Source organism: Streptomyces sp. NBC_00483, assembly GCF_036013745.1.
Taxonomy (GTDB): Bacteria; Actinomycetota; Actinomycetes; order Streptomycetales; family Streptomycetaceae; genus Streptomyces.
Window position 1 is genome coordinate 5,013,936 of sequence record NZ_CP107880.1, and the last position, 115,343, is coordinate 5,129,278.

Sequence of the window (115,343 nt, forward strand, 5' to 3'; positions counted from 1 at the left end):
AGCACACCGCCCGACCCCGCACGGGACGGTCGGGACCGACGGAGAGGGCTGGTAGGTAATGGAAGAGCCGCGTCGCCTCGGCGGCCGGTACGAGCTGGGCCAGGTGCTCGGCCGTGGTGGCATGGCGGAGGTCTACCTCGCCCATGACACCCGGCTCGGCCGCACCGTGGCGGTGAAGACGCTGCGGGTGGACCTCGCGCGCGACCCGTCGTTCCAGGCCCGGTTCCGCCGGGAGGCCCAGTCGGCCGCCTCGCTCAACCATCCCGCGATCGTGGCGGTGTACGACACGGGCGAGGACTACGTCGACCAGATCTCCATCCCGTACATCGTGATGGAGTACGTCGACGGATCCACGCTCAGAGAGCTGCTGCACTCCGGCCGCAAGCTGCTGCCCGAGCGCGCCATGGAGATGACCGTCGGCATCCTCCAGGCTCTCGAGTACTCGCACCGCGCGGGCATCGTGCACCGCGACATCAAGCCGGCCAACGTCATGCTGACCCGCAACGGTCAGGTGAAGGTCATGGACTTCGGCATCGCCCGCGCGATGGGCGACTCCGGCATGACGATGACGCAGACCGCTGCGGTCATCGGCACCGCGCAGTACCTGTCGCCGGAGCAGGCCAAGGGCGAGCAGGTCGACGCGCGCTCCGACCTGTACTCGACGGGCTGCCTGCTGTACGAGCTGCTGACCGTGCGGCCGCCGTTCGTCGGCGACTCCCCGGTCGCCGTCGCGTACCAGCACGTCCGCGAGGAGGCCCAGGCCCCGTCGGTCTTCGACTCCGAGATCACGCCCGAGATGGACGCGATCGTCCTCAAGGCGCTGACCAAGGACCCCGACTACCGCTACCAGTCGGCCGACGAGATGCGCGCCGACATCGAGGCCTGCCTCGACGGCCAGCCCGTCGCCGCCACCGCCGCCATGGGCGCGGTCGGCTACGGCGGCCACCCCGACGACCAGCAGACCGCGATGCTGCGCCCGCAGAACGGTGCGGGCCAGACGTCGATGCTGCCGCCGACCAACCCGGACGACGGCGGCTTCGGCTACGACGAGCGGTCCGACCGGCGCAGACAGGGCAAGAACCGCACGTCGACGATCTTCCTGGTGCTCGCGGGCATCCTGGTGCTCGTCGGCGCCGTCCTGATCGGCAGGGAGATCTTCGGCAGCGGGGGCGTGGCGAACGAGTCGTTCAAGGCCCCGAACTTCGTTGGCAAGACGGTCGACGAGGCCGAGAAGATGGCCGAGAACCGCGACCTCAAGCTGGACTCCAGCAAGTCGGGCCCCTGCGAGGACTACCCCAAGGGCCAGATCTGCTCGCAGACCCCGGAGTCCGGCACCCAGGTCGACAAGAACGACACGGTCACGGTGTCGGTCTCCACGGGCGCTCCCAAGGTCTCCATCCCGGACGTCACAGGCCTCTCGTACGACGAGGCCCGCTCCGAGCTGAAGAACAAGGGCTTCGAGAACGTCACCCGGACGACCGAGGAGTCCGAGCGGACGCCCGGCACGGTGACCAAGCAGGACCCCTCCAGCGGCAAGGTCGAAAAGGGCACCGAGATCACCCTGACCGTCGCCAAGAAGAAGGCGCTCGTCACCGTCCCGAACGTGGCCGGCGGCAACCTCTCCTGCGACGAGGCCACCCAGCAGCTCAAGGACAGCAAGCTGGAGGCGAGCTGCACCGAGGAGGAGAGCACCGCGGCCGAGCCCGGCAAGGTCTTCGCCCAGAGCCTCCCCGCGGACAGCCAGGCGGAGCCCGGCTCCACGGTCACGCTGAAGGTCGCCAAGGAAGGCGCCCAGACCCCTGCTCCGAACGTGGTCGGGCAGAAGGTCAAGGACGCCAAGAAGATCCTGAACGACGCCGGCTTCAAGAACGTCCAGTTCGCCGACGGCGCCGACCAGAGCGACGAAGCCCGGGTCATCACGCAGGACCCGGCGGCCAACACCGCGTCCGACCCCGCCAACACCACGGTCACGCTGACCACGGTCGGCGGCGGCGGGGACAACGGCGGTAACGACAACGGCGGCATCTTCGGGGGCAACCTCGGAGGCTGATGCCCCGCCGCAACGCACTGCGCCCGCTGTACGGAGTCCGTACAGCGGGCGCAGTGCGTTGGTCAGCGCAGTTGGTGGGCGCAGCCGGTCAGCGCAGTTCCTTCGGCGGCGTCCGGTCGCTGTCCACCTTGTCGACCCGCTCCAGCTCGCCCCACACCACGTACCGGTACGTGGACGTGTAGACCGGCGTGCACGTCGTCAGCGTGATGTACTTCCCGGCCTTCTTCTTCCCCGACTCCTCGGGCACCCGGTCCAGGACGTCCACGTTGTACTTCGAGGTCTCCGGGAGGGTGTTGTAGACCTTGTAGACGTACCAGTCGTCCTTCGTCTCGAAGACGATCGAGTCACCCTTCTCGATCTTGTCGATGTTGTGGAACTTGGCGCCGTGCCCGTCCCGGTGCGCGGCCAGCGAGAAGTTGCCGTTCTTCCCGTTCGTCGGCAGCGCCGACTTCACGGGGTCCGTGTAGTAGCCGGCGACACCGTCGTTGAGGATCTTGGTGTCGGTGCCCTTCTCGACCAGCACCTCGCCCTTGCTCATCGCGGGCACGTGCAGGAAGCCGATGCCGTTCTTGGTGTCCAGGGCGCCGGGGCCGCTGCTGCCCTTCCACTGGTCGCGAACCTTGTCGCCCTGCTTGCCCGCCGCACGATCGGCGACGACGTTCGTCCACCACAGTGAATAGGCGACGAAGAGACCGAGGATCACGCCCGCGGTGATGAGCAGTTCACCGAAGACGCTGACGGCGGTCGCGATCCGGCCGCGCCGGGGTGAGGGCGAATGCGAGGGGCCCTTCGGTGCGGCTTCTTCCCCATGGTCGGTCGTCGCTGCCACTGCGTCATGCCCCGTCTCTGTGCGCCGTACTGCCCGATGCCTGGTGCCCGGTGGTCCCCGGTTATTCGACGAGCGCGTCCGGCTTGCCCTTGCTCCGCGGACGCTCCTCGACCATCTTGCCCCAGACGATCATTCGATACGTACTGGTGAATTCCGGAGTGCACGTCGTCAGAGTGATGTAGCGGCCCGGCTTGGTGAACCCGGAGCCCGCCGGGATCTGGTTGAGCACGGACGTGTTCGACGGCGGTGTCTGCGGCAGGATGCTCGCCATCTTGTACACGTAGTACTTGTCCTGCGTCTCGACCACGATCGGGTCGCCCGGTTCGAGACGGTTGATGAAGCGGAACGGCTCACCATGGGTGTTGCGGTGTCCCGCGACCGCGAAGTTCCCCTTCTTCGCGTCCGGCATCGCGGTCGGAATGCTGTCCTTGTCGTAGTGCCCGACCATGCCCTTGTCGAGGACCTGGGGCTTGCTGATGCCCTCGGCGATCGGCACGACGACGTCCAGCTTCGGGATGTAGAGGATCGCGAAACCCTGCCCCGGCTCGAACGCGCCGGGCTTGCGCTTGCCGTTGGCCCAGTCGTCCTCGAGGCTGTGCCGGGCGCTGCCGGCGATGTTGTTTGCCCTTATGTTCGACCACCAGAGCTGGTAGGTGACGAACAGCAGCATCAACACCCCGATGCTGATGAAGACTTCGCCGACCGCCCGGCTCGCGATCACCCCGGCACCCGGCTTGGCCGCACGCGCCGCGGCGCGCGCCTCGACGCGGGACAGCGGTTTGCCGTCCGCTCCCGCCTCCGGCTCCTGCTCGGTGGCGGGCGCCGCCGAGTGCCGTCCGCCGCCCCGCTTGGCGGCCTTCCTGCGCGCGGCCCGGCCACCGGTGGGCGGCGCGGTCTCGACTATTCGCCGGGTGTCCGCGGTGCGCAGGGCGACGGTCTCGTCGTCCCGCACCGGCTCGACGGGCTCGGGCTCCGGTTCTTCCTGTACGGGGGCGTAGGCGGGCTCAGGGGCCTGCTCCGGGGTGTGTTGCGCGGTTACGGGCGCGGCCGGTTCCGGGGCCTGCTCACGCCCGCCCCCGTACCAGTTCTGGGCGTACCCCTGCGGGTCGTACCACTCGGGCTCCGGCTCGGGGCGGCGCTTCGCCTCCGCGGCCGGCCGCTGCTCCTGCTGGGGCTCCGGCTGTGGGTCCTGCTCCTGCGCTCCCGACGGCCGGAACCACGGCGACGGGTGCTGCCCCGGCAACGGGTCGTTCAGCGGGTCGTCGAGGCGACGCACGGCGTCCTCGAACCCGCCGGCCTCACCGTCCTGCTCGGGGCGCAACGCGGTCACGCCGAGGCCCTGCCCACGACCGGCGCGAGCCCGGCCGATCTGGCCACCGCGTCCTTGTCCCCGCACTCGACGAGCCAGTTCGCGAGCATCAGGTGCCCGTGCTCGGTGAGCACCGACTCGGGGTGGAACTGCACGCCCTCGACGGGCAGTTCACGGTGGCGCAGGCCCATGATGATGCCGTCCTCGGTGCGCGCCGTGACCTCAAGCTCCTCCGGTACGGTGCCGGGCTCCGCGGCCAGCGAGTGGTAGCGGGTGGCCGTGAACGGGTCGGGGAGGCCCGCGAAGACGCCCTTGCCCCCGTGGCCGACGAGCGAGGTCTTGCCGTGCAGCAGCTCGGGCGCGCGGTCCACGACGCCGCCGTACGCCACCTGCATCGACTGCATGCCGAGGCAGACACCGAAGACGGGCACACCGGTCGCCGCGCAGTGCCGCACCATCTCGATGCAGACACCGGCCTGTTCGGGGGCGCCGGGACCCGGGCTGAGCAGCACGCCGTCGAACCCTCCCCCACTCTTCGAGCGGGAGGTGCCCCCTAGCGCGTGCGAGGTCGTCACCTCGTCGTTGCGCACCACCTCGCACTCGGCACCCAGCTGGTACAGGTACTGGACGAGGTTGAAGACGAAGCTGTCGTAGTTGTCGACGACGAGAATGCGGGTCTTTCGGGTGCTCACTGGCCGTTCACCGTCACATCGTTGAAGGGCAGCAGCGGCTCGGCCCAGGGGAAGATGTACTGGAAGAGGACATACACGACCGCCAGGATCAGCAGGACCGAGATCCCCGCCCTCGCCCAGGTGTTCCCCGGCAGATGCCGCCAGATCCAGCCGTACATGCCGGGCTCCCCTTCCACCGTTCTGCGATTACGGCACCAGACTAACGGCGTAGCGCTTTCGGTTTGCCTGCCTCCACAGGCTGAGTGGCATCGAGATGCGCCCAGACGATCAGACGGTGACTGTGGCCCCACTCCGGCTCACACGTCGTCAGCGTCAGATAGCGCCCCGGCTCCTGGTAACCGGACTTGCGCGGCACCGGGTCGATCACTCCGACATCGCTGGGCAGCGTCTTGTACGGCTTGGTGTCGATGACGTACGTGAACCACGTGGTCCCGTCGGTGAGCACCACCGGGTCACCCGGCCTGAGCTTGGGGAAGTCCTTGAACGGGTCGCCGTACGTGCGCCGATGGCCGGCGACCGCGAAGTTCCCCTTCTCCCCGAGCCGGGCCGTGCCGGCGTAGTGCCCGAGCCCCTTCTTGAGGGTGTCGACCTTCGTGTTCTGGAGGACGGGCTTGTTCCACGTGAAACCAAGCCGCGGGATGTACATCACACCGAAGGGCTTGCCGTCCTTGTACGGGCCCTGCTCCGGCGGCGCCGCACTGGTCCGGTCATCGGGCGCCGCACTGGCCACCGGCCGCTTCGCCCACTGGTCCTGGAGGTCGTCGATCTGGCTGCCCATGGCGCTGTCAGCCTTCACACCGGTCCAGAACAGCACATACGCGACGAACAGCACGATCAAGGCGCCGACGGTGATACAGAGTTCGCTGAATGTCCTGATGGCGACACGTACCGACACAGGCCCCCCAGTACGGCGGCTACTCCATGGCTAGTTCACGGGCTTCGCGTAGTGGAGATCCACTGTGCCCGAGTAACCGGGAAGAGTCATCGCCCCGTCGTCCTCCACTTTCCAGCCGAGCCCGTACGCGTTGACGTACAGCATGTAGTTCTGGATCTCGGGCGAGGCCGCGACCGCCTGCTTCAGCTTCTCCGGGTCCCCGACTGCGGTGATCTTGTACGGGGGCGAGTAGACCCGGCCCTGGAGGATCAGGGTGTTGCCGACGCAGCGGACGGCGGACGTGGAGATGAGGCGCTGGTCCATGACCTTGATGCCCTTGGCGCCGCCGTGCCACAGGGCGTTCACCACGGCCTGCAGGTCCTGCTGGTGGATGACCAGGTCGTTGGGCTGGGGGTCGGGGTAGCCGGGGAGCTTGGGGGCGGCGTTCGGCGGGGCGTCGTCGAGTGTGACGGAGATCGCCTCACCCTTCAGCTTCTTCGTCCCGGACGCCTTCTCCAGGGCGTCCACCTTCTCGTCGTCGGCCTTGGTGGAGCCGTTGTCGCGCTCGGCGAGGCGCTCGACGTCGCCGCGGACCCCGCCGTTGACCGCTTCCAGGTCCTTGTTCTTGCGGCTGCGCTCCTGGATGAGGTCCGAGAGCTTCAGCAGGGACCCGTCCGTCCGGATATTGGTGCCCTTGGCCGTATTGAAACTGGTGAAAAAGATGAGGCCGGCGAGCGCGAAAACGCCAATGGTGAGCAACCGCACGGGCCGCAGGCGCCCACGGGCGGAACTCTTGGCAGGGTCGACGGAATTGCTCAACGTACCCTTATCTCCTTCGACGCCACGGAAGCACTACGCTAACGGACGCCCGGAGGAGCACGGGGAATCCCCACAACTTCCCCTTGTACGCTGCTCCGGAGCCAGCCCACGTACTCTGCGCGGCCACGCAGCGCATCGACAGGAGAGACCCTCGTGCCGAAGTCACGTATCCGCAAGAAGGCCGACTACACGCCGCCGACGGCGTCGAAGCAGGCAGCCAATATCAAGCTGACCAACCGCGGTTGGGTGGCACCGGTAATGCTGGCGCTGTTCCTCATCGGGCTCGTCTGGATCGTCATCTTCTACGTGGCCGACGGCACGCTGCCCATCAAGGCGCTCGGCAACTGGAACATCGTCGTGGGCTTCGGCTTCATCGCCGGAGGCTTCGGCGTCTCCACCCAGTGGAAGTAGCCCTGCCGCGGCTGTGGAAGTAGCCGTGGAAGTAGCTCTGCCCTGAGCTATCCACTGAGTTATCCACAGACTTTCGGCGATTTTCCACAGCCGTGGAAAAGGTCGCATGATCTGTGGATAACCCACTGAGTGTTGACGCCGGTGTGACTGGATCGACTCCAGTCGACCACCTGTTCGCCCCTTGTCCCTCCTGGTCAAACCCGGGTTGACGACGAGGGGCACAGCTGTTCCCCACAGGATGCACAAGATCCGGCACACGCTGTGGACAACCCCGGTCATCATCCGTGGACAACCGGGCTCAGGTGAGCTGCGCGGTCCTGACGACGACGGTGACCAGCACGGCGATCAGAACCAGCGCACAGGTCCCGTACTGCACGAGCGCCCGACGCTCTCGCGGGGCGTGGACCATGGCGTAGCCGACGATCAGACCGCCGACGAGGCCGCCGATGTGCGCCTGCCAGGCGATGTTGAAGGCCGGGTTGAACGTGAAGATCAGGTTGATCACGAGCAGCGCGATGACCGGCCGCAGATCGTAGTTGAGGCGCCGCATCAGGATCGCCGTCGCGCCGAACAGACCGAAGATCGCTCCCGAGGCGCCGAGCGAGGGCTGGTTCTGCGCGGAGAGCAGATAGGTCAGGGCGCTGCCCGCCAGACCCGAGACCAGATACAGCGCGATGTAGCGGGCGCGGCCGAGGGCCGCCTCCAGCGGGCCGCCGATCCACCACAGGCTGAGCATGTTGAAGGCGATGTGGACATAGGAGCCGTGCAGGAACATCGCGGTGAGCAGCCGGTACCACTGCCCCTCCGCCACGCCTTCGAGGCCGCCGAGGTCGGGCACCCAGGCGAGTCCGAGCATCTCGAACCGCTCGGTGAACCGCTCGCCGACCGTCATCTGCACCACGAACACGGCCACGCAGAGCCCGAGCAGCACCTTGGTGACCAGACGCGGATCGGAGGTGATCGTGCCGCCCGCCATGGTCCTCGGCTGGTTCGCGCTCGGCGCGTGCCCGGTCCCCGAGCCGCTGCGCACACACTCCGGGCACTGGAATCCGACGGACGCGCTGACCATGCACTCGGGGCAGATGGGCCGCTCGCAGCGGGTGCAGCTGATGGCGGTCGGGCGGTCCGGGTGCCGGTAGCAGCCGGGCAGGCCCTCGGCGTCCTTCGGTTCCTGCGGGCTGCCGGGCGCCTGGTCCATGGCGGTCGTCCCCTCGGGTCTCAGGTCTCGGGTCTCGGGTCTCGGATCGAGTGATCGGATGCGGTGACGTCGGCGCCGCGCGGCTGCGCAACGCACCGCCCCGCCCCCGTGCCTACGAACAGGCGACGGACGGCGGGGCGTATTGGTTCCCTGCGGGACTACCGGGTCTCTACGGAGACGGCCTCGATGACCACGTCGTTGACCGGCCGGTCGGTGCGCGGGTTGGTCTGCGTACCGGCGATCGCGTCGACGATCTTCTGGCTGGCCTCGTCGACGACCTCACCGAAGATCGTGTGCTTGCGGGTCAGCCAGGCGGTGGGCGAGACGGTGATGAAGAACTGCGAACCGTTCGTACCGGGCCCCGCGTTGGCCATCGCCAGCAGGTACGGCTTGGTGAAGGCCAGGTCGGGGTGGAACTCGTCCTCGAACTGGTAGCCCGGGCCGCCCGTGCCGTTGCCCAGCGGGTCGCCGCCCTGGATCATGAAGCCGCCGATGACGCGGTGGAAGATCGTGCCGTCGTAGAGGGGTGCCGTGGACTTCTCCCCGGTCTCCGGGTTGGTCCATTCACGCTCGCCCTTGGCGAGCTCCACGAAGTTCTTGACCGTCTTGGGAGTGTGGTTCGGCAGCAGCCGGACCTCGATGTCGCCCTGGTTGGTCCTGAGAGTGGCGTACAGCTGCTCGGCCACGATCTGCCTTCCGTTGACATTTGTGCCCCCCGATCCTCGCACGACGCACCCCCGACGGCCCCGGACGGACTTGTCAGGGTTGTGCGTGGGGTTTCAGCAGCCGAAAACCGGTCTACTCGTAGTCGAAGAGGCGCGCCCCGCCGCGATCCGTGGCATTGTCGTCGCCAAGTCCCTTTATCAAGCCGTACCAAGCCTTACCACCGCATTGACACTCCTGGCAGGCATGATCCGCGAAAGGGTGGAAAGGTGAAAAACCTGTACGCCACCGAGGAGGAGGATCCCGTGACCCGCATCGACAGCGTGCGTGCCGCGACCGGCTCGGCGAAGGACAGCGTGCTGCATGCCGCGGAAGTGGTGGCGCCCTACGCCGAGTCGGCCAAGGACCGGGCCACGACGTACGCGCAGGAGGCGCGCGTCGCGCTCGGGCCCAAGGTTTCGCAGGCCGCGCACCAGGCGCGCGCCCAGTACGACACGCACCTCGCTCCGCGCCTCGAGCAGGCACGGACGCATGTCCCGCCGAAGCTCGACCAGGCCGCGCACGACGCGGCGACCCGCACCCGTGAGGCTGCCCGGCAGGCCGCGGCGTATTCCAAGCCGCGCATCGAGCAGGCGGTGGCCGCGTCCGAGCCCGCCCGCAAGGAGGCCGTGGCCCGCAGCAGCGCGGCCTACTCAGGACTCCGCGGCGAGGTCTCGCCGAAGGAGATCCGCAAGCTGGTGCGCAAGCACGAGCGCCGCGCCCGCTCCGGCCGTATCGCCAAGCGTCTCGTCGTACTCGGCATCCTCGCGGGCGGCGCGTTCGCCGCGTGGAAGTGGTGGGACAAGCAGGCCAACCCGGACTGGCTGGTGGAGCCGCCGGCCGCCACCGAGGTCCCCGACAGCGCTCCGCTGACCTCCGTCGACGGCAGCGGTCGGGACGTCCTCGACCCGGAAGTAGAGGCGAAGCAGGCCGAGGCGGACACGTCTGTGCAGGACGAGCGCTGACGCCAGATACGGCGAAAGCCCCTCCGACCAGGGAGAACCTGACCGGAGGGGCTTTTTGCTGTGGAGCCTAGGGGAGTCGAACCCCTGACATCTGCCATGCAAAGACAGCGCTCTACCAACTGAGCTAAGGCCCCGAAAACGATGCGTCCCACCGGAATGTTCATGCTCCGGTTCGGCACCGCAGACCAGAGTACCGGGTCACCCCCTGAATCCTGCAAAAAGATTGGGGGTCCCGGCGGGCGACCACTCTCCGTAAGATGCCCCCACGTGCTTCGCGGCAGCGAAGGACCGTACTTGGGGAAGCGATGGGGAGACGCAATGGATGCCGCACAGCAGGAAGCCACCGCAAGAGCCAGAGAGCTCCAGCGGAACTGGTACGGGGAGCCGCTGGGGGCGCTCTTCCGTCGGCTGATCGAGGACCTGGGGCTCAACCAGGCCCGCCTCGCGGGAGTGCTCGGGCTTTCCGCCCCCATGCTGTCGCAGCTGATGAGCGGTCAGCGCGCAAAGATCGGCAATCCTGCCGTGGTGCAGCGTGTGCAGCTGCTGCAGTCGCTCGCGGGACAGGTGGCCGACGGCAGCGTCAGCGCGGCCGAGGCCACCGAGCGGATGGACGAGATCAAGAAGTCGCAGGGTGGGTCGGTGCTCAGCAACACCGGGCAGTCGACGAACAGTTCGGGCGCGCCGACGGTGAAGCGCGTGGTGCGTGAGATCCAGTCGCTGCTGCGCTCCGTCTCGGCCGCGAGCGACATCATCGACGCGGCGGACTCGCTCGCCCCCAGCCACCCCGAACTGGCAGAGTTCCTCCGGGTGTACGGCGCGGGGCGCACCTCCGACGCGGTCGCCCACTACCAGTCGCACCAGAGCTGACCCCCGCCTGGCGCGGCGCCGTGTCCGGCTCCGGGAGGGGAGCAACGCTCGACCATGGGTGAGGTCTTCGCCGGCCGGTACGAACTGGCCGATCCGATCGGCCGCGGGGGAGTGGGCGCGGTCTGGCGCGCCTGGGACCACCGGCGCCGCCGCTATGTGGCGGCGAAGGTACTGCAGCAGTCCGATGCCCACACCCTGCTGCGCTTCGTGCGGGAGCAGGCGCTGCGCATCGACCATCCGCACGTCCTGGCCCCGGCCAGCTGGGCGGCGGACGACGACAAGGTCCTTTTCACCATGGACCTGGTCGCCGGCGGCTCGCTCGTCCATCTCGTCGCGGACTACGGGCCGCTGCCGCCCCAGTTCGCCTGCCTTCTCCTCGACCAGCTCCTCTCCGGGCTCACCGCCGTGCACGCCGAAGGCGTGGTGCACCGCGACATCAAGCCCGCCAACCTCCTGCTCGAGGCCACCGGCACCGGGCTGCCGCATCTGCGCGTGTCCGACTTCGGCATCGCGATGCGCAAGGGCGAGCCACGCCTGACGGAGGCGGACTATGTGGTGGGCACGCCGGGGTACTTCGCGCCCGAACAGGAGATGGGCGCGGAGCCCGACTTCCCCGCGGACCTGTTCGCCGCGGGGCTCGTCGCGCTCTATCTCCTCGAGGGCGCCAGGCCCGACTCCAAGGCGCTGATCGAACACTTCGAGGAACACGGCACCCCGCGGGCTCCGCAGGGCGTTCCCGGCCCGCTGTGGGGCGTCCTCGCCGGTCTGCTGCAGCCGGATCCCGATGCCCGCTTCCGCACCGCGACGGGCGCCCGCAAGGCCCTTCTCGCCGCCGCCGAACTCCTCCCGGAGCCGGGCCCCGACGACGAGCTGATCGAGGTCTTCGACCAACTCGGCCCCCTTCCCCCGGGCTTCGGCCCCGGCGGCCCGGCGGTACGGGGCCGCCGGGCCCGCCCGGTGAGCGGTGCGGGAACGCCGGCGAGCGAGACAGGTCTCCCGGCAGGCGGGGCCGATGGGGCGGGGTATGGAGCGGCGGTGCATGGAGCGGCAGGGCACGGAATCGGCCCTTCGCCGTACCGGGCGGAGACGTCGGTGCACGAGCAGCTGACGGCAGGGCGAGACGCCCACTCCTCGGCTCACTGGACGGGCTCGGCGGGGCAGGGAGTGGGCTCGGTCGGGCAGGGGGCGGGCTCGGCCGGGCAGGGATCGGGCTCGGCGGGGCAGAGAGCAGGCTCGGTCGGGCAGGGATCGGGCTCGGCGGGCCAAGGGGCCGGTACGGGCCCCTCGGTGCCGCATGTTCCACAAGTTCCGCATGTTCCGCCACCACCCACCAACACCCCGCTCCCACCACGGCCTTCGGCTCCCCCCGAGGCCTTGGCGTCCCCCACGCCCTCGGCTCCACCGGCTCCAGCCGTGCCCCCGGCACCCCGGATTCCTCCCGTGCCCGAGATGCCTCCGGAGCCACCCACCGGCCTCACCCCGCCACCGATCAGCCGCGCCATGCCACCGTCCACGCACACCTCGCCGCCGGCCGGCCCCAGGCCACCAGCCACGCACGCCCCGCCGCCGGTCGAGCCCACCCCGCCACCGCTTACCCCGGAGCCGACGCCCGCCCCCGAACCCGTACTCGACGAGCCCACACCCGACCCCGCTCCGGAACCGGCCGCCGAACCATCGCTTCTTGCCCCGCACCCGTCCGCCCCCTCCCCGCTCGACCCTCCCCAGGCCCATCACTCTCTGTACGCATCGGGTGACGGAGAAGTTCCCCGTCCCCGGCCAGGACCACCCGCGAGGGTGACGATCCCGGTGTTGCTCCTGGCTCTGGCCTGTTTCGCGGTGGGCATCTGGGCACTGACCCGTCCCTGACGGGTCCACCCGCGCCCGGAGCCCGCCCCGCTCAGCCCTGCGCCCGCCGCACCTTCCGCACGGCGAGCACCCGCCACACCGCCAGCCACAGCACCAGCGCACTCCCGGTCCCGACCCCGGCCACCCCCACCAACGTCATCAGGTCGCCCCCCGGCGACGTATCGGACGAAGCCACCGCACCACCGGAAGCCCCACCACGCCCACTCGCAGAACCAGAATCCGAACCCGAGTCGGCACCAGAGCCCGGATCAGAACCCGAGCCGGAGCCGGAGCCGGACCTGGAGCCAGACCCCGAGCCGGCGCCGAAGTCCCACGCCACCCCACCTTCCCCCCGCTCGGCGGCAGCCAGATCCGCGCTCGTCACCTGGAACTCCCCCGGATCCCGCACATAGTCGGGCGCCTGCTTCGCCGCCCCGTCGACGGCCACCCGCAACGTCATCCCGAGGCCCCCGGCCTGCTCCGCCATCGCCGGATTGAGCGTGACCTTGAGCCAGTACCAGCCGGCGAGCCCCATCGCCGCCTCGTCGTCGCGCGACAACAGCCGATTCCCGTACGCCACGGGCGGCAGCGGGTCGAACGTGGCCGACGTCTTGCCACCCGAGTACGCGGCCCCCTTCGCCGCCACCGGCGCCCGCGCGGGGTTGTACAGCTCCATGTCGAGCGCCCCCGGCACCGCTTCCCGCCGGGTGCCGCCACCCGCCGAACCGTCCAATTCGACGCCGAGGGAGAGCTGTTGCCCCCAGTCCACCGGCACCCGGTAGAAGTGGCTCTGCCCCGGCCCGATCCGGTCCTTCCACGCGCCGGACGCCAGCGCCCTCGCATCGTTGAACCCGGTTCCCCCGCTGCGCCGCGCGCCCGTCCCCGACGGCAGCGCCGCCGGCTCCGACGGCCAAGTCCGCGCACTCGCGCCGGGGGCGGCGGACACCAGCCCCGGCTCGGTGGCCACCCGCAGTTCGAGCCCCCAGTCCCGATCGCTCGACCCGGCCGCCGCCGTCCGCTCCACGGCCACGTAGTACGTCCCCGCCGACTGGCACCGGGGCCCTCCTGGACGTACGGAACGCTCCACCGCCGCCGCGATCGGCCGCGGATAGGAGCCGGAGCGGAACGTCGCACGCTCCGCATCGCACTGATTTCCCTGGCCGTCCCGCAACGACACCGCGATGCCGTCCGCGGGCGCCGCCTTCACGCCCGAGCCGAGCGGCGGGACGGCCACGACCGAGGCGTACGCGGTGGCGGCCCCGTCCAGCTCGACGCGGTAGTAGGAGGTGACGCCGTCCCCCGCCGCGAGCGAACTCCGGTAGATCACACCCGTCTTGAGCTGTGCCGCCGTCGCGCCGCTGGGCGCCCCGTCGACAGTCCGGGCGCCCTTGGCGAAGTCATACGGGTCGCCGTTCCCCGTCACCGCCGTCGCCGTCCCCGGCAGCGCCAGAACCAGGGCCGCGCACAGCCCCGCCCCGGCAGCGCCCCTCGCCGGGCCCCGGCCGCGCCGCCCCTTCCTCAGCCGCCTCAGGAGTCTCCCCATGGACGGTCATCCTGCCGTTCCGCTCCGGGCGGTGTCCGGCGCCCGACGGTTTCCCGCCACGCAATCGCATACGTAAAGGTGCCCCGGACAGCACAAAGCCCCGGCCGCTGCTGCGACCGGGGCCCTATGAAGAGACTGTTGTCGATACTCACGAACCCGTGGGCACGGAGTCAGTCGCCTCCGTCCACAGATCCTGCTCGGCGCGATCCGCCTGGATCTGGCGGTACACGAGGAGCCCGCCGATGGCGGCCAGTGCGACCAGGAGAAGCTTCTTCACCGCGCGACCTCGTCTTTCCTTTGACGTAGGGGGACTTCTGGCGCCCGACTATACACACCGATCGATACCGATCGGTGACCTGGATCCACCTCAACTCACCCCTTGAAGACCGCAGTAGAAACGGAGCAGAAACGGCCGTTTGCGCCCATCCGAGTGGTGTTCATCTGAATATCGACGCCCCGCGAGCGTCGGTCCCGCACTCCCGGGTCCCCATCCACATCATGAGGAAAGTACGCAAATCGCCCAACCTGAAAGCGAGGGGCCATGACCAAGCAGAAGGTCATGACGCTGTGGACCGTCATCATCTCCACATTCATTGCGCTCTTCTCGGCGCTCGGACTCACCTCCCCGGCCACCGCGGCCACTCCGGCTCAGCAGACGGAGAAGACCCAGCCCGCGGCGGCGATCAGCGCCCCCGCTCCTGCGGCGGCCCGCCCGTACTGGTCGCTCAAGCGGTCCCTGCCACCGACGATGAAGCAGCGCATCCGCGCCGAGGCCCACGGTTCCTCCCCGAGCGCCCGCCACCGCCCGCCGGCCGACACCGAGCAGCGCAACGCCGACAGCCACCTGGCGGCCGAGACCCTGGCCTCGCAGCTGTAGACCGCACCACGCAGCAGACGAAGAAGCCGGAACAGCAGGACCGCACGACCGCAGCAAAGACGGAACAGCCGGGCGCACAACGCCCGGACAAGGCAAGACCGCACAACAGAGCCGTGCTGCACAGCCACGCTGCATAGCAACGCTGTAGAGACGCCCTGCAGAAAAACCCTGCAGAGACGCACAGCCGAGCAACACAGCAGAGCCAGAAAGCCGGTACGCACAACAGCGCCGCACAACAACAGAAGAGCAGGACTGTCGAACGAGGCCCCAGCCATCCCCTACGGCTGCGCGGGCCCATCGGCATGTCCGCGGCACGTCCGCCCGCCCCGCACTGCACACGCAGAAGACCCCCAAGCGTTTCCGCTTGAGGGTCCTCATGATGTGGGGCTAACAGGATTTGAACCTGTGGCCTCATCCTTATCAGGGATGCGCTCTAACCAACTGAGCTATAGCCCCGCCGCGCTCTGCGGTGTGTGTCCCGCGCGCTGACTCCTGAAGATTAGCGCACTGGGGGGCCAGTCCCAAAATCGATAGTCCTGGCCCGCCCACCAGCGGGTCTTTCAGACCTCAGCAAGCCGCGGGAACGGTCACTCGTCCTCGGCGAGCGTGAGCTCGATGCCGCCGACGAAGCCCGCGGACAGGTTGTAGATGAACGCGCCGAGCGTCGCCAGGGCGGTGGCCAGCACGACGTCGATGACGGCGATGACCGTCGTGAACATCAGGACGCGCGGCAGCGACAGGAACGACTGCAGGTCGAAGCCGTTGGACTCGTTCGAGCCCGTGGCCTCGGAGATCGTGCCGCCGACCGTGGAGAAGACCCCCATGGCGTCCATGACCATCCACAGCACGGCGGCCGCGATGATCGTGCAGATGCCGAGCGCGATGGAGAGCAGGAAGCTGACCTTCATCACCGACCACGGGTCCGCCTTGGCGACCCGCAGACGGGCCTTGCGCGTACGCGGGGTGGTGCGCGCCCCCGTGCGCGGCCTGCGGACCGCGTCCGGGGCGTTCTGGTACGCCTGCGGCGGGTGATACGGCTGGGCCGGCTGCTGCGGCCTCTCGCCCGGCAGGGCACCGCTGGCATCGCTGCCACCGGCCGCGTACTGCTGGGTCTGCGGACCTCGGGTGTCCGTCACAGTTCCCCCCTGGGATCCATGAGACTCGTTCGAGTCGGTCGAGTCGGTTGAGCCTTTGACGTCATCGACGTCGTGAGCGGAGCCACGGCCGCTCTCAGTATCCGTACCGGTGGATGTCCCGGTAGAGCCTGCGCCCGTGGCTCCGCTCACGATGACTCACTCCTCGCGCTACTCGGCCGAGGACTGTCCGCCCTCGTCCGTTTCGACGGCCGTCTCGCCCGCGGTGGTGTCGTCGATCTCGGTACCGTCCGCGTCCTGCGCGACGTCACCGTCGACTTCCTCCGCCTCACGGCCGGCCTCGGCGTTACGAGCGATGCCGACGACGGCATCGCGCTTGCCCAGGTTGATCAGTTGGACGCCCATGGTGTCACGGCCCGTCTCCCTGACCTCGTTGACTCGCGTACGAATCACACCGCCGGACAGCGTGATGGCGAGGATCTCGTCGGTCTCCTCGACCACCAGGGCGCCGACGAGCTCTCCGCGGTCCTCCACGATCCTGGCGGCCTTGATACCGAGGCCACCGCGACCCTGGACGCGGTACTCGTCGACGTTGGTCCGCTTCGCGTACCCACCGTCGGTGGCGGTGAAGACGAAAGTACCGGCACGCACGACATTCATCGAGAGCAGTTCGTCTCCCTCGCGGAAGCTCATGCCCTTGACGCCCGACGTGGCACGCCCCATCGGACGCAGTGCGTCGTCCGTGGCGGTGAACCGGATGGACTGCGCCTTCTTACTGATGAGCAGCAGGTCGTCCTCGGAAGAGACCAGCTCGGCACCGATCAGCTCGTCGTCCGAACCGTCCGCCGCCTCGCGGAGGTTGATGGCGATGACACCGCCGGAGCGCGGCGAGTCATAGTCCTTCAGAGGCGTCTTCTTGACGAGGCCGGCCTTCGTGGCGAGGACCAGGTAGGGCACCGCATCGTAGTCGCGGATCGCGAGGATCTCGGCGATCGCCTCGTCCGGCTGGAAGGCGAGCAGGTTCGCGACGTGCTGGCCGCGCGCGTCCCGCCCGGCGTCCGGAAGTTCGTACGCCTTCGCGCGGTAGACGCGTCCCTTGTTGGTGAAGAAGAGCAACCAGTGGTGCGTCGTCGACACGAAGAAGTGGTCGACGATGTCGTCTTCCTTGAGCTTCGTGCCGCGCACACCCTTGCCGCCGCGCTTCTGGGAGCGGTAGTCGTCCGTCTTGGTGCGCTTGACGTAACCGCCACGCGAAATGGTGACGACGATGTCCTCTTCGGCGATCAGGTCCTCGACGGACATGTCGCCTTCGAAGGGCACCAGCTTGGTGCGGCGGTCGTCGCCGAACTTGTCGACGATCTGCTGCAGTTCCGAGCTGACGATCTGCCGCTGCCGCTCGGGCGAGGCCAGGATCGCGTTGTACTCGTTGATCTTCACCTGGAGCTCGTCGTGCTCCTGGACGATCTTCTGGCGCTCCAGGGCGGCCAGTCGGCGCAGCTGCATCTCGAGGATGGCGTTCGCCTGGATCTCGTCGATCTCCAGGAGCTCCATGAGGCCCCCGCGAGCGACGTCGACGGTGTCACTGCGCCGGATGAGCGCGATGACCTCGTCGATGGCGTCCAGGGCCTTCAGGAGGCCACGCAGGATGTGGGCGCGCTCCTCCGCCTTGCGCAGGCGGAACTTCGTCCGGCGGACGATGACCTCGATCTGGTGCGCCACCCAGTGCCGGATGAACGCGTCGAGCGACAGCGTGCGCGGGACGCCGTCGACCAGCGCCAGCATGTTGGCGCCGAAGTTCGTCTGCAGATCGGTGTGCTTGTACAGGTTGTTCAGCACGACCTTGGCGACCGCGTCCCGCTTCAGGACGATGACCAGGCGCTGGCCCGTACGGGACGACGTCTCGTCGCGGACGTCCGCGATGCCACCGACCTTGCCGTCCTTCACGAGGTCGGCGATCTTCTGGGCGAGGTTGTCCGGGTTGGTCTGGTAGGGCAGCTCCGTGACGACCAGGCACTGGCGGTTCTGGATCTCCTCGACCGCGACGACCGCGCGCATCGTGATGGAGCCACGGCCGGTGCGGTACGCCTCCTCGATGCCCTTGCGGCCCACTACGAGGGCACCACTCGGGAAGTCGGGGCCCTTGATGCGCTCGATGAGGGCGTCCAGGAGCTCCTCGTGCGAGGCCTCCGGGTTCTCCAGGCACCACTGGGCGCCGGCCGCTACCTCGCGCAGGTTGTGCGGCGGGATGTTGGTGGCCATGCCGACCGCGATACCCGCCGAACCGTTGACGAGCAGGTTCGGGAAGCGGGCCGGCAGGACGGTGGGCTCCTGGGAGCGGCCGTCGTAGTTGTCCGTGAAGTCGACGGTCTCCTCGTCGATGTCACGGACCATCTCCATGGACAGCGGCGCCATCTTGCACTCGGTGTAGCGCATGGCGGCCGCGGGGTCGTTGCCCGGAGAGCCGAAGTTTCCGTTGGAGTCCACCAGCGGCATGCGCATCGACCACGGCTGGGCCAGGCGGACCAGGGCGTCGTAGATCGAGGAGTCGCCGTGCGGGTGGTAGTTACCCATGACGTCACCGACGACGCGGGCGCACTTGTAGAAGCCCTTCTCGGGCCGGTAGCCGCCGTCGTACATGGCGTACAGGACGCGGCGGTGAACGGGCTTGAGACCGTCGCGTACGTCGGGCAGCGCGCGGGACACGATGACGGACATCGCGTAGTCCAGGTAGGAGCGCTGCATCTCCGTCTCGAGCCCGACGGGCTCGATGCGCATCGCGATGGCGCTGCCGTCCACGTTCTCTTCGGGCGGCGGCGTGGGGGTGTTCTCGTCGGCCATTGCTGGTCAAGATCCTTTCTGTGCGGTCAGCTGAGACCGACTCAGATGTCGAGGAAGCGGACGTCCTTGGCGTTGCGCTGGATAAACGAGCGGCGGGCCTCGACGTCCTCGCCCATGAGGACCGAGAACAGGTCGTCGGCCTGGGCGGCGTCGTCCAGGGTGACCTGGCCGAGCACGCGGTGCTCCTGGTCCATGGTCGTGATGCGCAGCTCCTCGGCGTTCATCTCACCGAGACCCTTGAAGCGCTGGACCGAGTCGTCACGGGTCCGCTTGCCTGCCTGCCTGCCCATCTCGATCAGGGCGTCGCGCTCACGGTCCGAGTACGCGTACTCGAAGTCGTCGCGACCCCACTTGATCTTGTAGAGCGGCGGGCGCGACAGGAACACGTGGCCGGCTTCGACGAGCGGCCGCATGAAGCGGAACAGGAAGGTCAGCAGCAGGGTGTTGATGTGCTGGCCGTCGACGTCGGCGTCCGCCATCAGGATGATCTTGTGATAGCGGAGCTTCTCGATGTCGAAGTCCTCGTGGACTCCGGTGCCGAAGGCCGAGATCAGCGCCTGGATCTCCTGGTTGTGCAGGATCTTGTCGATGCGCGCCTTCTCGACGTTCAGGATCTTGCCTCGGATCGGCAGGATGGCCTGGTACATCGGGTCACGGCCGGACTTGGCCGAGCCGCCGGCGGAGTCACCCTCGACGATGAAGATCTCGCACTTGGTCGGGTCGTTCGACTGGCAGTCGGAGAGCTTGCCCGGCAGGGACGCCGTCTCCAGGAGGCCCTTGCGACGGGTCAGGTCACGGGCCTTGCGGGCCGCCACGCGCGCGGTAGCCGCCTGGATGGACTTACGGATGATGTCCGTGGCCTCGACGGGGTTCCGGTCGAGCCAGTCCTGGAGGTGCTCGTAGACGACCTTCTGGACGAAGGTCTTCGCCTCGGTGTTGCCCAGCTTGGTCTTGGTCTGGCCCTCGAACTGCGGCTCGCTCAGCTTGATCGAGATGATCGCCGTCAGACCCTCGCGGATGTCGTCGCCCGTGAGGTTGTCATCCTTCTCGCGCAGCAGCTTCTTGTCGCGCGCGTACCGGTTGATGAGACCGGTCAGCGCGGCGCGGAAGCCCTCTTCGTGCGTGCCGCCCTCGTGCGTGTGGATCACGTTGGCGAAGGAGTAGACGCCCTCGCTGTAGCTGGTGTTCCACTGCATCGCGACCTCGATGGAAAGGAGCTTCTCCTTGTCCTCGGCCTCGATGTCGATCACGGAGGGGTGAACGACCTCACCCTTGCGGGAGTTGAGGTACTTCACGAAGTCGACGATGCCGCCTTCGTAGTGGTACGACACCGAACGCGGCTCGAAGGCCGTGTCGTCGCCCGCCTCGTTCGTGTCCGCTCCGGCCGTGGCCTTCGCGATGTCGCGCTCGTCCGTGAGGTTGATCCTCAGGCCCTTGTTGAGGAAGGCCATCTCCTGGAAGCGCCGCGACAGCGTCTCGAAGGAGTACTCGGTGGTCTCGAAGATGTCGCCGTCGGCCCAGAAGGTGACCGCGGTGCCGGTCTCCTCGGTGGCCTCGTGCTTCGCCAGCGGCGCCGTCGGAACGCCGGCCTTGTACTCCTGCGTCCAGCGGTGGCCCTCGGTCCTGATCTCGACGGAGACCTTCGTGGACAGAGCGTTGACGACGGAGACGCCCACGCCGTGCAGACCACCGGAGACGGCGTAGCCGCCGCCTCCGAACTTGCCGCCCGCGTGCAGGACGGTGAGCACGACCTCGACCGCGGGCTTCCCCTCGGAGGGGATGATGCCCACGGGGATGCCACGGCCGTTGTCGACGACGCGGACGCCGCCGTCGGGCAGGATCGTGACGTCGATCGTGTCCGCGTGACCCGCCAGGGCCTCGTCGACGGAGTTGTCCACGACCTCCTGCACCATGTGGTGAAGGCCACGCTCACCGGTCGAGCCGATGTACATGCCGGGTCGCTTGCGGACCGCGTCCAGCCCTTCGAGGACGGTGATCGCACTGGCGTCGTACGAGGCCTCTGTGGCCTCGACGTGCTCTTCGGCGTCGGTGGACGGGATGTTCTCGTTGGGGTTGCCGGAATCGGCCACGAAGCGCCCTTTCTGGCACAGCACAAGCCAAGCTCCCGGTTGGTGGCCGGAGCGGCTGCGGCGTGTTTGTTCGGTAAGCCCTGATCAGCGTTGCTCGGTGCGTCCCACAAGTGGGGCGGGATTGTCTCCCAGTGTACCGGTAGCTCGGACATAGATGGGGGTTTGGCGGTGCCTGAGTCCTCATGTGCCGCCCTCAACCGGACTCGCCCGACTCCCCCTATGCGGAGCGGGGCCCCGAGAGGCTCACAGCGGCACTCAGCGCTTCGAGGTGTGAACCACCAGCTACAGCGGCCGATAGCTCACCCGTAGGTGTCGCCGGGACCCGTGCTTCCGGGGGCCCGCAAGGGGCCGTAGCGGCGCGGGCCGCCGCCGGGATTCTTGATGTCGATGCGCCGCACGGCGCCGTGCCCGAGATCCTCGTTCAACCGCCTGACCAGCTGCGGAGCCAGCATCCGCACCTGTGTCGCCCAGGCCGTCGAATCGCACTGCACCACCAGGACCCGCTCGTCCTCGTCGTACGTCTGCGGAACACAGTGCTTGGCGAGGTCCTCGCCGACGATCTGCGGCCAGCGCCCCATGACGCCGCCGACCGCGGCCGGTGTCTCCCAGCCGCGCTCGGTGATCAGCCGGTTGATGGCGGGGCCGAGCCCCATCGGATCCCGCCCGTCGGAGCGCGCACCGGACCTCAGCCCGCCGCCGCGCCGCGCCTGCTTCTTCTGCTGCGCGGAGTCACCACGCGCGCGTGCCGCCTCTTTCGCCGCACGTAGGGCGACGCGGGCCAGGTCGACACCAGAAGGCTCGGGATCGCCTTTTGGTTCTCGCGGACCCTTCGCACCTTCGGGGGATTCGTCGGCGCTCACAGTCGCTCCACCGTTCCGTCCGACACCGCGTAGCGGGTGCCCGCCAGCACGCCCGGCACGTCGTCGTCGACGGCGGCCGTGACGAGAACCTGCTCTCCGGGCGCCACAAGCTCCGCCAGGCGCTCCCTGCGGCGCGCGTCCAGCTCGGCGAAGACGTCGTCGAGGACGAGCACCGGCTCGTTCCCCTCGGCCCGCAGCAGGTCGTACGAGGCCAGGCGCAGCGCCAGCGCGTACGACCAGGACTCGCCGTGGCTCGCATAGCCCTTGGCGGGCAGCTGGCCGAGCTTGAGGACCAGTTCGTCGCGGTGCGGGCCGACCAGCGTGACGCCCCGCTCGATCTCCTGCTTGCGCGCCCCTTCGAGGGCGGCGAGAAGTTGCTCGTACAGCTCCTCGCGCGCGTGCCCGACGAGTTCGGGGGACGAGGGCTTGTACTCCAGGGCGATCGGCCCGCCGCCGGGCGCCAGCTGCTCGTACGCCTTGTCGGCCAGCGGCTGCAGCGTCGCGATCAGGTCGAGCCGCTGCGCGAGGAGTTCCGCGCCCGCGCGCGCGATGTGCTGGTCCCACACGTCGAGCGTGGACAGGTCCATGGAGCGCCCGCCGTGCCGCCGCGCGAGCGCCGCGGTCTTCAGGAGCGTGTTGCGCTGCTTCAGGACGCGGTCGTAATCGGAGCGCACGCCCGCCATCCGGGGCGAGCGCGCGGTGACCAGCTCGTCGAGGAAGCGCCGGCGCTCGCCGGGGTCGCCCTTCACCAGGGCCAGGTCCTCGGGCGCGAACAGCACCGTCCGTACGATCCCCAGCACGTCACGCGGCTTGACCTGCGAGGACCTGTTGATCCTGGCGCGGTTCGCCTTGCCAGGGTTCAGCTCCAGCTCGACGAGCTGCTGGCGCTCGCCCTGGCGTACCTGCGCCCGGATCACGGCGCGCTCGGCGCCCATGCGCACCAGCGGAGCGTCCGAGGAGACCCGGTGACTGCCGAGCGTGGCGAGGTAGCCGACGGCCTCGACGATGTTCGTCTTGCCCTGCCCGTTCGGGCCCACGAACGCGGTGACACCCGGGTCGAGAGGAACCTCGGCCCGGGTGTACGAGCGGAAGTCGGCCAGCGACAGATGCGTGACGTGCATGGTCGTGGGCCGACCTCCCCCAGAGTTCTGAACAGCGGGTTTCTACAGGTGTGGATTACTTCTTCTCGACGGCGTGGCCGCCGAACTGGTTGCGCAGCGCCGCGATCATCTTCATCTGCGGCGAGTCCTCCTGGCGGGAGGAGAAGCGCGCGAAGAGCGACGCGGTGATCGCCGGCAGCGGCACGGAGTTGTCGATGGCGGCTTCCACAGTCCAGCGGCCCTCGCCGGAGTCCTGTGCGTAACCGCGCAGCTTGTCCAGGTGCTGGTCGTCGTCGAGGGCGTTGACCGCGAGATCGAGCAGCCAGGAACGGATGACCGTGCCCTCCTGCCAGGAGCGGAAGACCTCGCGGACGTTGTCCACGGAGTCGACCTTCTCCAGGAGCTCCCAGCCCTCGGCGTAGGCCTGCATCATCGCGTACTCGATGCCGTTGTGAACCATCTTCGCGAAGTGGCCCGCGCCGACCTTGCCCGCGTGCACGGAGCCGAAGTCGCCCTCCGGCTTCAGGGCGTCGAAGACCGGCTGAACCTTCGCCACGTCGTCGGGGCCGCCGCCGTACATCAGCGCGTACCCGTTCTCCAGGCCCCAGACGCCGCCTGAGACGCCGCAGTCGACGAAGCCGATGCCCTTGGCCGCGAGCTCCTCGGCGTGCTTCTCGTCGTCCGTCCAGCGCGAATTGCCGCCGTCGACGACGACGTCGCCGGGCTCGAGCAGTTCGCCGAGCTCGTCGACCGTGGACTGGGTCGCGGCGCCGGCCGGGACCATCACCCACACCACGCGCGGGCCCTTGAGCTTGCCCACAAGCTCCTCGAGGCTGTGGACGTCCGCGAGGTCCGGGTTGCGGTCGTAGCCGAAGACGGTGTGGCCCGCGCGGCGGATGCGCTCGCGCATGTTGCCGCCCATCTTGCCGAGGCCGACGAGACCGAGCTCCATCAGTGGTTCCTTACGTTGCGACGAGGCGTGAGGTGGTGCGGGGGCGGTACGAGAGCACGCGCGCGTGGCGTCCCGTACCTGCGTCCGAGCCTAAACCCGGACGCTCCCGCACACCTGTGGACAAAGCCGCTCAGGCGAACCCGAGCGGCCTGCCCCTCAAGGTCCTCAGCCGGAGAGCCGCACCGGCATGATCAGGTACTTGTACGCGTCGTCCGCCTCGGCGTCCACGGCCGGCTTGCCGGAGAGCAGCGCGGGCTTGGTGGACGTCGTGAACGACAGCTGGGCGACCGGGGAGTCGATGGCACTCAGGCCGTCGAGCAGGAAGGTCGGGTTGAAGGCGATCGAGATGTCGTCGCCCTCCAGGTTGGCGTCGACCCTTTCCACAGCCTGTGCGTCGTCGCTGGAGCCGGCCTCCAGGATGAGCACGCCCTGCTCGAAGCTGAGCCGCACCGGGGTGTTGCGCTCGGCGACGAGGGCCACACGCTTGACGGCCTCCACGAAGGGGGCGGTCTCGATGACGGCCACGGAGTTGAACTCCGTCGGGAACAGCGTGCGGTACTTCGGCAGGTCGCCCTCGAGAAGGCGGGTCGTGGTGCGGCGGCCCGCGCCCTCGAAGCCGATGAGGCCCTCGCCCGCACCGGAACCGGCGAGCGCCAGCGTGACCGTGTCACCGCTCGTGAGCGCCTTGGCGGTGTCCAGGAGCGTCTTGGCGGGCACCAGGGCGACCGCGGAGGCCTCCGGGTCCTCCGGCTTCCACAGGAACTCGCGGACGGCGAAGCGGTAGCGGTCCGTGGACGCCAGCGTCACCGTGTCGCCCTCGATCTCGATGCGCACACCGGTGAGGACGGGCAGCGTGTCGTCGCGGCCGGCCGCGATGGCCACCTGCGAAGCGGCAGCTGCGAAGACCTCACCCGGGACGGTGCCCGTGGCGGTCGGCATCTGCGGCAGCGCCGGGTACTCCTCCACAGGAAGCGTGTGGAGTGTGAATCGCGAGGAACCGCAGACAACGGTCGCTCGTACACCGTCTGTGGAGATCTCCACCGGACGGTTGGGCAGAGCGCGGCAGATGTCGGCGAGCAGGCGACCGGAGACGAGCACCGTGCCTTCCTCGTCGATCTCCGCGTCCACCGATACGCGTGCCGAAACCTCGTAGTCGAAGCTCGACAGGCTGAGTGCGCCCTCCTCGGCCTTCAGCAGAAGGCCCGCGAGGACGGGCGCAGGCGGTCGTGCCGGGAGGCTGCGCGCCGCCCAGGCCACCGCCTCCGCGAGTACGTCGCGTTCCACCCGGATCTTCACCGTAAGCCGCCTCCTGCTGTTGCTGGCTGCTCTCGCCCTGCTTGGTCTTCGGTCTGCCGTCTGCATCGGCAGACGTGGTGTCGCTCAGCCCGCTGATGGGAAGAGCACCGGGGAACAGTCTGACGCACGGCACTGACAGTCGTTGCCTGCCTCGGTCAAGTCGCGCCGAACCGAGGTCGAGGTGCCGGGAGCGAGTTGTGCACAGCCCCGTCTTCGAAACGAATTCCCAGCTCTTACTAGTTGGACGTAGTAGTAGGGGCTGTGGAAACCGTGGATAACCTCTAAAGCGCAGGTCAGAGGCGGTTTTTTGTCCACCGGGCCTGTGGGCCGAGGCGGTGGACAACCGGCCTTCGCTGTGGACGGCGGAAAGTTCTGCACACTCGATGCACAGCCTTGGGCCACTTCTCCCCAGCGCTGTCCCCAGCTTTACCCCGGTTCTCCCCAGCCCAACCGACCACCTTGGTGTGACGCCTTTCACTCGCGGAGGTGAGATGGCGCGTTGCGTTGCCGAACAGTGGACAGCCGTGTGGAGAAGCTCTTGATCGCTGTGCACAACGGCCGCGAGCCTGTGGGTTGCCGGTGGACAACGTCATGCACAGCCTGTGGATAAAAAATCTCTCCACAGTCTGTGGAGATCACTTTTCCACGAATCCACAGCCGTCTGACCTGCCTTGATGCCCTGTCAGCCGGGGGTGCTGTGGACACAGTCTGGACAACTTTCCGGTCCCCAGGGTGTGGATCGCAAAAACCCGGCAGATCTGTGGAGAACACCCGTAACGCGGCTGCGAATCGAACACCGGGCGAGCGCGCGGTGTCCTTGAACCGGTGGCTGACACGACCCCGGACACGTCCGCGGGCCGTCCGCAGGCACGAGAAGGGCGCTCCGGAGGCACGAAAAGGGCGCTCCGGGAGTCGTTCCCGAAGCGCCCTGCGGTTCGTAACCGGTCCGCTGTCAGCCGTTCTTGATGCGGTTGGTGAGCTCGGTGACCTGGTTGTAGATGGAGCGCCGTTCGGCCATCAGCGCGCGGATCTTGCGGTCCGCGTGCATCACGGTCGTGTGGTCGCGGCCGCCGAACTGAGCGCCGATCTTCGGCAGCGACAGGTCGGTCAGCTCACGGCACAGGTACATCGCGATCTGCCGGGCCGTCACCAGGACGCGGCTGCGCGAGGATCCGCAGAGGTCCTCCACGGTGAGCCCGAAGTAGTCCGCGGTCGCCGCCATGATGGCCGAGGCCGTGATCTCGGGGGCCGCGTCCTCGCCACCGGGGATCAGGTCCTTGAGGACGATCTCCGTCAGTCCCAGGTCCACAGGCTGTCGATTGAGCGACGCGAACGCCGTGACGCGGATCAACGCCCCTTCCAGCTCACGGATGTTGCGCGAGATGCGGGACGCGATGAACTCGAGGACTTCCGGAGGCGCGTTGAGCTGCTCCTGTACCGCCTTCTTACGAAGGATGGCGATACGGGTCTCCAGCTCCGGTGGCTGGACGTCCGTGATCAGGCCCCACTCGAACCGGTTGCGCAGCCGGTCCTCCAGGGTCACCAACTGCTTGGGCGGCCGGTCACTGGACAGCACGATCTGCTTGTTCGCGTTGTGGAGCGTGTTGAAGGTGTGGAAGAACTCCTCCTGCGTCGACTCCTTGTCCGCGAGGAACTGGATGTCGTCGACCAGAAGGATGTCCATCTCGCGGTACCGCTTACGGAAGGAGTCGCCCTTGCCGTCTCGGATCGAGTTGATGAACTCGTTGGTGAACTCCTCCGAGCTCACGTACCGCACGCGCGTGCCCGGATAGAGGCTGCGCGCGTAGTGCCCGATGGCGTGCAGCAGGTGGGTCTTGCCGAGGCCCGACTCCCCATAGATGAACAGGGGGTTGTACGCCTTGGCCGGCGCTTCGGCGACGGCGACCGCGGCCGCGTGCGCGAAGCGGTTCGACGCGCCGATGACGAACGTGTCGAAGAGGTACTTGGGGTTCAGGCGCGCCGTCGGCTCACCGGGGCGAGTCGCCGGCGCGGGCTGGGCCGCCAGGGGGCCGGGCGCTCCACTGGGCACACCACGGGTGCCGTGCCCGCCGTCCTGGTTCGGACGGCCGCCCATCGTGGGCTTGCCGGGCTCACGCCGCTGCTGCCGCTCGCGCGAAGGCTCGTAGGAACCGCGCTCCTCATAGGACGACCGCTCTTCATAAGAAGAGCGGTCCCCGTAGGAACGGTCTTCGTAAGGTCGCTCTTCATAGGAGGAGCGGTCCTCGTAGGAGGAACGGTCCTCATAAGAGGGGCGACCGTCCCCCTTCTGCTCGTACGGGGGGCGCTCCTGCTGCTGGTCGTAGCGACCGCGCTCCTGCTCGTAGGGCGACCGTTCCTGCTGCCGGTAGTCGTGCTGCGGCTGCTGTGTGGGCGTCGCGTACGGGTCCCGCTCCGGGAAACCGAGCCGGGGCTGCTGCCAGTTGTACTCGTCCTGCTGCGGACGCGGCCAGGCGCCCGGCTCGGGACGCTGGTAGTCCGGGTAGGCGGGGCGGGCGGTCGGGAGCTGGTCGGGCCGGGGTGCCGGGGGCTGCTCGGCCCGCGGGCCCTGGCCGTGCTCGTCGGCGCCGCGGCGCTCGTAGCCCTCGTAGGTCTCCCGGCTCTCGTACGTCTCCCGCTTGTCGAAGGCGTCGCGCGGCTGGCCGGGGGACGGCTGCGGCTCGGGGGTCTCGTAGCGGTGCTGCGGGGCCGGTGGAGGTGTGGGGGCGGGCGGCTCACCCACGGAGTCGTCGACGGTGATCGCGATCCGGATGGGGCGGCCGCACTCGCGGCTGAGGGTTTCGCTGACGACCGGGGCCAACCGGCCCTCGAGTACGCCCTTGGCGAATTCGTTCGGAACGGCGAGCAGCGCGGTGTCGGCGACGAGCGCCAACGGCTGACAGCGCCGGATCCAGTGTTCGTCCTTCGTCTCGACGCCCTGCCCGCGGTCTTCCCCGAGGAGTTGCTCCAGAACTCGTGGCCACACTGCGGCAAGATCGGCAGGTACGTCAGCCACAGGGCACGCTCTCTCGCTGGTCCCACGAACGTGTGATTCCTGGGACGGATCGGGAAGAAAATCGGGTGGTGCGGTGGGAAGGGAACGAATCGGAGTTCAGCCACGGTAGTCAGCGCGACCGCTGCGGTTCAAGTTGTTGTCCCCAGCCTGTGGACAGTGTCCCCCGCATGACGCCGGTTTGACCGGATGGCGTAGCCGCGCGTACCGTGACCAGGTCGAGTTGTCGATGGCTGCTGCCGCCTGCCTCCGATGGGCAAGGTCACGATCCACAGTTCTTGCGGACCGTGTAGCGGTGCACTCGGGCGTATTCGCGAGCTACTCGTGGGCGCACGGTGACAGCCAGGCGATGTCCCGCCACCACACGTTTTTCAGGAGCCCCCGAGTGAGCAAGCGCACCTTCCAGCCGAACAACCGTCGTCGTGCCAAGACCCACGGCTTCCGCCTTCGCATGCGGACCCGTGCCGGTCGTGCGATTCTCGCCAGCCGTCGTGGCAAGGGTCGCGCCAGCCTGTCCGCCTGATCTCGTAATCAGGTCATGACGTGCTGCCTACCGAGTATCGGCTGAGGCGGCGCGAGGACTTCGCGACCGCGGTACGCCGGGGACGTCGGGCCGGACGCCCGCTTCTCGTCGTTCACCTACGTAGCGGTTCAACGGACCCGCACGCGACCAGGGAGACTCTCTCCCCGCCGCGTGCGGGTTTCGTCGTGAGCAAGGCCGTGGGTGGCGCCGTCGTACGTAACGCGGTGAAGCGCAGGCTTCGCCACCTCATGCGCGACCGGGTGGCTTCATTGCCCCCAGGTAGCCTGGTAGTCGTACGCGCGTTGCCCGGAGCGGGCGACGCTACCCACGCACAGCTGGCCCGAGACCTGGATGCCGCCCTGCAGCGGCTGCTGGGAGGGGGCGCGCGATGAAGTACCCACTGCTCGCCTTGATCAAGATCTACCAGTGGACCATCAGTCCACTGCTGGGTCCGGTGTGCAAGTACTACCCGTCGTGCTCCCACTATGGCTTCACCGCCATCGACCGGCACGGGGCAGTCAAGGGAACAGCACTTACCGCCTGGCGGATCCTTCGGTGCAATCCGTGGTCACTGGGCGGTGTCGACTATGTTCCGCCACGCAAGCGTCCGCGCTGGCACGAGATGCTGCGCGAGGCATGGCGCGGGGACAAGAAAACGGCCCCCGCCGTTGAGGGCGACAGCCCCTCTGCACAGGACAATAAGTCCGGAGCGACTTCGCCCAACGCCCAAGGAGCCTGATCAGGGACATGATTTCCGATATCGTCAACGCTGTATCAGGCGTTTTCGCGTTCCTCACGACCCCGGTGTCGTGGGTCATCGTCCAGTTCCACACGGTCTATGGGGCGATCTTCGGCCCTGATACCGGATGGGCCTGGGGCCTGTCGATCGTGTCCCTTGTGGTCCTGATCCGGATCTGCCTGATCCCGCTCTTCGTGAAGCAGATCAAGTCGACCCGGAACATGCAGCTGCTCCAGCCTCAGATGAAGGCGATCCAGGAGCGCTACAAGAACGACAAGCAGCGTCAGTCCGAAGAGATGATGAAGCTGTACAAGGAGACGGGTACCAACCCGCTCTCCTCGTGCCTTCCGATTCTCGTGCAGTCGCCGTTCTTCTTCGCCCTGTACCACGTGCTCGCGGCCATCGCCGAGGGCAACACCATCGGCGTCATCAACCAGTCGCTCCTGGACAGTGCCCAGAAGGCGCACATCTTCGGTGCCCCGCTGGCCGCCAAGTTCACGGACAGCGCCTCCGAGCTCCAGGCCATGGGCGCCTCGCTGACCGACGTCCGCGTGGTCACCGCGATCATGATCCTCATGATGTCGGCGTCGCAGTTCTACACGCAGCGCCAGCTGATGACGAAGAACGTCGACCTGACGGTGAAGACGCCGTTCATGCAGCAGCAGAAGATGCTGATGTACGTCTTCCCGCTGATCTTCCTCTTCATGGGCATCAACTTCCCCGTCGGTGTCCTCGTCTACTGGCTGACCACCAACGTGTGGACCATGTGCCAGCAGATGTACGTGATCAACCGGAACCCCACTCCGGGCTCCAAGGCTCAGGCCAAGATGCTCGAGGGTCTGCAGAAGCACGTCGTCGAGCACAGCGCGACGAGGAACAAGCGCGAGCGGAACATCGTCAAGGCGATCGTCGCCAAGGGCCGCGACCGCAACGAGTACGAGCGCAAGTTCATCAACGGACTGAGCAAGGCCGGTCTCGCGGCTCAGACCGACGGCACCGTGGCCAAGGGCTCCGCGGCCGCGGAGGAGCTGGACGAGGACGGTATGCCGAAGGGCACCCCGAAGCGCCAGCAGCCCAAGCGCCAGTCCAAGTCGCAGCGCCAGACCGGTGGCTCGACAGCCCAGGGCTCGGAGAAGGACGACTCCCCCTCCGAGAAGACCTCGCTGGAGAAGAAGGACGAGCCGCAGGACGCGAAGCCGCAGTCCAAGCAGTCCGGTGGCGCCAAGCCCGCGGGCGGTTCACAGCAGCGCAGCAAGGCCAAGTCCGGGCAGCGCAAGGGCGGCCCGCAGCGGCCGAAGTCCCCGTCCAAGAAGTAAGTAAGACCTCGATGTAAGACGTTGGCGCAAGCCTTGACGCAAGAAGGAGCCCATCCCGTGACGGAAGGCACCACCGCCGCTGCTGAGGCTGGCGACACCCTGACCCGCCTCGAGCAGGAGGGTGAGATCGCCGCGGATTACCTCGAGGGTCTGCTGGACATCGCCGACCTCGACGGCGACATCGACATGGACGTCGAGGCCGACCGGGCCGCCGTGTCCATCGTCAGCGATGTGAGCAGCCGCGATCTGCAGAAGCTGGTCGGTCGCGACGGAGAGGTCCTCGAGGCGCTCCAGGAGCTGACCCGCCTCGCGGTGCACCGGGAGACCGGGGACCGCAGCCGCCTGATGCTGGACATCGCCGGCTACCGCGCGCAGAAGCGCGCCGAGCTCACCGAGCAGGGCGCCAAGGCCGCGGCCGAGGTGAAGAACACCGGTGAGCCGGTCAAGATGAACCCGATGACGCCCTTCGAGCGCAAGGTCGTGCACGACGCCATCAAGGCGGCCGGCCTGCGCAGTGAGTCCGAGGGCGAGGAGCCGCAGCGCTTCGTCGTCGTGCTTCCTGCCTGAACGGCAGCACGTCGCCTTCCGGCCCCGTCTGTTTCGCAGGCGGGGCCGATCTTTGTCAGCCTGTTAGTCAGCCACTTACTGCGGTAGAGCGGTACGGAAGGACGGTCCCCGTGACGGAGGCAGCAGAACTCCCCCCGGCCCCGGAGCAGGCCCGGGTGGTATTCGGCGAGCGCTTCCCGGATGCGGTCCGGTACGCGGAGCTTCTCGCTGACGCGGGAGTGCAGCGCGGCCTCATCGGCCCTCGCGAGGTGCCGCGTCTGTGGGAGCGGCACATCCTGAACTGCGCCGTGCTCTCCGAGGTGGTCCCCGAGGGCGTCACGGTGTGCGACGTCGGTTCGGGTGCGGGCCTGCCGGGCATTCCGCTCGCCCTGGTCCGCCCGGACCTCAAGATCACCCTGCTGGAGCCGCTGCTCCGTCGTACGACCTTCCTGACAGAGGTCGTCGAACTGCTCGGGCTCGACCATGTGACTGTGGTGCGGGGACGGGCCGAGGAGGTCCTCGGCACGTTGACACCCGTCCATGTCGTCACCGCTCGCGCCGTGGCCCCGCTGGACCGGCTGGCCGCGTGGGGCGTCCCGTTGCTCCGACCGTACGGGGAGATGCTCGCGCTCAAGGGCGACACGGCCGAGGAAGAGCTCAAGAGCGCGGCCACCGCCCTGAGTAAGCTCGGCGCGGTGGAGACGTCGGTCTTGCATGTCGGAGAGGGCATCGTGGATCCCCTGTCCACCGTCGTGCGTGTAGAGGTCGGGGAGAGCCCCGGCGGCGTGCGTTTCGCGGCGAAGCGCGCCAAGGCAGCCCGCACGGGGCGTACCCGACGCAGGCGCTGACGACCAGCAGTACTCCACAAAAGCTGTCAAACGTACGCATCTCGGGGTGTCGCGCGGGAGGGTAACCCGCTGCGGTGCATCGTGTTTCACGTGAAACGTCGCTCACTGCTGCAGGGCATCATCAGTCGCGGCCGCGCGGCGGCCGCTCCCCGCGACCAAAAACCTCTCGGATCCCTCGATACGGACACGGAGTTGTCCACAGAGGGGGATTCGTCCACAGAAGCACGGGCCTCGCTGGTTCTCGACCCCGAAGGCATGGGAGGCTCTGTTCATTGCGAGCCTGAAGTCGAGGAGAGTGAATCCTTGCGGTCCGACGCCAACATCGCGGGACCGATGACCGATCCGGTCCCCGGTCCCCGTACCGAATCGGCGGGGGAGGATGTTTCACGTGAAACACCGCCCCCGATGGACGACACACCCATTGGTCGCGCTGCCCAACTGGCAGTAGAAGCTCTCGGTCGTGCGGGCGAGGGCCTGCCACGACCCGAGCAGACCCGCGTCATGGTGGTGGCCAACCAGAAGGGCGGGGTCGGTAAGACCACGACAACGGTCAACCTTGCCGCCTCACTTGCGCTGCACGGCGCACGTGTCCTGGTGGTGGACCTGGACCCACAGGGCAACGCCTCCACGGCTCTGGGTGTCGACCATCACTCCGAAGTGCCTTCCGTCTACGACGTGTTGGTCGACAGCAAGCCGCTCTCCGAAGTCGTCCAACCCGTCCCTGACGTGGAAGGTCTCTTCTGCGCCCCGGCCACCATCGATCTCGCCGGTGCGGAGATCGAGCTGGTCTCCCTGGTCGCGCGGGAGAGCCGACTGCAGCGCGCCCTCCAGGCGTACGAGCAGCCGCTGGACTACATCCTCATCGACTGTCCGCCGTCGCTCGGGCTTCTGACGATCAACGCCATGGTGGCCGGGGCGGAAGTGCTGATTCCGATCCAGTGCGAGTACTACGCGCTGGAGGGCCTCGGGCAGCTTCTACGGAATGTGGATCTCGTGCGTGGGCACCTCAACCCCGCCCTGCACGTTTCCACGATCCTGCTCACGATGTACGACGGCCGGACTCGGCTGGCGTCCCAGGTCGCGGATGAAGTCCGTAATCACTTCGCCGGCGAGGTTCTTCGGACGAGCATTCCGCGTTCGGTGCGTATCTCGGAGGCCCCGAGTTACGGGCAGACCGTGTTGACCTACGATCCAGGGTCGAGTGGGGCGCTCTCCTACCTCGAAGCGGCACGAGAGATGGCGCTGCGCGGAGTCGGGATTCACTACGACGCCCAGAACGCCCACACGGGCACTCAACTTGACCAGCAGAGTACGTCGGAGGGGATTCAGTGAGCGAGCGACGGAGGGGACTTGGCCGAGGACTCGGCGCGCTGATCCCGGCTGCCCCCACCCCTGAGAGGACGGGCCCGGCCACCCAGGCGGGCGGAGCGTCGACGTCTCCTGCCTCGGTGCCGGTGCTGACGTCCGAGCGTGGAGTGGCGGCCGCGAAGGTGGCCGCGCTGTCACAGCAGCCTGTTTCACGGGAAACCGAGGAGCCGGCGACGACGACAGCCGATGACTTCGAGCGTCCTGCGGGAGCTCATTTCGCCGAGCTGCCGATCGACGAGATCACGCCCAACCCGCGCCAGCCGCGTGAGGTGTTCGACGAGGACGCTCTCGCCGAGCTCGTCACATCCATCAAGGAAGTCGGCCTGCTGCAGCCTGTCGTCGTACGACAGGTGGGGGCCGACGACTACGAGCTCATCATGGGCGAGCGGCGCTGGAGGGCCTGCCGAGAGGCGGGGCTCGAGCGCATCCCGGCCATCGTGCGTGCCACGGATGACGAGAAGCTCCTCCTCGACGCGCTCCTTGAGAATCTGCACCGCGCGCAGCTGAACCCGCTGGAAGAGGCTGCCGCCTACGACCAGTTGCTCAAGGACTTCAACTGCACGCACGATCAGCTGGCCGACCGGATCGGCCGGTCCCGCCCACAGGTGTCCAACACGCTGCGGCTGCTGAAGCTTTCGCCGGCCGTCCAGCGCCGGGTCGCCGCAGGCGTGCTGTCGGCTGGGCATGCGCGTGCTCTGCTCTCCGTCGAGGACTCCGAGGAGCAGGACCGGCTGGCCCACCGCATCGTCGCCGAAGGGCTCTCGGTGCGGGCCGTCGAGGAGATCGTGACTCTCATGGGGTCGGGGCCCAAGAGCAACGCACGGGCCAAGGGGCCGCGGGCCGGCACCCGGGTCTCCCCGGCGCTGACCGATCTCGCCACGCGGCTCTCGGACCGCTTCGAGACGCGGGTGAAGGTCGACCTGGGGCAGAAGAAGGGCAAGATCGTCGTCGAGTTCGCCTCGATGGACGACCTGTCGCGCATCCTCGGCTCCCTCGCTCCCGGTGAGGGTCCTGTGCTCCAGAACGGTCTCCCGGAGGAGACCGACGGCGACGAACAGGACTGACCACCGCCCTGTCGTGACCCGAGAGCGGGCCGTGTTCCGGCATGTACCGGAACACGGCCCGCTCTTTGCCCGTCTACGGTATCGAGCGAATCCCATCGTGGTTACGATGCGACGGGAAGAGCGCATCCACCCGGCGGCACCTCAAACAGGAGGCGGGTCATGCGATCGGTGAGTCGCACCGGACTGATGACCGCAGGTCTCGGCCTGGGAGCGGTCGGCGGATTCGTCGGCAGCCTGCTCAGGGAACGGAGCGCTCTGACGGCCGCCCGCGCAGCGGCGGGCGAAGGAAGCGAGGAACTGCCTTCATGGGGCGTCGGCTCGTACCGCTCACGCTGGACAACCTCCCGGACCTCCCCAAGCGTTGCCGCTCGTGTGTCTTCTGGGAGCTGGACCCGGTCAGCGGCGAAGCCGCGGTAAAGGCGGGCACGCCCGAACTGGAGAAGGAAGCGTGGATCTCCGCTGTCCTACTGGAGTGGGGCTCCTGCGGACGCGTCGTCTACGTGGATGACGTTCCGGTCGGCTTCGTGCTCTACGCGCCCCCCGCGTACGTGCCACGGTCCACCGCCTTCCCGACAAGTCCGGTGTCCCCCGATGCCGTTCAGCTCATGACGGCCTGGATCTCGCCCGACTATCAGGGGCAGGGACTGGGCCGGGTCATCGTGCAGACCGTCGCGAAGGATCTGCTGCGCCGGGGCTTCAAGGCGATCGAGGTTTTCGGGGATGCGCAGTGGAAGGGGCCCGCCTGTCTGCTTCCCGCGGACCATCTGTTGGCGGTCGGGTTCAAGACCGTCCGGCCCCACCCCTCGCATCCGCGGCTGCGTCTGGAACTGCGGACGACGCTGTCCTGGAAGGAAGACGTCGAGATGGCCCTGGACAGGCTTCTGGGAGCCGTACAGAAGGAACCGGCACTCCGGCCGCTGTGACAGTCGACGGCCCCTTACAACGGAAACGGACCGGCCCCGGAAGGGCCGGCCCGTTCGTGTTTCACGTGAAACAACGACCGCCGTCTGTGAATCGGCGTCGCCTGATTACTCGGAGATGAAGTCCTCGAGGTCGCGCACGATGGCGGCCTTGGGCTTGGCACCGACGATGGTCTTGGCGACCTCGCCACCCTGGTACACGTTCAGGGTCGGGATCGACATGACGCCGTACTTGGCGGCCGTGCCCGGGTTCTCGTCGATGTTGAGCTTGACGACCTCGATCTTGTCACCGTGCTCGGCGGCGATGGCCTCGAGCGACGGCGCGATCTGGCGGCACGGGCCGCACCAAGCGGCCCAGAAGTCGACCAGGACGGGCTTGTCGTTCTTCAGGACGTCCTCGTCAAAGGTGTCGTCCGTGACGTTCTTCAGGTTGCCGGCCACAGCAGGCTCCTCATTTCTTGGGGGGATACGTGAGTGGGAGTTCGGGTCAGACGCTGGCGGTCTGGGTCTTCTCGGGCTCGGCGGACTCGCCGTCGGCGAGCGAGGCCAGGAAGCGCTCGGCGTCGAGAGCGGCGGAGCAGCCGGTGCCGGCCGCCGTGATCGCCTGCCGGTAGGTGTGGTCCACGACGTCGCCGGCGCCGAAGACACCGGTGAGGTTCGTGCGCGTCGAGGGCGCCTCGACCTTCAGGTAGCCCTCGTCGTCGAGCTCGAGCTGCCCCTTGAACAGCTCCGTGCGCGGGTCGTGGCCGATCGCGATGAACAGACCGGTGACGGGCAGCTCGGACGTCTCGCCCGTCTTGAGGTTGCGCAGCGTCAGACCGGAGAGCTTCTGCTCGCCCTTGACCTCGGCGATCTCGCTGTCCCAGATGAACTTGATCTTCGGGTCGGCGAAGGCACGCTCCTGCATCGCCTTCGAGGCGCGCAGGGTGTCGCGACGGTGGACGATCGTCACGGACTTGGCGAAGCGCGAAAGGAAGGTGGCCTCCTCCATCGCGGTGTCGCCGCCGCCGATCACGGCGATGTCCTGGTCCTTGAAGAAGAAGCCGTCACAGGTCGCGCACCAGGAGACGCCGCGGCCCGAGAGCGCGTCCTCGTTCGGGAGGCCGAGCTTGCGGTGCTGGGAGCCGGTGGTGACGATGACGGCCTTCGCGCGGTGCACGGTGCCCGCGGTGTCCGTCACGGTCTTGATCTCGCCGCTCAGGTCGACGGCCACGACATCGTCGGGGACGAGCTCGGCGCCGAAGCGCTCGGCCTGGCCGCGCATGTTGTCCATGAGCTCGGGGCCCATGATGCCGTCCTGGAAACCGGGGAAGTTCTCCACCTCGGTCGTGTTCATCAGCGCGCCACCAGCGGTGACGGCACCCTCGAACACGAGCGGCTTCAGCGACGCGCGCGCGGTGTAGAGCGCCGCCGTGTAGCCGGCGGGCCCGGAGCCGATGATGATCACGTTACGGACGTCGCTCACGGCTTGATTCCTCGTCTCTGCGGGACTGCTGCGTACTGCCAGGGGAGGCCATTGGGAGGACTCTCACCCCACCCAACGGATCCTACGGGGCATGCATTCCCGACGTGCCCGGCCACACCTAGCGAGTGTTCTTGAGAACCCCGGAGCCGTGGTCGTAATCGTGCTTGTACAGCAGCGTGCCGGCCGAGGAGGGCGAGTCGACACAGGAGGAATCGACGACGAAGGCCGTGACCCGGTGGGCCGGATCGATCTTGTGGGGCAGCACGACGAGGTAGGCCTTCTTCCCTTCGTACGTGCCTGTCTCCGCGGCGAGGGGATCCTCGTTCCGGTGGGTCCCGAGCTGGATGCACGGGGGCACCGAGACGGCCCGTTTCTGCATCGGGGCCTTCGTCCCCTGCGCGCTGGGTCCCTCTTCTTCGGTGCTGAGTGTCGAGGAGCCGAGGAGGTTCGTGACCTTCGTCTCCAGCGTGTCCTTGGCGAAGGTCGAAGCGCTGGAGCTCTTCCGCGCGACCGGTGAGCCGCCCTCGTCGTTCTGGATGAGCAGGGCTCCCACACCGATCGCGGTGACCGTCAGGACGGCCCCGAGTACGGCACCAGTGCGCCTCCGGGTGCCGCGGGCCTTGCGTCCCGGGCCGGTAGCCCCGTGCGGGTGCCCGGCAGGACGGTCGGCGGCGGCCGATGTTTCACGTGAAACGGGGCCCGTTTCACGGCCCCCTTCGAAGGCCAGGGCGGCATCGATCCGGCTCGCGATCTCCTCCGGCATGCGCGGCGGGTCCGACACGGCGCCGAGTGTGCCCCGGATCTCTTCCAAGGACGCGAGGACGTCGGCGCAGAGCGCGCAGCCGTCGAGGTGCTGCTGGACGTCGGTCGTACGGGTGGGAGGCAACAGGCCCTCGGCGAGTTCGGAGATCTCGGTGATCTCCGGGTGCTCTGCCGTGTCGGTCGTGGATGTCACGCTCGCCCACCTCCGCCCTTCACCGCAGCCGAATCGCCAGGTCCTGTCTCGTCACGAGGCCCCGCTGCGGGTGGGACGGATCGCCCCCGCGACCGGTTCCTTTGAGGGGGCGGGTTCTCGCCACCTTCCTGGCTCCCGTCCTCCGTGCGGAGATGGGTCAGCAGCGGAAGCAGTTTGGCCCGGCCGCGCGCGCAGCGGCTTTTGACCGTGCCGGTGGGCACGTCGAGGATCTGCGCGGCCTCGGCGACCGGATACCCCTGCATGTCGACGAGGACGAGGGCCGCGCGCTGATCGCTGGGCAGGACCGAGAGCGCCTCCAGGAGCTGGCGGTGCAGATCGCCCCGCTCGACGGGGGCGTCCGCGGACTCGTGCGGCTCCAGGAGCTGGTCCAGACGGTCGGCGTCGTCCACGGGCGCGGTCTTGCGAGAGGCCATCTTGCGGGCCCGGTCCAGGCACGCGTTGACGGTGATGCGGTGCAGCCAGGTCGTCACAGCGGACTGGCCGCGGAAAGTGTGGGCGGCGCGATAGGCCGAGACCAGCGCGTCCTGCACCGCGTCCGCGGCTTCCTCCCGGTCCCCCAGCGTCCGCAGGGCCACGGCCCAGAGGCGGTCGCGATGGCGTCGGACGAGTTCACCGAAGGCGTCCTTGTCGCCGGCGACATGACGGGAGAGGAGGTCCTGATCGTTTGCTTCGCCGTAGGCGTCGTCCACTGTTGAACCCCCTCCCCGTGGTGAGCCGTGCCCGTCAGCCGGTGAACTCCACATCGGTGATGCCCTGCTTGAAGCCCGCGCTGCTGTAGCCATCCTGGCCTGCGTGGGGCAGGGCGGTCAGCCAGACGAGCAGATAGCGCGTCTTGACCGGGTCATCGGCCGTGATCTTGGCGGAGGTGGTCCTCGAATCCGTCTTGGACCCGATCTGCTTCAGGCCGGACACCGAGCCCGGGTCGAGGGACGGCGAGGCGTACAGGGAGACCGTGGTGTGGTCGCCGCCGTATCGGAGCCCTATCGAGGCGGCCGACACCTCTTTGGCTGAGCCGAGGTCGTAGACGATGCCGACGCCGGGCTTGATGACCATCTTCGGGCCGTCGACGAAGGACTTGGTCCGCCAGTACGTCGACGTACTGTCGTCGTACGTCTTGCCGACCTCGCCCGGAGCCTGGGCGCCGCCTTCGGCGACGAACTCCTTGGCGCTCTCGATGGAGATCGGCTTCGCGTCCTGCTTGCTGCCCTTGCCGCTGTCGTCCGAGGTGTCCGTGGGCCCGGAGCTGCCCGCGCTGCCACGGTCCATGAGGGCGTCGGCGAGCTGCCAGCTGCCCAGGCCGAGGGCCGCGATGAGCAGCGCCGAGACGCCCCACTTGAGGGCCTTGCCGGTACGGCTCTGCAGCGGGGGCGGCGGCGTGGGGACGGGCTGGGTGGCGCGGGGGGACGTGCGGCCGTAGTTCCCCTGCTGGTAGGTGGTTCGCTGGTACTCCGGCGGCGCCGTGAAGGCGGGCTCCGGCGGACGGATCTTGGGCATCTCGCCGATGGCCTTCACCAGGTCCTCCGGCGTGGTGCACGGCGGCTCCTGGCGGGACGCGGTCGCCCCGTCGTTCGCGAGCGCGCGCATGGAGAGCTCCGCCAGACCGCGGTGGACGCCGGCGCGCACCTGGTCGGGGGCGATGAGGCCGACCCCCTTGGGCAGCCCGGAGAGGCCGTAGGCATCGTCCTCGTACGGCCAGCGCTGGGTCAGGGAGGCGTACAGGAGCGCCCCGATCGCCTCGGTGTCGGCGCGCTGCGGGGTGTCGCAGGTGATGCCGCGCAGCGCCGCGTTCACGGCGAGGCCGCGGATGCGCCACTGACCGGTGGAGGTGCGCAGTACGGCGCTCGGCGTGAGGCGCAGATGGGCGAGGCCCTCACGGTGGGCGGCCGCCATGGCGTGGGAGACCTGGTTGACCATCTGGTACGCGTCGTGCGCCTCGAGGGGGCCGAGGGCGAGCAGGGTGGTCAGTTCCGTGGCGTCGGGCAGCCACTCGTGGACGACATAGACGAGGTCGTTCTCCTCGACCGCGTCCAGCACCTGCACGAAGCGGGGGTCGCCCAGAAGGGCCGACGAGCGCGCGGCGGCGAGCACCGAACGGCCCCTGGGGTGATCGGCGGGGAGGATGTGCACACCGACGGCGCGGCGAAGCTTCTCATCCATCGCACGCCAGCTGCTGAAACCGTCCAGACGGGTGACGCACTCCTCGAGCCGGTAGCGTCTGGCGAGCTTGTGGCCGCTGTGCAACTCGGGCGGCGACGCGGCGCCGGGGCTCATATGAGTCCCCGTCTCCGCGGTGTCCACGGCTTCCTCGCGCTCCGGCGCGTCCTGCTCCCCGGTATCGGCCACCCCGTCGGCCGTGACCTTGTCCGCCTTGGCGGTCAGCGGCTCATCACCACTGTTGTCGGCCACGTCGACGGCAGCCGTGCTCCGTTCCGCCACCGTCGCTCCTGCCTCCCCATCCGTTGCACTCACTCCGACGCCAAAGCCAATTGTGCCCACAGTCCGGCGCTATGCACGACACGCGATGGCCGCCGATGGTTGCACACAGTTCCGGCCGACTCAGCGGCCGAGACGACCGCGGACCATGCCGACCAGCGAATTCAGTTCCTCGATCCTCATCTTGCGGGCTGCCACGTAGAAGACTCCGAGCAGTGCCGCACTGCCCACGACCAGCGCCGCGATGGAGCCGAGCACACCGTGGCCCAGTGCTTGCGTGACCGCGTACCCGATTCCGCCACCGACGACCGTCGCCGGCAGCGCCGCGAGGCAGAGCCGGGCGTAGGTACGGACGACGTGCGCGCCGTCCAGGTCGCCGCCGAGCCGGTTGCGCAGTCGCCGCCAGGCCACGCCGACGCCGATCGCGTATGCGATGCCGTACGAGAGTGCCATGCCGACGACGGCCCACTGGGCGGGCAGGATCAGGTAGCAGATGCCCGAGGCGGCGGCGTTGACCGCGGCGACGATGACCGTGTTGTAGAAGGGCGTCCGAGTGTCCTCGTACGCGTAGAAGCCACGCAGCACGACGTACTGCACGGAGTACGGAATGAGGCCGATACCGAACGCCATGAGGATGTAGCCCATGGACTGGGCGGCCTCGACACCGCTGGAACCGAAGAGCAGGGTGCACATCGGGACGCCGAGCGCCACGAACATGAACGAGATCGGCACGATCGCCACGGCCGAGGTGCGCAGGCCGGAGGAGATGTCGTCGCGGACCGCGCCCGGGTCGCCGTCGTGGGCGGAGCGCGAGATGCGCGGCAGCAGGGCGGCCATGACGGAGACGGTGATGATCGCCTGCGGCATGCCCCAGATCAGCTGGGCGTTCGAGTAGCCCATGATGCCGGTGCCGTCGACCGGGGACGCCTCGCCCGCCGCGGTGGCGAGCTGGGTGACGACCAGCACGCCCGCCTGGTTGGCGAGGACGAACAGGACGGTCCACTTGGCGAGCTTCACGGCCCTGCCGAGTCCGTGGCCCTTCCAGTCGAAGCGCAGACGGAATCGGAAGCCGGTCTCGCGCAGGTACGGGATCATCGCGAGGGACTGCACGACGAGGCCCAGCAGGGTGCCGATGCCGAGGAGGCGGATGCCCTCGTCGGGGATCGTCGTGACGCCCATCTGCGATTCGGCCGCGGTCCCGTAGACCCAGATGAACGTGCCGAACGTGAAGATCATGACGATGTTGTTGAGGACCGGGGTCCACATCATCGCGCCGAACTTCCCGCGTGCGTTCAGGATCTGGCCCATCACCACGTGGATGCCCATGAAGAAGATCGTGGGCAGGCAGTAGCGGGCGAAGGCGACGCCGACGCTGTTGGCGTCCGAGTCGTTGGCGACCGTGTTCGACATCAGGTGGATCAGCAGGGGTGCCGCGAAGACGACGACTGCCGTGATGGCGGCGAGGGCCACCATGACCAGCGTGAGCAGGCGGTTGGCGAAGGCCTCGCCGCCGTCCTCGTCCTCCTTCATCGCGCGCACCAGCTGCGGCACGAACACCGAGTTCAGGCCGCCGCCGACGGTGAGGATGTAGATCATCGTCGGCAGTGTGTACGCGACGGACCAGGTGTCACCCAGCAGTCCGGCGCCCAGCGCCGCGGTGATCACCATGGTGCGGACGAAGCCGGTGAGGCGGGAGACCAGCGTGCCCGCCGCCATCACCGCGCTCGACTTCATGATGCTGGAGGCGCGGCCGCCCTTCTTCGCCGCGGGCGCCGGTGCGGGGGTGGCGGCCGGTGGCGGCGGGGGCTGCGGAGGACCGAGCTGTGTGGTCGGGTTGTCGACGGGCTCGGCCGGCGGGCGGCCACCGCTGTGGCCGGGCTGCTGGTCGCGGTACAGGTGCGCGAAGGCGTCCGGCTCGTGGCTCTCCTCCGCGGAGTGCGTCACCAGGTCGTCGACGCCCACGAATTGCGTCGTACGGGCGTCGTCGCCGTACGGCAGGTGCTGTGTGGGGCCCGCCGGCTCCGGCGCGGGCGTCTGCGCCCACACGCGGGGGTCGGGCTGGTACTGCTGCGCGGGCGGCGGCGCGTACAAGGGCTGCTGCGCCTGCTGCGTGCCCGGGGGCGGCGGAGGATGCGCGGCGCGGTCGTACAACGCCTCGGTCACCGGGTCCTGGGCGGTCAGGTCGTGCGCCCGGTACGGATCCTGCTCGTACGCGTCCTGAAGGTACGCGTCCTGCGGATACGCGTCGGGAGCAGGCTGCGGCGGCGGCACCTGCCCCTCGGGCTGTGGTGAACCGGCGTACGGCCGGCCATCGCCCGAGGCAGAGCCGCCCGAGCCGTGGCCACGCTCACCGTCGTACGGCGCGTTCATGGTTACCCCACCTCATCGTCCCCGGCCCAGCGGCCCCGACATCGCTCAACGGTCCACTCTCTCACTCGTGCCCGACGCCTCCGTGCTTTCCGGAGCGGTGTCAGCCGTCGGGTCACTCGGCTGCTGCGGAACGTCTGCCCGTGCGGGGTCGGTCGGGGCGCCGTCCGGCTCGTCGCCCTTGTCGTCGTCCGCGGCCACGGAGTCGCCCTCAGGGGCGTCCTCGTCGGGCTGCGCGGCGACGGCACGCTTGCGCTGCTGGTACATCCGGTATCCGGCCAGGACGAGCAGCAGGACACCGCCGGCGATGACGAGCATCACGGTCGGGGTGACCTCGGTGACGTCGACCTTGAAGGCGAGCGGCTTGCCGTAGGGCGCACCGTCCTTGGTGTACAGCTGGGCATGCACCGTGATCGGGCCCGTCGCCTTGGCCGTGGTCGTGAACTTCACGGACTGGCTGTGCCCGCTGGCGATCTTCACTTCCTGGTCCTGGAAGGCGGCGTCGCCGATCTTGAGGCGGGTGCCGTTGCCCGAGGTGAGGCGCAGCGTCAGGTGGTCGACGTCCTGCCACAGGTTGTTCTGCACCGACACCGGGATCGTCGCGCTGCGCCCGGAGAGCTTCACCTCGGACTTGTCGATCAGCGCCACCTGTTCGGTGAGGCCCGACAGATACGAGGAGACGCCGTCGCGGAAGTTCCCCGAAGTGTCCGACTCCGTACGCCACGACGTGGACATCTCCCGGTCCATCGCGCGGCCGAACGGCGTCACCACGCGGGACTGGTCGGTGAGGACGACCTTGAAGTTCTCGAGGTCGCGCTGGGTCGCCTGGATCTGCTCGAAGGCCGACTGCGGCAGCTCCTGCTTGCGCAGCGACGAGGGGTACGCATGCGGGACACGCGTGGTGGCGGCCGAGTCGGGCTTCGCCTTCGCGGCGGCCGACAAGGTCTGGGGCTGCGACCAGGTGCCGTCCTGCAGTGCGTGCAGCGCCTTGGCCATGGTCTGGGCCTGGCTCGCGGTGGGCATGCGCTGAGGGGCCACGACGACGCTGCGCTGCTTGCGCGTCTGCTTGTTGAGCATCAGGGACTGAGCGAGGAACTTCTGCACGGCGAGCGTGGAGCTCTCGGCGCCCGTCATGTCGCCCTGGAAAGCGGTCGACAGTCGGCCGTCGGCGACCACGGCCGAGGCGCCACCGCCGATCGGGCGGGCGGCGGACGGCGTGTACGCCAGCCCTCCGGTCTCCGGGAAGTGGTCGCTGCGCGCGATGATCTTGTCGGCGCCCGCGGACGTGGCGACCTTGACGATGTCGCGGTCGACGGCGCCTTCCGCGGGCCATGCGTACGACGTGTCCGGCTTGGTGTGCAGGATCGTCTGCACGGTCAGGTTGGCGGCGTCCGTGGCGTCCTTCAGGTGGCTGAGGGAGCCGGTGACCTTTGTGCCCGTGTGCGCGAGCGACGCGAGATCCGGGTCGGCGAACGGAAGCGTGACCACCTTCTGGCTCTGCACCGCGGTCTCCAGGTCGCTCAGCCACTGCTTGGCGTCCGCCTGGTTCTTGCCCGACCTGAGCTTTCCGCCGGGACCCTTGACCTTGTACGGCTCCGTCATGGCGTCGACCGAAGCCAGCAGGTCGGGGTCGATCACCCAGGTCACGTCGAGTTCGCTGCCGAGGGCCAGCATCTGCTGGAGGCGGCCGCCCGGACCGATCTGCTTCGCCAGGTCGTTGTCGTCGAAGACCGGCGTCTGCTGTTCGTTCGCGCCCGTCTCCGCGGTGAGATGGGAATCGGAGATCAGCGGCCACAGGGCCGTCGTCTTCGTGCTCGTATCGGCGCTGCTCGGCTGCCAGGGCAGGAAGGTCCGCTGGATGCCGAGCGTCTGCTGGTACGGCTGCGCGGCGGTCTGTCCCTTCAGTGCGACGCTGAGCTGGTAGACGCCGTCGGCGCCGAGGTGCAGTGCCTTGACGGGGACGGACAGCGTGAAGTTCTGCGCGACGCCGGGCGCCAGCTTGGCGAACTTCTTGCCGTACTTGCGGGAGAGCTCGTTGCCGTCCGCGGCGCCGCCCGTGCCGTTCTTCGCGGCCTCGTCGACGGCCGTGCGGCCGCTGTAGGACGTGCCGACCCGCAGGCCCACGTGGGCGCCGGTGACCGTCCGCTTGCCCTTGTTCGTCACCGTGCCGCTGACCGTCACGGTGTCGCCGTCCGTCGGCGCGCTGGGCGACAGGGAGTTCACGGCCACGTCGACCGTGCTGGTCCCTGTCGCGCTCGAGGCGGCGGTGGCCGGGGTGGCGGCGCCGGCGGGGGCCGCGGCAGGCAGCAGCGGCAGCGACGCCAGGAGCGGCGCAGCCGCGAGCAGGGCCCCGGTGCGCCGCAGCAGTCGCCGTGCAGGTGAGGGACTCACCGTTGGGAAGTCTGCCGCCTCGGCCACGTGGTCGTCCGTCCCTCGTCGTCGTCGGTGGTCGCAGATGTGTCCACGCATGGTAACGAGGAGCACTGTGGCTGAGTGCCACGGTCTGCCCGGCTTGATCGTGGGGGCAAGAGTAGGGGGGCCGCCGATGTGCTCCTGTCGCGGGCCCGGCAAACAAGTTTCGGCCCGGGCCGCCCGGGCCACGTACCCTGTCCTGTTGTGCCGAACGCCAATGAAGACACCCCCAGCACCCTGAGCCAGGTGCAGCACCGTGCGGTCAGCGAACTGCTGCGGGTCTCGCCTGTCGCAGACGATCTCGCCCGTCGATTCCAGGAGGCCGGGTTCTCCCTCGCCCTGGTCGGTGGTTCGGTGCGGGACGCACTGCTCGGCCGGCTCGGCAACGACCTGGACTTCACCACTGACGCCCGCCCCGAGGACGTATTGAAGATCGTTCGTCCCTGGGCCGACGCGGTGTGGGAGGTCGGGATCGCGTTCGGCACCGTCGGTTGCCAGAAGGATGCCCGCGTCGGAGACGCTGATCATCGCTTTCAGATCGAGGTCACGACCTACCGCTCGGAGGCGTACGACCGCACCTCCCGCAAGCCCGAGGTGTCGTACGGCGACTCCATCGAAGAGGACCTGGTCCGCCGGGACTTCACCGTCAACGCGATGGCCGTGGCGCTCCCCGAGAAGGAATTCATCGATCCGCACGGCGGCATCAGTGACCTGTCCGAGCGGGTGCTGCGTACGCCCGGCACCCCGGAGGACTCCTTCTCCGACGACCCGCTGCGGATGATGCGGGCCGCCCGGTTCGCCGCTCAGCTCGACTTCGAGGTCGCCCCTGAGGTCGTCGCCGCCATGAAGGCCATGGCAGGCCGCATCGAGATCGTCTCCGCGGAGCGCGTACGTGACGAGCTCAACAAGCTGATTCTCTCCGCGCACCCGCGCAAGGGCCTGACGCTGCTCGTCGAGACCGGTCTGGCCGATTCCGTACTGCCCGAGCTGCCCGCTCTGCGCCTGGAGCGTGATGAGCACCACAGGCACAAGGATGTCTACGACCACACGCTGATCGTGCTCGAGCAGGCGATGGCGTTGGAGACCGACGGCCCCGATCTGACGCTGCGCCTCGCCGCGCTGCTCCACGACATCGGGAAGCCGCGCACCCGCCGCTTCGAGAAGGACGGCCGCGTCTCCTTCCACCACCACGAGGTGGTCGGCGCCAAGATGACGAAGAAGCGCATGACCGCGCTCAAGTACTCCAATGAATTGGTGAAGGACGTCTCGCGCCTCGTCGAGCTGCACCTGCGCTTCCACGGCTACGGCACCGGCGAGTGGACGGATTCCGCCGTACGTCGCTACGTACGGGACGCGGGGCCGCTCCTCGGTCGGCTGCACAAGCTGACCCGTTCCGACTGCACGACGCGCAACAAGAGGAAGGCCAACGCGCTTTCGCGTGCGTACGACGGCCTTGAGGAGCGCATCGAGCGGCTTCAAGAGCAGGAGGAGCTGGACTCGATCCGGCCCGACCTCGACGGAAACCAGATCATGGAGATCCTCGGCGTCAGCCCGGGACCGGTGATCGGGCAGGCGTACAAGTTCCTGCTGGAGCTGCGCCTCGAGAACGGTCCGATGGAGTACGACGCGGCAGTGTCGGCGCTCAAGGAATGGTGGGCCGACCGCTCGCAGGACTGAGACGTGCGGAACGCGTAGGGCTCTGTTTCACGTGAAACAGAGCCCTACGCGTATCTACAGAGCCCTACGCATATTTGGGGAGCGATGTTTCACGTGAAACGCCGCCGCCCGCGCAGGGTCAGAGCGGTCGCTCCGTAGAGGACCGACACCAGGACCACGAGGGGGACCGAGCGGCCGTCCGGCGGCAGCATCAGCGCGGCCACTCCGGCCGCGCCGACGAAGGACACGTTGACCAGCACGTCGTAGACGGAGAAGATCCGGCCGCGGAAGCCGTCGTCGATGGAGGACTGCACGACCGTGTCGGTGGCGATCTTCGCGGCCTGTGTGGTCAGGCCCAGGACGAACGCAGCCACCACGATCGGCGCGGGTTCGAAGGTGAGACCCAGGGCGAGTTCCAGTACGGATGCGGTGCCGGCGCAGAGGGCGATCCACCCGGCCGCGCCGAACCGCCCCACGGCTGCCGGGGTGATGGCCGCCGCGACGAAGAATCCGGCCCCCGAGACGCCCATGGCGAGGCCGAGCAGGGCCAGGCCTTCGGACTCCGTGGATGACCATGCGTACCGGCACAGCATGAGAACCATGACGAGCAGGGCGCCGTAGCAGAACCGCATCACCGTCATCGCGGCAAGGGCGCGCGCGGCGGACGAACGCGAGACGAGGTGCCGGACGCCGGCCGAGAGGTCCCGGGCGGTGCCGGTCAGTGCCGCCCCCAGGCGCGGCTGAATCAACTCCGGATCGGGGCCGAGGAGTTGTACGTCCATGCGCAGGGAAGCGAGTGCGGCACACAGGTAGAGCAACGCCCCGATGAGCACCACCGCTGCATCCGAGTCGGCGGCGATCAGGCGCACGCCGAAGGCGAGGCCGCCGCCCAACGTTGCCGCGAGTGTCCCCGCGGTCGGTGAGATGGAGTTGGCCATGACGAGGCGCTCCGCGTCCACGACACGGGGCAGCGCGGCCGAGAGCCCGGACAGGACGAAGCGGTTGACCGCGGTGACGCAGAGCGCGGACGCGTAGAAGAGCCAGTCCGGGGTGTGGCTCAGCATGAGAGCGGCCGTCACGGAGGCGAGCAGCACCCGCAGCAGGTTGCCGTAGAGGAAGACCTGACGGCGTCGCCAACGGTCGAGGAGGACGCCCGCGAACGGGCCCACAAGGGAGTACGGGAGCAGCAGTACGGCCATTGCCGACGCGATCGCGGCGGGCGAGGTCTGCTTCTCCGGCGAGAACACCACGTAGGTGGCGAGCGCCACCTGGTACACGCCGTCCGCGCCCTGGGAGAGCAGCCGCAACGTCAACAGACGCCGAAAATCGTGCAGGCGCAGCAGTACGCGCAGGTCACGGACGACAGACATGGGGCACAGCCTCACATATGAGGCGGGCCCCCGGCGCGCACCATGTGTGCGAGCCGGGGGCCTCAACAGCCTTCAGGAGGTGGGCGTTTCACGTGGAACACCCGGACCGTCCTTCAGGACAAGGTCAGCGCTCGACCTCGCCCTTGATGAACTTCTCGACGTTGGCGTAGGCCTCGTCGTCGAAGTACTGCACCGGCGGGGACTTCATGAAGTACGAGGACGCGGAGAGGATCGGGCCGCCGATGCCGCGGTCCTTGGCGATCTTCGCGGCACGCAGGGCGTCGATGATGACACCCGCCGAGTTCGGGGAGTCCCAGACCTCGAGCTTGTACTCCAGGTTCAGCGGGACCTCACCGAAGGCACGGCCCTCGAGGCGGACGTACGCCCACTTGCGGTCGTCGAGCCACGCGACGTAGTCGGACGGGCCGATGTGAACGTTGTTCTCGCCCAGCTCGCGGTCGCGGATCTGCGAAGTGACGGCCTGCGTCTTCGAGATCTTCTTCGACTCGAGGCGGTCGCGCTCCAGCATGTTCTTGAAGTCCATGTTGCCGCCGACGTTGAGCTGCATGGTGCGCTCAAGACGGACACCGCGGTCCTCGAACAGCTTCGCCATCACGCGGTGCGTGATGGTCGCGCCGACCTGCGACTTGATGTCGTCACCGACGATCGGGACGCCGGCCTCGGTGAACTTGTCCGCCCACTCCTTGGTGCCGGCGATGAAGACCGGGAGGGCGTTGACGAACGCGACCTTGGCGTCGATGGCGCACTGGGCGTAGAACTTCGCCGCATCGTCGGAGCCGACGGGCAGGTAGCAGACGAGAACGTCGACCTGCTTGTCCTTGAGGATCTGGACGATGTCGACCGGGGCCTCGGAGGACTCCTCGATCGTCTCGCGGTAGTAGCGGCCCAGGCCGTCGAGCGTGTGGCCACGCTGGACCTCGACGCCCTTGTTCGGCACGTCGGCGATCTTGATGGTGTTGTTCTCGGACGCGCCGATGGCGTCCGAGAGGTCCAGGCCGACCTTCTTCGCGTCGACGTCGAACGCGGCGACGAACTCGACGTCACCGACGTGGTAGTCGCCGAACTGTACGTGCATCAGGCCCGGGACCTTGGTCTCCGGGTCGGCGTCCCTGTAGAACTCGACGCCCTGCACCAGCGAGGCGGCGCAGTTGCCCACGCCGACGATGGCTACGCGAACCGAACCCATTCCGGTTGCTCCCTGTGTGTACTCGGTGAAGCCCTGACCGGGCTTCACGTGGCGGTGTCGTCGGACGGATCCGGCCGGGTGCTGTCCCGGTGCCGGGGCAGGCCGCCCGTCTCTCCAGATGTGTCCTGCTGAGCCGCGCCCCCGGGGCCGGAGCCACGTTGGTCACGGCCCGCGCGCTCGCTCTCGATGAGCTCGTTCAGCCAGCGCACTTCGCGCTCCACGGACTCCATGCCGTGCCGCTGCAGTTCGAGCGTGTAGTCGTCCAAGCGCTCGCGGGTGCGGGCGAAGGAGATGCGCATCTTCTCGAGGCGCTCCTCCAGACGGCTGCGACGGCCCTCGAGGACGCGCATGCGCACGTCCCGCGACGTCTGCCCGAAGAAGGCGAAGCGCGCGGCGAAGTGCTCGTCCTCGTATGCATCGGGGCCGGTCTGCGAGAGCAGGTCCTCGAAGTGCTCCTTACCTTCCGCCGTCAACCGATAGACGATCTTGGCGCGACGCCCTGCGAGTGGAGCCGCGGGGGTGTCGTCGGGTCCTGAACCCGATTCCTCGATCAACCAGCCGTTGGCGACCAGCGTCTTGAGGCAGGGGTACAGCGTCCCGTAGCTGAAGGCGCGGAAGATTCCGAGTGAAGTGTTGAGTCGCTTGCGCAGCTCGTAGCCGTGCATCGGGGACTCGCGGAGCAGTCCGAGTACGGCGAACTCGAGGATGCCGGAGCGTCGGCTCATCGTCGCCTCCTCCTCTGCCGCGGGCCCTTGTATCGACTCTTTATGTCGAGCTGATGTATCGACTCGATACATCCCGACGATAGAACTGCTCTTCGGCTGCGGCAAGTGCGATCACGGTGAACGGCGTCACATCACTGATTCGTAGGAATCGAGTTGCCTGATTTGGGGTGAAGTTCGGCCCTAGGAGGGTTTTGACGGTGCGTAGTCTGTCCGCCATGCAGACCACCGGGAACCAAGTGACGCCTGTGGGCGTCGTCGTCCCCGGTGTAGTGCGGGTGAGTGCCGAGAGGGGCGCATCCGTACTCCGGGGGGACCGGAAACCAGACGCCGTTTCCAGGCGCGTGACCCCGCGCCTGCCCGAGGAGTAGTCGTTCGATGAGCGAGCACCGTCGCAAACCGCCGCAGCCGCAGGGCGGTGGGCGCGCCGCGGCCCGTCGCGGAGCATTCGGATCACCATCGGGCCGCCGCGCGGCACCGCGTGGAGGTTCCGCCTCGTCCTCCGCTTCCTATGACCCCCCGAGTTCAACGGGCTCAACGGGCGCGCAAGGGAGCCCGGAGGAGGAACGCCCCTGGGGCGGTCGCGCAGAAGCCCGTAAGGCGGCCCAGCGCGGCGGTCGACGCAGGTCGGCCGATGGCGCCGGAGGCGGCGGTGGCGGACGCCGAGGTGGCGGCGGACCCGGCGGTGGCGGTCCCGGCGGTCCGTACGGCGCGGGGCGCGGCGGCCCGGAGAAGAAGAGGTTCGTCGACTACCCGCGCGCGTACAAGTACGGCTGGCGCCGCTGGGTGCCCTCCTGGCGCCTGGTGACCGGCATGTGCGTCGGTCTGTTCGGCAGCATGATGGTCGCGGCCGGCCTCGCGTACGCGCTGGTGGGTGTGCCCGACCCGGCCAAGACGGCGACGGCGCAGAACAACGTCTACTACTGGTCCGACGACACGCAGATGGTCGCCACCGGTGGCGAGACCAACCGGCAGATCATCAAGTACGAGGACATCCCGAAGTCCATGCGCTACGCCGTCATGTCGGCGGAGAACAAGACGTTCGAGACGGACAAGGGCGTCGACCCGATGGGTATCGCCCGTGCCGTGTTCAACATGGCCAAGGGCGGCGAGACGCAGGGCGGCTCGACCATCACCCAGCAGTACGTGAAGAACGCGATGCTGGACGACCAGTCCCAGACGGTGGGCCGAAAGCTCAAGGAGCTGTTCGTCTCCATAAAGGTCGGTCGGACGGTCGAGAAGGACGACGTCATGGCCGGCTATCTGAACTCGGCGTACTACGGTCGCGGCGCCTACGGCATCCAGGCCGCGGCGCGCACCTACTTCGACGAGGACGCCACGAAGCTCAACGCGAGCCAGACCGCCTTCCTCGCGTCAGTGCTCAAGGGCTCCACGTACTACGACCCGGCGGGCTCGCCCGGCATCGACCCGGTCAACGCGACGCCGCAGAAGAACCGTGAGCGTGCCACGAAGCGCTGGTCGTGGATCCTCGGCGAAGAGGTCAAGGACGGGCGGCTGAGCCAGAGCCAGCGCGCCCAGTTCAAGAGCTTCCCCAAGCTGGAGAGCCCGCGCGCCAACGCGCAGCTCGGCGGCCAGACCGGCTATCTCGTCGACCTCGCCAAGGCGAACGCCGTCAAGAACAGCAAGGGCGACATCACCGAGGACGACCTGCAGAAGGGCGGCTACGAGATTCACACCACGTTCAACAAGAACAAGGTGAAGAAGCTCGAGAACGCCGTGAAGAAGGTCCGCAAGGAGAACCTTCAGAAGAACCGCAAGGTCAACGGGAAGTACGTGGACCGGCACGTCCAGTTCGGTGGTGCCTCCGTCAGCCCCAAGTCCGGCGCGATCGAGGCCATCTACGGCGGTGAGGACGCCACCAAGCACTTCACCAACAACGCCGACGTCACCGGCGCCCAGGTCGGCTCGACCTTCAAGCCCTTCGTTCTCGCGGCTGCCTTCAAGTACGGAGTCAGGAACCCGGAGGGGCCCGAAGTCCAGGACGCGAGCCAGCGCACGATCGCCTCCCCCAAGAGCCTGTACAGCGGCAAGAACGGGCTCAAGATCAAGGACTGGAAGGGGGACATCTGGACGAACGAGAAGGGCAAGCAGTGGAACCAGACCAACGACGGTAAGCAGTCGTACAACCGGCCGAGCTATCAGATCGATCTGCGCGAGGCCATGCGCGAGTCCGTGAACTCGGCCTATGTGCAGCTGGGCATGGACGTGGGTCTGAACAAGGTGCGGGCCGCGGCGAAGGGCGCCGGCATCCTGGACGACAGCTTCGCCGACTCCAACTACCCCTCGTTCTCCCTCGGTACCTCCGACCCGAGCGCGATCCGCATGGCGGGCGCGTACGGCACGTTCGCGACCAGCGGTCAGCAGAACGATCCGTACTCGGTGAAGTCCGTCGACCGTGAGGGCGAGACCGTCTACCGGCACGATCCCAAGCCGGTGCGCGCCTTCGACACGAAGGTCGCGGACAACGTGACCGACGTCCTCAAGACCGTCGTCGACAAGGGCACGGGTACGGCGGCGCGACTGCCGGGCCGCGACGTGGCCGGCAAGACCGGTACCACCGACGGCAACAAGTCCGCCTGGTTCGTGGGCTACACCAAGCAGCTGTCCACCGCGATCACGATGTACCGGATGGACGACAACGAGAAGTCCAAGGACCGCAAGTTCCTCGAGATGTACGGAACCGGTGGTCAGGAGAAGATCCACGGTGCGTCGTTCCCGTCCGAGATCTGGCACGACTACATGGCGCAGGCCCTGAAGGGCCAGCCGAACGAGCCGTTCCCGACGCCGGAGCCCATCGGATCGCTCGTGGGCGCGACCCCGAGTCCCACGCCGACCCCGTCGGTCACGGCAACCCCGTCGGAGACCGCCCCGCCGTCCCCGTCGACCAGCGAGAGCACGTCGCCGTCCCCGACGCCCTCGGAGACGTGCAGCGACTGGGACTGGGCCTGCAAGAACGAAGATGATGGGGGCACCGGGGAGACGGACACCGGAGGCGCGACCGACGGTGGAGCCTCGTCGACACCGAGCGACGGAAGTACCGACGACACCGGAGGCCCGGGCAATGGAAACGGCGGTGGCATCTTCGGAGGCCCCGACAGTTAGCCGACCCTGCCTCAACGCACCGTGTTTCACGTGAAACACAGCGTGTTCCACGGCAGTCGAGGGCCGTCACACCCATCGGGTGTGGCGGCCCTCGCCCCGTTCTCAGGCTCGTACGGCAGGATGTGCCGCATGCCCAGTGCAGAGACGACGAGCACGAACCCGCAGCAGCCGGAACCGGAGCAGGTACGGCCGACCAGAGAGGACGAGGTCGCGGCCACCGGAGCCGAGTTCATCGGCGGGCCCATCGGGCGACGCGCCCTGCTCGGGGGCTCCTGGTGGACGCCCGCGCGGGTGATCGCACTGGTCATGCTCGGCATGTTCGCGCTCGGCATGGTCCAGAAGTTCCCCTGCTACGACGGTTCCTGGTTCTACGGCGCCAGCTCCCAGTACACACACGCCTGTTACTCGGACATCCCGCACCTCTACCAGGGACGCGGCTTCGCCGATGGCCTCGTGCCGTACTTCGACAAGCTCTCCGGCGACATGGACTACCTCGAATACCCGGTGCTCACCGGTGTGTTCATGGAGGTCGCCGCGTGGCTGACGCCGGGCAGCGGCTCCATCCAGCACCAGGAGCAGGTCTACTGGATGGTCAACGCCGGGATACTGATGATCTGCGCGGCGGTGATCGCCGTGTGCGTCACCCGCACCCACCGCAGGCGCCCCTGGGACGCCCTGCTGGTCGCTCTGGCGCCCGCTTTCGCGCTGACCGCCACCATCAATTGGGACCTCTTCGCGGTGGCGCTCACGGCGGCCGCGATGCTGATGTGGTCGCGGGGCAGGGCTTTCGCCTTCGGTGTGCTGCTCGGGCTTGCGACGGCCGCCAAGCTGTACCCGGTGCTGCTGCTCGGGCCGCTCTTCGTGCTGTGCTGGCGGGCCGGAAAGTGGCGGGAGTTCGGCAGGGCGGGCCTGGGCGTCGCCGTCTCGTGGCTGGCCGTGAACCTGCCGGTGATGATGCTGGCGCCCGAGGGCTGGTCGAAGTTCTACACGTTCAGCCAGGAGCGCGGAGTCGACTTCGGCTCCTTCTGGCTGATCATCTCCCAGCACCGGGACACGCCCCTCGACACCAACGTCGTCAACACCCTGGCCACGACGCTGATGGTGCTCGCCTGTCTCGGCGTCGCGGCGCTGACGCTCACCGCCCCCCGTAGGCCGCGCTTCTCACAGCTCGCGTTCCTGGTGGTCGCGGCCTTCATCCTCACCAACAAGGTCTACTCGCCGCAGTACGTCCTGTGGCTGATCCCGCTCGCCGCGCTCGCGCGCCCCAAGTGGCGGGACTTCCTGATCTGGCAGGCGTGCGAGGTCGCGTACTTCCTGGGGATCTGGCTGTACCTCGCGTACACGACGAGCGGTGACAAGCACCAGGGACTGCCCGAGGACGGATACCAACTGGTCATCGCGGCACACCTGTTGGGCACGCTCTACATCTGCGCGGTCATCGTGCGGGACATCTGGCTGCCCGACCGGGACGTGGTGCGCCGCTCCGGCGAGGACGACCCCACGGGCGGTGTCCTGGAAGGCGCCAAGGACGTCTTCGTGCTGGGGCAGGCGGCTCGTCCGAGGCGGCACCGGCACGCCGCTCGTACCGCGGAAGGGCCGGCGGCGGTCGACTGGGGCCGGGCCCCGGAGAGTTCACTCTGAGCGAACGCGCTCGTTGAAGGCAACGAAAAGCGGGTCGGGCACCTCAAGGCGCACGACCCGCTTTTCGTATGTCCTACGTAGACCAGTGTCCTACCTGGACCAGGCACGCCCTACGTAGAGGCGTGTTCAGTGGTCAACGATCCACGATCCGGTCGAACTGCGTGGTGGTGTGCCGGAGGTGGGCCACCAGTTCCTCGCCGACCTGCGGCTCGGGGGCGTCGGACGGCACGAACAGGATCGACACCTGCATGTGCGGCGGCTCGGCGAACCAGCGCTGCTTGCCCGACCAGACGAACGGCGCCAGGTTCCGGTTCACCGTTGCCAGGCCGGCCCGTGCGACGCCCTTGGCACGCGGCATGACGCCGTGCACGGCCTTCGGGGCCTCCAGGCCCACACCGTGCGACGTACCGCCCGCCACGACCACCAGCCAGCCGTCGGAGGGGGCCTTCTGCTGGCGGTAGCCGAACCGGTCGCCCTTCGCGACGCGCGTGACGTCCAGGACGGCGCCGCGGTACTCGGTCGCCTCGTGGTCGCCCAGCCACAGCCGCGTACCGATCCGCGCGCGGAAGCGGGTCTGCGGGAACTGCTGCTGCAGGCGCGCCAGTTCGTCGGCCTTCAGGTGGCTCACGAACATGGTGTGCAGCGGAAGGCGGGCCGCGCGCAGCCGGTCCATCCAGCCGATGACCTCCTCGACGGCGTCCGTGCCGTCGGTGCGGTCGAGCGGCAGGTGGATCGCGAAGCCCTCGAGACGCACGTCCTGTATGGCGTGCGCGAGCTGCGGCAGGTCCTGCTCGGTGACGCCGTGCCGCTTCATCGAGGACATGACCTCGATGACGACGCGGGCACCGACGAGGCCGTGCACGCCGTCGACGGAGGAGACGGAGCGGATGACGCGGTCGGGCAGCGGAACAGGCTCCTCGCCGCGCCGGAACGGCGTCAGGACCAGCAGGTCACCGCTGAACCAGTCCTTGATCCGGGCGGCCTCGTACGTGGTGCCGACGGCGAGGACGTCGGTGCCGAAGCGGGTCGCCTCTTCCGCGAGCCGTTCGTGGCCGAATCCGTAGCCGTTGCCCTTGCAGACGGGGACGAGCCCCGGAAACTGCTCGAGCACCTGCTTGTGGTGTGCCCGCCAGCGCGCGGTGTCGACGTAGAGCGTGAGCGCCATGGCCGGTCCCGGAACCTTTCGTGGAGAGTACGGAGCTAGATCAGATTGTGCCGGGTGCTCAGCGACGCGACATGTAGATGTCGAGCGCCTTGTGCAGCAGCTTGTTGAGCGGGAAGTCCCACTCGCCCAGGTATTCGGCTGCCTGGCCGCCCGTACCGACCTTGAACTGGATCAGGCCGAAGAGGTGATCGGTCTCGTCCAGCGAGTCGGAGATGCCGCGCAGGTCGTAGACGGTGGCGCCGAGCGCGTAGGAGTCGCGCAGCATCCGCCACTGCATGGCATTGGACGGGCGCACCTCGCGGCCGATGTTGTCGGAGGCGCCGTAGGAGTACCAGACGTGCCCGCCGACGACGAGCATCGTGGCGGCCGCGAGGTTCACGCCGTTGTGCCGCGCGAAGTAGAGCCGCATCCGGTTGGGGTCCTCGGTGTTGAGGGCCGTCCACATGCGCTCGAAGTACGACAGCGGGCGCGGCCGGAAGTGGTCGCGCACGGCCGTGATCTCGTACAGCCGCTGCCACTCGGCGAGGTCCTGGTAGCCGCCCTGGACGACCTCGACGCCGGCCTTCTCGGCCTTCTTGATGTTGCGCCGCCACAGCTGGTTGAACTGCTTGTGCACTTCTTCCAGGGAGCGGTTCGCGAGCGGCACCTGGAAGACATAGCGCGGCTGTACGTCGCCGAAGCCGGCGCCGCCGTCCTCGCCCTGCTGCCAGCCCATGCGGCGGAGCTTGTCGGCGACCTCGAAGGCGCGCGGCTCGATGTGGTCCGCCTCGATGTCGCGCAGGCGCTTCACATCCGCGTCCTGGATGCCCTTCTTGATGGAGGGCGCGTCCCAGCGGCGAATGATGACCGGCGGGCCCATCTTCACGGAGAAGGCGCCCTGCTGCTTCAGATGCGCGAGCATCGGGCGCAGCCACTCTTCGAGATTCGGGGCGTACCAGTTGATGACCGGGCCCTCGGGCAGGTACGCGAGATAGCGCTTGATCTTGGGGAGCTGTCGGTACAGCACGAGGCCCGCACCCACCATCTCGCCGGTGCGCTCGTCGAACCAGCCCAGGTGCTCGGAGCGCCACTCCGCCTTCACATCTGCCCATGCGGGAACCTGCATGTGGCTCGCCGAGGGCAGGCTCTGGATGTATGCCAGATGCTGCTCTCGGCTGATGGTCCTCAGGGTCAGGCTCATTCGGGGCGCTCCTCGGGCTGGTGTGTCCCCATGGGTACAGGGGCTCCGGCTCTCGCGCCGAAGCCTACTGCGCCCTGTGAGCGCCCCGACCGGCCGTATGGGAGGTCGGTGGTGGAGGCCGCCCCGCGGCGGCTTCCGAGGAGGGCCGCCTCAGCCGATGACCCCGCCGAAGAGGCCGCCATGGGCCATGCCGATGAAGAAGCCGATGGCCGACGCCCCCAGGCCCAGGATCAGGCCGAATCGTTCACGGGTCGTCTCGGAGACGAACTGGCCGTAGGCCCCGGCCAGGATGCCGACGAGCCCTGCCCAGGAGCTGAGGAGATGGAGACCGGGCCAGAGCGAGGAGATGATCGCGATCGCTCCGAGCACCACGGTCACCCCGAGCAGGGTGTCCGGCAGCGGGTGGGGCTTGCCGTCCGTGGCGAAAAGGGAGGAGGAAGCGGTGCTGTTGGGACGCATTACTTGTGCCATGGGGCACCTCCTGCGGAAGCGGCGCATCGTAGCGCCGTACACACCCGATGTGTACAGATTGCGGGCATGGGCTGCCGGATTTCAACCGGAAGCAGAGGTGCGGGTAGTCTGTACGGTCTGCACCGGTGTCTGTTCACGCCCCCGACCAGGGGCTGACTCCACTGACCAGCGCGGATCCGCTCGGCGGGGCCCGATTGTCAGTGGTGGCCGATACCGTTGCACACGCATAACAACCCTCCTGCCACGGAACGACCGTGGCCGCTGAGTCCAAAGGAGGTGGGTTCTACATGCGTCACTACGAGGTGATGGTCATCCTCGACCCCGATCTGGAGGAGCGCGCTGTCGCCCCCCTGATCGAGAACTTCATGTCTGTTGTCCGTGAGGGCAACGGCAAGGTGGAGAAGGTCGACACCTGGGGCCGTCGTCGTCTCTCGTACGAGATCAAGAAGAAGCCCGAGGGCATCTACTCGGTCATCGACCTGCAGGCCGAGCCTGCGGTCGTCAAGGAGCTCGACCGCCAGATGAACCTGAACGAGTCGGTCCTCCGGACCAAGGTCCTCCGTCCCGAGACCCACTGAACTTCCTAGTTCAGCGGTACTCGGGATTCGAGTAGCAGCAAGCAGCCAGCAGCAAACCCGCCGAGAGGTTCCCCCATGGCAGGCGAGACCGTTATCACCGTCGTCGGAAACCTGACCGACGACCCCGAGCTGCGCTTCACACCGTCCGGCGCGGCCGTCGCGAACTTCACGATCGCGTCGACGCCCCGGACGTTCGACCGCCAGACCAATGAGTGGAAGGACGGCGATGCGCTGTTCCTCCGCGCGTCGATCTGGCGTCAGGCCGCGGAGAACGTTGCCGAGTCGCTGACGCGCGGCATGCGCGTCGTCGCTCAGGGACGTCTGCGGCAGCGTTCGTACGAGACCCAGCAGGGCGAGAAGCGGACGGTCGTGGAGCTCGAGGTCGACGAGATCGGCCCCTCGCTGCGCTACGCCACCGCCAAGGTCACCAAGACCCCCGGTCGTGGTGGCCAGGGTGGCGGCGGCGGATTCGGCGGCGGCCAGCAGGGCGGCGGCGGTGGCGGCTGGGGCGGCGGCCCCGGCGGCCAGCAGGGCGGTCAGGGAGGTGGCCAGGGCGGAGCCCCGGCCAACGACCCCTGGGCGACCGGTGCGCCGGCCGGCGGCGGCCAGCAGGGCGGCGGCGGTGGCGGCTGGGGCGGAAGCTCCGGCGGCTCCGGCGGCGGCTACTCGGACGAGCCCCCCTTCTAGGGATCACTCCCTTTCAGGGCTGGGTTCGCACCCCACACTTCTTGATCACACAGGAGAAACACCATGGCGAAGCCGCCTGTGCGCAAGCCTAAGAAGAAGGTCTGCGCTTTCTGCAAGGACAAGGTCACGTACGTGGACTACAAGGACACGAACATGCTGCGGAAGTTCATTTCCGACCGCGGCAAGATCCGTGCCCGCCGAGTGACCGGCAACTGCACGCAGCACCAGCGTGACGTCGCCACGGCCGTGAAGAACAGCCGTGAGATGGCGCTGCTGCCCTACACGTCCACCGCGCGATAAGGAAAGGGTGACCGAAACATGAAGATCATCCTGACCCACGAGGTCTCTGGCCTCGGCACCGCCGGCGAGGTCGTCGACGTCAAGGACGGGTACGCCCGTAACTACCTGATCCCGCGGAAGTTCGCTATCCGCTGGACCAAGGGTGGCGAGCAGGACGTGGCGCAGATCCGCCGCGCCCGCAAGATCCACGAGATCGCCACCATCGAGCAGGCCAACGAGATCAAGGCCAAGCTCGAGGGCACCTCGGTCCGTCTGGCCGTCCGCTCCGGCGACGCCGGTCGTCTCTTCGGTTCCGTCACCCCGGCCGACGTCGCCTCGGCGATCGAGGCTGCCGGTGGCCCGAAGGTCGACAAGCGCCGTGTCGAGCTGGGCTCGCCGATCAAGTCGCTCGGTGGCCACGAGGCCTCCGTGCGTCTGCACCCCGAGGTTGCCGCCAAGGTCAACATCGAGGTCGTCTCTGCCTGAGCACTGCCCTGAGCAGCGCTGAAGCACATGTGGGGCCGCACCCTTCGGGGTGCGGCCCCACATGCTTGCTGTCTGCTGCTTGCCGGCTGCGTTTCACGTGAAACCGTGGAACGGTCTGACGGACTGCTTTGGTGTACGACCGGCTTCGCTGAACGCCGTTTCGCTGTTCACGGTTTCACGTGAAACAGCCCGCTTCGAGTCAGCGCGTCGCGCCCGTCACGGCCCAGCGTCCTGAGCGGTAGCGGATCCAGAGCGTGATCATGCGCACCGTCATCATCAGCGCCATCGCGCCCCATACCGCGGTGAGACCACCGCCGAGGACGGGGACCAGTAGCGCCACTGGCGTGAAGATGGCGAAGGTGACCAGCATGGCCCAGGCCAGATACGGACCGTCGCCCGCGCCCATGAGGACACCGTCCAGGACATAGACGATCCCGCAAATGGGCTGGGAAAGGGCCACGACGATGAGGGCGGGCAGCGCGACGTCCTGCACGAGCTGATCGCTCGTGAACAGCGGGACGAACAGAGGTCTGGCGGCGACGATCAGTACGCCAAGGACGACTCCCGCGGCGATCCCCCACTCCACCATCCGGCGGCAGACGGCCCGTGCGCCCGGAGCGTCGTCCGCTCCGAGGTAGCGGCCGATGATCGCCTGGCCGGCGATGGCGATGGCGTCGAGAGCGAAGGCCGTCAGACTCCACAGCGACAGGATGATCTGGTGCGCGGCCACATCGGCGTCACCGAGCCGGGCCGCGACGGCCGTCGCGATCATCAGGATCGCCCGGAGCGAGATCGTACGGACCAGGAGCGGCGCGCCTGCCTGGGCGCAGGCCTTGATGCCGGCGGCATCTGGACGCAGCGAAGCTCCATGGCGGCGGGCGCCGCGGATCACGACGACGAGATAGACGGCGGCCATGCCGACCTGGGCGATGACGGTGCCCCAGGCCGAACCCGCGATGCCCAGTCCGGCACCGTAGACGAGCGCGACGTTCAGCCCGGCATTGGCGACGAAGCCGGCGATCGCCACATAGAGAGGGGTCTTGGTGTTCTGCAGCCCGCGCAGCACACCGGTGGCGGCGAGGACGATGAGCATCGGGGGAATGCCGAGCGAGGAAATGCGCAGGTAGGTGATCGCGTAGGGCGTCGCCGTGTCGGAAGCGCCGAAGAGCTCGACCAGCGCCGGGGCCGTGGGCAGGGCGACCGCGACCACCACGGCTCCGAGGAACAGGGCGAGCCAGATGCCGTCCATGCCCTGCTGGATGGCGGACTTCAGATCGCCGGAGCCGACGCGGCGGGCAACCGCCGCGGTGGTCGCGTAGGCGAGGAAGACGAAGATGCTGACCGCGGTCTGCAGCAGGGCCGAGGCGACGGCAAGTCCGGCGAGCTGTGAGGTGCCGAGATGGCCGACGATGGCGCTGTCGGCCATGAGGAAAAGAGGCTCGGCGACGAGTGCGCCAAAGGCGGGAACGGCGAGGGCGACGATCTCTCGGTCGTGCCGGCGTCGGGCGGCCTTGGGTGTCGCGGGAGCCTGTGTCATGGGCACCAATCTAATCTTCCACAGGTAAGAGATGCAACGCGATAATGACCCTTACTTGTGGAGGTCTTCCGCGTGTCGCGCGGCGGGGCCGACGGAGATCTTGGGCCGACTGGGAAAGTTTTTCTTCTGCACAGCCGGTGGACGGGAAAACCGCAGGTCAAAGCCTATGTATGGAATAGCCTGAGGGCTTGTTCACAGGACTGTCCACCGTGTCGTGCACAGGTTTTCCCTGGTTCTCCACAGCGAGGGGCCCGTCATCCACACCGCCTGTGGATAACCAGATTGGCTGACGGTGCAGACAGGCCTACCGTGGTGCGGCGCCCACCGTGTCCCGCGACCTCGGAAACCTCACAAAACCGACGCGTCAGAAGCGGAGTTGGGCCTCTTATTTGTCAGTGTCGTGCCGTAGGAATGAGGGGTACGGCGAGGTCCGCTCGGCGGACGGGAGGAGGCGGCCCGGTGAGTATCTCCGAGCCATTGGACGACCCCTGGGCCGACGACGGTCCCAGCGATCGCCTCCCCGCTTCCCGGCCGTTCCGGGGCGGTGGCCGAGGCCAGGGTGACCAGCACGAGCGGGGCAGCGAGGGCGGTGGTTGGGACGAGGGCCCTGCCACCTTCGAGCGCGTCCCGCCGCAGGACCTGGACGCCGAGCAGTCCGTGCTCGGCGGCATGCTCCTGTCGAAGGACGCGATCGCCGACGTCGTGGAGGTCATCAAGGGGGCCGACTTCTACAAGCCGGCCCACGAAACGATCTTCCAGGCAGTCCTCGACGTCTATGCCAAGGGCGAGCCCGCCGACCCGATCACCATCGCCGCGGAGCTGACCAAGCGCGGCGAGATCAACAAGGTGGGTGGCGCATCGTATCTGCACACCCTCGTGCAGACGGTCCCGACGGCGGCGAACGCCGAGTACTACGCGGAGATCGTCCACGAGCGCGCCGTACTGCGTCGTCTCGTCGAGGCGGGCACGCGGATCACGCAGATGGGATACGCGGGCGACGACGACGTCGACGAGATCGTCAACAGAGCGCAGGCCGAGGTCTACGCGGTCACCGAGCAGCGCACCAGCGAGGACTACCTCCCGCTCGGCGACATCATGGAGGGCGCGCTCGACGAGATCGAGGCGATCGGTTCGCGCAGCGGTGAGATGACCGGTGTGCCGACAGGCTTCACCGACTTCGACTCGCTCACCAACGGTCTGCACCCGGGCCAGATGATCGTCATCGCGGCCCGCCCCGCCATGGGTAAGTCCACGCTGGCACTGGACTTCGCGCGCGCCGCGTCGATCAAGAACAACCTGCCCAGCGTCATCTTCTCCCTCGAAATGGGGCGCAACGAGATCGCGATGCGCCTGCTGTCGGCCGAGGCGCGCGTGGCCCTGCACCACATGCGCTCCGGCACGATGACGGACGAGGACTGGACGCGGCTCGCGCGCCGGATGCCCGAGGTCTCGGCCGCGCCGCTGTACATCGACGACTCCCCGAACCTGTCGATGATGGAGATCCGCGCGAAGTGCCGCCGGCTCAAGCAGCGCAACGACATCAAGCTCGTGATCATCGACTATCTGCAGCTGATGCAGGCCGGTGGCTCGAAGCGCTCCGAGAGCCGTCAGCAGGAGGTCTCGGACATGTCCCGAAACCTGAAGCTGCTGGCCAAGGAGCTGGAGCTGCCGGTGATCGCGCTCTCCCAGCTGAACCGTGGCCCCGAGCAGCGCACGGACAAGAAGCCGATGGTCTCCGACCTGCGTGAGTCCGGCTCCATCGAGCAGGACGCCGACATGGTCATCCTTCTGCACCGTGAGGACGCGTACGAGAAGGAGTCTCCACGCGCGGGCGAGGCGGACATCATCGTCGGCAAGCACCGTAATGGTCCGACGGCCACGATCACCGTCGCCTTCCAGGGCCACTACTCGCGCTTCGTGGACATGGCGCAGACCTGATCGGAAGACGGGTGGGGCGAGCACCCCGGCTGCTCTGGAGAAGATCAGCCTCCGGTGAAATCCGCTCGACGTAGGTCGTCGGTCGGGATGGACTGGGCGCATGACGACATCCCCGGAAGAGTTGTTGCCCACCACGCGTCGCGCCCTCCTGCACCGCATCGCTGTAGCCCAGAGCGAAGGGCGGGCGCCCTCACTCGTGGCCGCGGTCGCGCGGGACGGCGAGCTGGTGTGGACCGGGTCGCGTACCTCGGTGGACGGGCACGGGCCGGACGAGCACGTGCAGTACCGGATCGGGTCGATCACCAAGACGTTCACGGCCGTGCTGGTGCTGCGGCTGCGCGACGAAGGGCTTCTCGACCTGGCGGACCCGCTCGAGAAGCATCTGCCCGACACCGGTGCCGGCACGGTCACCATCGCCGAACTGCTCGCCCACACCGGCGGGCTGGCTGCGGAGACTCCGGGGGAATGGTGGGAGCGGAGCCCGGGGAGCCGACGCCCGACCCTCGCGGACGTCCTCGGCGAGCAGCCCTTCCGGCACCCCGTCGGCCGTCGCCACCACTACTCCAACCCCGGCTATACGCTCCTGGGCGCCCTGGTCGAGGCGGTGCGCGGGGTGTCCTGGGAGGAGGCCCTGCGCGACGAGATCCTCGAACCGCTGGGGCTGACCCGCACCAGCGTCCAACCGCAGCACCCGCACGCCGGGGGCTGGGCCGTGCACCCGTACGCAGATGTGCTGCTTCCGGAGCCGAGCGAGGATCTGGGCCTGATGGCCCCTGCCGGTCAACTGTGGTCCACCACCCGGGACTTGGCCGTCTTCGCGTCCTTCCTCACAGTCGGAGACGAGCGGGTGCTGAGTGCGGACTCCGTCCGGGAGCTGCGGACCCCCGCGGCGCCGACGCTGCCCGGCAACTGGGAGGCCTCGTACGGGCTCGGCATGCAGGTGGTGCGGGGCGGCGGCCTCACCTTGGCCGGACACACCGGCTCGCTGCCGGGGTTCGTGGCGGGGCTGTGGCTGTGCGAAGAAGAGGGACTCGTGGCGGTCGCTCTCGCCAACTGCACGACGGGGGTGCCCGTGGCGACGCTGGCCGCCGAGCTGTTGGGGATCGTCGCCGAGGCCGAACCAAGGCTGCCCGAGCCGTGGCGACCGCTCCCCGAAGTGAAGGCTTCCGAACTGGAGCTGGTGGGGCCCTGGTACTGGGGGACACAGGCCGTGGTGCTGCGCCTGGCGGCCGACGGTGGAGTGGAGATGGGGCCGGCGGCCGAGGGCGGGCGACGCTCCCGGTTCCGGTCGAACGGGGATGGCACCTGGACCGGGCTCGACGGCTACTACGCGGGGGAGCTGCTCCGGGCCGTCCGGCGGGACGATGGGGCGGTGAGCCACCTCGACCTCGGTTCCTTCGTCTTCACGCGGGAGCCGTACCCGGCGGACGGGCCCGTTCCTGGCGGGGTGGATCCGGAGGGGTGGCGGGGCATTCCGCGGTGATGCGCGGCTCCGTCGGTCGGCTGTTTCACGTGAAACAGCCGACCGATCGACTCCCCGGCCCCGATCATAGTTGCAGCTTGAAGCCCAGATGCGAGCCCACGAAGCCGAGCCGCTCGTAGAAGCGGTGGGCATCGGTGCGCGTGGCGTCGGAGGTCAGCTGCACCAACTGGCAGTGCTCGCGCCGGGACTCGTCGATGGCCCACTCGATGAGCTGCGTGCCGAGGCCGCTTCCACGCTCGTCCGCGTGGATGCGGACGGCCTCGATGATCGAGCGGGTGGAGCCCTTCCGGGAGAGCCCGGGGATGATGCTGAGTTGCAGCGTGCCGACGACGCGGCCCCCGCGCACGGCGACGACGAGGTGCTGATTCGCGTCCGCCGTCAGGCGTGCGTGCGCGGCGAGATACGGCGTGAGGTCCTCCGGTGACTCCCGCTGGGCGCCCAACGGGTCGTCCGCCAGCATGGCGACGATCTCCGGAATGTCCTCGGCCGCGGCCGGCCTGATCTCAAGATCTCCCATGGGCCGCAGCCTATGCGGAGCCTCCCGCCGACTGTGCTCGGCCCGGTCAGGCGACGGCGTGCAGCCCCTCGACCGCCTTGACCAGGGGTGCGAGGTCCGGGTTCTCGGCCGCGGTGTCGAGGGCTTCCCGCAGCGCCGCGGAGTTCGTGGGGCGGGCCTCTTCGAGGAGGGTGAACCCGGCCTCGGAGACGTTCGTGTAGATGCCCCGACGGTCGGTCGGGCACAGGTAGCGGGAGAGCAGGCCGCGCTCCTCGAGCCGCGTGACCAGGCGCGTGGTCGCGCTCTGGCTCAGGACGACGGCGTCGGCCACCTGCTTCATCTGGAGGTGGCCGCCCTCCCCGTCGTGCTGACGGCTGAGGACGTCAAGCAGCGAATACTCGCGCACGCTCAGCCCGTGGTGGGCCTGTAGTGCGCGCTCGATGTGGGACTCGATCTTCCCGTGCAGCAGCGAAAGCGCGCACCAGCCCTGCGAGAGGGCGGTCAGTGCGGGGTCTGTAGCGGTCATGGCTCTTGGTTCCTCCGTCCCGGAGCGGCTCAGCCCAGGGTAGTCGATGTTCGGGGTTGCCCGCGTTTGCAATTAACCAGCGTCTGCAATTATTGTGAGGTCTCGTAAAGCGCACCCGCAACAGTCTGGAAGGGGTCCCTCCATGCCTCTCGCGCTTCTCGCCCTCGCGATCGGGGCGTTCGGTATCGGAACCACGGAATTCGTGATCATGGGATTGCTCCCAGAGGTCGCGGGTGACTTCGGCGTCTCCATCCCCACGGCCGGCTTTCTGGTGACCGGCTACGCGCTCGGTGTGATGTTCGGCGCCCCGCTGATGACCGCCCTGGGCACGCGCATCCCGCGCAAGCGGATGCTGATGCTGCTGCTCGGCTTCTTCATCGTCGGCAACCTGCTGTCCGCCGTCGCGCCCGTCTTCGCCGTCATGCTGATCGGCCGCGTGGTCGCCTCGCTCGCCCACGGCGCGTTCTTCGGTATCGGCTCGGTCGTCGCGGCCGAGCTCGTGGCACCGGAGAAGAAGGCCGGAGCGATCGCCATGATGTTCACGGGCCTGACCGTCGCCAACGTCGTCGGTGTCCCGCTCGGCACTTTCATCGGCCAGACGGTCGGCTGGCGCGTGACGTTCACGGTCGTCGCCGCGCTCGGCGTCATCGGCCTCGCCGGAATCGCCAAGCTCGTGCCCGACCTGCCCAAGCCGGAAGGCGTGCGGCTGCGTCACGAGCTGGCCGCGTTCAAGAACGTGCAGGTCGTCCTCGCCATGGCGATGACCGTGCTCGGCTTCGGCGGCGTCTTCGCGGCCATCACCTACATCGCGCCGATGATGACGCACGTCGCCGGCTTCGCGGACGGCTCCGTCACCTGGCTCATGGTCCTCTTCGGCCTCGGCATGGTCGCCGGCAACCTCGTCGGCGGAAAGTTCGCCGACCGCGCCCTGATGCCCCTGCTGTACGTGTCGCTGGGCGCGCTCGCCCTCGTGCTCGCCCTGTTCACGGTCACCGCGCACAACCAGGTGCTGTCCGCGATCTCCATCGTGCTGATCGGCGCGTTCGGCTTCGCGACGGTGCCGCCGCTGCAGAAGCGCGTCCTCGACCAGGCCTCCGGCGCCCCGACGCTCGCCTCGGCCGTCAACATCGGCGCCTTCAACCTCGGCAACGCGCTCTCCGCCTGGCTCGGCGGCATGGTGATCGCCGCGGGCCTCGGCTACACCTCCCCGAACTGGGTCGGCGCCGTGCTCGCCGCAGGGGCTCTCGTTCTGGCCGTGCTGTCCGCGGCCCTCGAGCGCCGCTCGCCCGCTCCGAGCCTGATCGTCGCGGCCGCCGAGCAGCCGCGCACCGAGCCGGCCCACCACTGACCCCCACCCCGGTCGACGGGGCCGATGACGCCCCCGCCCCACAGCACCTCTCAGCACCACCCCGCAAGGAGCATCACCTCATGAGCACCACCGCTGTCACCCCGCTCAGCACGCAGGACGCCGAGGCCCTGGTCTCCGCCGCTCGCCTCGCCGCCGAGGCGGCCGGAGTCACCGTCAGCGTCACCGTCCTCGACGCGGGCGGGCACCTCCTGGCCTTCCGCCGCGACGACCGCGCCGTCCTCATCTCCGGCGAGACCAGCACGCGCAAGGCGTTCACCGCGCTCCAACTGAACGCCCCCACCGCCGACCTCGTCGACCTGGTGAAGCCCGAGGGCCCCTTCCACACCCTGCCCACCGCGCTGGACCGGCCGCTGCTGTTCATCGCCGGCGGCCTGCCGGTCCACCGCGACGGCCGGCTCATCGGCGCCATCGGTGTCGGTGGCGGCGCCCCCGACCAGGACCACGGCTTCGCCACCGCGGCCGTGGAGGCCCTCGCGTAGCAGCAGAGCCACACCACACAGCCGCCCCAAGTTGCCGCAGCACAGCGGTACTTGGGGTGGACGTGTATCAGCCCGCGGCCACGGTCAGCGGCGCGAAGCGGCGGGTCCAGTCGCCGGGCAGGCCCGAAGCCCCGTAGTTCATCACCGCGTTGAGGCCGACGGCCTCGAGTCCGCGCTCCTTGAGCCACGCCAGCAGCTCCTCATGGCGCACGTCGATGTCGGTGCGCAGCGGCCGGTCCGTGCCCGCCGCGAGCGAGGCCACGAGGGCCTGCGCCGTCGCGGTGTCGCGGGCGACGAGAGGACCGACGACGTGGGTGTCCTCATTGGGCCAGGCGGCCGCGAAGCCGATGAGCCCGCCACCCGCCCCGCCGGCCCCACCGTCCACCGCCGCCCGCAACTGGTCCGCGAAAGCCGGAAGTCGCGTGATCACATGCGTACGGTCCGGGCCGAAGACCTCCGCGTCCAGGCGGAGGATCGCCGGGAGGTCGTTCGCCGTGGCCGCGCGCGTGGTGACATCGGGCAGGGGCCCGCCCGCGGCGAAGCGGCCGCGCACCATCTCGGCCCGCCCCGTGACCTTGAAGCCCAACTCCTCGTAGAGCGGCCGCCCGTACGGCGTCGCATGGAGGGTGAGCGGTGTCGTGCCCGCCCGCTCGACGATGTGGCGCATCAGACGTCTGCCGATGCCCTGCCGTGCGTGTTGCTCGGCGACCAGGACCATGCCGATCGCGCCGAGTTCGGGCCGCTCCCGGGGGCCGTACTCGGTCACTACGCAGGCGCTGACGAGACCGCCGTCGGGGTCATCGATGCCGTAGCCGGTACCGGCGGAGAGCAGCAGCCGCCACTTGTGTTCCTCACGGGGCCAGCCCCGGTTCTCGGACAGGTCGGCGCACGCGAGGACATCGCGCGGGGTGAGACGACGGATGGGCAGGTCGGAGAGGGAAGGTGTCGACACGCAGGTCAGGCTGTCGGACTTCGCCCCGTGGCGTCCACCGCTTTGTGGAGAGTGCCCCGAGGCTTTCGGTCCCGCCGGGAGTTTCACGTGAAACATGGCGCGGGGCTCGGCTCTCGCCCGCGCTCGACGGCGCCGGACGCACGAATTGGCGCGCCGAGACCGGTAATTGAGGAATTTACGAGGCGACCGAGGTTCGCTTAATCCGCAGTTATGCCGGTAGGGGGTTGTCGACTTCGCGGCGGCCGGTATCGTCGGATCCGGATCGCGCCGGGTGGCCGAAGAAGGCCGAGGGGAAGCCCGTGGTGCGCGCAGGCCCACGCAGCCTAACGGGACGGAGAGATCGAAGACCTGCACTTTCCGCTTTGCGTTCTGGGCAATGACACCGGGTGGCATGCTGCGATGAGGGGACTGCGGACAATGTCACACTCTTGCCTTACTTGTCAGTAGCCGTCCGGAATGCAGTGTTCAATGTGGACTGCATTGTTGTCGAGGCGCGGGGGAAAGCCCACAGTTTCCGGGCGTGGAACAGCTCGGGAGTACGTTGACCGACCGAAATATGTTCGAGGCGAGGCACAGCATGGACGCTCCGACCACTACGCCGTCGGCCGGTTCCGGTTCTGACGGTTCGGACGGTGGGGGCGGCTGGTTCACGCCGCGCACGGCCCCGGCCCCGCAGCCGCCCACCACCGGTTCCGGCCAGGAGGCGACGCCGGAGGAGCACCGAATACCGGAGCCTCGTCAGGCGCCGGCCGCTCAGCAGACGCAGCAGCCCGCCCCGCCGCGGGCCGCCGAGACGCCCGGCCCCATGGCCGCCTCCGCGCGCACCGCTCCCACGCATGCCTCCCCCGACGCGATTCTCATCCGCCGGACGATGGAGGAGATCGGCCCCGTCGCGGACAGGGTCACCTCGTACTTCTACGCGCTGCTCTTCGTGTGCCACCCCGAACTGCGCCCGCTCTTCCCCGCGGCGATGGACACCCAGCGCGACCGGATCCTCAAGGCGCTGCTGACCGCCGCCGAGCACATCGACAACAAGGACGTCCTCGTGGCGTACCTGAAGAACCTGGGCCGCGGGCACCGCAAGTACGGCACGCAGGCCGACCACTACCCGGCCGTCGGCGAGTGCCTGATCGCCGCGCTCACCCAGTACGCCACGACCACGTGGAACGCGGAGACCGAGGCCGCCTGGGTCCGCACGTACACGACGATCTCCCAGGTCATGATCGACGCGGCAGCCGAGGACGAGCTGAAGGCGCCGGCCTGGTGGATGGCCGAGGTCGTCTCGCACGACCTGCGCACCCCCGACGTCGCCGTGGTGACCGTGCGGCCCGATCAGCCCTACCCGTTCCTGGCGGGGCAGTACACGACGCTGGAGACGCCCTGGTGGCCGCGGATCTGGCGGCACTACTCGTTCGCGTCCGCGCCCCGCTCCGACGGGCTGCTCTCGTTCCACGTGAAGGCGGTTCCGGCGGGCTGGGTCTCCAACGCCCTGGTGCACCGGGCCCGCCCCGGCGACGTGCTGCGCCTCGGCCCGCCCGCCGGCTCCATGACCGTCGACCACACCACCGACAGCGGGCTGCTCTGCCTGGGCGGCGGCACCGGCATCGCGCCCATCAAGGCGCTCGTCGAGGACGTGGCCGAGCATGGGCACCAGCGCTCGGTCGAGGTGTTCTACGGCGCCCGCACCAACCACGATCTGTACGACATCGACACGATGCTGCGCCTCTCGCAGAGCCACCCGTGGCTCTCGGTGCGTCCCATCGTCGACCAGCAGGCCCACCTCCAGCTGCCGGACGCGGTACGGGAGTACGGCCCCTGGAACGAGTACGACGCGTATCTCTCCGGGCCGCCCGGCATGATCCGCAGCAGCATCGACACCCTGCGGCGCATCGGTATCCCCGGCAGCCGCATCCGGCACGACTCGGTCGAGGACCTGGTCGCTGCGGCGGACTGAGCCCTCGATGCGCGGCGCCGCCCCCACGCCTCGTAGCGAGGTGCGGCGCCGTCCCACACCTCGTACAGCGGGGCGTCAGCCCAGATCGGGCGCGTGCATCGCCCGTACGCCCTCGATGTTGCCGTCCAGGTAGTGACGCAGCGAGAGCGGCACCAGATGGACCGAGGCGATGCCGACGCGGGTGAACGGCACCCGCACGATCTCGTAGCTGCCGCACGGGTCCTCGACCTCGGGCCCGTGCCGCTCGTCGGTGTCCATCGATTCCAGTCGGCAGACGAAGAAGTGCTGGACCTTCACGCCGGTCGCGCCGCCGTCCTCGCCGATGTGCTCGACGGTGTCCACGAAGCAGGGCACCACGTCGACGATCTTGGCGCCGAGTTCCTCGTGCACCTCGCGATGGAGGGCGTCCACGACGGTCGTGTCCTCCGGCTCGACCCCACCACCGGGAGTCACCCAGTACGGATCGACGCCGGGCTTGGTTCGCTTGATCAGAATCAGGTTGTCGCCATCCAGCAGGACGGCGCGTGCGGTGCGCTTGACCACGGGTCGGACGGTCATGGGAGAAATGTGGCCCGGCTGGTTCCACGTGAAACATCCCGTATCGCTCGGTGCCCCGATCACGACCAGTCGACGGCAGCGCGTAGTAGCCACTCGTGCGCCCGCGCGATGTGCGGCATGGCGAGTGTGCCGGTGCGCACCACCAGGAAATACGTACGCAGCGGCGGCACGGGCGGGTCGAGCAGGGCGACGATTTCCCCGCGCTCCAGGTTCTCCTCGCAGAGATAGCGCGGCAGGACGGCGAGGCCGGCTCCCGCGATCACACAGGCGAGCACCGCGCGCAGATCGGGCACGACGACCGTGGCGGAGACAGCGGGCCGGGAGTCGAAGACTGCGGCCCAGTAGCGGCTGACCAGGGGCAACGACTCGTGCACCTCGACCACCGGGAACTTCTCCAGGGACGGCGCCGCGTCGCGGTGCAGCATGCCGCGGCCGATCCGGGCGGCCAGGCGCGGGGCGGCGGCCAGCACATGCTCCTCGTCGCAGAGCGGAGTCGCCGTGTGCAGGGCGCCGCGCGGACGGGCCGTCGCGATGGCCAGATCGTGATGCCCCGCGGCGAGCCCCTCCAGGGTTTCCTCGGCCGTGCCGAAGCTCGTCCGTAACGCGATGCTCTGCCCGTCGTCCCGGGTCAGGGCCGTCAGCGCAGGTAGGGCGCGCTCCGCGGTGAACTCCGGAGGCCCCGCCAGGTGCAGGGTGCGCACGGCGGACTCCTCGCCGAGCCCTGCCTCGGCGATCTCCACGAGGGCGTCGAGATGCGGAGCCGCCTTGTGGGCCAGCTCGTCGGCGATCGTCGTGGCCGTCACACCGCGCGCCTGGCGCAGGAAGAGCGGGCGCCCCAGCTGCCGCTCCAACGTGCGGATCTGGGAGGTGACCGCCGGCTGGGACAGGCCGAGCAGCGCGGCGGCGCGGGTGAACGAACCGGCGCGATGCACCGTCACAAAGGTGCGCAGCAACGCGAGATCCATCGCGGCACACCTCCCCTTCCCAACCCCAGAGCCGCGCCCAACTATAAATAAGTCGATAGGTCTCTGTCGCTACCGTGATTGGACACTGACACAGAGTCAACTAGCCTTGTTCGCGCGGTTCTTCGCGCGTAAGAACCGGGACGGTCCGAGCCACGAGGGGGGAGGCTCGGACCGTCCGTTGTACGTAGCGCGCGCGGTACTAGGGCCCTTCTGACGGGTCTCGGGCCCCGTCCAGCGCCCGCAGCACGTCCGCCACCAGGTCCTCGGTGTTCTCGGCGCCCGCGGAGAAGCGGATGAAGCCTTCGGTGACGGCATCCCCGCCCCAGCGCCCGCGCCGCTCGGCGGTGGACCGTACGCCGCCGAAGCTCGTCGCGTCGTCCACCAGGGTCAGGGCTTCCAGGAACCGCTCGGCCCGGGCGCGCGAGGGCAGCTCGAAGGCGACCACGCAGCCGAACCGCCGCATCTGCCCGGCGGCGACGTCATGGGACGGATCACCGGGCAGACCGGGATGACGCACCGCGGCGACGTCCTCGCGTTCCAGCAGCGCCTGTGCCACGGCCAGCGCGTTGGCGCTCTGCCGCTCGGCGCGCAGCTCGAGCGTGGCGAGGGACCGATGCGCGAGCCAGGCCTCCATCGGCCCCGGAATCGCTCCGACGATCTTGCGCCAGCGCTTCACCGAGGCGATCAACTCGGCGTCGGCGCACGCGACGTAGCCGAGCAGGAGGTCGCCGTGGCCCGTGGGCTGCTTGGTGCCGCTGGCCACCGCGAAGTCCGCGCCGAGCTCCAGCGGGCGCTGCCCGAGCGGCGTCGCGAGCGTGTTGTCCACGGCGACGAGCGCCCCGCGCGCGTGGGCGGCGTCGGCGAGGCGCCGGATGTCGCAGACGTCGAGGCCCGGGTTGGACGGCGTCTCCAGCCACAGCAGGCGTGCCCCGTCGAGCACGTCGAGCTGCGCGTCACCGCCGGTCGGCGCGGTACGCACCTCGATCCCGTACGCCGTGAGCTGCTCGCGGACGAGCGGGAAGACCTGGTAGCCGTCGGCCGGCAGAACCACCGCGTCGCCGGCGCGCAGTTGCGAGAAGAGGACCGCGGAGATCGCGGCCATGCCGGAGGCGAAGGCCAGCGTCTCCACGCCGGAGCGCCCCGGAGCCTCCAACTCGCTGATGGCGCGCTCGAGATGCGTCCACGTCGGGTTCTCGTCGCGGCCGTACGCATAGGGCCCCGACACATCGCCGGGCAGATGGAAGTGTGCGGCGAACACCGGCCCCGGCAGGGTCGGTTCGTTCTTGACCGGCTCGGGCAGACCCGCCCGGACCGCCCGCGTGCCGTCTCCGGGCTCCTGTGCCGAAGGCTCCGTTCCCGGTTCCGGTGCCGAGGGCTCCGTCATGCGACCTGTCCTCCCGCTGCTTCGCGCACGGATACGAGAAGGCCGTCGGAGGCCGCCTCGACGAGCTTCAGGCACTCCTCGAAGCCGCCCAGATCGCCGTAGTACGGATCGGGGACGTCCAGGTCCGAGGGATCGGCTTCGGCGTCGTAGGAACGCAGCAGGCGCACCTTCTCGGCGTCCTCGGGCGTCGACGCCAGGCGGCGCAGGGTGCGCAGATGGCCGTGGTCGAGGGCGACGACCAGGTCGAGGCGGTCGAACCAGTCGCGGTGGAAGCGGCGGGCCGTGTGCTCGGAGGCGTAGCCGTTCTCGGTGAGGACAAGGACGGTGCGCGGGTCGGCGCCGTCGCCCTCGTGCCAGCCGTCCGTGCCCGCGCTGTCGACCTCGACGAGGCCGTCGAGCCCCGCCTCCTCAACGCGGGCGCGGAAGACGTGCTCGGCCATGGGCGAGCGGCAGATGTTGCCGGTGCAGACGAAACAGACGCGGTAGGTCATCCTCGGCCGCTCTCAGTCCTTGCCCTCGGGCAGCACGACGTTCAGCGCCCAGGAGACGATCGACACGATCAGGCCACCGAGGATCGCGGTCCAGAGGCCGTCGACGTGGAAGCTGAGGTCCACTTGATCGGCCAGCCACGAGGTCAGCAGCAGCATCACGGCGTTCACGATCAGCGTGATCAGGCCGAGCGTGAGGACGAACAGCGGGAAGGTCAGGAGCTTTACGATCGGCTTCACGATCACGTTGACCAGGCCGAAGATGAGGGCGACGAGGATCAGCGTGCCGATCTTCTTGCCGGTGCTGTCGCCGGTGAGGGTGATCTTGTCGAGCACCCAGACGGCGACGGCCAGGGCGCCCGCGTTGGCGATCGTCTTGACGAGGAAATTCTTCATGTGTCTGATCGTTGCAGACATGATCGGTGACAGGGGTGGGCGAGGCTGATGAAGGCGTTCCGGTTGGATGAGCTCGAGGCGGAGAGAGCCGCCAACGACGGGGCCTATCTGCAGTTCCTGCGTGAGCGCAATATGTCGGTCGGGCTGTACGCGCTCGACGCGGGTACACAGGACCGGCAGCAGCCGCACCAGCAGGACGAGGTCTATCTCGTGGTCAGCGGCCGCGCTTCGATCACGGTCGGCATGGAGACCACTCAGGTCGGCCGGGGCAGCGTCGTGTACGTGCCGGCCGGTGTCGCGCACAAGTTCCACCACATCAGCGAGGACCTGCGCGTCCTCGTCGTCTTCTCGCCTCCGGAGAGCTGACGGGTAGGCCCCGCGGACGGCCCCGACCTCGGGGTTCCCTAGGGGGCGGGTCAGGGGAGGACAAGGGATCGGAAGGGCCCGCACGGGCCTTCGACGTGCCAGCATCGAAGCAGAACACCGAAGTAGAACACTGAAGCAGAAGCATCGAAGCAGAAGCCTCGAAGCAGAAGCATCCAAGAGACAACGGAGGAGAGCGATGGCAGTGCGAGAAATATTCGCGGACATGCCGTGGTGGGTGAAGTGGGTCGCGGTGCCGGTCATCGCCATCGTCGTGTTCGGCGGTCTGATCGCGAGCGTCGTCGGTTTTGTGATCGGCCTGCTGTTCAAGGTGCTCGTGTTCGCCGCTCTGGTGGGTGGACTCATCTACGTAGTGCGGAAGTTCATGGTCGGTTCGTCGTCGCGGAGCCGCGACTGGTGAAGCCGGGCACGCACTTGTGTGCGGATCCCGGTCGTTGCGTCGCGCGACCTTTCGCACGACCGGGGGAAGTTTCCTTGCGCGGCAGGCGCCAATCGGTGGCCAAGGGTTAGAGTCCGGAATTCGATGGCTTTAGCCCCCTGCGAGCCTCGAACACGCGGGGGTTCCCCACGCGCATCGGGAGTGAACCTTGGCCACGGTCGATACCGCACCCGCCGCTGCCCCGCAGACACTCATCGGCTCCGTACAGCGGGCCATGCGACTGCTCGAGGCGGTCGCCTCCCATGACGACGGGGCGCCGGCCAAGCAACTCGCGCGGGAAGCCGGCCTCGCCCTTCCCACCGCGTACCACCTGCTGCGCACGCTGACCCACGAGGGATATCTCCGCCGGGAGAACGGCGTCTTTGTTTTCGGTGACGCCGCCGAGCGTTTGAGCAGCAGCGGAGCGCAGCAGAATCGTCGCAGCATGATCACCGATGCGCTGCGGCACTGGCGCGACACCATCGGCGTCCCGGTCTATTTCGCGGTCTACCGGGACGGCGAGATCGAGCTCGTCGCCGTCGCCGACACCCCGGCCAATCCGGCCGTCGAGGAGTGGGCCGACTTCCGGGAGACCGGCCATGCCCACGCCATCGGCCAGTGTCTGCTCTCTCAGCTCGACGAGGAGGCCCGCAAGGACCACCTCGAGCGCTACCCCGCGCAGTCCATCACTCCGTATTCGGTCCGTGACGACCGCGCGCTGCTACGGAAGCTGAGCCGGGTGGGTCGCATGGAACCGGTCGTCGAGCGTCAGGAGTATGCGCTGGGCACGGCCTGTGCCGCGTTCCCGCTGACGATCGGGTCGACCGCGGCAACTTTGGCCATTTCTCTCCCTTCCCACCAGGCGGAGAAACTGCTGCCCACAGCCCGCCAGTTGCAGCACGAGATCGGCAGGCTGGTAGGAACACTCGCCTTCTCTATCAGCATTTGAAAACTCACTCCTTGTGATCCTGTGTGTACGTTGAGCAAGATGCCAGCAGTGTCAGGGAGATGATTCCTGGCCAATCGACGGCAAGTTGACGGGGTAGGCGATGCGCGAGTCCGTACAAGCAGTCCAAGCAGAGGTCATGATGAGCTTCCTCGTCTCCGAGGAGCTCTCGTTCCGCATTCCGGTGGAGCTCCGGTACGAGTCCACCGATCCGTACGCCGTGCGGCTGACCTTCCATCTCCCCGGAGACGCGCCCGTGACCTGGGCGTTCGGCCGGGAGCTCCTCGTCGACGGGGTCAACGGGGCCAGTGGCGAAGGGGATGTACAGGTCACACCGGTGGAGCGGGTGGGTGGCGCTGTCGGCGAGATGCCGGGAGAGGTGCACATCAGGCTCCAGGTCGGGGCGGACCAGGCCCTGTTCCGGGCCGGGGTCGCACCGCTCGTGGCGTTCCTCGACCGGACGGACAGGCTCGTCCCGCTGGGCCAGGAGGAGACCGGCGCGGACTTCGAGTCCGACCTCGACGAGGCTCTCGACCGGATCCTCGCCGAGGAGCAGAGCGCGGGCTGACTCCCCATCGGCCCGCACGACAGCAGACGGCACGCACAGCAGCAGACGGCCCGCACGACAGCGGGCGGCTCTCGCGACATCAGATGGTTTGTGCGACACAGGACCAGACGTAACGCTTCAGCAGCGCGGTGCACCCGAGCAGTTCCGCGCCCTTCAGCGTTTACGCCGCCGGCCTCCGCCACCGCGTCCAGGAGAGGGAGCGGCCGTCGCGGGCTCCCGTGTCTCCGGGTGGTCGCCGTGTGTCTCCGGGCGGTCGGCGGAGACCACGAGCGCGGCCAGTGCGGTGGTCACCGGCACCGAGGCGACGAGGCCGATCGAGCCGACCAGCGTACGCACGATCTCCTCGGCCACCAGTTCGCTGTTGGCCACGTCGGTGACGCTGCTCTGCGCGATCGAGAAGAGCAGCAGTAGCGGCAGCGCGGCGCCCGCGTAGGCCAGGACGAGCGTGTTGACGACGGACGCGATGTGGTCGCGGCCGATGCGGATCGCCGCCCGGTACAGGGCGCGTCGACCCAGCGTCGGGTTCGCCTCGTGCAGCTCCCACACGGCGGAGGTCTGCGTGACCGTCACGTCGTCGAGCACACCGAGTGAGCCGATGATGACGCCGGCGAGCAGCAGACCGCTCATGTCGATGTCCGGGTACAGGCCGTGGATCAGTCCCGTGTTGTCGTCGGTGTTGCCCGTCAGGGCCGCCCAGCCGATGAACAGCGAGCCCAACAGGCCGATCAACAGCAGCGAGACCAGGGTGCCGAGCACGGCGACGGAGGTTCTGGCCGTCAGGCCGTGACACATGTAGAGCGCGATCAGCATGATCGCGCTGGCTCCGACCACCGCGACGACCAGGGGGTTCGACCCCTGCAGAATCGCGGGCAGGATGAAGAACGTCAGCACCATAAAGCTGACCGCGAGCGCGACCAGCGCCATGACGCCGCGCATCCGGCCCACCACGACCACGGCCAGGGCGAAGATCCCGGCCAGCAGCACCATCGGAACCTTGCGGTTCACATCGGTGACCGAGTACTGCAGGTCCTTGGGTGCGTCCGGCGCGTAGGCGGCGATCACCTTCTGGCCCTCGTGCAACTGCCGCGGTGAATCCGGCTGAACGACCTCGGTGAACGTACGGCCCTTGTCCTTGCCGCTGTCGATCCGGATCGTCGCGTTCTCGCAGGTGCCACTGGTCTTCTGCTCGCCTGTGGTGCCCTGCTGCGCCGTGGGGTCCCCGGTCGAGCTCTGGCCCTGGGCGTGCACGGACGAGCAGTCGACCTTCTCGACGCGGGTGACCGTGGCCTGCTGTGTCTGCCGGTCGAAGCCGACACCGCTGCGCTCGTGCGGCGGTGCGCCGCCCGGCCAGAGCACCGCGAGGCCCACGACGACCGCGACCGAGAACGGGATCAGGACGGCCGCGATCACCTTGCGCAAGTGCCGGGAGACAGGCGCCGCTGGGCCGTGGCTGTGGGAGTGCCCATGCGGCGCGTGGGACGGCGGAGCTGAGGGCTGCTGTCTGGTGGTCACCGCCAGATCATCGCAAGAACGGAGGGGGGCCCTCTGTTCAACGCGGCGTGCGTCACGTTAGCGTGGAGCCGCTTTTGCCATCGCGGGAGCTCGGAGCACCGGGCTGAGAGGGCGCTGACCTTCGTCCCTGCGCGTTTCACGTGAAACAGCGTGGAGCTGCGTGACCAAGGACGAATATCGCTGCGTCGACCGCTGAACCTGTTACCGGGTAATGCCGGCGTAGGGAGTAGGTCTCATGACCACAACGGACGCGCACACGCCTGCCTCCAACTCGACCGAGGAGGCCGGCCGGTCCATCGGCTGGCACAAGGGGTACATCAGGGGCTCGCGCCCCGACCTCCAGGTGCCGGTCCGTCAAGTGCACCTCACCAACGGGCAGTCGGTGACGTTGTACGACACCTCAGGTCCGTACACCGACCCGACCGTCGACACCGATGTCCGTCGCGGTCTCGCGCCGCTGCGGGAGAACTGGATCATCGCCCGCGGCGACACCGAGGAGTACGCGGGCCGCCCCGCCCGTCCCGAGGACGACGGCCTCAAGCACACGTCGCCGCGCGGCGGCCTCCGCAACCTCGACGCGGTCTTCCCCGGCCGCCCGCGCCAGCCGCGCCGCGGCCGGGACGGCCAGGCCGTGACCCAACTCGCGTATGCGCGCCGGGGGGAGATCACCCCGGAGATGGAGTACGTGGCCATCCGGGAGAACGTCGCGCCGGAGGTCGTGCGCGAGGAGATCGCGGCGGGCCGGGCCGTGCTGCCCGCGAACGTCAACCACCCGGAGATCGAGCCGATGATCATCGGCAAGCGGTTCCTGGTGAAGGTCAACGCCAATATCGGCAACTCGGCCGTGACGAGCTCCATCGAGGAGGAGGTGGACAAGATGACCTGGGCGACCAAGTGGGGCGCCGACACGGTCATGGACCTCTCCACCGGCCGCAACATCCACACCACGCGTGAATGGGTGCTGCGCAACTCCCCCGTCCCGATCGGCACCGTGCCGCTCTACCAGGCGCTCGAAAAGGTCGACGGCAAGGCCGAGGAACTGACCTGGGAGATCTACAAGGACACGGTCATCGAGCAGGCCGAGCAGGGCGTGGACTACATGACGGTCCACGCGGGCGTCCGCCTCCCGTTCGTCCCGCTGACCGCCGACCGCAAGACCGGCATCGTCTCCCGCGGCGGCTCGATCATGGCCGCGTGGTGCCTCGCGCACCACAAGGAGAGCTTCCTCTACGAGCGCTTCGAGGAGCTCTGCGAGATCCTCGCGGCGTACGACGTCACGTACTCGCTCGGCGACGGCCTGCGCCCCGGCTCCATCGCGGACGCCAACGACGAGGCGCAGTTCGCGGAGCTCCGGACGCTCGGCGAGCTGAACTCGATCGCCAAGCGCCACAACGTGCAGACCATGATCGAGGGTCCGGGACACGTCCCGATGCACAAGATCAAGGAGAACATCGACCTCCAGCAGGAGATCTGCGAGGAGGCGCCGTTCTACACGCTCGGCCCGCTGACCACCGATGTCGCCCCGGCGTACGACCACATCACGTCCGGGATCGGCGCCGCGATGATCGCCTGGTGGGGCACGGCGATGCTCTGCTACGTCACGCCGAAGGAGCACCTGGGCCTGCCCAACCGCGACGACGTGAAGACCGGCGTCATCACGTACAAGATCGCGGCGCACGCGGCGGACCTTGCCAAGGGCCACCCGGACGCGCAGGCCTGGGACGACGCGCTCTCCGACGCCCGCTTCGAGTTCCGGTGGGAGGACCAGTTCAACCTGGCCCTCGACCCGGACACGGCACGGGAGTTCCACGACGAGACGCTGCCGGCGGAGCCCGCGAAGACGGCACACTTCTGCTCGATGTGCGGGCCGAAGTTCTGCTCGATGAAGATCTCGCAGGACATCCGGCGGGAACACGGCACCACCTCCTCGGAGATCGCGGAGGGCATGGAGCAGAAGTCCAAGGAGTTCGCACAGGCGGGCAACCGCGTGTATCTGCCGATCGCCGACTGACGGCATGACGGTGGGGCCCCTCGTGCGCGAGGGGCCTCGTCGTCGGTCACGGCCTGGTGGCCGCCGGAGGATCAGTCCGGCTGGTGGTCCGGGCCGCCGAAGTCCGGGCTGGAGAAGTCCGGGCTCGAATAGCCGGCGCGCTGGCCCGTGGCCGTGCCGCCGCCGTCGGGGCTGCTGAACCCCGGCCTGTTGTAGCCGAGTTGCGGCATGCGCCCGCCGGAGCCGCCGCGGCCCCCGAGGGGCGAGCCGCCGCCCGCCGATGGATCCGCCAGGGCGTCCCGCAGGAACGGCAGGATGCCCCGGTCCAGGAGCGCGACGCGCCAGGCTTCCCTGGCCTGCTTCACTTCCTCGCTGGCCTCGCCGTGCGCGCTCGCCTGGAGAGACGTCGATCCATTGCGCAAGGCCGCGAGCAGCAGGCAGACGGCCGCGACGAGAATGCTTGCCGCGGCGATCACGCCGAAGACCCAGCCGAAGGTGCGCAGGGTCCTCGCGAGGCCCGGCACCGGGTTGAGCATGCCCAGGATGTAGCCGACGAGCAGGAAGATCACGGCTGCGGTCCCTGCCAGGACCGGGGCGAGCACGACGGCGACCGCGGCGACGCCCGGTCCCGTGCTCTCCCCGCTGGTTTTGCCTCCTTCGCGTAGCGGACGCAGGAGCCGCGGCGTGGAGCGCAGTTCCTCGCGGACCTTGACGTAGCGCTGGTACTCGTCGGCGGCCGCCGTGTTGATCAGTGCGGCGGCGCCGAGCGCCATGGTGCGCAGCTGCTCGGGGTTGAGCCGCTGGCCCACAGCGGCGAGTTCAGGCCGATTCGGTGCGGTACGCAGCGCGTCATCGAGGAGCCGCTCGAACTCGGGACGGTCCTCGTTCAGCAAATGCGGAGCGCTGTTCATGTGCATCCCCCGATGCTCCGTAGGGCTTGGTGGCCCGCATGGGTGCGAGCCGTCGGGCAGAAACGGAGGGGAGCCTGCTACGGATAAGCCGATGGTAGAGCTGTCACGGCACGCGGTGACAGGGGGTTTCCGGAAATTGGCCCTGCGGCCAGTCGGATCCTCCGCTTTCGCGTCTGCCCCGCGAAGTCTCAGATATCCATGGGCAGTTGCTGGACGAGCAGCTTTCCGGCCATGGTCACGCCGCCGTCCATGGCGATGGCCAGGCCGTTCGCGTACACATGCGGGCCCTCGACGGGGGGCCTGCTGTCCTCGCTGTCCCCGTCCTCACCACCGACCTCGCCGAGCAGATACGGAATCGGGCTGTGGCCGTGCACGATGCGCGAGCCGCCGAAGGCGTCGAGGAGCTGTCGTGCGGCGCTGGGCCCCGATTCCTCGTCCTTGAACGCGAACCGCTTGGTGAACTTGCGGAACAGGTCCCAGCACTCGTCCGCGTCATTGCGCGTGAGGGTCTCGCGCACCGTGTCGTTGACGGCCTCGATGGAGTCGCCGTAGTCGAGATACGCGGTGGTGTCCGAGTGCGTGAGCAGATGGTCGTCCTCGATCTCGATCGCGTCGAGCCGGGACATCCACTGCAGATGCACGTCCTGGAGGCGGTCCATGTCGGCCTTCTGCCCGCCGTTGAGCAACCAGGCCGCCTGGAACGTGGCGGTGCCCGCTCCGGAGTTCACGGGCGTGTCGCCGAACCGCTTCGCGCCGAGCAGCAGCAGCTCGTGGTTGCCCATGAGCGCCTTGCAGTAGCCGCCCGCGGCCGCCGCCTCCGCGGACAGCCGCATGACGAGGTCGATGACGCCGATCCCGTCCGGCCCGCGGTCGGTGAAGTCGCCGAGGAACCACAGGCGCGCGGTGCCCGCCGCCCAGTTGCCCTCCGCGTCGATCAGGCCCTTCTCGCAGAGCGCGGCGAGCAGCTCGTCGAGGTAGCCGTGCACATCGCCGACGACGAACAGCGGGCCGAGGCCCTCGTCCCCCGTGGGCGCGGGCTGCGCCACCTCGACCTGGACCGTGTCGCCCTGGTTGATGACCGGCAGGTCACGCTCGGTCGGCGTGTAACCGTCGGGACTCTCTGCGCCGGGCGCGGGGACGTCGGGGTCCGTCGGCTGCACGTTCGCCGGTACGTCATGGACGTACGCGGGAACACGGAAGTCGCGCAGCGTCTCCGTCTCCGCTGCGGATCCCGGACCGGCCCCCTGAGTCATCGACCCCTCCACCACCATTGCGCCGCCTGTGCACCGTATCGGACTGCCTGGTCGCAGCGGCCCGCGGTGTCGTGCGCCCATCATAGGAATGCGGCTCGCGCTGTGTGATGCACCAGGGGTGGTGAATCGGTGACGGGCGGCTGATCGCCGTGCATTTCTCCCGAATTGGTGTGGACTTTTCTCTTCGGAGGAGTCGGTGGAGGGGGCGGGCGGGGGCGGTCAGCCCTGTCCCGGAGACCGGGGAGGGCTGACCGTGGTGCGGTGCGGGCGTCGATGGGACGAGGTCCGCACGATGAGTTCGGTCGGCATCACCTGCTCGACCGGCTGGTCGGAATCGACCCCTTCGATGGCGTCGATGAGGAGCTGCACGACGGACGTCCCGATCCGCCGCGGTTTGAGCGAGAGGGTGGTGATGGGCGGTTCCGTGTTCGCGTAGACCATCGACTCGCTGCAGCACACCAGCAGCAGGTCGTCCGGGACACGCAGCCCGTAGCGGCGCGCGGCGGCGAGCAGATCGGTGCCGTTGGGATCGAAGAGGCCGTAGACCGCGTCGGGGCGGTCGGGCCGGGCGAGCAGCCGGTCGGCGGCGACGGCGCCCGCGCACGGGTCGTGCGCGGGGTACGACTCGTAGACCGGTTCCTGTCCGATCCGCTCGCACCAGCGCAGATACGCCGAGGTGGAGAGGTGCGTGTACGTGTCGGTGGTGGTGCCGGTCAGTAGGCCGATGCGGCGGGCGCCGGACTCGGCGAGGTGGTCGAGGATGCCGAGCACGGCGGCCTCGTGGTCGTTGTCGACCCAGGCGGTCACGGGCAGGGTGCCCGCGGGACGTCCGTCGGAGACGACCGGCAGGCCCTGGCGGACCAGCTCGGTGACGACCGGATCGTGGTCGGAGGGGTCGATGACGACGGTGCCGTCAAGGGCGACGTTCGACCACACGTCGTGGCGTGAGGTGGCGGGCAGGATGACGAGGGCGTACCCGCGGGCGAGCGCGGCGGAGGTGGCGGCGCGCGCCATCTCGGCGAAGTACGCGAATTCTGTGAAGGTGAAAGGTTCATCCCCGTACGTCGTCACTGTCAGGCCGATGAGGCCCGATTTCCCGGTACGGAGCGTGCGAGCGGCCGCGGAGGGGCGATAGCCCAACCGGTCGGCGACCTCGCGAACGTGGCGTCGGGTGGCGTCCGGGAGCCGGCCCTTACCGTTGAGCGCATCGGACACAGTCGTGATCGAGACCCCGGCGGCTGCGGCAACGTCTCTGATGCCTGCCCGGCTCGGCCGGGTGCCCCTGCGGGTCGTCTCTGCCCGGCTCACCTGGTGCTTCCCTGCTGCTGTCATGGCGAGCCGATAGTAGGGCTCATTCGGCTGCATGGTGGGGGAGCATATGCAGGCGTTGACAGGCACGTTTCTGCAAGGTGATGGCCCATCATCAACCTTTAAATAAAAGGGAGTTGAAGGGTCAGGGTATGGCACTTCGCTTGTCGTCACGCAGGGGCCTGCCAAGTCGGCGATGTTGCGAGTAGGTCTCAACTCACCTTCACGGGTGATGCGCGCCACGGCGCGAGCCACCGGCGCGCGCCAGGGCGAGGAGCGCTCCCCCCTCTCCGCACGCCTTGCGGAGGGTCGGGACCCGGGCCATTGGGGAGCGCGGCGAATCCTCTTAAGGTGAGCAGTATTGGAACGGTGCCCACAAGGAGGACTGCGGTGAGCGAGATCAACCCCAAGCTGCGTGCGGAGCTGGCGGGGATCCCTGCCTACAAGCCCGGCAAGCCGGCCGCCGCCGGGGGGCCGGTGGCGTACAAGCTGTCCTCCAACGAGAATCCCTATCCTCCGCTGCCCGGAGTGATGGAGCAGGCGATCGCGGCCGCCGGGACCTTCAACCGCTACCCGGACATGGCGTGCACCGGCCTGATGAACGAGCTGTCCGACCGTTTCGGTGTGCCCGTCTCGCACCTCGCCACCGGCACCGGCTCGGTCGGCGTCGCGCAGCAGATGCTCCAGGCGACCTCGGGGCCGGGTGACGAGGTCATCTACGCGTGGCGGTCCTTCGAGGCGTACCCGATCATCACGCAGATCAGCGGCGCGAAGTCGGTGCAGGTGCCGCTCACGCCGAGCGAGGACCTCGACCTCGACGCGATGATCGACGCGATCACCGACCGCACGCGCCTCATCTTCGTCTGCAACCCCAACAACCCCACGGGCAATGCCATCCGCCGGGCCGAGCTGGAACGGTTCCTCGACCGGGTGCCCGCCGATGTCCTGGTGGTCCTCGACGAGGCGTACCGGGAGTTCATCCGCGACACCGAGGTGCCGGACGGCGTCGAGATCTACCGGGACCGGCCGAACGTGGCGGTGCTGCGGACCTTCTCGAAGGCGTACGGGCTCGCGGGGCTCCGGGTGGGCTTCGCCATCGCGCACGAGCCGGTCGCCGCGGCGCTGCGCAAGACGGCGGTCCCCTTCGGTGTGAGCCAGCTCGCGCAGGACGCGGCGGTGGCCTCGCTGCGCGCGGAGGACGAGCTGCTCGGCCGGGTCGGCTCGTTGGTGGCCGAGCGCACGCGGGTCGTCGAGGGGCTGCGGGCGCAGGGCTGGACGGTGCCCGAGACGCAGGCCAACTTCGTGTGGCTGCGCCTGGGGGAGAAGACGATGGACTTCGCGGCGGCCTGTGAGCAGGCGGGCGTGGTCGTGCGGCCGTTCGCGGGCGAGGGTGTGCGCACCACGATCGCGGAGACCGAGGCCAACGACATCTTCCTGCAGACGGCCGCGGAGTTCCGCAAGGAGCTCTGACCTGCCCCGCGTTGGGCGGAGATCGTAGGCGAAGGGGGTCCCCCCGAAGTTAAGGGGGACCCCCTCTCGTATGCCGACAACCAGTACGACATAATGCTTGTGAATGTGAACGCGTTCACAAGCGTGTCCCGGTTCCTCCCGGGATTTGTGGGATTAAAGGGGCAAACTGCCGCTGTGACCACGGCGATGTAAGGAGAAGACGCAGTGGACCCGACAACGATCGCCCTCGCGCCGGAGACCCTGGCGCGATGGCAGTTCGGCATCACCACCGTCTACCACTTCCTGTTCGTCCCACTGACGATCTCTCTGGCCGCGCTCACGGCGGGCCTGGAGACGGCATGGGTACGCACGGGCAAGGAGAAGTACTTCCACGCCACGAAGTTCTGGGGGAAGCTTTTCCTGATCAATATCGCGATCGGCGTCGCGACCGGCCTCGTGCAGGAGTTCCAGTTCGGCATGAACTGGTCGGACTACTCGAAGTTCGTCGGTGACGTCTTCGGTGCTCCGCTCGCGATGGAGGCGCTGATCGCCTTCTTCTTCGAGTCCACCTTCATCGGACTGTGGATCTTCGGCTGGGACAAGCTGCCGAAGAAGCTCCACTGCGCCTGCATGTGGATGGTGTCGATCGGCACACTGGCCTCGGGCTACTTCATCCTGGCGGCCAACTCCTGGATGCAGCACCCGGTGGGCTACGAGATCGACCCGAAGACCGGCGTGGCCCGGCTCAACGACATCTGGCACGTCCTCTTCCAGAACACCGCGGTCGTCCAGTTCGCGCACACCATCTCCTCCGCCTTCCTGACCGGCGGAGCCTTCATGATCGGCGTCTCCAGCTTCCTGCTCTGGAAGATCAAGAAGCAGAAGGACGCCGGCGAGCAGGTCGACCGCAAGCGGACCATCACGCTGCGCAGCTCGCTCCGGCTCGGTCTGGTGACCGCGATGATCGCGGGCGTCCTGGTCGCCCTCTCCGGCGACCAGCTGGCCAAGGTGATGTTCAAGCAGCAGCCGATGAAGATGGCTTCGGCCGAGGCGCTGTGGGACACCGAATGCCCCGCGCCGTTCTCCATCTTCGCCGTCGGCAATGTGAACAAGGGCCACAACTCCGTCGAGATAGAGCTTCCGGGCCTGCTCTCCTTCCTGGCCGACGACAACTTCTCCAGCTGTGTCCCCGGCATCCACGAGACCGCCAAGGCCGAGGCCGAGAAGTACGGCGGCAAGGCCGAGGACTACATCCCCAACATCTTCGTCACCTTCTGGGGCTTCCGCCTGATGATCGGCATCGGGCTCACCGCTGCCGTCGCCGCGGGCGCCGGATTCTGGCTGACCCGGAAGCGGCGATGGCTGTTGCCCGAGCATCGAAGGGGTGAGGACGAAATCCCCAAGCTGATGCTCACCAACAAGAAGGAACTCGGCCCGACCGTCACGAAGTGGGGCTGGCGGGTCGGCATGGCCTCGCTGATCTTCCCCTTCATCGCCAACTCCATCGGCTGGATCTTCACCGAGATGGGCCGTCAGCCCTGGGCCGTCTTCGGCCTGTTCCGGACCGCTGACTCGGTCTCCCCCGGCGTCAGCCAGACCGAGATGGCGATCTCGCTGACCGCGCTGACCCTGCTGTACGCGGTGCTGTTCTGGATCAACGTACGGCTGATGAAGAAGTACGCCATCAAGGGTCCCGACACGGACGAGGAACCGCCGACCAAGGACCCGAAGCTGCGTGGTCCTTCGGGGGACGACTCCGATGACGACGACGCCGACAAGCCACTGACCTTCGCGTACTGAGAGGAGAAACGCCATGGGCCTCAACGACTTCTGGTTCCTTCTGATCGCCGTTCTGTGGACCGGCTACTTCTTCCTCGAAGGCTTCGACTTCGGGGTGGGCATCCTGACGCGGCTGCTCGCGCGCGACAGGACCGAGCGGCGCGTGCTGATCAACATCATCGGGCCGGTGTGGGACGGCAACGAGGTCTGGCTGCTCACCGCGGCCGGTGCGATGTTCGCCGCGTTCCCCATCTGGTACGCGACGTTCTTCAGTGCCTTCTACCTGCTGCTCGTAATCGCGCTGCTGCTGCTGATCGTGCGCGTGCTGTCCTTCGAGTACCGGCACCAGCGGCCCGAGGAGAGCTGGCAGCGCAACTGGGAGCTGGTGCTCTTCGTCAGCTCGCTGCTGCTGCCGTTCCTGTGGGGCGTGATGTTCGCGAACATGGTGCACGGCGTTCCGATCAACTCCAAGCAGGACTTCGCCGGTTCGTTCGGCGACCTGCTGACCTGGTGGGGGCTGCTCGGCGGGCTCGCCTTCACGGCCGTGTGCACGCTGCACGGTGCGGTGTTCACCGCGCTGAAGACGGACGGCGACATCCGGGTGCGGGCGCGTGCGCTCGCGACGAAGGCGGGTGTGGCCACCGTGCTCCTGGGCGGCGGGTTCCTCGCCTGGCTCCAGGTCGAGCGCGGGACGGCGTGGACCGCGGTGGCGTTCGCCGTGGCGGTCGTCGGACTGCTCGGGACGCTCGTGATGAACGCCAGGGGACGCGAAGGCTGGGCGTTCTCCTTCAACGGGGTCGCGATCGCGGCCGTGGTGGCGGCGATCTTCCTGGCCCTGGTGCCGAACGTCATGCCCTCCTCGCTCAACGAGGCGTGGAACCTGACGATCGACAACACGTCCTCGGGTCCGTACACGCTGAAGGTGATGACCTGGGTCGCGGGGATCATGACGCCGCTGGTCCTGCTCTACCAGGGCTGGACCTACTGGGTGTTCCGCAAGCGGCTCAGCACGAAGAGCATTCCTGCCGGGGCGCACTGAGCTCCTGAAAAGGGGCGCACTGAGCGTCTTAGCTCCGTCTTCGCCCGTCTGCGTTCGTCTACGTGAGGGTGTGTTTCACGTGAAACCGATCGACCAGCGTCTGTTCCGGTACGGCCGGGCCTCGCGTCTCTTCCTGATCGCGGTGGTGGTGCTTGGCGCCGCCGGGGCGGGCCTGGTCATCGCGCAGGCGATGCTCATCGCCGAGGTCGTGGTGGGCGCGTTCCAGCACGGCCTCGACGTGGCCGAACTGCGGGCACCGCTGCTGTTGTTGGCGGCGGTCGCGGCCGGTCGCGGGCTCGTGGCCTGGCTGACCGAGCTGGCCGCGCACCGGGCGAGCGCGGCGGTCAAGTCGGAGCTGCGCAGGCGTCTGTTGGAGCGGGCCTCGCGGCTCGGCCCCGGGTGGTTGAGCGGGCAGCGCACCGGGTCCCTCGTGGCGCTCGCGACGCGCGGCGTGGACGCCCTCGACGACTACTTCTCCCGCTATCTGCCGCAGTTGGGGCTCGCGGTGGTGGTCCCGGTGGCGGTGCTCGCCCGTGTCGTCACCGAGGACTGGGTGTCGGCGGCGATCATCGTCGGCACGCTGCCCCTCATCCCGATCTTCATGATGCTGATCGGCTGGGCGACCCAGTCCCGGATGGACCGTCAGTGGCGGCTGCTCTCCCGGCTTTCTGGCCACTTCCTGGACGTCGTCGCGGGCCTGCCGACCCTGAAGGTGTTCGGCCGCGCCAAGGCGCAGGCCGAGTCCATCCGCAAGATCACCGATGAGTACCGCAGGGCGACGATGCGCACCCTGCGGATCGCCTTCCTCTCGTCGTTCGCGCTGGAGCTGCTGGCCACACTGTCGGTCGCGCTCGTCGCCGTGACCATCGGCATGCGGCTCGTGCACGGCGAGATGGATCTGTACATCGGGCTCGTGATTCTGGTGCTCGCGCCCGAGGCGTATCTGCCGCTGCGACAGGTGGGCGCGCAGTACCACGCGGCCGCCGAGGGGCTCGCCGCGGCGGAGGAGATCTTCGCGGTTCTGGAGTCGCCGCTGCCCGAGGACGGCACGAGGGAGGCCCCCTCGGCCGGCGGAATCGGGTTTGAAAGCGTTTCTGTTCGCTACGAAGGGCGGTCCTTCGACGCCGTCTCGGATGTCTCCTTCAAGGTGGCCGATGGCGAGACCGTGGCCCTCGTAGGGCCGAGCGGAGCGGGCAAGTCGACGCTGGTCAGTGCCCTGTTGGGTTTTGTACGCCCTTGTAGTGGGCGAATCGCCGTCGGCGGTGTCGACCTCGCCGAGGTGTCGCGGGAGGCGTGGCACGCGCGCGTGGCGTGGGTTCCGCAGCGGCCGCAGCTGTACGCCGGGTCGATCGCGGACAACGTGCGGCTCGCGCGGCCGGACGCCGATGACGCCGCGGTGCTCGCCGCGCTGCGGGAGGCCGGGGCCCTGGAGTTCGTCGAGGTGCTGCCCCAGGGCGTGGCGACCGTGCTCGGGGAGGACGGCGCCGGGCTCTCGGCCGGGCAGCGGCAGCGGCTCGCGCTCGCGCGGGCGTTCCTGGCGGACCGGCCGGTCGTGCTGCTCGACGAGCCCACGGCCGCGCTGGACGGCGAGACCGAGGCGGGCATCGTCGACGCGGTGCGCAGGCTCGCCGTGGGGCGGACCGTACTGCTCGTCGTGCACCGTCCCGCGCTGCTCGCCGTCGCGGACCGGGTCGTACGGGTCGAGGCACCTGGCGCGGTGCCGGCGCAGGTGCGTGGCGCCGTGCAGGGGAGCCCGTCCGCGCAGGTCCTTGCCGGTGCCGTCGAAGCCGCCCCGGTGGCGGTGCCCGGCGACGTGCCGGTGGGCCGGCGCCATGTGCTCGCACGGCTGCGTGACGCCGCCAGGCCGCGCCGCTCGCGGCTCGCCCTCGCCCTGCTGCTCGGCGCGCTCGCGCTCGGCAGCGCGGTCGGCCTGATGGCGACGTCCGGGTGGCTGATCTCGCGGGCCTCGCAGATGCCGCCGGTGCTCTACCTGATGGTCGCGGTGACGGCCACGCGCGCGTTCGGCATCGGACGGGCGATCTTCCGGTACATGGAGCGGCTCGTGTCGCACGACGCGGTGCTGCGGATGCTGGCCGACACCCGGGTCGCCGTGTACCGGCGCCTGGAGCGGCTCGCCCCTGCGGGGCTGCGCACGACGCGGCGCGGCGACCTGCTCTCCCGGCTCGTCGCCGATGTGGACGCCCTGCAGGACTACTGGCTGCGCTGGCTGTTGCCCGCGTCGGTCGCCGCGCTCGTGGGCGTGGGGTCGGTGGCGTTCACCGCGTGGATGCTGCCCGCCGCGGGTGCCGTGCTCGCGGTCGGGCTGCTGCTCGCCGGCGTCGGGGTGCCGCTGCTGTCGGGCGCGGTGTCCCGGCGCGCGGAGCGGAGGCTGGCCCCCGCGCGCGGTGTGCTCGCCACGAAGGCGGCCGAACTGCTCACCGGTACCGCCGAACTGACGGTCTCGGGCGCTCTGCCGCGACGGACGAAGGAGGCCGCGGAAGCCGACTCCGTGCTCACGCGGATCGCCTCGCGCGCCGCCACCGCGACCGCGCTCGGCGACGGGCTCAGCGCGCTGATCACCGGCCTGACCGTGGCGGCGGCCGCGTTCGTCGGCGTCCAGGGCGTGCGCACCGGGCAGCTCCACGGGGTGTCGCTCGCGGTCGTCGTCCTGACGCCGCTCGCCGCGTTCGAGGCGGTGCTCGGCCTGCCGCTCGCCGTGCAGCACCGCCAGCGCGTCCACAAGAGCGCCGAGCGGGTCTACGAGGTCCTGGACGCGCAGGAACCCGTACGGGAGCCCGAGCGGCCCGCACAGGCGCCGCGGGACCCCTTCCCGCTCGCCGTGCACGGCCTCACCGCCCGCTACGAGGGCCAGGAGCGGGACGCGCTCGCCGGCCTCGACCTGACGCTGGAGCGCGGCCGCCGCGTCGCCGTCGTCGGCCCGTCGGGGTCCGGCAAGACGACCCTCGCCCAGGTGTTGCTGCGCTTCCTCGACGCGGACGCCGGGACGTACACGCTCGGCGGTGTCGACGCGGCGGCCCTCGACGGCGACGCGGTCCGGCGGATCGTCGGGCTGTGCGCCCAGGACGCGCACCTCTTCGACAGCAGCCTCCGCGAGAATCTGCTGCTCGCCAAGAAGGACGCCACCGAGGACGACCTGTGGGCAGTGCTCGGCCGCGTACGTCTTCGGGAGTGGGCGCAGGCGCTGCCGGACGGGCTCGACACCCTGGTGGGTGAGCACGCCGCACGTCTCTCCGGCGGCCAGCGGCAGCGGCTCGCGCTCGCCCGCGCGCTGCTCGCCGACTTCCCCGTCCTCGTGCTCGACGAGCCCGCCGAACACCTCGATCTGGAGACGGCGGACGCGCTCACCGCGGACCTCCTGGACGCCACGCGGGGCCGGACGACAGTGCTGATCACGCACCGGCTCGCCGGTCTGGAGGCCGTGGACGAAGTGCTCGTGCTCGGCGGGGGCCGGGTCGCCCAGCGCGGCGCGTACGCCGAGCTCGTCGCGGTCGACGGGCCGCTTCGGGAGCTTCGACGTCGGGAGGGCGCGGCGGAGGCGCTGGCCTGCGCGGAGGGCTGAGGACGCGTTGAGGACGCGCTGAGGCCCTGCGGAGGACCCGCGGAAGACCCGCCTCTTCTCTCCCGCCCACCCGGATCCCGACTTTCCTCGCCAATCGGCACTAATTAGGCTCGTCGCATGGCAGCACCCACGGATCCCGGCGCCCCGCCTCCCGCCGAGCCCGCCGCGGCTTCCCTGGAGGCGGCGACCGAGGCGACACGCAGCCTTCACGGTCTGTCGGCCGAGCTGACCGCCCGGCTGCCGCAGCTCCTGGAAGCGATGCGTTCCGTGGGCACGGGCCTCGAGCTGCACACCACGCTCGACCGGATCTGCGAGACGGCCGCCGAACTGACCGATGCCAAGTACGCCGCGATCGGCGTCGTCGCCGAGGACGGCGAGGGGCTCTCGGACTTCGTCTACTCCGGAGTCGACGAGGAGACCGCGCGGCTCATCGGGCGGCTGCCCGACGGGCACAAGGGGCTGCTCGGCGCGCTCATCCACGACCCCGTGACGGTGCGCCTGGCGAACCTCGCGGACGACCCGCGCTCCTGCGGCTTTCCCGCGAACCATCCGCCGATGCACACGTTTCTCGGCCTCCCCATCCGCGTACAGGGCGAGATCTTCGGAAACCTCTATCTCACGGAGAAGCACGACGGCGGAGAGTTCAACGACGACGACCTGAACATGGTCCGGGTGCTCGCCACGGAGGCGGGCATCGCCATCGGCAACGCGCGCCTCTACGAAGCGGCCAAGCAGCGCGAGCGGTGGATCGACGGCTCGGTGGCGGTGACCACCGCGCTCCTTTCGGGCGGCGACGCCGACGACGCGCTCCAGGTGGTCGCCGAACAGTCCCGGCACCTCTCGGACTCGGCGGCCGGCATAGTGATGCTGCCCGCGGAGGAGGGCGGCATGGAGATCGTCGCCGTCGACGCGGACGGGCCCTCCGCCGCGCTCGGTGTGATCGTGCCCTCGGAGAGCGAGGTCATCTCCGAACTGCTCGAAGGCCAGGCCGTGTTCGTCGACGACGCGGCCACCGACCCCCGCATGCTGACCGGCCTCGCGCAGGACTACGGGCCGTCCATGATGCTGCCCCTCCAGAGCGGCGGACGGGTCCTGGGGACGTTGGTGATGACCCGCGCGCGTGGGGAGCGTCCTTTCAGCGAGGCGGAGCGCACCCTGGCAACCCAGTTCGCCTCCCAGGCCGCGCTCGCCCTGGTCTCGGCCGACGCGCAGCGCGACCGGGAGCGCCTCGCCGTCCTGGAGGACCGCGACCGGATCGCGCGCGATCTGCACGACCTCGTCATCCAGCGCCTCTTCGCCACCGGGATGATGCTGGAGACCGCCCAGCGCCGCTCCGTGGTGCCCGAGGTGCAGGCAGGCGTCGGCAAGGCGGTCGACGAGCTCGACACCACGATCCAGGAGATCCGCACCGCGATCTTCGCGCTCCAGCAAGGGCCGACCGAGGCGCCGTCGGGCCTGCGCACCAAGGTGCTCCGCGAGATCAACATGGCCGCCGTGCCGCTCGGGTTCAAGCCCTCGCACCGCTTCCTCGGACCCGTCGACACGGTCGTCGGCGAGCTCACCGGCAAGCACCTCATCGCGGCGCTGCGCGAGGCCCTGTCGAACGCGTTCCGGCACGCGGAGGCCGAACGCATCGACGTCGTCGTGGACGCCACCGTGCTCCTCCCCGACGGGCGGCAGGGCGTCCGTCTGACGGTCGCGGACGACGGCGTGGGCATCAAGGAGGGCGGGCGGCGCAGCGGCCTGAAGAACCTTCAGAAGCGGGCCGAATCGCTCGGCGGCGCCAGTTGGCACGGGGCGGGGATCGACGGGGACGGTACGACGGTGGTGTGGCAGGCGCCTCACTGAGGGCTGTGCGGCTGCGTTCCGCGGACCGCCGGCTCCGAAGACCACTGGCTCCGAAGACCGCCGGCCGGCGCCGCCCGCCCCGGTTTGGCGGTACGTTCCTGCGCCGTACGGGGCACCCGTTCCCTCGGCCGTACCAGCCCCACAGGAAGCCCGGCGTGCGGCGGTCGACGATCCGATGCATGCGTCTTGGACCCCGCCGAACCAGCACATCGCTCGTCCTCCCGGTGCTGCTGTGCGCCCTCGTGGCCCTCGGTGGCCCGCCCACGGTCTCCCAGGGCGCGGAGGGCCCGGAGGCGAGCGCGGACGTGGCGCGCCTCTTCGAGGAGGCGTCCAAGGCGACGCAGCGCTACGAAGCGGGACGGAAGGCCGCCTCCGTACAGAAGGCGGAGGTACGGACGATGGAGCGGCTGCTCGTGCGGGAGCGGCGGCAGATCTCCGTGCTCCACGGGGACCTCGGCCGGATCGCCCGCGCCCAGTACCGCAGCGGCGGCGACATCCCCATCACGGCGCAGATGCTGCTGGCCGGGAACCCCGAGAAGCTGATGCACGGCCAACGGGCGGTCTGGCAGGCCGACTTGGCACTCAACAACGCCGTGGACAAGAGCAGGCGCGCCGAGCGCAGGCTCGCGGACGGACAGCGCAGGGCGGCGGACGCGTTGCGCGCCCTGAAGGAGCGCAACGCACGGCTCGTCATCCTTAAGAAGGGCATCGAGAGCAAGCTCGAAGCGGCACGCTGGCAGCTCCAGGGACAGGCGGACACCTCGGTCGCCGCGGGGAAGTGCCGGGGCGCCGTACGCCTCAAGGAGCCGAAGAACTCAACCACGCGCGCGTGGCTGCCTCCTGTGGAGAAGTACGAGCTGTCCGCGGGCTTCGACAGCGCGGGCGAGCGCTGGTCGCACCGGCACACCGGACAGGACTTCGCGGTCGACATCGGCACGCCGGTGCGGGCGGCGGGCGCGGGCCGCGTGGTGAGCGTGTCCTGCGGCGGCGCCTTCGGCATCGAGGTCGTCGTGCGGCACCCCGGCGGCTACTACACGCAGTACGCGCACCTCGCCGCGGTCACCGTCGACCAGGGGCAGAAGCTCCGCGCGGGGCAGTGGGTCGGCCAGTCGGGCACCACCGGCAACTCGACGGGGCCGCACCTCCACTTCGAGGTGCGGCTCACGCCGTATCTGGGGTCCGGGGTGGACCCGGTGAAGTGGTTCGCCGAGCGCCACGTGAAGCTGTAGGCGCCAATGGGCAAGCCGGACTAGTCGGACAAGTCGGGCAGGCCGGAGCCGCTACCGGGCAGGCGCGTGCGCGGCCAGGATGTCCTCGATGACGCGGGCCACGCCGTCCTCGTTGTTGGTCGCCGTACGGGCGGTCGCGGAGGCTAGGACCTCGGGGTGCGCGTTCCCCATCGCGTAGGACGTGCCCGCCCAGGCGAGCATCTCCATGTCGTTGGGCATGTCCCCGACGGCGACCACCTCGGCGGGCGCGATGCCGCGCTCCGCACAGCACATGGCGAGCGTGCTCGCCTTGGAGACGCCGGGTCCGCTGACCTCCAGGAGCGCGCTCGGGCTCGACCGCGTGATGGCCGCCCGGTCGCCCACGCCCGCGCGGGCCAGCGCGAGGAACGCGTCGGGGTCGAGCTCGGGGTGGTACGCGAGGAGCTTGAGCACCGGCTGGTCCGCGACGGCCGCGCCCTCGAAGTCCGCGGCCAGCAGCTTCTCCGCGGGGGCGACGGTCTCCCCGGGGTCCAGGTGCAGCGGCGGGTACGTCGGCTCGTGGTGCAGGCCGCCGGTGCGCTCGACGGCGAAGGTGGTGCCGGGCGCGACGCCGCGCAGGATGCGGACGACGTCGAGCGCGTCCGGGACCGTCAGCTCGCGGATCTTGACGAAGCGGTGCTCGCCCGCGCCGCCGTGCAGGTCCACGACGGCGGCGCCGTTCCCGCAGATCGCCAGGCCGTGGCCGTGCACATGGTCGCTGACGACATCCATCCAGCGGGCCGGCCGGCCTGTCACGAAGAAAACCTCGATGCCGGCCTCTTCCGCGGCGGCGAGCGCGGCGACCGTACGCGGCGAAACGGTCTTGTCGTCGTGCAGCAACGTTCCGTCGAGGTCGGTGGCGATCAGCCGGGGCGTGGGGGCGGAGGGGGCCGGAGTCCGGGGCCCGGGAGTCGGTGAGGTCACCGAACCATGTTCGCGTATATGCGCGCACGGGCGTGCTGCGGGGCGCACAGATGAGAGCGCACCTGGCTCATGCGCCCCGCCCGGGCCCCGGCGTGACGGAGTCCGATTCAGTCGAGTTGGGCCAGGGCCTCCGTGGCGATCGCCTCGAAGACCTTCTGGTCGGCCGCGAAGTCGGTGTCGGGGATCGGCCAGTGCAGGACGAGCTCGGTGAAGCCCAGCTCCCGGTGCCTGCCCGCGAAGTCCACGAAGGCGTCGACGGAGGCGAGGGGGCGGGCGCGGTCCGGGGTGAATCCGGTGAGCAGGATCTTGTCCGGTTCGTCCGCGTCACGGCCGATGGCCTCGCACGCGGCGGCCAGCTTCGAGACCTGCCCGCGAATGGCCTGAATCGACTCCTCCGGGGTGCCCGTCGCGTACAGCTTCGGGTCGCCGGTGGTCACCCACGCCTGTCCGTGCCGCGCGGCGAGCTTCAGGCCGCGCGGACCCGTCGCGGCCACCGCGAACGGCAGCCGGGGGCGCTGTACGCAGCCCGGGATGTTCTGCGCGCCGACGTCGCCGCCTGCCGAGTAGAAGGTCCCGTCGTACGAGACCGTGTCCTCGGTGAGCAGCCGGTCGAGCAGCGGGACGAACTCGGCGAAACGGTCGGCCCGCTCCCGCGGCGTCCACGGTTCCTGCCCGCTGTGCGCGAGGGCGCTCGCGTCGAAGCCCGTGCCGCCCGCGCCGATACCGAGCGTGATCCGGCCACCGGAGATGTCGTCGAGCGAGAGCAGTTCCTTGGCGAGGGTGACGGGGTGCCGGAAGTTCGGCGAGGTCACAAGGGTGCCCAGGCGGATCCGCTCGGTGGCGGTGGCCGCGGCCGTCAGCGTCGGGACCGCCCCGAACCACGGCCCGTCCCGGAACGGCACGCGCCACGACAGATGGTCGTACGTGTACGCGGTGTGGAAACCCAGCTCCTCCGCGCGCAGCCATGCCTCGCGGGCGCCCTCGTGCCAGCGGCGGTAGGGCAGGATCACGGTGCTCAGGCGCAGCGGGCGAGGGGGTGTGGCGGGAGCGTTGTCGGTCATGACTGTGAGCGTATGCGCAGTGGGCGCGGCGGTCGTCCGGGGCGGTTCCACCGTGTGGCCGCGAGCGCGGGCTCAGCGGGAAAAGCGCAGGTAGCGTGGGGATACAGCGGTCGTGAGCCAGACGCCGTTGGCGCTCAGCCGGAACGTGTGGCCGTCCCGGTGCATCGCGCCCGAGTCGACCGGGAGCACGACGGGCCGACCGCGCCGGGCGCCGACCCGGGTGGCGGTCTCACGGTCGGCGGAGAGGTGCACGTCGTGCCGGTTCATCGGCTTGAGGCCCTCGTGGCGGATCGCGTCGAGGAAGCGGGCGACGGTGCCGTGGTACAGGTACGCGGGCGGTTCGGCCACGGGCAGGTCGAGGTCGATCTCGATCGAGTGGCCCTGGCTCGCGCGGATCCGGGAGCCGTCGATGGCGAAGCGCCGTTTGTCGTTCTCGGCGACCACCTGCTCCAGCTCGGCCCGCTCGATGGTGAACCCGTGCGCACGGGCCGCGTCGAGCAGCTCGTCGATCTCCACCCAGCCCGCCTCGTCGAGCGTCAGGCCGATGCGCTCCGGCTGATGCCGCAGGTGCTTGGAGAGGTACTTCGAGACCCTGACGACGCGTTGCTCGTTCATCGCGCCAGAGTGCCCGGGAGAGTCTCCGCGGCGCATGTGGATTTCCCTTGCGGACCCCCTTGGATTGCTTTCGCAAATTTTGGTCCGGATGTTTGATCCACAGCCAAGTCCAGTTATCCACAGGCCAGTTGGCAATTCTGTGGACAACTCTCAAGCAAGATCGCCCTTTTGGTCAACAGTGGGAGTATTGCCGGGGTTTGAGGTCAATGCGTCCAATGTCCTTGTCTGTACCTCTCGTTCGGCTGCCGCCGCGATGAAGGCAGAGACGTGCTCGGGGCCAACAAGCCTGCGCACGGCCCGCATTGTCTCCACCGGTATGGCGACGGATTGCTGCTCATCCGCCACTTCGACCGCCGGTCCTTCGGCAAGGTGGCGATGGAGGTGCCGGGTGGCGAACATCCGCATTGCCCGGGCAAGTTCGGCGTCCACGGACTGCTGCGCGAGCGGCCGGAGTCGTCGTACGAGCGAGGCCGCTTCGGCCGCTTCCGTGTCCGTCGGCGGTTGCGGACCGAGATAGCGCGCGAAGACATGCTCGGTGGTGAACTCCAGGAAACGCGCCGCTATATGTTCGACGTGCCCCCTCAACTCCCGCAGATGACCGGAAATTGCGGACAGGGGGACGCCTGCCGCGTGCAACTCGGCGGCGACCGCCAGCTCTTGAGGGCTCGGTACGAGGAACTCGTCGTCCTTGCCCGGCACGCGTTCGAGCACACCGAGGTCGAGCGCGTCCCGCACGGCGGCCTCATCGGGTTCGCCGCCGAACCTCTCGTCCAGCTCCGCGCGCGTGATGCGCCCCGCCCGCTCGTCCGTCCACGGGCCGTCCACCTCCGCGACCAGACCGAGCACGCCGCCCAGACCGCGCCCCGCGTCCCAGGCCTCCAGCAGCTCCTTGATGGACGCCAGGGTGTAGCCGCGGTCCAACAGGTCGGCGATCTGGCGCAGCCTGGACAGATGCGTGTCCGTGTACACATTGGCCCGCCCGCGGCGCTCGGGCCGCGGCAGCAGCCCACGGTCCTGGTAGGCGCGGATCGTACGGACCGTGGCACCGCTGTGGTGGGCCAGGTCCTCGATCCGGTACTCGGCGGCCGACTGCTCCGCCCTCTCCTGTGGTCCCGGGGCCTCGCTGCTCACAGTGGCGGCTCCATCCGTGCGACCGCGCGCAGGGCCTTGGGCGTGAAGCGGGACATGAGGTGGGCGCCGCGGGCCTCCGGGGTGACAGGGACGACCGCCTTGTTGTGCACGACGGCGCCCAGGATCGCCTCCGCGACCTTCTCCGGCGGGTAGTTGCGCAGGCCGTACAGGCGGGAGGACTTCTTCTGGCGGCGCTGCTCCTCCTCGGCGTCCACCCCGGCGAAGCGGGCCGTCGCCGTGATGTTCGTGTTCACCAGGCCGGGGCAGATCGCGGAGACCCCGATGCCCTGCCCGGCCAGCTCGGCGCGCAGGCACTCGCTGAGCATCAGGACGGCGGCCTTGGAGGTCGAGTACGCGGGGAGCGCCTTCGAGGGCTGGTACGCCGCCGCGGACGCGGTGTTCACGATGTGGCCGCCCTGCCCGCGCTCGGCCATCTGCTTGCCGAACAGGCGACAGCCGTGGATGACGCCCCACAGATTGACGTCGAGGACCTTCTTCCAGTCCTCCGGGGTGGTGTCGAAGAACGAGCCGGACAGGCCGATCCCCGCGTTGTTCACCAGGACGTCGACCACGCCGTACTCGGCGGCGACCTTCTCGGCGAGCTTCTCCATGGCCTGCTCGTCCGTGACGTCCACGGTCTCGCCCCACGCCTCGGGGGCGCCTATGAGCTGGGCCAGCTCGGCGGTCCGCGCGACGCTCTCTGCGTCCCGGTCGACGGCGACCACGCGCGCGCCGGCCTCCGCGAAGGCGAACGCGGTGGCCCGGCCGATGCCGCTGCCCGCACCGGTCACCAGGACCAGCTGACCGGCGAACCGGTCCGCGTGCTTCCCGTCGGCCGCCGGGCGCTGCGCGGGCACTCCCGCCGCTTGCCCCTCGTGCGCGGTGACGAACTCGGTGATCCAGGCCGCGAGTTGGTCGGGGCGGGTGCGCGGAACCCAGTGCTTGGCGGGCAGGACGCGGCGCGTCAACTGCGGCGCCCACAGCTCCAGCTGGTCGTACAGCTTCGGCGACAGGAAGGCGTCCCCGAGCGGCGTGATGAGCTGCACGGGCGCGTGCGCGTACGCGTCCTCGCGCGGGCGGCGCAGTCGCGACCGTACGTTGTCCCGGTACAGCCAGGCTCCGCGGGCGGCGTCCGAGGGCAGCGACGACGTCGGGTAGTCGCCCGCAGGGACCCGCTCGACGCGCTCCAGGATCTTCGGCCAGCGCTTGCCGAGCGGACCGCGCCAGGCGAGCTCGGGAAGCACCGGCGTGTGCAGCATGTACACGTACCAGGACTTGGCGCCCTGGCCGAGCAGCTGGCCCACCTTGGCGGGCGTGGGCTTCTTCACGCGCTGCTTGATCCAGTGCCCGAAGTGGTCGAGGGACGGGCCCGACATCGACGTGAAGGACGCGATGCGGCCCTGCGTGCGCTTGACCGTGACGAACTCCCACGACTGCACCGAACCCCAGTCGTGTCCCACCAGGTGCACGGGCCGGTCCGGGCTCACCGCGTCGACGACCGCCAGGAAGTCGTCCGTCAGCTTCTCCAGGGTGAAGCCGCCGCGCAGCGGCTGCGGCGCCGTCGACCCGCCGTGTCCGCGTACGTCGTAGAGCACCACATGGAAGTGATCAGCGAGGCGCGCGGCGACCTCCGACCACACCTCCTTGGAGTCCGGGTAGCCGTGCACGAGCACCACTGTCGGCCGCTCGGCCCCGCCGGGTTCCCCCAGCTCGACGACGCACAGCTCGATACCGCCCGTGCGCACCCGGCGCTCGCGCGCGCCGTCGATCTTCATCAGGTCCGTCATCAGATGCCCTCCGCCCAGCGCCGCACGTGCGGCAGATCGTCGTCCAGCCAAAAGGCGCTCTCCTGCGGGTCCTTGGAGTCGGTGACCACGAGAAGCTCCTCGAACTTGGCGCCCGTGCCCCGGAATCCGAGGTGGGGTTCGACCGCCCACAGCCCCGGCTGCGGCGGGTGGTCGGAGAACTTGTACGGCGACCACAGCGGCGACCAGCCGTCCCTGTGCCCGTGCAGCGCGTCGCTCGCCAGGCCCTTCAGGGACTGGGTGCCGAAGCCGAACAGCGTGGCGTTGAACCGCCGCTCCTTGACCCGGTCGACCTTGTGCGCGATCACGCCGAAGGGATACGCCCGGTGCCGGTTCGCATAGCCCTGGCGGACCATCAACCGCTCCACGTCTTCGTAGATCTCCCGCAGTGAACGCCGCTCGCGCAGCTCGCGCAGGATCAGCTCGCGGTGCGCCTCGAGGTCCGAAAGCAGCTTGTCGTGCACGGGGTTGAGGCCGAGGCAGCCCGAGTAGCCGATGTCCGCGGTGTACCCCTGGTGGACCGGCGCCATGTCGAGGATGAAGGGCATCCCCGCCTCCAGCTTCCGGTTCGTCGGGAAGAACTGCAGCGGTACGCGGAAGTTCGCGAACGCCGTGCGGTCCCCGAACCAGGCGAAGGGCAGATGGAACCAGTCCCGCACCCCGCGCTCGCGCAGCCACTCCCGCTGCATCCGCGCCGCCTCGCGCTCCGTCACACCCGGCTTGAGCTGTGCCGCGACCGATTCCGCGCACTCGTACGCGAGCCTCTGTACTTCTCTGAACCCCCGCAGTTCCGCCGAGAGTTCACGTACCACCGCTGAGGTCATGCCACCGTCCGTCCCGGTCGCGGCCGCCCCGATGCCGTGACCGGGTCGTCGCCGTACGCGTTCGTAACTTGACACTGATGAATGTGACAATGCTTGGCGGCGACGTCAAGGGGCTTGCACGGGCTACTCAGGGTGGACCCCTAGGGATCCGTAATACTCAGGTCTTAGGCGAGGTCGACCCCACGGTCTGACGAATTGGTGTGGCCTGCGCCACTACGGTCGAACCGTGACTGTGATCGCGACCGAAAGCCTGAGCAAGCGGTTCCCCAAGGTGACCGCCCTTGACCGGCTGACCATGGACATCGGGCCCGGTGTGACCGGACTCGTCGGATCCAATGGAGCCGGCAAGTCCACCATGATCAAGATTCTGCTTGGTCTGTCCCCCGCGACGGAGGGCCGAGCCGAAGTGCTCGGGCTCGACGTCGCGGACCCCTCATCGGGTCCCAAGATCCGTGAGCGCGTCGGCTACATGCCGGAGCACGACTGCCTGCCGCCGGACGTCTCGGCGACCGAGTTCGTCGTCCACATGGCGCGCATGTCGGGCCTGCCGCCCACGGCAGCCCGCGAGCGCACCGCGGACACCCTGCGCCACGTCGGCCTGTACGAGGAGCGCTACCGCCCCATCGGCGGTTACTCGACGGGCATGAAGCAGCGCGTGAAGCTGGCCCAGGCGCTGGTGCACGACCCGCAGCTGGTGTTCCTTGACGAGCCGACGAACGGCCTGGACCCGGTCGGCCGTGACGACATGCTCGGCCTGATCCGGCGCGTGCACGCCGACTTCGGCATCTCGGTCCTCGTCACCTCGCACCTGCTCGGCGAGCTCGAGCGCACCTGCGACCACGTCGTCATCATCGACGGCGGCAAGCTGCTGCGCTCCAGCTCCACCACGGACTTCACGCAGGCCACGGCGACGCTGGCGATCGAGGTCACCGACAGCGACGAACACCCGGACGGGACAAAGGCGTTGCGCGAGGCGTTCGCGCAGCGCGGCATCGAGACCAGCGCCGGCGGTGAGCTGCCCGGCGCCGGGCACACCGTCCTCATCACGGCGCAGGGCGAGGAGACGTACGACGTCGTGCGCGACATCGTCGCGGACCTCGGCCTCGGCCTGATCCGCATGGAACAGCGCAGGCACCAGATCGCGGAGGTCTTCCGCCCCGAGGCCGAGGCGCAGCAGGAGCAGGGCTCCGAGCGCGCGGCGGCCTGGGCGGCCACCGCCGCATCGCAGCAGACGGGAGGCGCGGCGCGATGACCACCGAGCCCATGCCGACGGACCGCGCGTCCACCCAGATCCACAACATCGGCTACCGCCATTACGACGGCCCCCGCCTGGGCCGCGCGTACTCGCGCCGCTCGCTCTTCTCACAGAGCCTGCGCGCTGCCTACGGACTCGGCCGCTCGGCCAAGTCCAAGGTGCTGCCGATGCTGCTCTTCGTCGTGATGTGCGTCCCGGCGCTGATCATGGTCGCGGTGGCCGTCGCCACGAAGGCCAACGACCTGCCCGTCGCCTACACGCGCTACGCGGTCATCCTCCAGGCGGTGATCGGCCTCTACGTGGCGTCCGCCGCGCCGAACGCCGTCTCCCTGGACCTGCGCTTCAAGTCGATCCCGCTCTACTTCTCCCGCCCCATCGAGCGCGTCGACTACGTAGTAGCGAAGTTCGCCGCCATGGCGTCGGCCCTGTTCATCCTCACGGCCGCGCCGCTGATCGTGCTCTACGTAGGCTCTCTGCTCGCCAAGCTGGACTTCACGGAGCAGACCAAGGGATTCGCCCAAGGACTGGTATCCGTGGCGCTGTTGTCGCTGCTCTTCGCCGGGATCGGACTCGTCGTCTCCGCCGTCACCCCGCGCCGCGGGTTCGGCATCGCCGCCGTCATCGCCGTCCTGACGATCACCTACGGCGCGGTGTCCACGGTCCAGGCGATCGCCGACGCCCAGGACAACGCCGGGGCGGTGACCTGGCTCGGCCTCTTCTCACCGATCACGCTCATCGACGGAGTGGGGACCGCGTTCCTCGGAGCGAGCTCGTCCTTCCCCGGGGCACACGGACCCTCGACCGGCCAGGGACTCGTCTATCTGCTCATCGTCCTCGGGCTCATCGCCGGCTCCTACGGGCTGCTGATGCGCCGCTACCGGAAGGTCGGACTGTGACCACGATCAACATCGACCACGTCTCGCGCTGGTTCGGCAATGTCGTCGCGGTCAACGACGTCACGATGAACATCGCCCCCGGAGTGACCGGCCTGCTGGGGCCGAACGGCGCGGGCAAGTCCACGCTCATCAACATGATGGGCGGCTTCCTCGCCCCCTCGAACGGATCGGTGACCCTCGACGGACAGCCGATCTGGCGCAACGAACAGATCTACCGCCACATCGGCATCGTCCCCGAGCGCGAGGGGATGTACGACTTCCTCACGGGACGCGAATTCGTCGTCGCCAACGCCGAGTTGCACGGCCTCGGCAAGAAGGCTGCCCAGGAGGCGCTGGCCACGGTCGAGATGGAGTACGCGCAGGACCGCAAGATCTCGACGTACTCCAAGGGCATGCGGCAGCGCGTGAAGATGGCTTCCGCGCTCGTCCACACGCCGTCGGTGCTGCTGCTCGACGAGCCGTTCAACGGCATGGACCCGCGCCAGCGCATGCAGCTCATGGAGTTGCTGCGGCGCATGGGGGACGAGGGCCGCACCGTCCTGTTCTCCTCGCACATCCTCGAAGAGGTCGAGCAACTGGCCTCCCACATCGAGGTGGTCGTCGCGGGCCGGCACGCCGCGAGCGGCGACTTCCGCAAGATCCGCCGCCTGATGACCGACCGTCCGCACCGCTATCTGATCCGCTCCAGCGACGACCGGGCGCTGGCCGCCGTACTGATCGCGGACCCGTCGACGGCGGGCATCGAGGTCGACCTGAAGGAGGGCGCGCTGCACGTCCAGGCCGTCGACTTCGGCCGGTTCACGACGCTGCTCCCGAAGGTCGCGCAGGCGCACGGCATCCGGCTGCTCACGGTCTCGCCGTCCGACGAGTCCCTCGAGTCCGTCTTCTCGTATCTGGTCGCGGCGTAGGAGGCCCTGATGTACGACCCCACTGTCGCCCGACTCACCTACCGGGCCCTGCTCGGCAGGCGCCGGGCCCTCATTCTCTTCGCGCTGCCCGTGCTGCTGATCGTGATCGCCGCGCTCGTGCGCGGGCTCACGGGGGCAGACGACCAGACCGCGTCCGACCTCCTCGGCGGCTTCGCGCTCGCCACGATGGTGCCGCTGATCGGTGTCATCGCGGGGACCGGAGCCATCGGCCCGGAGATCGACGACGGCTCCGTGGTCTACCTGCTCTCGAAGCCGCTCAAGCGGCCCACGATCATCTTCACCAAGCTCATCGTGGCGATCGGCGTGACCATGGTGTTCTCCGCCGTCCCGACGCTCATCGCGGGCCTCATCCTGAACGGGAACGGGCAGCAGATCGCCGTCGCCTACACGATCGCGGCTCTCGTCGCCTCCATCGCGTACGCGGCGATCTTCCTGCTGCTCGGAACGGTCACCCGGCACGCGGTCGTCTTCGGCCTCGTCTACGCCCTCGTATGGGAGGCCCTGTTCGGGTCCCTGGTCTCCGGGGCGCGCACGCTCAGCGTGCAGCAGTGGTCGCTCGCGGTCGCCCAGAAGGTGGCCGGCGGCGACCTCGTCACCTCGGACGTGGGGCTGCCGCTCGCGACGGTGCTCCTGGTGGTGGTGACGGTTCTGGCGACCTGGTACGCCGGGCAGAAGCTGCGGACCCTGAAGCTGGCCGGTGAGGAGTAGGACCCGGCCGCCGCACGGGCTCCGGGTCGGTTCTTGATGCCGATTTCACCCTCCCACCAGGACACTGGTGGGAGGGTGCGCCGTTCGGCAGGCGCCCCGATGAAGACCCGGAGTACCCGGAGGACCCGCGATGGCACACGAACCGAACCGCGAGGGGGACCGGCCCGGTCAGGGCGACGACACCTGGGACGACGTCGTCCTGGACACCGACTTCATACGTGCCGCCGAGACGACCGAACCGTCGGCGCGGGCCCGCATGCTCGCCGAGCGGTGGCGAAAGGGTGGGCCCGAGCCCCAGCCGTGGCGCTCGGACGAGCCGCCCGCGGGGTGGTTCTTCAGCAAGGCGCGGCGGCGCAGGCGGCGCCGCCGGTGAGCCGGTGGGCGTCGGCGATGAATTCGGTGGCGTCGAACTCCGCCGCGCGGCACAGTAGTTGTGTCAGTGCGCCGACCGTGGCGCTCAAGGACCGGGAGAGGAGCGCGGCGATGTCCTTCAACGGTCCGTCGAGCTCCCGGCAGGGCGGCCCGAGGCAGGCTCCGGAGTAGTCATTGCACTCCGTCGAGCCGCGCCCAGGGTGTCGCCCGGGGCGGCCGCTTCGAGCGCGTGTCCTTCTTCCGTGACACGCGGGCCGCCCACCCTTTGCATCGAGGGCCGACCCCGGTACAGCCGGGGCCGGCCCTCGATGCGACATCACAAACCGCTCAGCCGAGCAACCGCTCCAGCACCACCGCGATGCCATCGTCCTCGTTCGACGACGTCACCTCGTTGGCCACCGTCTTGAGCTCCTCGTGGGCGTTCGACATGGCCACGCCGTGGGACGCCCAGCCGAACATCGGGATGTCGTTGGGCATGTCGCCGAAGGCGATCGTGTCAACGGCCTTCGCGCCCAGGCGGCGGGCCGCAAGGGAGAGCCCCGTGGCCTTGGAGAGGCCGAGCGGGAGCAGCTCCACGATGCCCTCGCCCGCCATCGTGACCCCCACCAGGCCGCCGGCGACGGTACGCGCGACCTCCGCCAGCTGGTCGTCGGTCAGGCCCGGATGCTGGACGTACACCTTGTTGAGCGGCTGTGCCCACAGCTCCGCGAGCTCCGTGAACGGGACGACCGGGAGCGGGCCCTCCTGCACCTCGTAGCCGGGGCCGACGATGACCTCGCCCTCGAGGCCGTCGCGGCTCGCGGCGAGCGCCAGCGGGCCGAGCTCGGCCTCGATCTTGGCGAGCGCGAGCCCCGCCAGCTGTCGGTCGAGCGTCACCGAGGTGAGCAGCCGGTGCTCCCCCGCGTGGTAGACCTGCGCGCCCTGGCCGCACACCGCGAGCCCCTCGTAGCCGAGGTCGTCGAGGATGTGGCGGGTCCAGGGCACGGCCCTGCCGGTCACGATGATGTGCGCGGCGCCCGCCGCGGTGGCCGCGGTGAGCGCGTCACGCGTGCGCTCGGAGACCGTGTCGTCGGAACGCAGCAGCGTTCCGTCGAGATCGGTCGCCACGAGCTTGTACGGAAAGGCAGGGGCGAGGGGAGCGGGGTGGCTCACTTGGCGTTCGGCTCCAGGCTGGGCAGGCTGCGCAGGCCGGTCAGGCTGCGATTACTTGGGGTCCAGGGTGGTGCGTCCCCCAAGGTAGGGCCGCAGCATCTCCGGAACCCGCACCGAGCCGTCGGCCTGCTGGTGATTCTCCAGGATCGCGACGATCGTGCGCGGGACGGCGCACAGCGTGCCGTTCAGCGTCGCGAGCGGCTGGACCTTCTTGCCGTCGCGCATCCGGATCGACAGGCGGCGCGCCTGGAATCCGTCGCAGTTCGAGGCCGAGGTCAGCTCGCGGTACTTGCCCTGCGTCGGGATCCACGCCTCGCAGTCGAACTTGCGCGAGGCCGAGGCGCCGAGGTCACCGGTGGCGACGTCGATCACCTGGAAGGGCAGCTCGAGGCCGGTCAGCCACTGCTTCTCCCACTCCAGGAGCCGCTGGTGCTCGTTCTCCGCGTCCTCCGGGGCGACGTACGAGAACATCTCGACCTTGTTGAACTGGTGGACGCGGAAGATGCCGCGGGTGTCCTTGCCGTACGTGCCGGCCTCGCGGCGGTAGGACGGCGAGAAGCCGGCGTAGCGCAGCGGCAGCTGGGAGCCGTCGACGATCTCGTCCATGTGGTACGCGGCGAGCGGGACCTCGGAGGTGCCGACCAGGTAGTAGTCGTCCTTCTCCAGGTGGTACACGTTCTCCGCGGCCTGGCCGAGGAAGCCGGTGCCCTCCATGGCGCGCGGGCGCACCAGGGACGGGGTCAGCATCGGCGTGAAGTCGGCCTCGGTGGCCTGCGCGATCGCCGCGTTGACCAGGGCGAGCTCGAGCAGCGCGCCGACGCCGGTCATGTAGTAGAAGCGCGAGCCGGAGACCTTCGCGCCGCGCTCGACGTCGATGGCGCCGAGCGCCTCGCCGAGCTCCAGGTGGTCCTTGGGCTCGAAGCCCTCGGCGCCGAAGTCGCGGATCGTGCCGTGCGTCTCCAGGACGACGAAGTCCTCCTCGCCGCCGCGCGGGACGTCGGGGTGCACGATGTTGCCCAGCTGGAGCGCCAGGCGCTGCGTCTCTTCCTCGGCCTCGCGCTGCTCGGCCTCTGCGGCCTTGACGGCGGCGGAGAGCTCGCCCGTCTTCTTCAGCAGCTCCTGGCGCTCCTCGGGGGAGGCCTTGGGGATCAGCTTGCCGAGCGACTTCTGCTCGGAACGGAGTTCGTCGAAGCGGAGCCCGGACGACCTGCGCCGCTCGTCGGCGGACAGGACGGAGTCGACGAGCGCGACGTCCTCTCCACGGGCGCGCTGGGAGGCGCGAACACGGTCGGGGTCCTCACGGAGCAGGCGAAGGTCAATCACCCCTCAAGGTTACCGTTGCCCGCTTCCGGCCCACGACCCGATATCCGTTGCACTCCCTTATGCCCTATTTGCCGGAATGTGAATTGAGGGTGGAGCGCGGCTGGAAAAGATCCACACGAGGCCCCGTCGGGCGTGTCAAGGAAAACTGCCACTTTCCCTTGAGAGGGGCAGACGCGGCACTTCACCTTGACCCGATCCCCTTGCCGTGGGCGGGACTTGGGGGCCCGCTATCCACAGTGATGCACAGGCCAGAAAAGTTATCCACAGGCTGTGAAAGTGATCTGTGGATGCCGGAAGAGATCATTCCGAAAGCCACATGCGTAACGAAGAATTCCCCTCTCAAACCGCTCGCAAGCTCACTTTCGGGTGGAAATGCTTCACTCCAAAGAGTTGATCACGGCAAATGCATGGACGAAGGGTGACCTGCCGGGCTGTGGACGCATCTGGGGGCTGTGGGCCGATTTGTCGACCAACCACCACCTTCCTGTCGACTTGTCCCCAGGTCGAGAAGACGCCCTGTGGATAACTTCTGTGGATGAAGAAAATCCGCTGGTAGGACCGGGTGTCCAGGCAAAAAGGAGCCGGATCCGGCGGTGGACAACCCGGATCCGGCAGTGGATTACGGCCGGCTAGGGCCGATGCGCTAGAACCGGCCGTCCTGGCAGCGCGCCAGCCAGTCCGACGCCGCCACGAACTCGCCGTCCGAGGTTCCCGAGCGCAGCGGGCGCACGTCCTCGACGGCGACCCCGGCCCGCGGGTACGAGCCGAGGAAGCGCACCTCCGGGCAGGCCCGCTTCAGCCCCATCAACGCCTCGGCCACCCGGCGGTCCGCGATGTGCCCCTCCGCGTCGATCGCGAAGCAGTAGTCGCCGATGCCCGTGCCGGTGGGCCGGGACTGCAGCAGCACCAGGTTGACCCCGCGGATGGCGAACTCTTGGAGCAGCTCCATCAGCCCACCGGGGTGGTCCTCGCGCTGCCAGATGACGACCGAGGTCTTGTCCGCGCCGGTGGGCGCCGCGGGCCGGGCCGGCCTGCCGACCAGGACGAAGCGCGTCTGCGCGTTCTCCGCGTCGTGGATCTCGGTGACCAGTGGCACGAGCCCGTACTTCTCGGCCGCGAACTCGCCGGCGAACGCGGCGTCGTAGCGCCCCTCCTGTACGAGACGCGCGCCGTCGGCGTTCGACGCCGCGGACTCCCAGATCACGTCCTCGGCCAGGTTGGCCTTCATCCACTTGCGCACCTGCGGCTGGGCGGCCGGGTGCGCGGTGACCGTCTTGATGTCGGAGATCGCGGTGCCGGGGCGGACGAGCAGCGCGAAGGTGATGTCGAGCAGCACCTCGCGGTAGATCATCAGCGGCTCGCCGGCGACCAGCTCGTCGAGGGTCGTGGTGATGCCGCCCTCGACGGAGTTCTCGATCGGCACGAACGCGGCCTCGGCCTTGCCACTGCGGACGGCGTCGAGCGCCGCGGGCACGGACACCACGGGGACGAGTTCCCGGGTGGCCGTCTCCGGGAGCGTGCGCAGGGCGACTTCGGTGAAGGTGCCCTCGGGGCCGAGATACACGTAGCTGGCTGGCATGGGCTCACCCTAATGCGCCCTACGAGGCAGGGCTCACGGATGCGTCACGGGCCACCTCGCCCGGCGACGGCCCCACCCGGACCCGCTCACCCCTCCAGCAACGCCTGCCCCACATAGCCGCCCTTCTCGGCGCCGCCGGGCACCGCGAAGAGCCCGCTCGCCTCGTGCCGGATGAACTTCGACAGGGCGTCGCCGCGGTCGAGCTTGCGCTGCACCGGCACGAAGCCGCGCAGCGGATCCGCCTGCCAGCAGATGAAGAGCAGGCCGGCGTCCGGGGTGCCGTCCTTGTCGTAGCCGTCGTGGTACGAGAACGGGCGGCGCAGCAGCGCGGATCCGCCGTTCTGGTCGGGCCGGGTGATGCGGGCGTGCGCGTTGAGCGGGATGACGAGGTCGCCGCTGGCGTCCGTCTTCTCCAGGTCCGGCTCGGTGGTCTCCTTGCCGCCGGTCAGCGGGGCGCCGCTGGACTTCTTGCGCCCGATGACGTGCTCCTGCGCCGTCGTCGACAGCTTCTCCCAGTCGTCGAGGAGCATCCGGATGCGGCGTACGACGACGTACGAGCCGCCTCCCATCCATGCGGGGGACTGCGTGGAGCCCGAACCCGGCACGAAGATCCGCTTGTTGAAGTCGGCCTCGGACGGCTTGGGGTTGTTGGTGCCGTCGACCTGGCCCATCAGATTGCGGACCGTCATCGGGTGGGCGGTGGCGCCCGGCGAGCGGTTGAAGCCGTTCATCTGCCAGCGCAGCCTGGCCACGCCGCCCGCGTCCTTCTGGATCGCGCGCAGCGCGTGGAAGGCGACGAGCGGGTCGTTCGCGCCGATCTGCACCCACAGGTCGCCGTTGCTGCGCGCCTTGTCGAGGTGGTCGGAGTAGAAGTCCGGCAGCGGGTCGAGGGCGCCGGGGCGCTGCTTCTCGAGTCCCGTACGGGAGAAGAAGCTGTGGCCGAAGCCGAAGGTGACCGTCAGCGACGAGGGGCCCGCGTCCCGGGCCACATCCGTGTCGTCCGAGGCCGAGGGCTCGCCCGCCATCAACCGCTCGGCCGTCGCCGACCAGCGGCGCAGTAGGGCCGCGGCCTCCTTGCGCCCTGCACTCGCGGCCAGGTCGAACGCGACGAGGTGCCCACTGGACTGCATCGCGGTGGTGATGCCGGGCTGATGTTTCCCGTGAAACATCACCTCGTCCGCCCCGATCGAGGTCAACGCGGCCTGCTGCTCGGGGGAGTTCGAGGACGCCACGGCGTACCCCGCGCCCGCACCGACGGCGCCGAGGGCGACGCCGGTGGCACCCGCTGTCCCGATGAGGCGGCGCCGCGAGATGCCCGCGGCCCCCGGGGAGGACTCGGTACTGCTCTTGGAGTCAGCCGTGTCAGTCGTGTCAGCCATGGGGCGGGTCAGCCGATCTTCGCGTTCTTGTTGATGGTGATCTGGTCGATGTCCGACGTACGCACGGTCAGCGCGACCTTCCAGTCGCCCGCCACGGGGATCTGCACACCGCTCGCCGTCCAGTGTCCCGTGGCGATGTGATCGGGCACGACGGGCAGCGGCCCGATCTTCTTCGCCTCTTGGGTGAGAGCGAGCTTCACCTCGGGGACGTCGAAGGCCTTGCCGTTCGGCCGCTCTATGTAGAGGTGCATTTCGTTGTTGCCGGTGCGTCCGGGGTCCATCTCCAGGAGGGCGGTGCCCTTGCCGTCCGCGCCTCCGGTGTCGAACGGAATCTTCAGGGAGAGCGGTCCGGTCTGCGCCTGCGCGGCCGAGGTGGCGGACTTGGCCTCCTCCTCCGTGCGGCCCGGCTCGGTGGACGTCAGCACGGTGGTGACCGCGAGCAGGACGACCGCGATGCCCGCCTCGACGAGCACCGAGCGGCGAAGACCGAAGCGGTGCGGATCGGCGTCGCGCACCCGCTTCTCGCGTGCGCTCGCCATCGCGGCGCGCTGCCGGGCGAGTTGGGCGGCGCGCTCGGGGGTCGCGCCCTTCCCGCCGGCGGCGGCCACGGAGACCGGCTCCTTCTCCTCGGACACCTCGGACGCCTGCTCCTGGGCCACAGGTGCGGCGGCCACGGTCTCGGTGAGCCGCGCCGTCCACTTCCGGGAGATCCAGGCGACGCCAACGAGTACGGCGACGAGCCCGACCTTCACCATCAGCAGCTGCCCGTACGCCGTCCCGGTCAGCGCCGACCAGGAGCCGACCTGGCGCCACGACTGGTAGAGCCCGGTGGCGACGAGGACGAGGACGCTGCAGAAGGCGACCCGGGAGAAGCGGCGCACGGCCGAGCCCTCGATCGTCGGCACCCGGTACAGGGCGACGAGCAGCGTGGTCAGTCCGCCGAGCCAGGCGGCGACGGCCAGCAGGTGCAGCACGTCGACGGGCATCGCCAGGGCCGCCTGGATACCGGTCGAGGCGTGCTCGGCCATGGCCCAGGTGGCGGCGAGCCCGGCCGCGACGACGGCGCCGCCGACGGAGAGCCCGAAGGTCAGATCGTTCCGCTCCTTGGCCTTGGCGTCCCGACCGTCCTTCCCTTCCTCGCCGCCCTCTCCGTCCTCCTCGTTCTTCTTCGCGTACGCCCCGAAGAGCACGGCGATGAACAGGGCCGCCGCCGCGAGCAGCAGCAGTCGGGAGGTGAGCGCGGCGCCGGTCTTCGTCTGCAGGACCTGGCCGAGCAGCGACATGTCGAAGACGTCGCCGAGCTTCCCGGACCCGGTGTACGAGCCGCGCAGCAGCAGCATGGCCAGGGTGGCGGCGGTGAGCGCGGTCCAGGCGCCGACCACGACGCGCTGCACCGGCTTGCTGCCCGCGCCGCGCCGCCAGCAGCCGAGCACGAACGCGGCGCCGCCCACGAGCAGTGCGAAGCCCGCGTACGAGACGTAGCGTGCGATGCCGTAGATCACGCCGACGACGCCACCGCCGGCGTTCTGGTCGGCCACCACCGCGGTCGTCTTGGAGGGCGCGCCGATGGAGAAGGTGTAGGCGCCGGCGACGGGGTGGCTGTCGGCGGAGACGACCTGGTAGGCGACGGTGAACGTGCCGTCGGGCAGGCCCGAGTGCACTCCCACCGTGTAGGTCGTGCCGCCGGAGTGGGCGACCTTGCCGTCGTCGACGCGCTTGCCCGCGGGGTCGAGGACGCGGACCGCGCCGTCGGAGATCGCGACGCTCTCGGAGAAGGTGAGCGACACCTTCTTCGGCGCCGTGTCGACCACCGCTCCCTGCTTGGGGTCGCTCCCGGTCAGCGCGGCGTGCGCGGACGCGGGGGCGGCGCCGGCCAGGAGTGCGCCGGTGACGGCGAGGAAGAGCAGCACCAGCTGCCAGGTGCGGGGAGCGATGGTCTTCACGTACGAGTCAGCCCCTTCAGTGTGAAGCGTGCGACGGGTTGTAGGTGGCGGCCTTCACCGGGAACGAGACAGTGACGGTCCCGGACTTGGTGAAGTGCAGCTGCACCGACACCTTGTCGCCCTCCGCGGGCTTGCGCTTCAGGTTCTCGAACATGAGGTGGTTGCCGCCGCGTTCGAAGTCGAGTTCGCCGTTCGCGGGCACGGCGAAGGACTTCTGCTCCTTCATCACACCGCCCTTGGTGCTGTGCAGGGTGACCTTCTGGGAAATATCGCTGCTCACGGACGTGAGGGTGTCGGCGGCACCCTTGTTGTGCACGGTGAAGAACCCGGCCGCCATGTCGCCGGAAGCGGGCGCGGGCATGAACGCGCCCTCGACCTTCACGTCGGGCTTGTCGGCGGCATCGGAGCCGGAGCCGCAGGCGGTCAGGGCGAGCCCCGCCGCGAGCGTCAGGGCGCCGAGGACGAGGGGCGTGCGCCTCACGGCTTCTCCCCCTTGACGATCTTGGGGAGGTCCTTGGTGTAGTCGTCGACGGTGGCGTCCTCGCCGTACAGCACGTAACCGGCGTCGTTCTTCGGCGAGAAGGCGATCACCTGCGTGCCGTGCATCGACACGAGCTTGCCCTTCTTGTCCTTCTGCGTCGGCTCGATCGAGATGCCGAGCGTCCGGGCGCTGCCCTGGATGGTGGCGAAGTCGCCGGTCAGGCCGATGAAGTCGGGGTCCTGCGCCTTGAGCCACTTGCCGAGGACGGACGGGGTGTCGCGGTCCGGGTCGGTGGTGACGAAGACGACCTGGAGCTTGTCCTGCTCGGACTTGGGCAGCGACTTCTTGGCGACGGCGATGTTGCTCATCGTCAGCGGGCAGACGTCGGGGCAGTGCGTGTAGCCGAAGTAGATCAGCGTCGGCTTGTTCTTGGTCTGCTCGCGCAGGTCGAACTTCTTGCCGTGGGTGTCGGTGAGGACCAGATCCGGCTTCTTGAACGGCTTGTCGAGGACCGTCGCGGCCTTCTTCGCGCCGGTGTCGGAGGACACCTCGGCGACCGGCTTGCCGCTGTCGTCGCCGCTGCCGCAGGCGGACAGGGCGAAGGTCGCGACGGTGACGAGCCCGACCGCGGCCAGCAGGCTCTTCCTGTTGAACGTCGTGTTCTTGCGGGGGTTGCGCATAGAAAAATGTCCCAGATGTGAGGTGGCCGGCGGGTGCCGGGGTCGCCCACCGCGACCCCGGCACCCACCGAGAGTGGCTCAGCTGTTGGTACGCCGACGGCCCGCCATGACGCCGAACGCCACACCGGCGGCGCCGACGACGATGCCGACGATGCCGAGGGCGCGGGCGGTGGTGTCGCTGCTGGAACCGCCGGAGTCCGTGGTCGCGGCGGCGGTCTCCTTCTCGGCGCCGTCGTCGGAGGCGCCCGAGGCACCGTGACCGTCGTCCTTGGCGGCCGAGAGTTCAAGGGTGGGCGCCGGGTTCTCCGGCTCCTCCTGGCCCTTCTGCTGCGGCTCGATCCAGCGCACGACCTCCTTGTTGTCGTACGTCTGGATCGCCTTGAAGACGAGCTGGTCGGAGTCGGTCGGCAGCTGGCCGATGGACACCGGGAACTTCTGGAAGTAGCCGGGCTGCACGCCCTTGTCCTTGCCGGAACCGGTCGCGGTCCAGGTGACCTTGGAGACGGCCTCGGTGATCTTCTCGCCGTGCATCTCCATCGGCTTGTCGAGCTTCGTCTTGGTGACGTCGGCCTTCCAGCCCGGCACCGGCTCGGGCATCACCGAGGCGAGCGGGTGCTCGGTCGGGAAGTTGACCTCGAGCTTGGTGGTCGCGGCGTCGTCGCGCTCGTTGGGCACCTTGAAGTCGACGACGGCGTAGTCGCCCTTGGCGGCCTCACCCTCCGGCTGCACGCTCACGTGCGCGAAGGCGGGGGCGGACACGAGGACGACGGAGGAGACGGCGGCGGCACCGACGAGAGCGGCGCGGGACATCTTCTTCATGACAGGGAGAACTCCACGTTCAGCGGGATCCGTACTTCGGAAGGGAAGCTGGCGCGACCGCGAAACACCGCACTACGTAGGCGGCGAAAAGCAGGTACGCGCGCGTGCCAACGGCACGACTCATCCCCACGCAGTACGCGGTGGAGCATGCGTGCCGTTCAGGCAGCGAGAAGGAACGTGTCGGCCGCGGGTGGCCCGCGCCGGCTCACGGAGTGCTGAAGTGCCGCCGCCCGCAGGGCCGGTGGTTCGGGGAACCCGGCACGAGCGGCGGGCGCCGGGGCAGGTGCACACCTGAGCCCGGCCCTGAGGACGCGTACGAGGCCGAGGGCGGCCCGCAGCGAACGGATGGGCGCCGCATGGGCGACGCCCTGCGCGGAGAGCCGCGAGAGCCGCACGACGCGGCTCAGGGCGAGGTCTCCGTGGCGCAGCAGCCAGCCTGCGCCGGCCGCGGCGAGCAGGTGCCCGAGAAGCATCGGCAGCGACGGCAGCAGCGACATCGCGGAGCCGGTCGCGCCCGCCATGTGGTGTGCATCGCCGGACGGCACGCGCGCGTGGTCGAGGATCCGCTGGGCCTGTGCCGGGCTGAGCGTCGACGCGCCCGCCCCGCACATGAGCCGCGCGGCCCGCTCGACCGCCGAGGGTTCGCCCGACGCGCCGGTCATGGTCATGGTGTGCTGCTGGCCGAGGCCGAAGAGGCTGTGCAGCGCGATCTGCCCGGCCCCCAGCGTGGCGGCGATGCCCGGCAGCGACCGCTCGCGGCCCGCCAGCGGCAGGGCCACACAGAAGACGGCGAGGAAGCCGAGCGACAGCGTCCACAGCGGGACGGTGGCCGTCGAACCGAGGACGTGCCCCGCCGCGGACAGCATGACGCAGACCGCGGCGAACACCGCGGCCCTGAGCAGCCGGAGATCGGCTGCGCTGCGCGCCTGGCGCTCGTGGGGGGCAGA

102 protein-coding genes and 2 tRNA genes (1 of these 104 only partly in view) are annotated in these 115,343 nt (G+C 69.0%); 43 read left to right on the top strand and 61 right to left on the bottom strand.

What is annotated here, in order from left to right:
- Positions 1–58: 58 nt before the first annotated feature.
- Complete coding sequence (pknB, locus tag OHA73_RS22320) at positions 59–2,050, top strand: Stk1 family PASTA domain-containing Ser/Thr kinase (protein ID WP_267069893.1); 1,992 nt, start codon at positions 59–61, stop codon at positions 2,048–2,050.
- An 88-nt stretch (positions 2,051–2,138) separates the two neighbouring features.
- Here the strand turns inward: pknB and OHA73_RS22325 are convergent, their stop codons facing one another.
- From OHA73_RS22325 to OHA73_RS22350, 6 genes are all read right to left on the bottom strand, one after another.
- A complete protein-coding gene (locus OHA73_RS22325; protein WP_266711926.1) occupies positions 2,139–2,879 on the bottom strand; it encodes a class E sortase in 741 nt (246 codons plus the stop codon).
- Between the two features lie 61 nt (positions 2,880–2,940).
- Positions 2,941–4,209 carry a class E sortase gene (locus tag OHA73_RS22330; RefSeq protein ID WP_267069892.1) on the bottom strand — a complete coding sequence of 423 codons (1,269 nt, stop codon included), beginning with the start codon at positions 4,207–4,209 and terminating at the stop codon, positions 2,941–2,943.
- Positions 4,206–4,880, bottom strand: coding sequence for an aminodeoxychorismate/anthranilate synthase component II (locus OHA73_RS22335; RefSeq protein WP_266711930.1), 675 nt, complete (start codon positions 4,878–4,880; stop codon positions 4,206–4,208). The genes OHA73_RS22330 and OHA73_RS22335 overlap by 4 nt, the downstream gene beginning before the upstream one ends.
- The gene (locus tag OHA73_RS22340; RefSeq protein ID WP_266711932.1) at positions 4,877–5,038 is read right to left on the bottom strand and encodes a hypothetical protein; all 162 of its coding nucleotides are present in this window, start codon (positions 5,036–5,038) and stop codon (positions 4,877–4,879) included. Before OHA73_RS22340 ends, OHA73_RS22335 begins: the two co-directional genes overlap by 4 nt.
- A gap of 41 nt (positions 5,039–5,079) precedes the next feature.
- Positions 5,080–5,775 carry a class E sortase gene (locus OHA73_RS22345; RefSeq protein ID WP_267069891.1) on the bottom strand — a complete coding sequence of 232 codons (696 nt, stop codon included), beginning with the start codon at positions 5,773–5,775 and terminating at the stop codon, positions 5,080–5,082.
- 30 nt (positions 5,776–5,805) lie between these two features.
- On the bottom strand, positions 5,806–6,573 hold the full coding sequence (locus OHA73_RS22350; RefSeq protein ID WP_267069890.1) for a DUF881 domain-containing protein: 768 nt from the start codon (positions 6,571–6,573) through the stop codon (positions 5,806–5,808).
- A gap of 153 nt (positions 6,574–6,726) precedes the next feature.
- On the opposite strand from OHA73_RS22350, the gene crgA reads away from it, so the two are divergent.
- Positions 6,727–6,984 (top strand): cell division protein CrgA, encoded by a 258-nt coding sequence (gene crgA / locus OHA73_RS22355; protein ID WP_266711939.1) that lies wholly within the window; start codon positions 6,727–6,729, stop codon positions 6,982–6,984.
- Positions 6,985–7,282: 298 nt separating this feature from the next.
- Here the strand turns inward: crgA and OHA73_RS22360 are convergent, their stop codons facing one another.
- Both OHA73_RS22360 and OHA73_RS22365 read right to left on the bottom strand, forming a co-directional pair.
- Positions 7,283–8,182 carry a rhomboid family intramembrane serine protease gene (locus tag OHA73_RS22360; protein ID WP_267069889.1) on the bottom strand — a complete coding sequence of 300 codons (900 nt, stop codon included), beginning with the start codon at positions 8,180–8,182 and terminating at the stop codon, positions 7,283–7,285.
- Between the two features lie 158 nt (positions 8,183–8,340).
- A complete protein-coding gene (locus tag OHA73_RS22365) occupies positions 8,341–8,868 on the bottom strand; it encodes a peptidylprolyl isomerase (RefSeq protein WP_266711943.1) in 528 nt (175 codons plus the stop codon).
- A 282-nt stretch (positions 8,869–9,150) separates the two neighbouring features.
- Between OHA73_RS22365 and OHA73_RS22370 the strand changes: the two genes are divergently transcribed.
- Positions 9,151–9,849: a DUF5324 family protein gene (locus OHA73_RS22370; protein ID WP_266718727.1), complete on the top strand. Its 699-nt coding sequence runs from the start codon at positions 9,151–9,153 to the stop codon at positions 9,847–9,849.
- Between the two features lie 61 nt (positions 9,850–9,910).
- On the opposite strand, the gene OHA73_RS22375 is transcribed toward OHA73_RS22370, so the two are convergent.
- A tRNA-Ala gene (locus tag OHA73_RS22375) sits at positions 9,911–9,983 on the bottom strand.
- A 184-nt stretch (positions 9,984–10,167) separates the two neighbouring features.
- Here OHA73_RS22375 and OHA73_RS22380 point away from each other — a divergent pair.
- Both OHA73_RS22380 and OHA73_RS22385 read left to right on the top strand, forming a co-directional pair.
- Positions 10,168–10,716 (top strand): helix-turn-helix domain-containing protein, encoded by a 549-nt coding sequence (locus OHA73_RS22380; protein WP_266711945.1) that lies wholly within the window; start codon positions 10,168–10,170, stop codon positions 10,714–10,716.
- Between the two features lie 54 nt (positions 10,717–10,770).
- Positions 10,771–12,582, top strand: a complete 1,812-nt coding sequence (locus OHA73_RS22385; protein ID WP_267069888.1) for a serine/threonine-protein kinase — start codon at positions 10,771–10,773, stop codon at positions 12,580–12,582.
- Positions 12,583–12,613: 31 nt separating this feature from the next.
- Here OHA73_RS22385 and OHA73_RS22390 read toward each other — a convergent pair whose 3' ends face one another.
- Both OHA73_RS22390 and OHA73_RS22395 read right to left on the bottom strand, forming a co-directional pair.
- A complete protein-coding gene (locus OHA73_RS22390; protein WP_267069887.1) occupies positions 12,614–14,104 on the bottom strand; it encodes a hypothetical protein in 1,491 nt (496 codons plus the stop codon).
- 148 nt (positions 14,105–14,252) lie between these two features.
- Complete coding sequence (locus OHA73_RS22395) at positions 14,253–14,381, bottom strand: DLW-39 family protein (protein WP_003999697.1); 129 nt, start codon at positions 14,379–14,381, stop codon at positions 14,253–14,255.
- Positions 14,382–14,645: 264 nt separating this feature from the next.
- Here OHA73_RS22395 and OHA73_RS22400 point away from each other — a divergent pair, with 264 nt between their 5' ends.
- Positions 14,646–14,981 carry a DUF6344 domain-containing protein gene (locus OHA73_RS22400; protein ID WP_266711951.1) on the top strand — a complete coding sequence of 112 codons (336 nt, stop codon included), beginning with the start codon at positions 14,646–14,648 and terminating at the stop codon, positions 14,979–14,981.
- 382 nt (positions 14,982–15,363) lie between these two features.
- Here OHA73_RS22400 and OHA73_RS22405 read toward each other — a convergent pair.
- The 9 genes from OHA73_RS22405 to dnaA all read right to left on the bottom strand — a co-directional run bounded on the left by OHA73_RS22405 (position 15,364) and on the right by dnaA (position 28,224).
- Positions 15,364–15,437, bottom strand: a tRNA-Ile gene (locus tag OHA73_RS22405).
- Between the two features lie 131 nt (positions 15,438–15,568).
- Positions 15,569–16,267 (bottom strand): DUF3566 domain-containing protein, encoded by a 699-nt coding sequence (locus tag OHA73_RS22410; protein ID WP_266711953.1) that lies wholly within the window; start codon positions 16,265–16,267, stop codon positions 15,569–15,571.
- A gap of 18 nt (positions 16,268–16,285) precedes the next feature.
- Positions 16,286–18,913 (bottom strand): DNA gyrase subunit A, encoded by a 2,628-nt coding sequence (gyrA, locus tag OHA73_RS22415; protein ID WP_266711955.1) that lies wholly within the window; start codon positions 18,911–18,913, stop codon positions 16,286–16,288.
- Positions 18,914–18,954: 41 nt separating this feature from the next.
- On the bottom strand, positions 18,955–21,003 hold the full coding sequence (gyrB, locus tag OHA73_RS22420; protein ID WP_267069886.1) for a DNA topoisomerase (ATP-hydrolyzing) subunit B: 2,049 nt from the start codon (positions 21,001–21,003) through the stop codon (positions 18,955–18,957).
- Between the two features lie 299 nt (positions 21,004–21,302).
- Positions 21,303–21,863 carry a DUF721 domain-containing protein gene (locus OHA73_RS22425; RefSeq protein ID WP_267069885.1) on the bottom strand — a complete coding sequence of 187 codons (561 nt, stop codon included), beginning with the start codon at positions 21,861–21,863 and terminating at the stop codon, positions 21,303–21,305.
- On the bottom strand, positions 21,860–22,984 hold the full coding sequence (gene recF / locus OHA73_RS22430) for a DNA replication/repair protein RecF (protein WP_266711961.1): 1,125 nt from the start codon (positions 22,982–22,984) through the stop codon (positions 21,860–21,862). Before recF ends, OHA73_RS22425 begins: the two co-directional genes overlap by 4 nt.
- A 55-nt stretch (positions 22,985–23,039) precedes the next feature.
- A complete protein-coding gene (gene gnd, locus OHA73_RS22435) occupies positions 23,040–23,915 on the bottom strand; it encodes a phosphogluconate dehydrogenase (NAD(+)-dependent, decarboxylating) (RefSeq protein ID WP_266711963.1) in 876 nt (291 codons plus the stop codon).
- 165 nt (positions 23,916–24,080) lie between these two features.
- A complete protein-coding gene (gene dnaN, locus OHA73_RS22440; RefSeq protein ID WP_266711965.1) occupies positions 24,081–25,211 on the bottom strand; it encodes a DNA polymerase III subunit beta in 1,131 nt (376 codons plus the stop codon).
- Between the two features lie 952 nt (positions 25,212–26,163).
- Positions 26,164–28,224 carry a chromosomal replication initiator protein DnaA gene (gene dnaA / locus OHA73_RS22445; protein WP_267069884.1) on the bottom strand — a complete coding sequence of 687 codons (2,061 nt, stop codon included), beginning with the start codon at positions 28,222–28,224 and terminating at the stop codon, positions 26,164–26,166.
- A gap of 382 nt (positions 28,225–28,606) precedes the next feature.
- Here dnaA and rpmH point away from each other — a divergent pair, with 382 nt between their 5' ends.
- From rpmH to OHA73_RS22490, 9 genes are all read left to right on the top strand, one after another.
- Positions 28,607–28,744 (top strand): 50S ribosomal protein L34, encoded by a 138-nt coding sequence (gene rpmH / locus OHA73_RS22450; RefSeq protein WP_010985740.1) that lies wholly within the window; start codon positions 28,607–28,609, stop codon positions 28,742–28,744.
- A 20-nt stretch (positions 28,745–28,764) separates the two neighbouring features.
- Positions 28,765–29,136 carry a ribonuclease P protein component gene (gene rnpA / locus OHA73_RS22455; RefSeq protein ID WP_266711971.1) on the top strand — a complete coding sequence of 124 codons (372 nt, stop codon included), beginning with the start codon at positions 28,765–28,767 and terminating at the stop codon, positions 29,134–29,136.
- On the top strand, positions 29,133–29,483 hold the full coding sequence (yidD, locus tag OHA73_RS22460) for a membrane protein insertion efficiency factor YidD (protein ID WP_266711973.1): 351 nt from the start codon (positions 29,133–29,135) through the stop codon (positions 29,481–29,483). The genes rnpA and yidD overlap by 4 nt, the downstream gene beginning before the upstream one ends.
- A gap of 8 nt (positions 29,484–29,491) precedes the next feature.
- The gene (gene yidC / locus OHA73_RS22465; protein WP_266711975.1) at positions 29,492–30,799 is read left to right on the top strand and encodes a membrane protein insertase YidC; all 1,308 of its coding nucleotides are present in this window, start codon (positions 29,492–29,494) and stop codon (positions 30,797–30,799) included.
- A 57-nt stretch (positions 30,800–30,856) separates the two neighbouring features.
- Complete coding sequence (locus OHA73_RS22470; RefSeq protein ID WP_267069883.1) at positions 30,857–31,366, top strand: Jag family protein; 510 nt, start codon at positions 30,857–30,859, stop codon at positions 31,364–31,366.
- 110 nt (positions 31,367–31,476) lie between these two features.
- Positions 31,477–32,193 carry a 16S rRNA (guanine(527)-N(7))-methyltransferase RsmG gene (gene rsmG, locus OHA73_RS22475; RefSeq protein WP_266711979.1) on the top strand — a complete coding sequence of 239 codons (717 nt, stop codon included), beginning with the start codon at positions 31,477–31,479 and terminating at the stop codon, positions 32,191–32,193.
- Between the two features lie 255 nt (positions 32,194–32,448).
- A complete protein-coding gene (locus tag OHA73_RS22480; protein WP_323179670.1) occupies positions 32,449–33,525 on the top strand; it encodes a ParA family protein in 1,077 nt (358 codons plus the stop codon).
- A complete protein-coding gene (locus tag OHA73_RS22485) occupies positions 33,522–34,625 on the top strand; it encodes a ParB/RepB/Spo0J family partition protein (RefSeq protein WP_267069882.1) in 1,104 nt (367 codons plus the stop codon). Before OHA73_RS22480 ends, OHA73_RS22485 begins: the two co-directional genes overlap by 4 nt.
- 305 nt (positions 34,626–34,930) lie before the next feature.
- Entirely contained in the window at positions 34,931–35,548 is a 618-nt protein-coding gene (locus tag OHA73_RS22490; protein WP_267069881.1) for a GNAT family N-acetyltransferase, read from the top strand.
- 105 nt (positions 35,549–35,653) lie between these two features.
- Here the strand turns inward: OHA73_RS22490 and trxA are convergent, their stop codons facing one another.
- The 7 genes from trxA to OHA73_RS22525 all read right to left on the bottom strand — a co-directional run bounded on the left by trxA (position 35,654) and on the right by OHA73_RS22525 (position 45,204).
- The gene (gene trxA / locus OHA73_RS22495; RefSeq protein WP_267069880.1) at positions 35,654–35,986 is read right to left on the bottom strand and encodes a thioredoxin; all 333 of its coding nucleotides are present in this window, start codon (positions 35,984–35,986) and stop codon (positions 35,654–35,656) included.
- Between the two features lie 46 nt (positions 35,987–36,032).
- The gene (gene trxB / locus OHA73_RS22500; protein ID WP_267069879.1) at positions 36,033–37,010 is read right to left on the bottom strand and encodes a thioredoxin-disulfide reductase; all 978 of its coding nucleotides are present in this window, start codon (positions 37,008–37,010) and stop codon (positions 36,033–36,035) included.
- A gap of 118 nt (positions 37,011–37,128) precedes the next feature.
- On the bottom strand, positions 37,129–37,965 hold the full coding sequence (locus OHA73_RS22505) for an anti-sigma factor family protein (protein WP_267069878.1): 837 nt from the start codon (positions 37,963–37,965) through the stop codon (positions 37,129–37,131).
- Complete coding sequence (sigM, locus tag OHA73_RS22510) at positions 37,962–38,675, bottom strand: RNA polymerase sigma factor SigM (protein WP_266711990.1); 714 nt, start codon at positions 38,673–38,675, stop codon at positions 37,962–37,964. Before sigM ends, OHA73_RS22505 begins: the two co-directional genes overlap by 4 nt.
- 34 nt (positions 38,676–38,709) lie before the next feature.
- A complete protein-coding gene (locus OHA73_RS22515) occupies positions 38,710–40,422 on the bottom strand; it encodes a protein kinase family protein (RefSeq protein WP_267069877.1) in 1,713 nt (570 codons plus the stop codon).
- Positions 40,423–40,542: 120 nt separating this feature from the next.
- On the bottom strand, positions 40,543–42,789 hold the full coding sequence (gene murJ, locus OHA73_RS22520; protein WP_266711994.1) for a murein biosynthesis integral membrane protein MurJ: 2,247 nt from the start codon (positions 42,787–42,789) through the stop codon (positions 40,543–40,545).
- A 45-nt stretch (positions 42,790–42,834) separates the two neighbouring features.
- Positions 42,835–45,204: a DUF6049 family protein gene (locus OHA73_RS22525; RefSeq protein WP_327655943.1), complete on the bottom strand. Its 2,370-nt coding sequence runs from the start codon at positions 45,202–45,204 to the stop codon at positions 42,835–42,837.
- A gap of 198 nt (positions 45,205–45,402) precedes the next feature.
- Between OHA73_RS22525 and OHA73_RS22530 the strand changes: the two genes are divergently transcribed.
- Positions 45,403–46,875, top strand: coding sequence for a CCA tRNA nucleotidyltransferase (locus tag OHA73_RS22530; protein ID WP_327655944.1), 1,473 nt, complete (start codon positions 45,403–45,405; stop codon positions 46,873–46,875).
- 89 nt (positions 46,876–46,964) lie between these two features.
- On the opposite strand, the gene OHA73_RS22535 is transcribed toward OHA73_RS22530, so the two are convergent.
- From OHA73_RS22535 to OHA73_RS22545, 3 genes are all read right to left on the bottom strand, one after another.
- Entirely contained in the window at positions 46,965–48,224 is a 1,260-nt protein-coding gene (locus OHA73_RS22535) for an MFS transporter (RefSeq protein ID WP_327655945.1), read from the bottom strand.
- Between the two features lie 124 nt (positions 48,225–48,348).
- Complete coding sequence (locus OHA73_RS22540; RefSeq protein WP_266712002.1) at positions 48,349–49,431, bottom strand: inositol-3-phosphate synthase; 1,083 nt, start codon at positions 49,429–49,431, stop codon at positions 48,349–48,351.
- Between the two features lie 44 nt (positions 49,432–49,475).
- Positions 49,476–50,156: a PadR family transcriptional regulator gene (locus tag OHA73_RS22545; protein ID WP_266712003.1), complete on the bottom strand. Its 681-nt coding sequence runs from the start codon at positions 50,154–50,156 to the stop codon at positions 49,476–49,478.
- Between the two features lie 375 nt (positions 50,157–50,531).
- Between OHA73_RS22545 and OHA73_RS22550 the strand changes: the two genes are divergently transcribed.
- Both OHA73_RS22550 and OHA73_RS22555 read left to right on the top strand, forming a co-directional pair.
- Positions 50,532–53,276, top strand: a complete 2,745-nt coding sequence (locus tag OHA73_RS22550; RefSeq protein ID WP_327655946.1) for a transglycosylase domain-containing protein — start codon at positions 50,532–50,534, stop codon at positions 53,274–53,276.
- A 129-nt stretch (positions 53,277–53,405) separates the two neighbouring features.
- Positions 53,406–54,917: a glycosyltransferase family 87 protein gene (locus OHA73_RS22555; protein WP_327655947.1), complete on the top strand. Its 1,512-nt coding sequence runs from the start codon at positions 53,406–53,408 to the stop codon at positions 54,915–54,917.
- Positions 54,918–55,050: 133 nt separating this feature from the next.
- Here OHA73_RS22555 and OHA73_RS22560 read toward each other — a convergent pair whose 3' ends face one another.
- From OHA73_RS22560 to OHA73_RS22570, 3 genes are all read right to left on the bottom strand, one after another.
- The gene (locus OHA73_RS22560; RefSeq protein WP_266712009.1) at positions 55,051–56,082 is read right to left on the bottom strand and encodes an alanine racemase; all 1,032 of its coding nucleotides are present in this window, start codon (positions 56,080–56,082) and stop codon (positions 55,051–55,053) included.
- A 58-nt stretch (positions 56,083–56,140) separates the two neighbouring features.
- Complete coding sequence (femX, locus tag OHA73_RS22565; protein WP_266712011.1) at positions 56,141–57,262, bottom strand: peptidoglycan bridge formation glycyltransferase FemX; 1,122 nt, start codon at positions 57,260–57,262, stop codon at positions 56,141–56,143.
- A gap of 150 nt (positions 57,263–57,412) precedes the next feature.
- Positions 57,413–57,733 carry a hypothetical protein gene (locus tag OHA73_RS22570; RefSeq protein WP_327655948.1) on the bottom strand — a complete coding sequence of 107 codons (321 nt, stop codon included), beginning with the start codon at positions 57,731–57,733 and terminating at the stop codon, positions 57,413–57,415.
- Between the two features lie 287 nt (positions 57,734–58,020).
- On the opposite strand from OHA73_RS22570, the gene rpsF reads away from it, so the two are divergent.
- The 4 genes from rpsF (at position 58,021) to rplI (ending at position 59,763) form a co-directional block, all read left to right on the top strand.
- A complete protein-coding gene (rpsF, locus tag OHA73_RS22575) occupies positions 58,021–58,311 on the top strand; it encodes a 30S ribosomal protein S6 (protein WP_164559357.1) in 291 nt (96 codons plus the stop codon).
- Between the two features lie 75 nt (positions 58,312–58,386).
- Positions 58,387–58,998 carry a single-stranded DNA-binding protein gene (locus OHA73_RS22580; protein WP_266712018.1) on the top strand — a complete coding sequence of 204 codons (612 nt, stop codon included), beginning with the start codon at positions 58,387–58,389 and terminating at the stop codon, positions 58,996–58,998.
- A gap of 63 nt (positions 58,999–59,061) precedes the next feature.
- Positions 59,062–59,298, top strand: coding sequence for a 30S ribosomal protein S18 (rpsR, locus tag OHA73_RS22585; protein WP_003949403.1), 237 nt, complete (start codon positions 59,062–59,064; stop codon positions 59,296–59,298).
- 18 nt (positions 59,299–59,316) lie between these two features.
- Complete coding sequence (rplI, locus tag OHA73_RS22590; RefSeq protein ID WP_266712020.1) at positions 59,317–59,763, top strand: 50S ribosomal protein L9; 447 nt, start codon at positions 59,317–59,319, stop codon at positions 59,761–59,763.
- Between the two features lie 199 nt (positions 59,764–59,962).
- On the opposite strand, the gene OHA73_RS22595 is transcribed toward rplI, so the two are convergent.
- Positions 59,963–61,300, bottom strand: coding sequence for an MATE family efflux transporter (locus OHA73_RS22595; RefSeq protein WP_327655949.1), 1,338 nt, complete (start codon positions 61,298–61,300; stop codon positions 59,963–59,965).
- Between the two features lie 459 nt (positions 61,301–61,759).
- Between OHA73_RS22595 and dnaB the strand changes: the two genes are divergently transcribed.
- Complete coding sequence (gene dnaB / locus OHA73_RS22600; RefSeq protein WP_266712024.1) at positions 61,760–63,238, top strand: replicative DNA helicase; 1,479 nt, start codon at positions 61,760–61,762, stop codon at positions 63,236–63,238.
- Between the two features lie 100 nt (positions 63,239–63,338).
- Complete coding sequence (locus OHA73_RS22605; RefSeq protein ID WP_327655950.1) at positions 63,339–64,721, top strand: serine hydrolase domain-containing protein; 1,383 nt, start codon at positions 63,339–63,341, stop codon at positions 64,719–64,721.
- A gap of 64 nt (positions 64,722–64,785) precedes the next feature.
- Here OHA73_RS22605 and OHA73_RS22610 read toward each other — a convergent pair whose 3' ends face one another.
- Complete coding sequence (locus OHA73_RS22610) at positions 64,786–65,238, bottom strand: GNAT family N-acetyltransferase (RefSeq protein WP_267069869.1); 453 nt, start codon at positions 65,236–65,238, stop codon at positions 64,786–64,788.
- Positions 65,239–65,284: 46 nt separating this feature from the next.
- The gene (locus OHA73_RS22615) at positions 65,285–65,743 is read right to left on the bottom strand and encodes a MarR family winged helix-turn-helix transcriptional regulator (RefSeq protein ID WP_267069868.1); all 459 of its coding nucleotides are present in this window, start codon (positions 65,741–65,743) and stop codon (positions 65,285–65,287) included.
- Between the two features lie 142 nt (positions 65,744–65,885).
- Here OHA73_RS22615 and OHA73_RS22620 point away from each other — a divergent pair, with 142 nt between their 5' ends.
- Positions 65,886–67,091 carry an MFS transporter gene (locus OHA73_RS22620; RefSeq protein WP_266712032.1) on the top strand — a complete coding sequence of 402 codons (1,206 nt, stop codon included), beginning with the start codon at positions 65,886–65,888 and terminating at the stop codon, positions 67,089–67,091.
- Positions 67,092–67,171: 80 nt separating this feature from the next.
- Entirely contained in the window at positions 67,172–67,591 is a 420-nt protein-coding gene (locus OHA73_RS22625) for a GlcG/HbpS family heme-binding protein (protein WP_327655951.1), read from the top strand.
- 67 nt (positions 67,592–67,658) lie between these two features.
- On the opposite strand, the gene OHA73_RS22630 is transcribed toward OHA73_RS22625, so the two are convergent.
- Positions 67,659–68,543, bottom strand: coding sequence for a GNAT family N-acetyltransferase (locus OHA73_RS22630; protein WP_327655952.1), 885 nt, complete (start codon positions 68,541–68,543; stop codon positions 67,659–67,661).
- 577 nt (positions 68,544–69,120) lie between these two features.
- On the opposite strand from OHA73_RS22630, the gene OHA73_RS22635 reads away from it, so the two are divergent.
- Positions 69,121–70,497 carry a globin domain-containing protein gene (locus OHA73_RS22635; RefSeq protein ID WP_327655953.1) on the top strand — a complete coding sequence of 459 codons (1,377 nt, stop codon included), beginning with the start codon at positions 69,121–69,123 and terminating at the stop codon, positions 70,495–70,497.
- A gap of 75 nt (positions 70,498–70,572) precedes the next feature.
- Here OHA73_RS22635 and OHA73_RS22640 read toward each other — a convergent pair whose 3' ends face one another.
- The 5 genes from OHA73_RS22640 to OHA73_RS22660 all read right to left on the bottom strand — a co-directional run bounded on the left by OHA73_RS22640 (position 70,573) and on the right by OHA73_RS22660 (position 74,288).
- The gene (locus OHA73_RS22640) at positions 70,573–71,055 is read right to left on the bottom strand and encodes an NUDIX domain-containing protein (RefSeq protein ID WP_266712040.1); all 483 of its coding nucleotides are present in this window, start codon (positions 71,053–71,055) and stop codon (positions 70,573–70,575) included.
- A gap of 59 nt (positions 71,056–71,114) precedes the next feature.
- Entirely contained in the window at positions 71,115–72,020 is a 906-nt protein-coding gene (locus tag OHA73_RS22645; protein ID WP_266712042.1) for a LysR family transcriptional regulator, read from the bottom strand.
- Positions 72,021–72,219: 199 nt separating this feature from the next.
- A complete protein-coding gene (locus OHA73_RS22650; protein WP_327655954.1) occupies positions 72,220–73,404 on the bottom strand; it encodes a cystathionine gamma-lyase in 1,185 nt (394 codons plus the stop codon).
- Complete coding sequence (locus OHA73_RS22655) at positions 73,401–73,895, bottom strand: low molecular weight protein-tyrosine-phosphatase (RefSeq protein ID WP_327655955.1); 495 nt, start codon at positions 73,893–73,895, stop codon at positions 73,401–73,403. Before OHA73_RS22655 ends, OHA73_RS22650 begins: the two co-directional genes overlap by 4 nt.
- Positions 73,896–73,907: 12 nt before the next feature.
- On the bottom strand, positions 73,908–74,288 hold the full coding sequence (locus OHA73_RS22660) for a phage holin family protein (RefSeq protein WP_266712048.1): 381 nt from the start codon (positions 74,286–74,288) through the stop codon (positions 73,908–73,910).
- Between the two features lie 48 nt (positions 74,289–74,336).
- Between OHA73_RS22660 and OHA73_RS22665 the strand changes: the two genes are divergently transcribed.
- The 4 genes from OHA73_RS22665 to OHA73_RS22680 all read left to right on the top strand — a co-directional run bounded on the left by OHA73_RS22665 (position 74,337) and on the right by OHA73_RS22680 (position 76,604).
- Positions 74,337–74,654 carry a cupin domain-containing protein gene (locus OHA73_RS22665; protein ID WP_266712050.1) on the top strand — a complete coding sequence of 106 codons (318 nt, stop codon included), beginning with the start codon at positions 74,337–74,339 and terminating at the stop codon, positions 74,652–74,654.
- Between the two features lie 202 nt (positions 74,655–74,856).
- Positions 74,857–75,072 carry a DUF5326 family protein gene (locus OHA73_RS22670; RefSeq protein ID WP_266718729.1) on the top strand — a complete coding sequence of 72 codons (216 nt, stop codon included), beginning with the start codon at positions 74,857–74,859 and terminating at the stop codon, positions 75,070–75,072.
- A gap of 187 nt (positions 75,073–75,259) precedes the next feature.
- The gene (locus OHA73_RS22675; RefSeq protein WP_267069861.1) at positions 75,260–76,039 is read left to right on the top strand and encodes an IclR family transcriptional regulator; all 780 of its coding nucleotides are present in this window, start codon (positions 75,260–75,262) and stop codon (positions 76,037–76,039) included.
- Positions 76,040–76,139: 100 nt separating this feature from the next.
- The gene (locus OHA73_RS22680; RefSeq protein ID WP_266712054.1) at positions 76,140–76,604 is read left to right on the top strand and encodes an SsgA family sporulation/cell division regulator; all 465 of its coding nucleotides are present in this window, start codon (positions 76,140–76,142) and stop codon (positions 76,602–76,604) included.
- A 153-nt stretch (positions 76,605–76,757) separates the two neighbouring features.
- Here OHA73_RS22680 and OHA73_RS22685 read toward each other — a convergent pair whose 3' ends face one another.
- The gene (locus tag OHA73_RS22685; protein ID WP_267069860.1) at positions 76,758–78,116 is read right to left on the bottom strand and encodes a YibE/F family protein; all 1,359 of its coding nucleotides are present in this window, start codon (positions 78,114–78,116) and stop codon (positions 76,758–76,760) included.
- A 235-nt stretch (positions 78,117–78,351) separates the two neighbouring features.
- On the opposite strand from OHA73_RS22685, the gene thiC reads away from it, so the two are divergent.
- Positions 78,352–80,127 (top strand): phosphomethylpyrimidine synthase ThiC, encoded by a 1,776-nt coding sequence (thiC, locus tag OHA73_RS22690; protein ID WP_266712058.1) that lies wholly within the window; start codon positions 78,352–78,354, stop codon positions 80,125–80,127.
- 71 nt (positions 80,128–80,198) lie between these two features.
- On the opposite strand, the gene OHA73_RS22695 is transcribed toward thiC, so the two are convergent.
- The 3 genes from OHA73_RS22695 to OHA73_RS22705 form a co-directional block, all read right to left on the bottom strand.
- Positions 80,199–81,023, bottom strand: a complete 825-nt coding sequence (locus tag OHA73_RS22695; RefSeq protein ID WP_266712060.1) for a hypothetical protein — start codon at positions 81,021–81,023, stop codon at positions 80,199–80,201.
- A gap of 182 nt (positions 81,024–81,205) precedes the next feature.
- On the bottom strand, positions 81,206–82,270 hold the full coding sequence (locus OHA73_RS22700; RefSeq protein WP_323179549.1) for a metallophosphoesterase: 1,065 nt from the start codon (positions 82,268–82,270) through the stop codon (positions 81,206–81,208).
- Between the two features lie 219 nt (positions 82,271–82,489).
- On the bottom strand, positions 82,490–83,602 hold the full coding sequence (locus tag OHA73_RS22705; RefSeq protein ID WP_266712062.1) for a LacI family DNA-binding transcriptional regulator: 1,113 nt from the start codon (positions 83,600–83,602) through the stop codon (positions 82,490–82,492).
- A 366-nt stretch (positions 83,603–83,968) separates the two neighbouring features.
- On the opposite strand from OHA73_RS22705, the gene hisC reads away from it, so the two are divergent.
- The 6 genes from hisC to OHA73_RS22735 all read left to right on the top strand — a co-directional run bounded on the left by hisC (position 83,969) and on the right by OHA73_RS22735 (position 94,502).
- On the top strand, positions 83,969–85,048 hold the full coding sequence (hisC, locus tag OHA73_RS22710) for a histidinol-phosphate transaminase (RefSeq protein ID WP_327655956.1): 1,080 nt from the start codon (positions 83,969–83,971) through the stop codon (positions 85,046–85,048).
- A 204-nt stretch (positions 85,049–85,252) separates the two neighbouring features.
- Positions 85,253–86,827, top strand: coding sequence for a cytochrome ubiquinol oxidase subunit I (locus tag OHA73_RS22715; RefSeq protein ID WP_323187254.1), 1,575 nt, complete (start codon positions 85,253–85,255; stop codon positions 86,825–86,827).
- A 13-nt stretch (positions 86,828–86,840) separates the two neighbouring features.
- Positions 86,841–87,845, top strand: coding sequence for a cytochrome d ubiquinol oxidase subunit II (gene cydB / locus OHA73_RS22720; protein WP_327655957.1), 1,005 nt, complete (start codon positions 86,841–86,843; stop codon positions 87,843–87,845).
- Positions 87,846–87,924: 79 nt separating this feature from the next.
- The gene (cydD, locus tag OHA73_RS22725; RefSeq protein WP_327655958.1) at positions 87,925–91,425 is read left to right on the top strand and encodes a thiol reductant ABC exporter subunit CydD; all 3,501 of its coding nucleotides are present in this window, start codon (positions 87,925–87,927) and stop codon (positions 91,423–91,425) included.
- 117 nt (positions 91,426–91,542) lie between these two features.
- The gene (locus OHA73_RS22730; RefSeq protein WP_327655959.1) at positions 91,543–93,273 is read left to right on the top strand and encodes a GAF domain-containing sensor histidine kinase; all 1,731 of its coding nucleotides are present in this window, start codon (positions 91,543–91,545) and stop codon (positions 93,271–93,273) included.
- 179 nt (positions 93,274–93,452) lie between these two features.
- The gene (locus OHA73_RS22735; protein WP_327655960.1) at positions 93,453–94,502 is read left to right on the top strand and encodes a M23 family metallopeptidase; all 1,050 of its coding nucleotides are present in this window, start codon (positions 93,453–93,455) and stop codon (positions 94,500–94,502) included.
- A gap of 51 nt (positions 94,503–94,553) precedes the next feature.
- On the opposite strand, the gene OHA73_RS22740 is transcribed toward OHA73_RS22735, so the two are convergent.
- The 6 genes from OHA73_RS22740 to OHA73_RS22765 all read right to left on the bottom strand — a co-directional run bounded on the left by OHA73_RS22740 (position 94,554) and on the right by OHA73_RS22765 (position 100,880).
- Complete coding sequence (locus OHA73_RS22740; RefSeq protein ID WP_267069855.1) at positions 94,554–95,444, bottom strand: HAD hydrolase family protein; 891 nt, start codon at positions 95,442–95,444, stop codon at positions 94,554–94,556.
- A 107-nt stretch (positions 95,445–95,551) separates the two neighbouring features.
- Entirely contained in the window at positions 95,552–96,505 is a 954-nt protein-coding gene (locus OHA73_RS22745; RefSeq protein WP_266712078.1) for an LLM class flavin-dependent oxidoreductase, read from the bottom strand.
- A 72-nt stretch (positions 96,506–96,577) separates the two neighbouring features.
- Complete coding sequence (locus tag OHA73_RS22750) at positions 96,578–97,120, bottom strand: RNA 2'-phosphotransferase (protein WP_327655961.1); 543 nt, start codon at positions 97,118–97,120, stop codon at positions 96,578–96,580.
- Between the two features lie 150 nt (positions 97,121–97,270).
- On the bottom strand, positions 97,271–98,251 hold the full coding sequence (locus OHA73_RS22755; protein WP_327655962.1) for a MerR family transcriptional regulator: 981 nt from the start codon (positions 98,249–98,251) through the stop codon (positions 97,271–97,273).
- Positions 98,248–100,026 (bottom strand): SDR family oxidoreductase, encoded by a 1,779-nt coding sequence (locus tag OHA73_RS22760; RefSeq protein ID WP_327658506.1) that lies wholly within the window; start codon positions 100,024–100,026, stop codon positions 98,248–98,250. Before OHA73_RS22760 ends, OHA73_RS22755 begins: the two co-directional genes overlap by 4 nt.
- An 11-nt stretch (positions 100,027–100,037) precedes the next feature.
- On the bottom strand, positions 100,038–100,880 hold the full coding sequence (locus OHA73_RS22765; protein WP_327655963.1) for a M24 family metallopeptidase: 843 nt from the start codon (positions 100,878–100,880) through the stop codon (positions 100,038–100,040).
- A 226-nt stretch (positions 100,881–101,106) separates the two neighbouring features.
- On the opposite strand from OHA73_RS22765, the gene OHA73_RS22770 reads away from it, so the two are divergent.
- The 5 genes from OHA73_RS22770 to OHA73_RS22790 all read left to right on the top strand — a co-directional run bounded on the left by OHA73_RS22770 (position 101,107) and on the right by OHA73_RS22790 (position 105,041).
- Positions 101,107–102,132 (top strand): ABC transporter ATP-binding protein, encoded by a 1,026-nt coding sequence (locus OHA73_RS22770; RefSeq protein ID WP_443063113.1) that lies wholly within the window; start codon positions 101,107–101,109, stop codon positions 102,130–102,132.
- Positions 102,129–103,031, top strand: coding sequence for an ABC transporter permease (locus OHA73_RS22775; protein ID WP_327655964.1), 903 nt, complete (start codon positions 102,129–102,131; stop codon positions 103,029–103,031). Before OHA73_RS22770 ends, OHA73_RS22775 begins: the two co-directional genes overlap by 4 nt.
- A complete protein-coding gene (locus OHA73_RS22780; RefSeq protein ID WP_327655965.1) occupies positions 103,028–103,939 on the top strand; it encodes an ABC transporter ATP-binding protein in 912 nt (303 codons plus the stop codon). Before OHA73_RS22775 ends, OHA73_RS22780 begins: the two co-directional genes overlap by 4 nt.
- A 9-nt stretch (positions 103,940–103,948) precedes the next feature.
- Positions 103,949–104,668 carry an ABC transporter permease gene (locus tag OHA73_RS22785; protein ID WP_327655966.1) on the top strand — a complete coding sequence of 240 codons (720 nt, stop codon included), beginning with the start codon at positions 103,949–103,951 and terminating at the stop codon, positions 104,666–104,668.
- A 130-nt stretch (positions 104,669–104,798) separates the two neighbouring features.
- Entirely contained in the window at positions 104,799–105,041 is a 243-nt protein-coding gene (locus OHA73_RS22790; RefSeq protein ID WP_266712092.1) for an SGM_3592 family protein, read from the top strand.
- 326 nt (positions 105,042–105,367) lie between these two features.
- Here the strand turns inward: OHA73_RS22790 and OHA73_RS22795 are convergent, their stop codons facing one another.
- The 9 genes from OHA73_RS22795 to OHA73_RS22835 all read right to left on the bottom strand — a co-directional run.
- A complete protein-coding gene (locus OHA73_RS22795; RefSeq protein WP_266712119.1) occupies positions 105,368–106,192 on the bottom strand; it encodes an HAD family hydrolase in 825 nt (274 codons plus the stop codon).
- Between the two features lie 51 nt (positions 106,193–106,243).
- On the bottom strand, positions 106,244–107,515 hold the full coding sequence (gene serS / locus OHA73_RS22800) for a serine--tRNA ligase (RefSeq protein ID WP_327655967.1): 1,272 nt from the start codon (positions 107,513–107,515) through the stop codon (positions 106,244–106,246).
- A gap of 643 nt (positions 107,516–108,158) precedes the next feature.
- Positions 108,159–109,094, bottom strand: a complete 936-nt coding sequence (gene pheA / locus OHA73_RS22805; RefSeq protein WP_266712123.1) for a prephenate dehydratase — start codon at positions 109,092–109,094, stop codon at positions 108,159–108,161.
- An 86-nt stretch (positions 109,095–109,180) separates the two neighbouring features.
- A complete protein-coding gene (efeB, locus tag OHA73_RS22810; protein ID WP_327655968.1) occupies positions 109,181–110,473 on the bottom strand; it encodes an iron uptake transporter deferrochelatase/peroxidase subunit in 1,293 nt (430 codons plus the stop codon).
- Between the two features lie 8 nt (positions 110,474–110,481).
- A complete protein-coding gene (locus tag OHA73_RS22815) occupies positions 110,482–112,416 on the bottom strand; it encodes a copper resistance CopC/CopD family protein (RefSeq protein WP_327655969.1) in 1,935 nt (644 codons plus the stop codon).
- A gap of 16 nt (positions 112,417–112,432) precedes the next feature.
- Positions 112,433–112,897, bottom strand: a complete 465-nt coding sequence (locus OHA73_RS22820; RefSeq protein ID WP_327655970.1) for a copper chaperone PCu(A)C — start codon at positions 112,895–112,897, stop codon at positions 112,433–112,435.
- Positions 112,894–113,577 (bottom strand): SCO family protein, encoded by a 684-nt coding sequence (locus tag OHA73_RS22825; protein WP_327655971.1) that lies wholly within the window; start codon positions 113,575–113,577, stop codon positions 112,894–112,896. Before OHA73_RS22825 ends, OHA73_RS22820 begins: the two co-directional genes overlap by 4 nt.
- A gap of 78 nt (positions 113,578–113,655) precedes the next feature.
- Positions 113,656–114,396 carry a YcnI family copper-binding membrane protein gene (locus OHA73_RS22830; protein WP_327655972.1) on the bottom strand — a complete coding sequence of 247 codons (741 nt, stop codon included), beginning with the start codon at positions 114,394–114,396 and terminating at the stop codon, positions 113,656–113,658.
- A 158-nt stretch (positions 114,397–114,554) separates the two neighbouring features.
- Positions 114,555–115,343, bottom strand: partial view of a hypothetical protein gene (locus OHA73_RS22835; protein ID WP_267069842.1) — the 3' portion only. Its footprint extends 3 nt past the window's final position; only the last 789 of its 792 coding nucleotides appear in the window; its start codon lies off the right edge, out of view — the gene reads right to left on this strand; the stop codon is at positions 114,555–114,557.

Excerpts from the sequence above, each read along its gene's own strand:
- pknB (WP_267069893.1), top strand. The coding sequence starts at position 59 with ATGGAAGAGCCGCGTCGCCTCGGCGGCCGGTACGAGCTGGGCCAGGTG.
- OHA73_RS22340 (WP_266711932.1), bottom strand. The coding sequence starts at position 5,038 with ATGTACGGCTGGATCTGGCGGCATCTGCCGGGGAACACCTGGGCGAGG.
- OHA73_RS22360 (WP_267069889.1), bottom strand. The coding sequence starts at position 8,182 with ATGGACCAGGCGCCCGGCAGCCCGCAGGAACCGAAGGACGCCGAGGGC.
- OHA73_RS22380 (WP_266711945.1), top strand. The coding sequence starts at position 10,168 with ATGGATGCCGCACAGCAGGAAGCCACCGCAAGAGCCAGAGAGCTCCAG.
- OHA73_RS22385 (WP_267069888.1), top strand. The coding sequence starts at position 10,771 with ATGGGTGAGGTCTTCGCCGGCCGGTACGAACTGGCCGATCCGATCGGC.
- OHA73_RS22390 (WP_267069887.1), bottom strand. The coding sequence starts at position 14,104 with ATGGGGAGACTCCTGAGGCGGCTGAGGAAGGGGCGGCGCGGCCGGGGC.
- OHA73_RS22400 (WP_266711951.1), top strand. The coding sequence starts at position 14,646 with ATGACCAAGCAGAAGGTCATGACGCTGTGGACCGTCATCATCTCCACA.
- gyrA (WP_266711955.1), bottom strand. The coding sequence starts at position 18,913 with ATGGCCGACGAGAACACCCCCACGCCGCCGCCCGAAGAGAACGTGGAC.
- recF (WP_266711961.1), bottom strand. The coding sequence starts at position 22,984 with ATGCACGTCACGCATCTGTCGCTGGCCGACTTCCGCTCGTACACCCGG.
- gnd (WP_266711963.1), bottom strand. The coding sequence starts at position 23,915 with ATGGAGCTCGGTCTCGTCGGCCTCGGCAAGATGGGCGGCAACATGCGC.
- yidD (WP_266711973.1), top strand. The coding sequence starts at position 29,133 with ATGAAGTACCCACTGCTCGCCTTGATCAAGATCTACCAGTGGACCATC.
- yidC (WP_266711975.1), top strand. The coding sequence starts at position 29,492 with ATGATTTCCGATATCGTCAACGCTGTATCAGGCGTTTTCGCGTTCCTC.
- OHA73_RS22480 (WP_323179670.1), top strand. The coding sequence starts at position 32,449 with ATGGGAGGCTCTGTTCATTGCGAGCCTGAAGTCGAGGAGAGTGAATCC.
- OHA73_RS22490 (WP_267069881.1), top strand. The coding sequence starts at position 34,931 with ATGGGGCGTCGGCTCGTACCGCTCACGCTGGACAACCTCCCGGACCTC.
- murJ (WP_266711994.1), bottom strand. The coding sequence starts at position 42,789 with ATGAACGCGCCGTACGACGGTGAGCGTGGCCACGGCTCGGGCGGCTCT.
- OHA73_RS22535 (WP_327655945.1), bottom strand. The coding sequence starts at position 48,224 with ATGTCTGTCGTCCGTGACCTGCGCGTACTGCTGCGCCTGCACGATTTT.
- OHA73_RS22540 (WP_266712002.1), bottom strand. The coding sequence starts at position 49,431 with ATGGGTTCGGTTCGCGTAGCCATCGTCGGCGTGGGCAACTGCGCCGCC.
- OHA73_RS22545 (WP_266712003.1), bottom strand. The coding sequence starts at position 50,156 with ATGAGCCGACGCTCCGGCATCCTCGAGTTCGCCGTACTCGGACTGCTC.
- OHA73_RS22550 (WP_327655946.1), top strand. The coding sequence starts at position 50,532 with ATGAGCGAGCACCGTCGCAAACCGCCGCAGCCGCAGGGCGGTGGGCGC.
- OHA73_RS22555 (WP_327655947.1), top strand. The coding sequence starts at position 53,406 with ATGCCCAGTGCAGAGACGACGAGCACGAACCCGCAGCAGCCGGAACCG.
- OHA73_RS22560 (WP_266712009.1), bottom strand. The coding sequence starts at position 56,082 with ATGGCGCTCACGCTCTACGTCGACACCGCGCGCTGGCGGGCACACCAC.
- femX (WP_266712011.1), bottom strand. The coding sequence starts at position 57,262 with ATGAGCCTGACCCTGAGGACCATCAGCCGAGAGCAGCATCTGGCATAC.
- OHA73_RS22570 (WP_327655948.1), bottom strand. The coding sequence starts at position 57,733 with ATGGCACAAGTAATGCGTCCCAACAGCACCGCTTCCTCCTCCCTTTTC.
- rpsF (WP_164559357.1), top strand. The coding sequence starts at position 58,021 with ATGCGTCACTACGAGGTGATGGTCATCCTCGACCCCGATCTGGAGGAG.
- OHA73_RS22580 (WP_266712018.1), top strand. The coding sequence starts at position 58,387 with ATGGCAGGCGAGACCGTTATCACCGTCGTCGGAAACCTGACCGACGAC.
- rpsR (WP_003949403.1), top strand. The coding sequence starts at position 59,062 with ATGGCGAAGCCGCCTGTGCGCAAGCCTAAGAAGAAGGTCTGCGCTTTC.
- rplI (WP_266712020.1), top strand. The coding sequence starts at position 59,317 with ATGAAGATCATCCTGACCCACGAGGTCTCTGGCCTCGGCACCGCCGGC.
- OHA73_RS22595 (WP_327655949.1), bottom strand. The coding sequence starts at position 61,300 with ATGACACAGGCTCCCGCGACACCCAAGGCCGCCCGACGCCGGCACGAC.
- OHA73_RS22605 (WP_327655950.1), top strand. The coding sequence starts at position 63,339 with ATGACGACATCCCCGGAAGAGTTGTTGCCCACCACGCGTCGCGCCCTC.
- OHA73_RS22610 (WP_267069869.1), bottom strand. The coding sequence starts at position 65,238 with ATGGGAGATCTTGAGATCAGGCCGGCCGCGGCCGAGGACATTCCGGAG.
- OHA73_RS22615 (WP_267069868.1), bottom strand. The coding sequence starts at position 65,743 with ATGACCGCTACAGACCCCGCACTGACCGCCCTCTCGCAGGGCTGGTGC.
- OHA73_RS22620 (WP_266712032.1), top strand. The coding sequence starts at position 65,886 with ATGCCTCTCGCGCTTCTCGCCCTCGCGATCGGGGCGTTCGGTATCGGA.
- OHA73_RS22625 (WP_327655951.1), top strand. The coding sequence starts at position 67,172 with ATGAGCACCACCGCTGTCACCCCGCTCAGCACGCAGGACGCCGAGGCC.
- OHA73_RS22635 (WP_327655953.1), top strand. The coding sequence starts at position 69,121 with ATGGACGCTCCGACCACTACGCCGTCGGCCGGTTCCGGTTCTGACGGT.
- OHA73_RS22640 (WP_266712040.1), bottom strand. The coding sequence starts at position 71,055 with ATGACCGTCCGACCCGTGGTCAAGCGCACCGCACGCGCCGTCCTGCTG.
- OHA73_RS22645 (WP_266712042.1), bottom strand. The coding sequence starts at position 72,020 with ATGGATCTCGCGTTGCTGCGCACCTTTGTGACGGTGCATCGCGCCGGT.
- OHA73_RS22650 (WP_327655954.1), bottom strand. The coding sequence starts at position 73,404 with ATGACGGAGCCCTCGGCACCGGAACCGGGAACGGAGCCTTCGGCACAG.
- OHA73_RS22655 (WP_327655955.1), bottom strand. The coding sequence starts at position 73,895 with ATGACCTACCGCGTCTGTTTCGTCTGCACCGGCAACATCTGCCGCTCG.
- OHA73_RS22660 (WP_266712048.1), bottom strand. The coding sequence starts at position 74,288 with ATGAAGAATTTCCTCGTCAAGACGATCGCCAACGCGGGCGCCCTGGCC.
- OHA73_RS22665 (WP_266712050.1), top strand. The coding sequence starts at position 74,337 with ATGAAGGCGTTCCGGTTGGATGAGCTCGAGGCGGAGAGAGCCGCCAAC.
- OHA73_RS22680 (WP_266712054.1), top strand. The coding sequence starts at position 76,140 with ATGCGCGAGTCCGTACAAGCAGTCCAAGCAGAGGTCATGATGAGCTTC.
- thiC (WP_266712058.1), top strand. The coding sequence starts at position 78,352 with ATGACCACAACGGACGCGCACACGCCTGCCTCCAACTCGACCGAGGAG.
- OHA73_RS22695 (WP_266712060.1), bottom strand. The coding sequence starts at position 81,023 with ATGCACATGAACAGCGCTCCGCATTTGCTGAACGAGGACCGTCCCGAG.
- OHA73_RS22700 (WP_323179549.1), bottom strand. The coding sequence starts at position 82,270 with ATGACTCAGGGGGCCGGTCCGGGATCCGCAGCGGAGACGGAGACGCTG.
- OHA73_RS22705 (WP_266712062.1), bottom strand. The coding sequence starts at position 83,602 with ATGACAGCAGCAGGGAAGCACCAGGTGAGCCGGGCAGAGACGACCCGC.
- cydB (WP_327655957.1), top strand. The coding sequence starts at position 86,841 with ATGGGCCTCAACGACTTCTGGTTCCTTCTGATCGCCGTTCTGTGGACC.
- OHA73_RS22730 (WP_327655959.1), top strand. The coding sequence starts at position 91,543 with ATGGCAGCACCCACGGATCCCGGCGCCCCGCCTCCCGCCGAGCCCGCC.
- OHA73_RS22735 (WP_327655960.1), top strand. The coding sequence starts at position 93,453 with ATGCGTCTTGGACCCCGCCGAACCAGCACATCGCTCGTCCTCCCGGTG.
- OHA73_RS22745 (WP_266712078.1), bottom strand. The coding sequence starts at position 96,505 with ATGACCGACAACGCTCCCGCCACACCCCCTCGCCCGCTGCGCCTGAGC.
- OHA73_RS22750 (WP_327655961.1), bottom strand. The coding sequence starts at position 97,120 with ATGAACGAGCAACGCGTCGTCAGGGTCTCGAAGTACCTCTCCAAGCAC.
- OHA73_RS22760 (WP_327658506.1), bottom strand. The coding sequence starts at position 100,026 with ATGAAGATCGACGGCGCGCGCGAGCGCCGGGTGCGCACGGGCGGTATC.
- OHA73_RS22765 (WP_327655963.1), bottom strand. The coding sequence starts at position 100,880 with ATGACCTCAGCGGTGGTACGTGAACTCTCGGCGGAACTGCGGGGGTTC.
- OHA73_RS22775 (WP_327655964.1), top strand. The coding sequence starts at position 102,129 with ATGACCACCGAGCCCATGCCGACGGACCGCGCGTCCACCCAGATCCAC.
- OHA73_RS22785 (WP_327655966.1), top strand. The coding sequence starts at position 103,949 with ATGTACGACCCCACTGTCGCCCGACTCACCTACCGGGCCCTGCTCGGC.
- OHA73_RS22790 (WP_266712092.1), top strand. The coding sequence starts at position 104,799 with ATGGCACACGAACCGAACCGCGAGGGGGACCGGCCCGGTCAGGGCGAC.
- pheA (WP_266712123.1), bottom strand. The coding sequence starts at position 109,094 with ATGCCAGCCAGCTACGTGTATCTCGGCCCCGAGGGCACCTTCACCGAA.
- efeB (WP_327655968.1), bottom strand. The coding sequence starts at position 110,473 with ATGGCTGACACGACTGACACGGCTGACTCCAAGAGCAGTACCGAGTCC.
- OHA73_RS22825 (WP_327655971.1), bottom strand. The coding sequence starts at position 113,577 with ATGCGCAACCCCCGCAAGAACACGACGTTCAACAGGAAGAGCCTGCTG.
- OHA73_RS22830 (WP_327655972.1), bottom strand. The coding sequence starts at position 114,396 with ATGAAGAAGATGTCCCGCGCCGCTCTCGTCGGTGCCGCCGCCGTCTCC.